The sequence below is a fragment of the Arthrobacter ipis genome (assembly GCF_014694315.1).
In the GTDB taxonomy this organism is placed as follows: Bacteria; Actinomycetota; Actinomycetes; order Actinomycetales; family Micrococcaceae; genus Arthrobacter; species Arthrobacter ipis.
In genome coordinates this window covers 217,857-331,816 of record NZ_JAAOXD010000007.1, presented here as the reverse complement: position 1 = coordinate 331,816, position 113,960 = coordinate 217,857, and the positions used below count along the sequence as shown (strand labels likewise).

The window sequence follows — 113,960 nt, the reverse complement described above, 5'->3', positions numbered from 1 at the left end:
CCCACTTGTAGATGCGGCCGGCCGAGTCGGCTGTGCGGCCGGCGGCGAAGTCCAGGCCGCCGTTGGCGTTCAGCCACTGCACCTGGGCGTCCAGCGTGACGAGCGTGGACAGGGACGGGGTGTTGTACGTCTGGTTCAGCTTGGAGTTGTCGATGGCGGTCTTCAGGTCCAGGAAGTCCGGGATCCAGCGCCCGCTGGCCTTGACGCGCTCAGCCCGCTCCAGCGCTGCCGGAGAGAAGAGCCCCAGCCACAGCCCGCCGTCGGAGGCGAAGTTCTTCTGCGGCGCGAAGTAGTAGACGTCCGTCTGGGCCACGTCGACGTCGAGGCCGCCGGCGGCCGAGGTCGCGTCCACCAGCACCAGCGCGCCCTCGTCGGCGCCGTTCACCCGCTGGACGGGAGCAGCGACACCCGTTGAGGTCTCGTTCTGCGGCCACGCGTACACGTCAACGCCCGCCTCGGCCTTGGGGGCCGGGCAGGTGCCGGGCTCGGACTTGATGATGGAGGACTCTGCGAGGAACGGTGCCTTGTTCGTTGCCGCGGCAAACTTGGACCCGAACTCGCCGAAGGACAGGTGCTGTGCCTTCTCTTCCACGAGGCCGAAGCTGGCGACGTCCCAGAACGCGGTGGAACCACCGACGCCGAGAACAACCTCATAGCCTTCGGGGGCACGAAAGAAGGTGCTCAGGCCTTCGCGGACGGATCCCACGAGGTTCTTCACGGGGGCCTGGCGGTGCGACGTGCCCAGGAGCGTCGTGGCGGCCGCGGAGAGTGCCTCGATCTGCTCGGGCCTGACCTTGGAGGGACCGGCGCCGAACCGTCCGTCCTTGGGCAGGAGGTTTGCGGGAATAGTGATGCTGGTGTCGCTCACAGTGGCTCCAATTTTCGGCATGGAATAGCAGTTCGGCTGGGTCGGGGCGATGGCCGGCAGGCAACCATGACCGCCACGAAGACCCTCCTTATTCTGCCCGACGGCCGGATTCCGCGGGAACACGCATCCGTCATAGTCCAGTCACTGAGATGGCACCCGTCACAGGTCTGCGGATTATCCGGACTAATTCAAAATAGGCTAAGCTGGCACTGAACGTACGGGCAGACAGCCGGTGCTGCGCCGCCGTCGGATATGCGACCGCCGCTGCAGCTTGCCGGACCCCGGTGCGGCGGGCCCGCGGTACGGTGGGACGAACACAAATACTGGGCTCGAGGAGCTGAGCTGAATGACGGATCTGATCGACACCACGGAGATGTACCTTCGCACCATTCTGGAGCTGGAGGAAGAGAACATCGTGGCGCTTCGGGCACGCATCGCCGAACGCCTCCGCCACTCAGGGCCCACCGTTTCGCAGACCATCGGCAGGATGGAGCGTGACGGCCTCGTCGTCGTCTCCGGTGACCGCCACCTTGAACTCACTGAAGTGGGCCGGAAGCGCGCCACCGAGGTGATGCGCAAGCACCGGCTCGCCGAGCGCCTCCTCGCCGACGTCATCGGCCTCGACTGGGCCTACGTACATGACGAGGCCTGCCGGTGGGAGCACGTGATGAGCGAACGGGTGGAGCGCAGGATTTACGAAATGCTCGACCACCCCACCGAGTCGCCGTACGGCAACCCCATCCCCGGCCTGGCCGCGCTCGGCGGCGAGCCCGCCCGCCCGTTCTCGGACGGCGTGGTGAATCTCCTCGATGCCATGACCGGCTACGGTCAGGAGTCCAAGGTCACCGTCAGTCGCCTGGCAGAGCCCATCCAGGTGGAGCCGGAGTTGCTGGTCCAGTTGGATGAAGGCGGGATCCGCCCGGGCGCCGCCGTCTCGCTCGAACGTGTGGGGGAGTACATTTCTGTCCGCGTGCCCGGGTTCGAGGGCGCCCTTGAGCTGCCGCCGGAAGTCGCTGCGCACGTGTTCGTGCGCGTGGACTAGCTCCGAAAAGCGCCAGTCGGCCGGAGCGGCCTCCTGTCTGACATCTGCAGGCAGGATGACCTACCACTTTTGCACAGTGAATATAACGGAATTATTACCGCGCATCTTAATCACCTATAGTTAAACGGCAACGCCGATGCAAAAGCGTTACCTGATCTGGAGCCGAACCCTGCCACCAGATCAGTAGCACGAGTCACCCACTGGCAGGGGCGGGGGAACCACAACCGGCTGTTTCTACAGCCTTGGGGTGAAGTCCGCAGCAGCAAGTCTCTTCCGCAGAAGGAATCCTCCCGGGATACCCCTGCGCCGGAATGGCTTGTTATGGCGGGCCGGGTCCGAACTCTCTGACCCGAATCCGACAGCTAACTTCGCAGGCTATCCAGAGAGGAAGCAGTACTTGTCCATGCAGAATGCCCGGGGCCGCCGCCGCGCGTCCGGTCCCGCTCCTGAGCCGCGCCTCGCGGAGGCCATTGCCGCGGACCGTCCCCGGGACGCCCAGCGTGAAGCACGCCGCCGCCGTCGGGGTCCGTTCCGGCAGGTTACGGATTTCGCCTCGGCCAGTGGTGTTGGACAAAAGGCCGGAGTGGCCCTTGCTGCCACCGGCCTGCTGCTGACAGTTACTGTCCCCGCCACCAGCCCCGTGCTGGCTGCCGGCGAGCAGCAGGGAGGGGCGTCCGCGTCCGCCGCCTCACCGGCCCAGCCGAAGGTCTCGGCGGAACCGGCAGCAAAGATCGACTTCAGCCGCACGTCCGTCTCCACTACCGGTGACCCGGACGGAAAGCTCAAGCAGCTCCTGAGTGCCCAGTCGGCCGGCAGTATCAGCCGCGCGGCCTCTGTGGGCACCCTCGGTGGGCCGCTTACCACGCTGGTCAAGTCCTCGCCGTTCGGTTACCGTGTCAGCCCGATCACAGGCGGCGCCGGCGAGTTCCACCGCGGCCAGGACTTCGCCGCCCAGTGCGGCACGCAAGTGCTTGCAGCGGCCAGCGGCAAGGTCACGTTCTCGGGGTGGCATCCGTACGGTGGAGGCAACCGCGTGGTCATCGACCACGGCAACGGCTTGGAGACCACGTACAACCACCTGTCGTCCTCCAGTGTGGAGGTTGGCCAAAAGGTCACCCGCGGTGAAGCGATCGCCCTGAGCGGGACCACAGGCGCCTCCACCGGCTGCCACCTCCACTTCGAGGTGATGGTCAACGGGGAAGTCGTTGATCCCACCGGCTGGCTCTGAGCCAAGCCGAGTGAGCACTCTCATTCCTGTGACATGCCGTGACCTGAATGTGACATTCGCTCCGAACTGCTGTACCGTCTAAACCGCGTCAACTTTTCCGAAGTTGACGCTCTTGAGTGGATTGCCTAGCTCTGCCACCGCTCAAGGTCCGTTCGCATGACATCGTCTGGCAGGGGCGGGGGAACCAATTTTGGTCTTCGCAAGAAGGCCTTGGGGTTAAGTCGCAAAGCTTCCCAGGAAGCCGAGCGGCCGGGTGCACTCCCATCCGAATCCGACAGCTCACCTCGCAGGCATTGGGAGAGGCTACCTTCGTGTCTTCACGCCACAATGCCGCGCGCCACCGCGCGCAAACGGTTCGTATGAACCCATTGGACTCCGTGTCCAAGGCGGTTAGCGCCAATGCCGGCACAGTAGGTCGCCAGGCAGCTGTTATCGCGGCTGCCTCAGGTCTCATCCTGAGCGTTGGCATGCCTGCCAACGCAGCCGACGCCAACATTGGTGTTTCCGCCTCCTCGGAGACCGGATCCCAGGCCGCGCAGCTTGCTGTGACCGCCGCGCCCACCGCCACAGTCTCCTTCGAGCGTCCTGCCGTCACCACGGTGGCAGCCCCGGTCGCCGAAGTCATTGCTCCGCAGGCGAGCGATGAGGGCCAGGCGGGCGACGCCGGCCAGGCCAGCGACGAGAGCACCGGTGCGGCTCAGGCCGTCACCGCCAAGTCCCCCGATGGTGCGGCCTCCGCCGCAGCGTCCGGACTGGCTGCAATCGCGTACACCGGCATCGGCCACCCGTACGTCTGGGGCGGAACCACCCCCAGCGGCTGGGACTGCTCCGGCTTCACCCAGTGGGTTTACGCTCAGGCAGGCATCAGCATTCCCCGCGTCAACGCGTGGACTGCCATGAAGCCCACCTCCACGCCGGCCCCCGGCGACCTGGTCATGCAGAACGGCGGCGCCCACGTGGGCATCTACGTCGGCAACGGCATGATGATCAGCGCGCTGAACCCCTCGGACGGAACGCTCCTGCATGCGGTGTCCGCCACGGGCACGTCCTCCTTCTTCACCCTTCGCTAAAAATCCGATTCGAGACGGGCCGGCCTACCCCCAAGATGCCGGCGCGTCGATAACCCACGTCCTGCTACCGCGGTCCGTGGAACACGAAAGAGAGAAATCTTAATGACTACACGTGCGACCATTGCACGCCACCGCGCCGAGGTCACCAAGACCAACTCGCTGGCTGTCATTGCCAAGGCCGTCGGCGACAACGCCGGTGGTGTGGGCCGCCAGGCCGCAGTCATCGCTGCTGCTTCCGGTCTTGTCCTGACCAGCGGCATCGCCGCCAACGCAGCTGAGACCAACGTTCAGCGCGAATCCGTTCCGGCGTCCACGCTGGAAGTCCAGTCTGTTGCGCCGGCCACCATCTCCGCTGCATCCAGCATCGCGATCTCCTACGAGAAGCCTGCAGTCTCCACCGCCCCGGCTCCCGTCGTCGAGGCCCCCAAGCCTGTCGTCAAGGTCCAGGAAGCGGCCCCCGCCGTTGAGGCTGATCCGGTTGCTGAAGCCGCCCCCGCAGAAGCCGCCCCCGCAGTCGAGGCCACGGCCGCCGTCCAAACCGCTGCCCCGGCAGCGCCGAAGACCACTGCCGCCAGCGGCAAGGGCGCTGCAATCGCTGCTGCCGCCTACGCCCAGCTGGGCGTCTCCCAGGACTGCACCGCCCTGGCCACCAACGCACTCGCAGCTGTGGGCATCCACTACCACGGCTGGCCGGCAGGCTACCTGTCCCTCGGCCGCACCGTCAGCGCTGCTGAGGCTCAGCCGGGCGACCTCGCCTACTACCAGAACGGCGGCATGGGCCTGGCCCACATCGCTGTGTACGTCGGCAACGGCCAGGCCGTCCACGGCGGCTGGAACGGCGGAACCACCGCACTGTTCAGCGTGAACGTCGGCTCCGGCCCGGTCTTCATCCGCGTCGGCGGCTAAGACAGCCCAAGCGTTACCGAAGGACCCCCGCCAGCATGGCGGGGGTCCTTTTTGCCTTGCCCCGCATGAGTTTTTGACGACACGCCATGGTGATGCTTGTGTTCGATTCGCTCATCTGCCTAGTGAGTGTTTACTCTTATGGTGTCGATCCATAGCCCGGACATGCAGAGGGCAGCCGGCCCTCGCGCCTCTGCCGGGTGCGGCCGTGAAGAGGTATGTGCATGCGCACTCTCGTTCTGAATGCTGGATATGAACCGCTGGCGGTAGTGACCTTCCGCCGGGCGCTGGTCCTTGTGCTCACCGGAAAGGCAAGCGTGGTGGCCGAAGGCGACGATCCTGTCGTCGGGCCGCAGGACATCATGGGCCGTCCGTCCGTGATTCTCCTCAACCGCTACATCCGCCCCCGGTACAACATGATCACCGCGGTGAGCAGGCGCGGTGTGCTTCGCCGTGACGGCCACCGGTGCGCCTACTGCGGCAAGGCAGCCCACACCATAGACCATGTCCAGCCGAAATCGCGGGGCGGTGCGGACTCCTGGGAGAACCTCGTCGCAGCCTGCCTTCGCTGCAACAACGTCAAGGGTGACCACACGCCCAGCGAAATGGGCTGGAAGCTCCGGTTCGATCCGAAGCCACCGGTGGGCACCATGTGGCAGATCAAGGAACTGGAAAAGCCCACACCGGCGTGGGACCCGTTCCTGCTTCCGGAAAGAGCAGCCTGACGCCAGCCTGAGCCTTCGAGGCTTACGCTGGGTGGGTGGACTTTGACGCAATAATCCTGGCCGGCGGCCGCTCCTCGCGACTGGGCGGCTCACCCAAGTCTGACCTGATGTATGACGGCGCCACGCTCCTTGAGCGCTCCCTCGCCGCTGCCGCGGGTGCCCGGCACACTGTTGTGGTGGGACCTGAGGCGCCGGGCATTCCCGGTGAAGTTCTCACCTCGCGCGAGGACCCGCCTTTTGCAGGTCCTGCGGCGGCAATCGCCGCCGGCCTGGGCGCCCTGCAGGGTGCAGAGCCCGCGGGCATGGTCCTGGTTCTGGCGTGCGATATGCCCCGCGTGGGCGATGCTGTCCGCGCACTCCTGGACGCTCTCCCCGGCGCGGGCGCTGACGGCGTCATGGCGGCATCCGCCGACGGGCGGCTGCAGCCGCTGGCGGGTTTTTATGGCACAGCTGTGCTGGAACGCGCCGTGCAGGCTGCCGCGGCACGCAACGCCCTGGTGCACGGGTCAGTCTTCGCCCTCCTTGCTAGTCTTGACGTGCAGGCTGTGGTTGTCCCGGCCGGCTCCACCGACGACGTGGACACCTGGGACGATGCGGCCGCGTTGGGAGTAGCTGTCCGGGAGCGATGACCGCATTCCGGACGGCCGTAAGTTTGGAGGCAGGCATGGAAAGCCAGGACGAAACGCTTGAGGAGTGGTGCCGTCTGCTGCTGCGGGCCTTCGAGCTCGAGGATGTGGACGTGGACATCAACGAGGTGTTGTCCGTTGCGGGAGTTGCCGCGCACTCCGTGGTGCGTCCTGCCGCCCCGCTGACCACCTTCATAGCAGGGCTCGCCACCGGCCTCAAATGTGCTGCGGGCCAGGCCCCGGACGGCCACGCCATGCAGGGCGCCATGGACGTGGCCCGTGCCGTTGCCAAAGCCTACGCCGCCGATGAGGCGCAAGTTGCTGCGGGTACCCCGGCCGCAGGCACCGCCGGAACTTCGGCGCCCACCGGGACCCCGGGGGAATGACAGCCGCGCCCGAGCACCGCTCTACCGACCCATACCCCACCGGGGACGCAACCTACACCGGGGACGCACCCGCTGCCGCGCCCGACGTCGAACCCGGTGCCGACGTCGAACCCGGTGCCGACGTCGAGGGGGAACCAGACGCGACGGGGCAGATGGACGTGCCGGCGAAGCACCTGGCCCACACCTGGGCGGAGGCCCGGCAGGCCGCCTTCGACTGTGCTGCCCCGATACCCGCGGCACCCGTGCCCCTGCGCGACGTCGTGGGCCGGACTCTGGCCGCGGACATCACCGCCCACCAGGACATGCCGCACTATGCGTCGTCGGCCATGGACGGCTGGGCCGTTAACGGAACCGGTCCGTGGATCCTGGCCGAGCCGGGGCAGCGTCTCGCCCCGCACCAGGCGAGCGTCATTGTGACGGGCGGGCTGATTCCGGCGGGCGCCAAGGCGGTGCTGCGCACCGAGAGCGGTGCGATGTCCACGGACGACGACGGCCTGCCTGTCCTGACGCTGGGAGGCGCCGCCCGGCCCGGCGAACCGAAGAACGGCCAGCACATCCGGAAGGCCGCCGAGGAGGCAGCTGCCGGGGACGTGCTGGTCAGGGCCGGCGTCGTGCTGAATCCTGCCCACGTTGCCCTCGCCGCCCTGGCCGGGTACGACGAGGTGGAGGTGCTCGGCAAACCGGTGGTGAAGCTGGTGCTGACAGGCTCCGAAGTAGTGGAGCAGGGACTGCCCGAGCCCGGGCGGGTGCGCGACACATTCGGACCCCAGCTGGGCACGGTCGTGGAGATGCTGGGCGGCCTGTGCCGTGAACAGGTCCGCATCGGGGACAGCTACGCGGAATGGCTGGAGGGCCTCGAGGATTCAGGCCTCCCTGAGGCACTGAACCTGCCGGCCGACGTCGTCATCACCACCGGCGGCACCGGCCGTTCCGGCACAGACCACTTCAGGCGTGCCGTGGCTGAACTGGGCGGACGGCTGATCATTGACGGCGTGGCAATGCGGCCCGGACACCCCGCCGTCCTTGCAGAACTTCCGGACGGGCGCTTCGTGCTGGGGCTGCCGGGCAACCCGCTGGCGGCCATGATGGCATTGTCCACCGTGGGGGCGCCGCTCCTGGCTGCCCTCGGACACGGGCAGCTGCCACCGGTCCGGGAAGTCCCCTCCGGCACCTTGCTCGAGCCCGACCCAGGCCGCACGCGGCTGATGCCCTTCCGCCTCCTCTACGGCATGGCCTCGCCGGCGCAGCACACCGGCCCGGGCATGATGCGCGGACTGGCGTCGGCCGACGGCGTCCTGGTGGTGCCGCCGCACGGAGTGCAGCTCGGCGAGATGGTGCCGGCTTTCGCGCTGCCCTGGGGCCCGGCCATCTCGGAGCCCAAGACCGCCGAACCCAAACCCAAGAGCCCGGCGCGGAAGTCTGCGTCCCGGGCGTCCGCCAAGCAGGGAGCCCAGAGCGGGCCGGTGGACTGGAGTGCCCTGCTCGACTGAAGTGCCTGCTCGACTGAGGTGCAATGATGGAGGCATGAACAGCCACTCAGCGCGGAGTCTCGCATGGGCCGTGTAACGCAACGACGCAAGGTGTACCGCTACGTCCTGGACGGCTCGGCCGCGGCATTGGAGTTCCCGGTCCGGCACCGCGAGGACGTGCTCGCCGTGGAGGAACCGCTCGAGATCCGGCTGGGCAACCTGTCGTACTCCGTCACCATGCGGACGCCCGGGGACGACTTCGACCTGGTGGCAGGGTTCCTCGTCTCCGAGGGCGTCATCTGGGACGCCGATCAGCTGATCTCGCTCAGGTTCTGTGCCGGCGAGGACGAAAACGGGGTCCAGACGTTCAACGTGGTCGAAGCCCAGCTGCGGCCGGATGTGCCGTTGCCGGACACCGGCCGGCACGTCTACACGTCCAGCTCGTGCGGGATCTGCGGCACGGACTCCATCGAATCGGTGACGAAGTCCTCGCACTTCGACCCGGCCGCCGACCGGCTCACCGTTCCGGTCCAAACGCTTGCCTCCCTGCCGGACAAGCTGCGCGAGGCGCAGGCCGTCTTCGAAGTGACCGGGGGAGTGCACGCTGCCGGACTGTTCAGGATCGACGACGACGGCGGCGCGGAGCTGCTGTGCCTGCGCGAGGACGTGGGGCGGCACAACGCGGTGGACAAGGTGGTGGGCTGGGCCCTGCGCGAACGCCGGCTGCCGCTCACCAACACCGTGCTCCAGGTGTCGGGGCGCGCCTCTTTTGAGCTGGTCCAGAAGGCCGCACTGGCCGGCATCCCTGTGCTCGCCGCGGTCAGCGCTCCGTCCAGCCTCGCCGTGGAGCTGGCCGAGTCCACCGGCGTCACGCTGGCAGGGTTCAGCCGGGGAACCAGCCTGAACGTCTACGCAGGTGCCGGCCGCATCTCCACGCCTTCGCCGGTGCCGCAGTAGGGGCGTGGCCCCTTGGCGGCCGGACGCCCACGCAGTACATTTTATCCATCGAATGGAAACGTTGATCCGCTCATAAGGCAGCTGAACTGCCCGGACCCCAAGCTGACCGCGTCGCCCATGCCCCCACGAAAGCCAGCACAGCCCGCTTCAGCTTTCACGTACTAAAGAGGTACACATTGCACGACGACCGCCGGATCACGGAAGTCCGCCTGGACCGCTTTCTCCGCGAACGGATCACACCCGCCGCTTACGGGCGCAGCGTGCCCCTGGAGCTGACCAGCTGGGACGTCCCGGATGAACCCGTCCCCGTTCTGGAGGCCCTGCGCCAGGACTTCGTGCCGCAGGAACAAGGTGCCGCATGGGGGCGCCCGTGGAGCACCAAGTGGCTGCGCCTTCAGGGAGAGGTGCCGGATGCCTGGGGAACCACGCCGGACACCGAGGTGGAGATCGTCGTGGACCTCGGCTTCACCACGGAGATTCCCGGCTTCCAGTGCGAAGGAATCGCGTGGCGGCCGGACGGCAGCATCATCAAGGCCATCTCGCCCCGCAACCAGCACATCCCGCTGAAGCTCCTGGGCAGCGGGCTCGCCGTCGACTTCTATGTAGAGGCAGCAGCCAATCCCGATGTTGCCCAGGGCTGGAGCTTCGCGCCGACTCCGTACGGGGACAAGGCCACCGCTGGAAACGAACCGCAGTACCGCCTGGGCAGCATAGCCATCGCGGAGCTGAACCGGGCAGTGTGGGAGCTCCAGCAGGACGTGCTGACACTCAGCGGACTCATGCACGAGCTGCCCACCGAACTGCCCCGGCGGCACGAGATCCTCCGTGCCCTGGAACGCATGATGGACATCATGGACCCGGACGACGTCGCGGGCACAGCGCCCGCCGGGCGCGCGGCGCTGGCGGAGGTGCTGGCCAGGCCTGCCTACGCCTCGGCCCACCAGTTGCTGGCCACCGGGCATGCGCACATCGATTCGGCCTGGCTGTGGCCGGTGCGGGAGACCATGCGCAAGTGTGCCCGGACCTTTTCCAACGTGGTTGCCCTCATGGACGAGGACCCGGACTTCGTGTTCTCCTGCTCCTCCGCGCAGCAGCTCGCCTGGATCAAGGAATACTACCCGGAGCTCTTCGCCCGCATCCGGGAGAAGGTGAAGTCCGGCCAGTTCATTCCCGTGGGCGGCATGTGGGTGGAGTCCGACACCAACATGCCTGGCGGTGAGGCCATGGCCCGGCAGTTCGTCGAAGGCAAGAGCTTCTTCCTCAAGGAATTCGACGTCGAGTGCAGGGAAGCCTGGCTACCGGACTCCTTCGGGTACTCCGCAGCCCTGCCACAGATCGTCAAGGCCGCCGGCAGCCGCTGGTTCCTGACCCAGAAGATCTCCTGGAACCAGATCAACCGGATGCCGCACCACACCTTCAACTGGGAAGGCATTGACGGCACCCGCGTCTTCACGCACTTCCCGCCGGTGGACACGTACAACTCCGAACTCAGCGGCCGGGATCTGGCGCACGCCGAGCGCAACTACCGGGACCACGGACACGGCACCATCTCGCTCGTCCCCTTCGGCTATGGCGACGGCGGCGGCGGACCCACGCGGGAGATGGTCGCTGCCGCGCACCGCGCAGCCGACCTGGAAGGCTCGCCGAAAGTCCGGATCGGAACGCCGCGCAGCTTCTTTGAGCAGGCCGAGGCAGAGTACAAAGCGCTGCCGGTCTGGGTGGGAGAGATGTACCTGGAGCTGCACCGCGGCACCTACACCAGCCAGGCCAGGACCAAGCAGGGGAACCGCCGGTCCGAGCACCTCCTCCGCGAAGCGGAGCTGTGGTGCGCCACTGCCGCCGTCCGGTCCGGCGCGGAGTACACGTATCCCGCGGCCGAGCTGAAGCGGCTGTGGCAGCTGGTCCTGCTGCAGCAGTTCCACGACATCCTGCCCGGCAGCGCCATCGCCTGGGTGCACCAGGACGCCGAACGCAACTACGCGGCCGTCGCCAAGGGGCTGGAAGCCCTCATCAGCGAGGCGGCCGCGGCGCTCCTGGGCGAAGGCACACAGGAGTTCCTGCTCAACGCCAGCCCTCACGCCCGCCTGGGAGTCCCGGCGCTCGCGGCCGCTGTGTCTGCGGCAACCCAGGATGCAGCGGCAACCCAGGACGCTGCGCCGGCCATGGAGGCAGTCCAGGCCACGCCGCTGGACGGCGGCTTTGTCCTGGACAACGGAATCATCCGAGCCGTACTGGATGACAACGGGCTCCTGACCTCACTGCGCGACCACGGGACAGGCCGCGAAGCCATCGCACCCGGCCACTTCGGAAACCACCTGGAACTGCACCGCGACACCCCCAACGAATGGGACGCCTGGGACATCGACGAGTTCTACCGGCGAAACGTCACCAGCCTTACCGACGCCACAGAGGTGAGGCTGGAGCGGAACGGCGGGAACGCCGTCGTCGTGGTGGAACGGCTCACCGGTTCCTCCCGGATCACCCAGCGCATCAGCCTGGCGGCGGGCAGCCCGTCGCTGGGCATCTCCACCGAGGTTGACTGGCAGGAGCGCGAGAAGCTGCTCAAGCTGGGGTTCCCGCTGGACCTGAGGGCGGACCGGTCGGCGGCGGAAACCCAGTTCGGCCACGTCTTCCGGCCTACCCACGTGAACACCTCGTGGGAGGCTGCCAAGTTCGAGATCTGCGCGCACCGCTGGATCCACGTTTCGGAACCCGGGTACGGCGTGGCCATCGCCAACGCCTCCACGTACGGGCACGACGTCGCCCGGACTGTCCGGGACGACGGCGGGACCACCACCACCGTCCGGCTCTCGCTGCTGCGCGCTGCCAAGTTCCCGGACCCGCAGGCCGACCGCGGCAGGCACGTGCTTGATGTCTGGGTCCGTCCGGCAGCGGGAATCGCCGACGCCGTGGAAGAGGGCTACCGCGCCAACCTCGCGCCGAGGACGGTGCTGGGCGCGCACCCGGCCGAGGCGCTGGTTTCGGTGGACAACCCGGCCCTGGTGGTCGAAGCCGTGAAGCTGGCCGAAGACGGATCGGGAGACGTCATCGTCCGGCTGTACGAATCATTGGGCCAGCGCTCGGCCGGACGCCTGACTGCCAACTTCCCGGCCACGGGCTTCCAGGCGGTGGACCTGCTCGAGCGGCCGGTCGAGCCGACGGGTGTGGTGGGCGGGGCGGACTCCGCGGAGCTCACCCTGCGGCCGTTCCAGCTGGTGACGCTGAGGTTGGCCCGCCGCTGACGGGCTTCCGGGAGTACCCGCGCTTCGGCGTCCTCGATTTGCCAAAAAGGGCCGCTCAGCTTGCTGCTGGGCGGCCTTTTTTGGCAAAACGGGGGACGCCTGGGAACCCGCTACCGGGAGGCCGCCACGGTTAGAAGGCAGTCAGAACTCGTGCAACAGCCGCCGGACGAACTGCCGGGTTCGCTCCTGCCGCGGCGCCCGGAGGACCTCGGCGGCCGGTCCGCGCTCCACCACCAGGCCGCCGTCCATGAAGATGACCTCGTCCGCCACCTGGCGGGCGAAGGCAAGCTCGTGGGTGACGATAACCATGGTCCACCCCTCGTCGGCAAGTTCCTGGATGACGCCCAGGACGTCGCCCACGAGTTCCGGGTCCAGCGCCGAGGTGGGCTCATCGAACAGCAGCAGCTGGGGCTTCAGGGCCAGGGCACGCACAATCCCTACCCGCTGCTGCTGGCCGCCGGAGAGCTCGAACGGATAGGCGTCGCGCTTGTCCGCCAACCCCACCCTGGCGAGCAGCTTTTCGGCCTCGGCCACTGCCTCGGCCCGCTTGCGCTTCTGGACCTGGACCGGCCCCTCGACGACGTTCTGCAGGACGGTCATGTGCGGGAACAGGTTGTAGTGCTGGAACACCATGGCGCTGCGGTCCCGCAGGTCCGAAATCTCCTTCTTGGAGACTTTGGCGGAGAAATCCAGCGCGAGCTCGGGTCCCGCGGAGGTGCCGGGACCCGCAAAGGTGACTGTCCCGGCGTCGGGCGTTTCCAGCCCGTTCAGTGAGCGCAGCACGGTGGTTTTGCCCGAACCCGAGGGGCCGATCAGGGCCACGACGTTGCCACGGCGCACGTCGAGGTCGATGTCCCGCAGCACCACGTTGCTGCCGAAGGCCTTCGCCAGGTTGCGGACCGAGAGCACCGGCCGGGCCTGTGCTGCGGCGCCGTGGGGTGCCGCCTGTGCTGCTCCGTCAGTGGGCGACATATCGGTCCAATCTCTTTTCAAGTACGGACTGCCCGGAGGAGAGCGCCAGGCAAATGATCCAGTAGACCAGGGCCGCCTCGAGATACAGCACCATGAACTCCTGGCTGAACGCCGCGATCTGCTGGGCGTTGCGGAACAGCTCCGTGACCAGGATGAGCGAGGCCAGCGAGGTGTCCTTCACCAGCGAAATGAAGGTGTTGGACAGCGGCGGCACCGACACCCTCGCGGCCTGCGGCAGGATGATGCGGCGCAGCGACTGGCCCCGGGACATGCCGATGGTGTGGCCGGCTTCCCACTGGCCCTTGGGCACCGACAGGATGGCGGCCCTGATGACCTCCGCGGCATACCCGCCGATATTCAGCGAAAAGGCGATGATGGCGCTCGGCCACGGATCGAGCTTCACGCCCAGGCTGGGCAGGCCGTAGAAGATCACAAAAAGCTGCACCAGCAGCGGGGTGCCGCGGATCACCGAAACGTAGAACCGCGCAAGACCGGACACCACGGCGTTCCGGCTTAGCCGCATCAGCGCCACCAGCAGCGCCAGCGCGAGGCCGATGGCGAAGGAAGCGAGCGTCAGCGGGATGGTGCCGGTGACTGCGCCCGTGACAATAGGGCCGAAGGAGCTCCAGATGAGATCCCAGTTCAACGGCATCTACTTGGTGACGTCGGTGCCGAAGTACTTCTGCGAGATCTTGGCCAGCGTCCCGTCAGCGCGGAGGTCGTCCAGCGCCTTGTCCACCGCCTTCGTGAGTTCCGTGGAGCCCTTGCGGAACACGAAGGCGCTCTCGGACTTCTCCGTGGTTTCGGCGGCGATCTTCAGCCCGGCGTCCGGATTGGTTTTCGCGTAGTCGAGGTAGGTGAGCTTGTCATTGACGATCGCGTCCACGCGTCCCTGCCGGACCAGCGTCACGCCCTGGGCCCAGCCCTCCACGGACTGCACATTGGCGCCCGCGTCCACGGCCAGCTTGTAGAAGTTGCTGGTCAGCGACTGGGCTGTGGTCTTGCCCTTGAGGCTCTCAAAGCTGGTAATGCTGCCGTTGTCCGCCTTCGTGACGATCACGCCCGTGGAGACGGTGTACGGCTTGGAGAAGTCGTACTTGGCCTTGCGTTCCGCGTTGATGGAAATCTGGTTGGCGATGGTGTCGAACCGCTTGGCGTCGAGGCCGGCGAAGATCCCGTCGAACTGGGTCTCCTGGAAGTTGGCCTTCACGCCCAGCTTGTCGGCGACCGCGCGCGCGATCTCGACGTCGTAGCCGGTCAGGTCACCGGCTCCCTGCGCGTGGAAGCTGAACGGCTTGTAGGTGCCCTCGGTGGCGATGACGATCTCGCCCTTGGACTTCACATCGCTGAGCGAGGTGTCCGAGCCGCTGGCAGCCGGGGCCTGGGAACCTCCGCCGCCGCTGCCACCGCCGCAGGCCGTCAGAGCCAGTGCCAGTCCGGCGAGGGTGGCTGCAAGGGCGGAACGGCGGGAATGGACACGGTTCATGGCGGATACCTTCTTCTTCAGGCTGCGGCGGTAGGCATCGCGGCGGCCGGATCCGGCTACCGCGGTGCCAGTGCCTGCAACGCATTGGCAAAGACCTTTATTTCGCCATCATACGGGGGCTGTAACCTGCCTTTAAAAAGGCTGAGTGGGGGCGGTCCCCAACGGCCGCCACCACTCATCCCCCCAATGTGCGATCCGGCAGGCGCCACGGCTTGTGAGCCAGGCAGCAACTGCTTTCACACATTCATGATTCTCTCACGGTCTAATGATTTTGTGAATCCCGGGCCGCTACCTTCCGGTAGATGACGTCCCGTGACCCCCGCGGTTGGCGGCTTTGACGCGCGCCATCCAGACCAGAACCAGGCCGGAGGTGTAGAAAACCACCGCGCCGTTGTTCACCGCCGGCGCGACGACCAGGAGCTGGAGAGGAGCGAATTCAAGGCAGAGGCCGGCCACAGTGGCCACCGCTCCGGCCGCCATCAGGGCCGCCCCGGTCCTGACGAGCGGGGGCAGGCTTTCCCTGACGCTGCGGAGCAAGGCAGGCAGCAGTGCGAGGGAGACGTACGCCAGGTAGCCCCGCGCGGCAGCCCAGTAGTACGGCAGCAGGGCCTCATTCCGTGCGCTGACCGCGCCGGCCTCCCTGAAGCGCACTGACGAAGCAGCCGGTTCCATCAGGAGGAAGACCGTCACGAGGGCCGCTGTGAAAATCGCGAGCATGGCCAGCCCCGGACGCCCGGAGATCATGCGGTGGGCGTCAGGGGCGCCAAACCCCTTTGTGACGCGGACCGCGATGAGGTAGATCGTGGCGAAAACAATCAGGCGCAGCAGGACGTGGGCAATGTTGATGCCGCCAAGGGCGCCGTCGATGGCCATATAGAACTGTTCGATGCTCAGGATCCCGGCGGCCGTCGCCAGCAGGAAGATCAAGAACAGGGTGGGGTTCACGCCGCGCACTGCGCTGGGGAGCCGGGCCAGTGCGGCACTGGCGCAAACAACCAGTGTTATCCACGGGAGAATCTCGCTCATACCAGGTTTTCCCATATTCTTTCGGTCTGTTCCTGGTCCTGCTCCTGCCGCCGCAAGGCCTTGCCCAGCGCCTGGAGGCGTTCGCCGGCCAGGGCGGCCAGGTCGCCGTCGCTGAGCCGGTCCAGGGCCGCCTGCCGTGCGCCCGGCGGCCAGCCTGATTCCGCTTCGGTCACCAGCCCCGTAGCCACCAGTCCGCCGGCCAGTCCGACGCCGGCAGCCCGGGAGGTGGCGACGGCCAGTTCCGGGGCGAGCCGGTTGGCGGTCAGTTGGGCGGAGTAGTTCTGCGGGGCGACGCCGGTGGCGGCGGAGACGCGGTGGCGGAGTTCGCCGTCGTCGATCGCGTCCACCCAGTTTTTCACCGAGGTGGCATGCGGCGGCGGGCTGAGTTCCGGCGGGCCGGTACCCGTGGAGCCCGAGCCCGTGGAGCCCGAGCCCGTGGAGCCAGTGCCGGCGGAGCCCGTGGGTGCGGTGCGGACAATGACGGCCCGCAGCAGGTCGACGGTGGCGATTTGGCTTACCAGTTCCCTGTCGGAAGGAGGGAGGGAAGAACTGACGAGGTCGCTGTACGTGTCAAAGGTGGCCAGTGCGGCGACCGGATTGATGTCGTAGGCCCGGCTGATGCTCACGACCGTAGTCTCGGCAACCTTTCCCCGGACCAGCTGCTGGGCGAGGGTGGTGCGCTTGACCCCGGAGACCCTGCAGATGACGGCCGTGCTGGTATCCGGTGCCACGCCATTTAGCCAGCGCTGGAATGCTTTGGCGGGGAGGGGCATGAAACGCTCTCTGCTGACGAATGATTGGAACGATACTAGCGGCGTTTGGCGGCCAGCGGCCGGTGCTTCCGGCCGGCCCGGGCGCTCGCCACCCAGATGAGAGCCAGGCCGACGACGAAGCAGAGGATGGCTGTGTAGTTGACGGTGAAGCGCAGGAACCCCAGCCCGGGCGGGACGAGGGGGAACAGCAGCGAAAGGGGGATCGCGATGCTGCCGACGGCCAGAAGCGCCGCGCTCATCCGCAGCAGCGCGGGCAGCGGGTTCCTGATGGCCCGGAGCATCCCCGGCAGGATCGCGAGACACACGTACGCCGGATAGGCACGCCCGGCGGCGCCGTAGTACTCCACGAGGAGGGCGTTCTGCTGATTCTTGGCCGCAACGTCCACGAGCCCCGCCGACGATCCCGACGTGTCCATCAGAACAAAGCAGACCACCAGCACGGCAGAAATGATTCCCAGGGCAAGCATGCCGGTGCGGCCCCGTATCAGCTGGATTCCGCGGCTGTCCCCGAACCCGACAGCAATCCGAAGGGCAAGGAAAAAGATGGCCCCGAAGATGATGAAGCGCAGCAGCAGGTTGGCCACGTTGGCACCGCCGAGCAGGGCATCGACCGCCAGGTAGGGACCGTCGATGCTGAGCAGGATGGCCAGCGTCAGTAGCGCCAAGGCGTAGAAAATGGACCTGTTCTTCCGGCGGACCAGGTTCGGGATTCTGCTCAGCGTGGCCGCTCCCGACGCGATCAGGGTGGTCCACTGCAGAATTTCAATCATCCGAGGTTCTCCCAGATCGTTTCGGTTTGTCGTTGGTCGTGTTCCTGGCGCCGCAAGGCCTTGCCGAGCGCCTGGAGGCGTTCGCCAGCCAGAGCGGTCAGTTCGCCGTCGGTCATGCCATCCAGGGCAGCCTGCCGGGCATCGGGTGGCCACCCGGCTTCGGCTTCGGTCACCAGTCCGGCGGCCACCAGACCGCTGGCGAGTCCGACGCCGGCAGCCCGGGAGGTGGCGACGGCCAGTTCCGGGGCCAGCCGGTTGGCGGTCAGTTGCGCTGAATAGTTTTGGGGAGCGACGCCGGTGGCGGCGGAGACGCGGTGCCGGAGCTCGCCGTCGTCGATCGCGTCCACCCAGTTTTTCACCGAGGTGGCATGCGGCGGCGGGCCGAGTCCGGGCGGCGCAGTGCCTTTATCCGTGCCTGTGCCGTTACCTGTGCCTGCGTCCGGCTCGGTGCGCGCGATGATGGCGTGCAGCAGGTCTGCGGTGGCGATCTGGCTGACCAGTTCCTGCAGCGTGGGCGGGATCGGCGGTTTTCCCAGGTCCCAGTACGGCTCAAAGGAGCCCAGCGCAGCCACCGGGTTCATGTTGAAGGCCCGGCTGATCGCCACGACGGTTGCCTCGGCCACCTTGCCGCGGACCAGCTGCTGCGCCAGAGTGGTGCGCTTGACCCCTGACGCCCTGGCCACATCAGCAACGCTGGCGTCCGGCGCGACGCCGTGCAGCCAGCGCTGGAAGGCCTTGGCAGGTAGGGGCATGGAACGCTCTCTGGTGACGGACGGGGTGGTGCGAAGTGGCGGCCCGCCGGCCTGGATTTTACGTAGCGCGCCGCTTCAACTATGCTAAGTGGTCGAACCCGCTGGTCCGTACACCCCCCAAGTCCGGACCAGCGGGTTCTTTCATGCCCGCCTGATTTTCGGGTGAAAACGGGCAGCGGTGAGAGGATGGATTGATGACTGCAACCCTTGTTGCGAAGGACCTTTCGGGCGGTCATGACCACCGCACCCTCTTCTCCGGGCTGTCCCTCACAGTGGCTCCCGGGGACGTTGTTGGCGTGGTCGGCGCCAACGGTGCGGGCAAGTCCACACTGCTGCGGCTCCTTGCCGGGGTGGACCAGGCACAGGACGGCACAGTCAGCCTCGCACCGGCCGACGCCTTTGTGGGCTGGCTGCCGCAGGAACACGAGCGGCTCGCCGGTGAAACCGTCGCCGCCTACATTGCCCGCCGCACCGGCTGCGCGAAAGCCACCGCGGAGATGGAATCCACGGCCGAGGCCCTCGGCTCTGGAGCTCCCGGAGCGGACGATGCCTACTCGATGGCCTTTGACCGGTGGATGGCCTCCGGCGCCGCGGACCTGGACGAACGGATCGCACCCGTCCTGGCCGACCTGGGACTGGACGTCGGCCCCGACGCGGAAATGACCGGGCTGTCCGGTGGCCAGGCTGCGCGCGTGGCGCTCGCCGCCCTGCTGCTGAGCCGCTTCGACGTCGTGCTCCTGGACGAGCCCACCAACGATCTTGACCTGGACGGCCTGGCCAAGCTGGAGGCCTTCGTGCAGGGGCTTCGCGGCGGTGCGGTGCTGGTCTCCCACGACCGCGAGTTCCTGGCCCGCTGCGTGACCTCCATCGTGGAGCTGGACCTGGCCCAGAACTCGGTGGCCGTGTACGACGGCGGCTACGAGGCCTTCCTGGAGGAACGCGCCGTGGCCCGCCGGCACGCCCGCGAGCGGTTCGAGGAATTCGCCGCGACCAAGGCGGATCTCGTGTCCCGCGCGCGCACCCAGCGGGAATGGAGCTCCCAGGGCGTCCGGAACGCGATGAAGAAAAACCCGGACAATGACAAGATCCGTCGCGCCGCCAGCACCGAGTCCTCCGAAAAGCAGGCGCAGAAGGTCCGGCAGATGGAATCGCGCATCGCCCGCCTGGACGTGGTGGAGGAACCGCGCAAGGAGTGGCAGCTGCAGTTCAGCATCGGCCAGGCGCCCCGCTCCAGCTCTGTGGTGGCAACGCTGCGCGACGCCGTCGCCCGGCAGGGCAGCTTCACCCTGGGGCCGGTGAACCTGCAGCTCAACGCCGGCGAGCGGATCGGCATCACCGGGCCCAACGGCGCCGGCAAGTCGACGCTGCTCCGGCTGCTTCTGGGAACCCAGGAACCGGACTCGGGTGACGCTTCCCGCGGTGTGTCCGTGGCCGTCGGCGAGATCGACCAGGCCCGCGGGCTGCTGGCCGGACACCTCAAACTGGCTGACGCCGTCGAGGCCGTCCTGACCGACTACACTTCCGCCGAGGTCCGGACCCTGCTGGCGAAGTTCGGCCTCAAGGCGGACCACACCGCGCGCACCGTGGACTCGCTGTCGCCGGGGGAGCGGACCCGCGCCGCCCTGGCCCTGCTGCAGGCCCGCGGCGTGAACCTGCTGGTCCTGGACGAGCCCACCAACCACCTGGACCTCCCCGCGATCGAGCAGCTCGAAGAAGCACTGGAAAGTTACGACGGCGCCCTGCTGCTGGTCACCCACGACCGGCGGCTGCTGGAAAACGTCCGCCTGGACGTGCGCTGGAATGTGGACAACGGCGTCGTCACCGAACTGGCGGCAGGGAAGATGGAGCAAAACAAATGAGCATGGACGGCGTCGCCTGGCGCTCGCTATACAACATCACCCGGGCCAAGAGCGGCTCCCGGCCGTTCTCCAAGGAGACCCTGAAGCGCGTCATGGGCTTCGCCCGGCCGCACCGGGGACGATTGATCGCGTTCGTGGCCGTCTCCATTGCCATGGCCTTCCTGGCCGTGGCTACCCCGGTCCTCGCCGGCCAGGTGGTCAACACGATCGTTGCCCGCGCCGATGCCGGCGAGGTGATCCGGCTGGCGGCACTGATCGCCGGCGTGGCCGTAGCCGAGGCCGCTCTGGGCATGGTGAGCCGCTGGCTGTCCTCCACGATCGGCGAGGGCGTCATCGTGGACCTCCGCACCAAGGTGTTCGACCACGTTCAGAGAATGCCCATTGCGTTCTTCACCCGGACCCGCACCGGCGCGCTGGTCAGTCGCCTGAACAACGACGTCATCGGCGCGCAGTCCGCGTTCGCCGGAACCCTGTCCGGCGTGGTCAGCAACGTGGTGGCCCTCATCCTCACCCTCGTGGTGATGCTGAATACCTCCTGGCTGGTCACCGTGCTGGCCATGATCCTGCTGCCGATCTTCCTCATCCCTGCCCGGCGGATGGGTTCCCGGCTGGCGGACCTGCGGCGCGAGGCGGCCGAGCACAACGCCGCCATGGGCACCCAGATGACCGAGCGCTTCTCCGCCCCCGGCGCCACCCTGGTCAAGCTTTTCGGCCGGCCCGACGAGGAATCCCGCGAGTTCGCGCTCCGCGCCGGCCGGGTCCGCGACATCGGCGTGCGGACGGCCATGCTCCAGTTCACGTTCGTGACCGCGCTGACGCTCGTCTCCGCCCTGGCCCTCGCCCTGGTCTACGGCCTGGGCGGCTGGCTGGCGATCGGCGGACAGCTCGCCCCCGGCGACGTCGTGGTGCTGGCGCTGCTGCTCACCCGCCTCTACGCGCCGCTCACCGCGCTGTCCAACGCCCGCGTGGAGATCATGAGCGCCCTGGTCAGCTTTGAACGGGTCTTCGAAATCCTGGACCTCGAGCCCCTCATCCAGGAAAAGCCGGGTGCGCTGGCCGTCCCGCCCGGTCCCGTGGCCGTGGAGTTCGACGACGTGCGCTTCTCCTACCCCTCGGCGGACAAGGTCTCGCTGGCCTCGCTGGAGGAGGTCTCCACGCTGGACACCCGCGGCGGCGAGGAAGTGCTGCACGGCATCAGCTTCCGGGTGGAACCCGGGCAGACCGTTGCCCTCGTGGGGTCCTCCGGCGCCGGCAAGTCCACAGTGGCCCAGCTGCTGTCCCGGCTGTACGACGTCGACTCCGGCGCCGTGCGCCTTGGCGGCACCGCGCCGGCCTCCGGCCTGGACGTGCGCGACCTGACCTTCGATTCCATCCGTGCCACCCTGGGCATGGTCACCCAGGACGGGCACCTGTTCCACGAAACCATCGCCTCCAACCTCAGGCTGGCCCGCCCGGAGGCCACCGACGAGGACATGTGGGCGGTGCTGCGCCAGGCCCGGCTCGAAGCCATGATCCGTTCCCTTCCCGACGGCCTGGAAACCGTCGTGGGGGAGCGCGGCTACCGGCTCTCCGGCGGGGAACGCCAGCGGCTCACCATCGCCCGGCTGCTGATCGCCCAGCCCCGGGTGGTCATCCTCGACGAAGCCACCGCCGCGCTGGACTCCACGAACGAAGCCGCCGTGCAGGCGGCGCTGGGCGCTGCGCTGGAAGGCCGGACCGCCGTCGTCATTGCCCACCGGCTCTCCACGATCCGCGCGGCTGACGTCATCCTGGTGGTGGAGGACGGCCAGATTGTGGAACGCGGAACCCACACCGAACTGCTGGCCGCGGACGGCCGCTACGCCGAGTTGTACCGGACCCAGTTCGCCGAGGCCACGGCCGTGGCGGAGGAAGCGGTTCCCGAGTACTGAGTTCCTCGGGCCCCATCGAGGCGTGAGATTTCATCGTTTAGCTTGGCTCTAAGCGACGAGATCTCTCGGCGTCAGCGCACGCGTCAGCCGTCCGCGTCAGCGCCCGGTTTCCGCCAGCGCCGGCAGTATGTGGTCCGTGAGCAGCGGCGCGAGGTCGCCGGGCCACTCTGCCGCGAGGTCCAGCCACCGGATCTCGGCGATCTCAGCGGAGGGGTGGGCCACCCAGGTGCCCGGCGCGGTGAAGACGGTGGCTTCGATCTCCGTGGCTGCCTCGTTGGCGGCATCGGCCAGCCACACGCCCATCAGCGTCAGTTCGCGGGGATCGACAATGATGCCGACTTCCTCCTGCAGCTCCCGGGCGGCGGCCTGCACCGCGGTCTCGCCGGGCTCAGGCTTGCCGCCGGGATGCATGAACTTGTCCGTGCCGCGCTTGCGGACGGTCAGGAGCCGGCCAGTGGCGTCGTAGACACACACGGCGGAAACGATGATGCGTGGATTCACGGTTTCGAGCCTAGCCCGTCCGCAGCCGTCGCCGTTCCGGGTAGACGCTGCAGCACGGACTCCAGCAGCAGGTCCTTGCGCGGGCCAGTCACATCCCAGAAATAGCTGAACTCGTCCTCGCCATGACGGACGTAGGTGACGCGGTAGGTGTCCGGATCGCACCAGTGCCGGTCCTGGCTGGCCTCGGGGGAGAAACTCATCCGGTGGAACGGCCGGCCGTCGGGAAACAGCATGTCCAGAGCGTCCGGGGTGTCCGCGGCCCTGAGCACGTAATCGCGGGTGGCCGGCCCGGAGAAGGTGTCGCCGTTGACAGCAGGCCAGACCACGGTCCCCTCCTCGTGGAAGCGGAGTCCGCCGTCGCCGTCGGGGGAAAAGATCACGACGCCGGTAAAGGTGCCGCGGGTGCCCCCGGCCCGGTCCAGCATGGTCCGCTCCACGGCCCAGCGGCCTGCGGGCGCAGGTTCGGGGGATGAAGGGTCCGCCGGCGTTGTGCCCAGCAGATAGGCGCGGAGCCCGGGAGGGTGCTGCAGATTCAAGTGCCCTCGATTGGAATCGAACCAACGACACCGGCTTTAGGAGAGCCGTGCTCTATCCACTGAGCTACGAGGGCGGGCGCCCGCCGCAGCCGGGTTTTGGACCGGCCCGTTCGGGCACGCTTACAAGCATACAAGGTGAGCGCGCGTACTACGCTCTTGGCATGGCCGCCGCAGCTGAAGTCCCCACCGCCCGCGCAACGTTCCTGCCGGACACCGCCTCCACACGGCAGTACATCGGGGCGTGGGCGGTGCTCAGCGTCGTCCAGTATTTCATGGCGGAGGCCGCCGTCATCGGCGCCTGGGCCGGACCCGACCCCTACAGCCGGCGGACCGGCCTCATCAGCGACCTGGGTGCCGTCACCTGCGGGCTCTACGGCGGCCGCAGCATCTGTTCGCCGCTGCACGTGCTGATGAACGCCTCCTTCGTGGTTCAGGGGCTGGGCATGCTGTTGGGCGCGCTGCTGCTGAGCTCGGCGCTGCTGCGGGTGGCCGCCCGGGCCAGAGTGCGGGTCATGGCCAGCCATTCCGGGGAAGTGCCGTGGTACTCGGCCGTGGCGGCGCGGATCCTGACCGGGACCGCAGGCGCCGGGACGATCGTCGTGGGGCTGGTGCCTGAGGACGTGGAGTCCGGCTGGCATTACGCGGGCGCCGTCATGTACTTCGTCGCCGGCTCCCTGGCGCTGCTGCTGCTCGGCGCCTTGTGGCTCCGGCAAACGCCGCTGGGCTGGTTTATCCTGGCCGCCGGCGGAGTGTCCGTGGCCGCCCTCGTCACCGCGGCAGTCACCGGCCTGAACGTCCCCGAGCCCGGAACCCTGGAACGGCTGATGGGCTACCCCATCACGATCGGTCTCGCTGCCGCGGGCCTGGTCATCGCCCAGCGTGTCCGGCAGGAACGGCAGGTGCGCAGGGCCTCCGCCCGGGCCCAGGCCGCCCGGAGCGCCTAGGTGTATTGGCCTAGGCTTCCTGCTGCGGGGGCGCCGGGAGTGCCTAGACGGCCGGAGGCCCGGCCGATTCCTTCGAGGACTGGCGCCCCAGGAACACGGCGGCGCCGCCGGCGAGAAGGCTGGCCACGAACAGTACCCAGCCGGCCACGGTGAGGCCCGACGCCAGGGCGACCTGGCCGGCGTCGAGGTTTACCGCCCCGATCATGGAATCAATGGCGACGTTGCCCCACAGCCGGACCACCACGAACAGGAGCGGCAGCGCCCAGAGCGCCCAGCGCAGCGCCTTTTTTGCCGCGTTGGTGCCGATCAGCAGCAGCCAGGTGAAGGCGAAGATCAGCGGAAACAGCGTGCCCGCCGTCTTGTGGACGTAGTTGAGCTGGCCGCGGGCGTCGGCGTCCAAAGCGCGGCGCAGCTGCTCGGCGTAGCCGGTGTCAAAGCCGCCGACCAGGGAATCGGGCATGGCCAGCCCGCCGGACAGCTGGGTGAGCTGGTTCAGCGTGAGCAGGTGGACGTACCAGAACAGGAACAGGCTGGCCACCACGCCGGCGATGACAATCAGGTTGGCGTTGTTCTGCGCCTTCGCCGGAGAGCGGTCCGTGCCGGGGTTCATCACCGGCGGCAGGTGGTGCTGGGGTACTGCGGCCTTCGCGCCGTGCTTCTTGATCCGCTGTGCAGGTGTTTTGGCCATGCGTCCATTATCGCCCGCCGTCCCCGGGCTTTGCTGTCCTCCGCCGCTGCTGTGGCCCGCCCTTGCTGTTCACGGCATGCCCGGCGCCGATAGGGTGGGAACCGTGACGGAACTGGGCAGACACAAACTTGGCAAACACAGCGCCACCAACCTGAGCCCCGAGCTCGACGACTATGAGCTGGCGGCCGAGCTGGTCCGCGAGGCCGGGCAGCTGGCACTGCTGATGCGGCAGGGCGGCCTCGACGCCCAGCGCAAGACCTCCGTCTCCGACGTCGTCACAGCCGCAGACCACGCGGCCGAAGCCTATGTGATGGAGCAGCTTCAACGCTGCCGCCCGGACGACGGCGTCCTCGGCGAAGAAGGGGCCGCGGTGCACGGCAGCAGCGGGCGGACCTGGGTCATCGATCCGGTGGACGGCACCTACAACTTCCTGCAGGGCTCCACGTACTGGTGCTCAGCCATTGCCCTCAAGGACGAATCGGATGTGCTGCTCGGCGCCATTTTCCAGCCCGAGGAGGACAAGCTCTGGATCGGCGGCAAGCAACGAGCCACCGCCCTCAACGGCGAACCCGTCACCACCTTCAATGAAGACGGAGCCAACCGCAATGCCGTCGATCTCTCCCAACTCGGCGCCGCCACCTACATCCACCCGCGCTGGCTCGCCGACCCGATGTGCGCCATGCCGTGGCACGCTGCCGCGACTTCGGCCGCAACGCTGCGGATGCTCGGGTCCGGCTCGTGCGACTTGGGGCGCGTCGCCGACGGGCAGCTCGGCTGCTGGTTCCAGCACAGCTGCCCCGAATGGGACTGGCTGCCCGGAAAGGCGATCGTGACGGCCGCGGGCGGCGTCGCCGGCAGCGTGCATGTCAACGGCCTGGAATGGTTCATGGCGGGAGGAACGACGGCGGTGCACCAGCTGCGCGCCGCGCTTGAGTCAGGCTCTGTCGACTAGCTTTCCTGCCGGTTCGTCCCCGCCGCGGGGCCCGGCCCCGGGGCTATCTGCCTAGGTTATCCACAGGGCGGAATCCAGTGTCGGTCCCACCGCCTAGACTTGTAGTCACCATGGATATGTTGTTTGACCCCTACGCTGACGGTCCGTTCAAGGCTGGTTCCCACGCCGGTGCCATCACCAAGTCGCGCCCCGAAACAGGGCTGATGACGCCCGCGTTCGGCGGCGGCCCGGGCGAATCCGCCGGCCGCCCGGCAGCTGGCCCGGGAGCCGGTCAGGCAGATGGAGGCCCGGCGGAGGAGCACGCCCGGCATCATCTCCCGGACGCCGGCGCGCTGCTGGCGGGCCTGAATCCGCAGCAGGAGGAAGCGGTCAAGCACTCCGGCAGCGCACTGCTGATCGTGGCCGGAGCCGGCTCCGGAAAAACCCGCGTCCTCAGTAACCGGATCGCCTACCTGATCGCCACCAAGCGTGCCCACCACGGCGAGATTCTGGCCATCACGTTCACCAACAAGGCCGCCGCGGAAATGCGTGAACGCATCGAGGCCCTCGTGGGCAACAGGGCCAAGGCCATGTGGATCTCCACGTTCCACTCGTCCTGTGTCCGGATCCTGCGCCGCGAGGCCGCCAACGTCGGCCTGAACTCCAACTTCTCCATCTACGACTCCGCCGACTCCCTGCGGCTGATTACCCTGGTGGCCAAGAACCTGGACCTGGACCCCAAGAAGTTCGCGCCCAAGGCCATCCAGCACAAGATCTCCGCGCTCAAGAACGAACTGATTGACGACGATTCCTTCGCGTCCGCCGCGAACCACAGTGACCCGTTCGAGAGCGCCGTGGCAGACGTCTTCAGGGGCTACACCCAGCGGCTGCGCCAGGCCAACGCCATGGATTTCGACGACCTCATCGCACAGACGGTCTACATGTTCCGGGCCTTCCCGGCGCTTGCAGATTCCTACCGGCGGCGGTTCCGGCACGTCCTGGTGGACGAATACCAGGACACCAACCACGCGCAGTATGCGCTGGTTCGGGAAATCGTCGGCGAGGGCCCGGGCTCGGCCGAACTGACGGTCGTCGGCGACTCGGACCAGTCGATCTACGCGTTCCGGGGCGCGGACATCCGGAACATCGTGGAGTTCGAGAAGGACTACCCCGACGCCCGCACCATCAAGCTGGAGCAGAACTACCGCTCCACCCAGAACATCCTGAGCGCGGCCAACTCCGTTATCTCCCGGAACCCCAACCGCCCCGAGAAGAGGCTCTGGACCGCGGAGGGCGAGGGCCACAAGATCATCGGTTACGTGGGCGAGAACGAGCACGATGAAGCCCAGTTCATCGCCAAGGAGATCGACCGGCTCCAGGACGAGGACAACCTCCGCCCCGGCGACGTCGCCATCTTCTACCGCACCAACGCCCAGTCCCGTTCCATCGAGGACGTCCTGGTGCGCGTCGGCTTGCCGTACAAGGTGGTGGGTGGCACCAGGTTCTACGAGCGCAAGGAAATCAAGGACGCGCTGGCGTACCTCCGGGTGCTGGTCAATCCGGACGACGACGTCAACCTCCGCCGCGTCCTCAACGAGCCCAAGCGCGGGATCGGGGACCGGGCCGAGGGGGCCGTCGCGGCCCTCGCCGAGCGGGAACGCACGTCCTTCATCGCCGCCGCCCGCCGCGCCGACCAGGCGCCCGGCATGGCCACCCGCTCGGTCAACGCGGTGCTCGGCTTCGTGAAGCTCCTGGACGACCTCGCCGAGGTCGCCGCGGGCTCCGGCGCCGCGGCCGCACTCGAGGCCGTGCTGGAACAAACCGGCTACCTCGCCACGCTGCGCTCCAGCACGGATCCGCAGGACGAGTCCCGGGTGGAAAACCTCGCGGAGCTGGTCGCCGTCGTCCGTGAATACGAGCGCGACAATCCCGAAGGATCCCTGGGCGCCTTCCTGGAGCAGGTGTCGCTGGTGGCCGACGCCGACCAGATCCCGGACGCGCCCGGCGCGGACATTGACGCCGCGGTGGCGGAGGCGAAGCGGCTGGGTGTGGTCACGCTCATGACGCTGCACACGGCCAAGGGCCTGGAATTCCCCGTGGTGTTCCTGACCGGCATGGAGCACGGGCTCTTCCCGCACCAGCGTTCAGCCACTGATCCGAAGGAACTGGCGGAGGAACGCCGGCTCGCCTACGTGGGGCTGACGCGCGCCCGGAAGCGCCTCTACGTGACCCGTTCCGAGGTCCGAAGCATGTGGGGGCAGAGCCAGTACAACCCGGCCAGCCAGTTCCTGGAGGAAATCCCCTCCGAACTCGTCGAATGGAAGCGCGAGGGAACCAGCCGGCAGTCCGGCGGGTGGGGGAGCGGCGCCGACATCGGGTCGAGCCGGTACGGCGGGTCCTTCTGGGGTGCCGGAACGGCCCGCGGCACCCGTGCCGATTCCTCGGCGGGCTTCAACGCCGACGTCCCGGCCGCCGTCGCGAAAAACCGCGTGCAGCCGCAGAAGGAAGTCATCGCGGTCAGCGTGGGGGACAAGGTCAACCACACGAGCTTTGGCAACGGCACCGTGCTCGCCGTCGAAGGTGCCGGGGACAAGACCGTGGCGAAGGTGACGTTCGACATCGGCGAGAAGCGGCTGCTTCTGCGGTACGCGCCGCTGACCAAGATCGACGCCTGAGCGTGCCGGTGCGGCGCACGGATGGCGTGGCTGCAGGGCTGGCGCCAGTGTTCTGGGTGGCACTGTTCGCAATGACACTGGCGGGCTGTTCCGTAACCGTCGCGGATCCGGAGTACACGCCGCCGCCACCGCTGCCGGTCCTCGAACAGCTGAAACAGGCTCCGCTCAGTGATCCCGCGGAGTTTGCGGCAGGGGAGGACGCACTGGCGTTCGTCACTGCGGACAGGAATGTGGTGTGCGCCCTGACAGCAGCCCGCGGGCCACACCTGAACCTGCCGTACGAAACCAACAACTTCAGCGATCCCGACAATCAAAAACTGGCAACCGTGCCTGTGGCACACTGCGAGCTCGCGGCGTACCCCGCGCCGGCAGCACCGGACGTCGGGGACGACTGCGCAGGTACGGGACTCGGCTATCTGGGCGGCGCGGCGCTCCTGACGCCCAGCCGGGCCCGGTACGGCGAATGCCGGGCCGGGGTCACGCAGATGGAGGCCGAGTACGGGCCCAAGGGCACGGCCGACGGACCCGTCTCCAAGCTTCGCGTCCTGCCCGACGGCGGCAACCTTGAACGGAATGGTTTGCGGTGCTCCGCCTACCGGTCGGGGGTGGCCTGCGGAAACGTTTCTGGCGGCGTCGGTTTCTTTATCAGCCGGGATCATTACGAACTCATCTCCGCAGAGGGTAAGAACGTCCAGACGGCGCCCGCCCCGGCCCCAAAAACCGCGTAATCACGGGGTTTTTCTACGGTCCATAGAATAGTGTCCTTACTCACAGAACAGGTAGTCTGGAACGAGCCGGTGCCTCCAAAGGACTAGAGTTCAAAAAAGGATCATTGCGCCGCGTGGCTCGTTTCCGGACCTGCCGCAGGGCGCGCTAATTCCGCAGCCCGGTCCGCACCTTGGGTGCAGTCCGGCTGTACAGAAACTACTTCGACGTAGAAGGACACTAAACCGTGGACCTGTTTGAATATCAGGCGCGCGATATGTTCGAAGCGCACGGTGTACCCGTGCTCGCCGGCATCGTGGCGCACACTCCTGAAGAAGCAAAGGCAGCTGCCGAGAAGATCGGCGGCGTAACTGTCGTCAAGGCACAGGTTAAGGTTGGTGGCCGCGGCAAGGCTGGCGGCGTCAAGGTTGCCAAGTCCGCCGACGAGGCACTTGAGCACTCCACCAACATTCTGGGCATGGACATCAAGGGCCACACCGTCAACAAGGTGATGATCGCCCAGGGTGCGGACATCGCCGAGGAATACTACTTCTCCGTCCTGCTGGACCGGGCCAACCGCAACTACCTGGCCATGTGCTCGGTTGAAGGCGGCATGGAGATCGAGCAGCTCGCCGTTGAGCGGCCCGAGGCCCTGGCCAAGGTAGCCATCGATCCCGCCGTGGGCATCGACCAGGCCAAGGCCGACGAAATCGTCGCTGCCGCCGGCTTCGCTGAAGAACTGCGCGGCAAAGTCGCCGGCGTCATTCTGAAGCTCTGGGACGTTTTCAAGAAGGAAGACGCCACCCTCGTGGAGGTCAACCCACTGGTCAAGACCGGCGCGGGCGAGATTGTTGCCCTCGACGGCAAGGTCACGCTGGACGAGAACGCCGAATTCCGCCACCCCAAGCACGCCCAGCTTGAGGACAAGGAATCCGCCGATCCGCTCGAGGCCAAGGCCAAGGCGCAGGACCTGAACTACGTCAAGCTGGACGGCGAAGTCGGCATCATCGGTAACGGTGCAGGCCTCGTCATGTCCACCCTGGACGTCGTCGCGTACGCCGGGGAGAACCACGGCAACGTCAAGCCCGCCAACTTCCTGGACATCGGCGGCGGAGCCTCCGCCGAGGTCATGGCCGCAGGCCTCGACGTCATCCTGGGCGACGAGCAGGTCAAGTCCGTATTCGTCAACGTCTTCGGTGGCATCACCGCCTGTGACGCTGTCGCCAAGGGCATCGTTGGCGCACTGGCCGAGCTGGGCCACTCCGCCAACAAGCCGCTGGTCGTCCGCCTCGACGGCAACAACGTCGAAGAAGGCCGCCGCATCCTCGAAGAGGCCAACCACCCGCTGGTTACCCTCGCCGCCACCATGGACGAGGGCGCCGACAAGGCTGCCGAGCTCGCCAACGCCCGCTGATCGAGCCTGTCGAGATCTAGGAAAGAAAACATGTCTATTTATCTGAACAAGGACTCCAAGGTCATCGTCCAGGGCATCACGGGCGGCGAAGGCACCAAGCACACCGCCCTCATGCTCAAGGCCGGCACCAACATCGTTGGCGGCGTCAACGCCCGCAAGGCCGGTACCACCGTCCTGCACGGCGAAAACGAGATCAACGTTTTCGGCACCGTGAAGGAAGCCATCGCCGAGACCGGCGCCGACGTCTCCATCGTCTTCGTTCCGCCGGCATTCACCAAGAACGCCGTCGTCGAAGCCATCGAGGCCGGCATCGGCCTGGTCGTCGTCATCACCGAAGGCGTGCCGGTTCAGGACTCCGCCGAGTTCTGGGCACTGGCACAATCCAAGGTGGACGCCGACGGCAACCAGGTCACCCGCATCATCGGACCGAACTGCCCCGGCATCATCACCCCGGGCGAAGCCCTCGTGGGCATCACCCCGGCGAACATCACCGGCAAGGGCCCCATCGGCCTGGTTTCCAAGTCCGGCACGCTGACCTACCAGATGATGTACGAACTGCGCGACCTCGGCTTCTCAACGGCCATCGGCATCGGCGGTGACCCCGTCATCGGCACCACCCACATCGACGCCCTGGCCGCGTTCGAGGCTGACCCGGAGACCAAGGCCATCGTGATGATCGGCGAAATCGGTGGCGACGCCGAAGAGCGTGCGGCCGACTTCATCAAGGCCAACGTCACCAAGCCGGTCGTCGGCTACGTGGCCGGCTTCACCGCGCCCGAAGGCAAGACCATGGGCCACGCGGGCGCCATCGTCTCCGGTTCCGCCGGTACCGCCCAGGCCAAGAAGGAAGCCCTCGAGGCTGCAGGCGTGAAGGTCGGCAAGACGCCGTCCGAGACCGCCAAGCTGCTGCGCGAAGTCTTCGCAACGCTCTAAGGCCCACTTCAAGCAACGCGGGGTCACTCCCAGCCCAATCCACCCCCCGGATTGGGCGCGGAGTGACCCCGCGTTTCTTTGTTTAAGCGCGGGCGGACTGACCCTTGCTTCGGCGCCGCAGTGAGGTCTATGTTGGCGGTCTCGAAGCACTGCAGCAGTGACAAGGACCGATCATGAGCAATGCGCTGAAACTCAACATCCCCGATGGCGTCCCGTTCATCGACTTTGAGCGGGAGTTCGATTTTCCGGTCGCGGACGTGTTCCGCGCGCACAAGGAGCCTGAGCTGATCGCCCAGTGGTTGGGCCCGCGCGGCACCAACATCGATATCGACCACTACGACTTCCGTTCCGGGGGCACCTACCTGTACAGCCACACCGGCCCGGATGGGGTGACGTACGCCTTCAACGGCATCTTCCATACCGTCCGTGAAAACGACTTCGCCATCCAGACCTTCGAGTTCAGCGGTTACCCGGACATCGTCAGCATTGAATTCATGAGCTTCGAGGACCTGGGCGAAGGCAGGTGCCGGCTGCGGGCCCACTCTGTCTATCCCAGCCTGGAAGCCCGGGACGGGATGGCCCAATCAGGCATGGAAAGCGGCGTGTCCGACGGCTACGAGCGGCTCGAGGAGCTGCTCGGAAAATAGGGGCCGCACCACAACTGAATCGTCCGACGGCGGCCGGTGACCTGTACCTCGAAGGTCACCGGCCGCCGTCGTCGGTTTAAAGACCCAACTAGGTGGCAGCAGATGGCGTTCTGAGCGCTGAGAAGGCCCTGTGCTGCTACCTACTTGGGCCAGCCCGCGACAACCTCTTGCAGTAGCTATCGGATTTGATAGAATGTCAGGACAAACTATCAAAGGAGACAATATGCCGCTCGTACGAATCGATGTCCACTCAGGGCGCAGCCGGGATGAACTGGACCGCCTCAGCCGGGGCATCCATGACGCCATCCTGGCTGAATACGGGATCCCGGAACGCGACTACTTCCACATCGTCACGGAGCATGCCCCGGGACAGATCGTTGCGCAGGATGCGGGCCTCGGCTTCGAGCGCACCCGCGACGTCATTATGATCCAGATCTTCACCCAGGGCGGCCGTAGCCAGGAGGCGAAGCAGAACCTGTTTGCCGCAGTGGCAGACAAACTGGGGGCTTTAGGGGTCGCCGGGGAGGACGTATTCATTGGCTATGTCGAGAACACGGCGGGGGACTGGTCCTTCGGATTTGGCCGCGCGCAGTATGTCACCGGAGAGCTCGCCGTACCTAAGAAATAAAGGCGGAATTGATGGCCCCGCCAGTTGACCCCTGCAGCTCCGCGCCACCGCTTTTGGGCCGAATTCTGCTTGTTGTAAGTATGTCAGTACAAACCTTTGACAGGACATAAATTCTAGGGCACAGTAGTTCTTGTGGTCCCGCTCACGGGCCCGCGGAACGCCGGAGCCTTGGCCGTTCGGCTGCTTAGAGGTTGAGATCCAAAAGAAAGGTCCACGATTACCGTGACCCACGAACTGCTCACGATCGGGCGAATCAGCGTTGATATCTACCCGAACGACATCGGGGTGGGGCTGGAGGATGTGACGTCCTTCGGCAAGTACCTCGGCGGCTCCCCGTCCAACGTTGCTGTTGCCGCTGCCCGCCATGGCCGCCGGACCGGGGTCATCACCCGCACCGGCGACGACCCCTTCGGTACCTACCTGCACCGCGAACTGGAAAAGTTTGGCGTTGACGATTCGTTCGTCAGCCCGGTCCAGGGGCTCCAGACACCCGCCACGTTCTGCGCCATACAGCCGCCGCACGATTTCCCGCTGTACTTCTACGGCCGGTTCCCCACCGCACCTGATCTGCAGATCAAGGCCAACGAGCTCGACACGGACGCCATCCGCGATGCGCAGATCTTCTGGTCCACCGTGACGGGCCTCTGCCAGGAGCCGAGCCGCGAAGCGCACATCACGGCCCACGAAGCACGGCCCCGCACGGGCCTCAAGGACGGCCAGTACACCATCCTGGACCTTGACTACCGCCCCATGTTCTGGGCCACTGAAGAGGAAGCCCGGGAGCAGGTGGCCCGGATCCTGCCGCACGTCACCGTCGCGATCGGCAACGACCAGGAATGTTCCGTGGCCGTAGGCCCGGGCACCCCGGATGAGCAGGCCGACCGCCTGCTGGACGCCGGCGTCGAAATCGCCGTCGTGAAGCTGGGCCCGGAAGGCGTGATGGCCAAGACCCGCACCGAGCGCGTGGTCTCCGCCCCGGTTCCGGTGGAGACCGTCAACGGCCTGGGTGCCGGTGACTCGTTCGGCGGCGCCTTCGTGCACGGCCTGCTCTCCGGCTGGCCGCTGGCACAGGTCCTGGATTACGCGAACGCTGCCGGCGCCATTGTCGCTTCCCGCCTGTCCTGCGCGGATGCCATGCCCACCCCGGCCGAGGTCACCTCGCTGCTCGCCGAGCGCGGACGCCTTGTTCCCGATGCTGCTGTTCCTGACGCTGCTGTTCCCGGCCAGGACTCAGTTCCCGGCCAACTCACCCCTGAAGGAGCGGCCCTGTGAGCCTCAACCCTGGCACCGCGACCCTCGCGGTGGATGACAACCCCCGCCGCTACGAGCACCTCAGCACCATCCGCCTGGAAGACCCGGACGCCGTGGCCCGGGCCGCCAAGGCCCGCCGCCGCCACCCCGGCCTGAAGCACGGCCGGCAGAACTTCATTGTGGCCGCGGACCACCCGGCACGCGGCGCCCTCTCAGTCGGCAACGATCCGGTGGCGATGGCGGACCGCCGCCAGCTCTTGGACCGGCTGCAGATCGCGCTGGCCAACCCGGCAGTGGACGGCATCCTGGCTTCCCCGGACATCATGGATGATCTGCTGCTGCTGGGCGCCCTTGAAGGCAAGCTCGTCTTCGGTTCGATGAATCGCGGCGGCCTCGCCGGCCTCGTGAACGAATTCGATGACCGTTTCACCGGCCACACCGCCGCGGCGCTGGAGGCCCTGGGCGCGGACGGCGGCAAGATGCTGACCCGCATCTGCCTCGGTGACCCGGACACGGTGGCGCTGCTCGAGGCCACGGCGAGGGCCATTGATTCGCTCGCCGAGCGCAAGCTCATCGCCATGGTGGAGCCCTTCCTGTCTGTCCGGGAGAACGGCCGGGTCCGGAACGACCTGAGCACGGACGCCGTGATCAAGTCCATCGCCATCGCTGAGGGCCTGGGGTCCACGAGCGCCTACACGTGGATGAAGCTGCCGGTCGTTGCCGGGATGGAACGCGTCATGGCCGCCACCACCATGCCCACCGTGCTGCTGGGCGGGGACCCGGCAGGCACTCAGGATGAGGTGTTCGCCACCTGGGGAGCGGCCCTCGCCCTGCCCGGCGTGCAGGGACTCACCGTCGGCCGGACCCTGCTGTACCCGCAGGACGGCGATGTCGCCGGAGCCGTTGCCGCGGCCGCTTCACTCCTCCACCACACCACAGAAGAAGTAACGGAGTAAACGATGGGAACTGGAACCCGCCGGATGACCGTGGCGCAGGCCGTGGTCGAATACCTTTCCAAGCAGTACACCGTTGATTCCGTCGGTGGAGTCGATTTCCGCGAACGCCTGATTCCGGGCACGTTCGGCATCTTCGGGCACGGCAACGTAGCCGGTGTGGGCCAGGCCTTGAAGCAGTACCAGCAGCTCGATCCGAGGATCATGCCGTACTACCAGGGCCGCAACGAGCAGGCCCAGTCCCACCAGGCTGTGGGCTACGCCCGGCACACCCGCCGCCGCCAGACCTTCGCGATCAGCACCTCCATCGGCCCGGGCTCGTCCAACCTGCTTACCGGTGCGGCGCTGGCCACCACCAACCGGCTGCCGGTCTTGCTGCTGCCGTCCGACACGTTCGCCACGCGTGCCGCGGACCCGGTGCTGCAGCAGCTCGAACAGCCCTACGCCTACGACCTCACGGTCAACGACGCGTTCCGGCCGCTGTCGAAGTTCTTCGACCGGGTCACCCGCCCGGAGCAGCTGTTCTCCGCGTTCCACCACGGCCTGCGCGTCCTCACGGACCCCGCCGAGACCGGCGCGGTAACCATCTCGCTGCCCCAAGACGTCCAGGCCGAGGCGTTCGACGTGCCGGAGGAGTTCCTGGCCGAGCGGGAGTGGCGGATCCGCCGCCCGGAAGCTGACGATGACGACATCGCCCGCGCCGCCGCAGCGATCCGGGCCGCGAAGCGGCCGCTGATCATCGCCGGCGGAGGCGTCCTGTACGCCTACGCCAACGAGGAACTGGCGAAGTTCGCCGAACTGACCGGCATCCCGGTGGGCAACACGCAGGCCGGCGTCGGCGTCCTGCCCTGGGACCACAAGTACTCCCTTGGCGCGATCGGCTCCACGGGCACGACGGCGGCGAACGCCCTGGCCGCCGAAGCGGACCTGATCATCGGCATCGGCACCCGCTATGAGGACTTCACCACCGCGTCCCGGACCGCGTTCCAGAACCCGGACCTGAAGTTCATCAACATCAACGTCGCACCGATCGACGCGTACAAGCACGGCACCTCGCTGCCGATCGTCGCCGACGCCCGCAAGGCACTCGTCAAGCTGAACCAGGCCCTGGGCGGCTACCGGGTCGGTGCCGACCTCGATCAGCAGATCGCGGCCGAGAAGCAGCGCTGGAACACCACGGTGGATACGGCCTTCGACACCCGGTTCAGTCCTTTGCCGGCGCAGAACGAGATCATCGGCGCCACCAACAGGGCCATGGACCCCTCCGACGTGGTCATCTGCGCCGCCGGTTCCCTGCCGGGTGACCTGCACAAGATGTGGCGGGTCCGCGACCCGTTCGGCTACCACGTCGAATACGCGTACTCCTGCATGGGCTACGAGATCCCCGGCGGGCTGGGCGTCAAGCGCGCAGCGCTTGCCGAGGCCGCCAAGGGCGGTACCCAGCGCGACGTCGTCGTGATGGTGGGGGACGGCTCCTACCTGATGATGCACACCGAACTGGTCACCGCCGTCGCCGAACGGATCAAGCTGATCGTGGTCCTGATCCAGAACCACGGCTACGCCTCCATCGGCTCGCTCTCCGAATCACTCGGCTCGCAGCGCTTCGGCACCCAGTACCGCGTCCTGGACGAGGAACAGCACAGCTTCGACGAGGGCGAGACCCTCCCGGTGGACCTGGCCCTGAACGCCGAATCCCTCGGCGTGAAGGTCATCCGGATCGAGCCGGGCGAGAAGGCCATCGCCGAACTCGAACAGGCCATCCGCGACGCCAAGGCCGCCCCCGAGCGCGGCGGCCCGATCGTGATCCACGTCGAATCCGACCCGCTGCTGGACGCGCCGAGCTCCGAATCTTGGTGGGACGTTCCCGTCTCCGCAGTGTCGGAACTCGACTCCACCAAGCAGGCCTTCCAGACCTACATCGACCACAAATCCCGCCAGCGCAAGCTGCTCGGCTAACCTCCCCCCACGCTTCACGACAAGCCACAGACCAAGGAAGTCATCTCTATGTCAACGACGACCGTCACCACCACCATCAACCACTTTATCAACGGTGCCGAGACCGCCGGCGAAGGCGACCGCACCACGGCCGTCTACAACCCGGCCACCGGCCAGGTCACCGCCGAACTGCGCCTGGCCAACCGCGCCGACCTGGACAATACCGTCGCCGCCGCCCGCGCCGCTGCCGACTCCTGGGGCGACATCTCCCTGGCCAAGCGCACCGCCGTGTTGTTCAAGTTCCGCGAACTCGTCGCCGAGCACGTGCACGAACTCGCCGAGCTGATCACCGCCGAGCACGGCAAGGTCATCTCCGACGCCAAGGGCGAGATCGGCCGCGGACTGGAAGTCATCGAGTTCGCCTGCGGCATCCCGTCGCTGCTCAAGGGCGACTACTCGGACCAGGTCTCCACCGGCATCGACGTCTTCTCCTTCCGCGAGCCCCTCGGCGTTGTCGCCGGCATCACCCCGTTCAACTTCCCCGTCATGGTGCCCCTGTGGATGGCCCCGATGGCGATCGCCACCGGCAACGCCTTCATCCTCAAGCCCTCCGAACGCGACCCCTCGGCCTCGCTGCTGCTGGCCAAGCTCTGGAAGGACGCCGGCCTGCCCGACGGCGTGTTCCAGGTCCTGCACGGCGACAAGGAAACCGTCGACGGGCTGCTGACCCACCCGGACGTGGACGGCATCTCCTTCGTCGGCTCCACCCCGATCGCCAAGTATGTCCACGAGACCGCCACCGCCCACGGCAAGCGCGTCCAGGCCCTCGGCGGGGCGAAGAACCACGCCATCATCCTGCCCGACGCCGACCTGGACAACGCCGCCGACCACCTCGCCGCCGCCGCGTTCGGCTCCGCCGGGGAACGCTGCATGGCCATCTCCGTCGCCGTCGCCGTCGGGGACGCCGCAGACCTGCTGGTCAAGAAGGTCGAAGAACGCGCCCTCGACGTGAAGGTCAACAACGGCACCGTGCCCGGCGCCGAAATGGGCCCGGTCATCGCCCCCGCCTCCAAAGAACGCATCGTCAAGATCGTCACCGAAGCCGAAGCCGCCGGTGCCGCGATGGTCGTGGACGGCCGCGACCTCGTGATCCCCGGCCACGAAGACGGCTTCTGGGTCGGCCCCACGGTCCTCGACCACGTCAAGACCGAGATGACCGCCTACACGGAGGAGATCTTCGGACCCGTCCTCGTCGTCGTCCGTGTCGACACCCTGGAGGACGGCATCAAGCTGATCAACTCCAACCCCTACGGCAACGGCACCGCCATCTTCACCTCCTCCGGCGCCGCGGCCCGCAAGTTCCAGCGCTCCGTCACCGTCGGCATGATCGGCATCAACGTGCCCCTGCCCGTCCCGGTCGCCTACCACTCCTTCGGCGGCTGGAAAGCCTCGCTCTTCGGCGACAAGCACATCTACGGCCCCGAAGGCGTCTCCTTCTACACCCGCGGCAAGGTCGTCACCTCACGCTGGCCCGAACCCACCCACGCCTCCGGCGCCTCCTACAACTTCCCCTCCAACTAATCCCCACCGCCCCCAAAACCACATCGATTGCTCCGTAACTGCCGTTTTGAGCGTCCAATTGGGCACCTGCGGAGCAATCGATGAGAAGGAACAGTCATGACAGAGAACAAGCTGATCATCGGCACCGCGCCCGACTCCTGGGGCGTGTGGTTTGCGGATGACCCCAAACAGACCCCGTGGGAGCGCTTCCTGGACGAGGTGGCCGAGTCCGGCTACAAGTGGATCGAGCTGGGCCCGTACGGCTACCTGCCCAACGACCCCACCCGCCTCGCCGAAGAGCTCAAGCAGCGCGACCTGAAGGTCTGCGCCGGAACCGTCTTCACCGCGTTCCACCGCGGCCTGGACCAGTGGGAGTCGGCCTGGGAGCCGGCCCGTAAGGTCGCTGAACTCACCGCAGCCATGGGCGGCGAGCACATCGTGGTCATCCCCGCCATGTGGCGTGACGACGTCACCGGCGAAGCCGTGGAGAGCGGCACGCTCAGCGACAAGGCCTGGAGCGACCTGTTCGCCGGCCACAACCGGATGGGAAAGACGCTGCTCGAGGACTTCGGCCTCAAGCAGCAGTTCCACTCCCACGCCGACTCGCACGTCGGAGCCCAGGAGGACATCGAAACGCTGCTGGGTGCGACTGACCCGCAGTACCTCAACCTGTGCCTGGACACCGGCCACGCGGAATACTGCGGCGCCTCCAGCCTGGAGCTCATCAAGAACTACCCGGACCGGATCGGCTACCTGCACCTGAAGCAGATCAACCCGGACGTCCTCAAGAAGGTCAATGAGGAAAACATGACCTGGGCAGCGGCAAACCTGGCCGGCGTCATGACGGAACCGCCGAACGGCCTGCCTGACCTGCGCGCGGTCATCGAGGCCGTTGAAGCCCTGGACCGGCCGATCTTCGGCATCGTGGAGCAGGACATGTACCCGGTGGCCTTCGACGTTCCCATGCCCATCGCCAAGCGCACCCGCAACTACCTGCTGTCCTGCGGCTCCCGCACCGCGGTCAACTAGCCTCCGCCCCGGCATCCTAAACGTAAGGAAAGAACAATGACTGAAACCCTTCGCGTCGCCGTTATCGGCGCCGGCCGCATGGGCGCGGACCATATCCAGCGCCTCAGCAAGCGCATCCATGGCGCTGAAGTAGCCGCCGTCGTCGACGTTGACCTTGCCCGCGCCCAAGCTGCCATCGAAGGTATCCCCGGGGCCGTTGCCTTGGCCGACGCCGAAGAGGCGCTGAACAACGGCGACGTCAACGCCGTCCTCATCGCCACGCCCGGCTTCCTGCACGAGGAGATCCTGCTCAAGGCCATCGCCAAGGACATTCCCATCCTCTGCGAGAAGCCGCTGACGCCGGATGCCGAGTCGTCCTGGAAGATTGTCCAGGCTGAGGAGAAGCTGGGCCACAAGCGCATCCAAGTGGGTTTCATGCGCCGCTTCGACGCCGAATACGCAGCCCTCGGCTCGGTCATCCGCGACCGCGAACTGGGCGAACTGCTGATGCTGCACCACCAGCACCGCAACCCGACCACGCCCGCGGGCTTCACCAACGAGATGCTCATCAACGATTCCGTGGTCCACGAGTTCGACGCCATCCGCTTCTTCACGGGCGAAGAGATCACGTCCGTCCAGGTCCGGCTCGGCAAGGCCACGAAGAACGCCCCGGCCGGCCAGCACGACCCCCAGCACGTCCTGATCGAAACCGAGTCCGGCGTCCTGGCCGACGTCGAAATCTACGTGAACGCCAAGTTCGGCTACGAAGTGGCCACGCAGGCTTCCTTCGAGGACGGCATCGTCAGCATCGGCGGCGACAGCGGCCCGTACCTCCGCAGCAACGGCCGCTGGGGCGGCAAGGTCACGCCCGGCTTCGAAGAGCGCTTCGGTGCCGCGTACGACGTCGAAATCCAGGCCTGGGTTGACGCCGCGCTCCGCGGCGAAATCGGCGGACCCACCGCCTGGGACGGCTACGCCACCGCCGCCTGCTGCGAAGCCGGCGTTGAGGCCCAGAAGAACGGCGAGAAGGTCGCCGTGAAGCTGAACGCCAGGCCTGCCCTCTACAGCTAACGCCCTTGGAGTTTTTGTCCAGATAATGCGACTTAGAGGCCCCTCGAGGTTGCATTATCTGGACAAAAGCTCCTTTTGTTAACCAACTCTTTCCACAGACTCTTTCCACAATGGAGTGTTCCTCGTGAAAATTGCCCTTGACCCCACCCCCTTCCACCACAGCCACAGCCTGCTGGAGTTCCCCAAGGTGGTGGCCGACCTCGGCTACAAGTACATGCAGATGACGCCGCACCCGGATTTCATCCCCTTCTACAACCACCCGAAGGCCGACGACGAACTCGTGGGCCAGTTGAAGAAGGCGTGCACCGACGCCGGAATCGAAATCGCGTCCATCCTGCCTGTGCTGCGCTGGTCCGGCCCGGACGAGGACGCCCGCGAGGCGGCAGTGCGCTACTGGAAGCGCGCCATCCAGATCGCCGTGGACCTGGGCGTGAGCACCATGAACACCGAGTTCAGCGGCCGGCCGGAGCTGGCCGAGGAATCCGAGCGCGCGTTCTACCGCTCCATGGAGGAACTGCTCCCCATCATCGAGCGCGAAGGCATCGACCTGCTCATCGACCCGCACCCGGACGACTTCGTGGAGGAAGGCCTTGCCGCGATCCGCGTCATCCGTGGCCTGAACTCCAAGAACGTCGGCATGGTCTACGTGGCCTCCCACAGCTTCCACATGAAAAACTCGCCGCTGGACATCATGCGCGCAGCGGGGGACAAGCTGCGTCTGGTCCACGTCGCCGACACCATGGACCACCATGCGTCGCACGGGCTGCGCTACATCACCAACCCGCCGGGCAACGCCGTCCGGGTGCACCAGCACCTGAAGATCGGCGACGGCGACGTGAACTGGGACGAGTTCTTCGGCGGCCTGAAGGAAATCGGATTCCTGGACCGGGACGACACCGTGATGGTGTCCAGCGTCTTCGCCGAAGACGACAATGCCGAGGAGGTTTCCCGCTTCCAGCTGGACACCATGAAGCAGTACGTGCAGAAGGTCAGCGTATGACGGCCGCGCCTTCGGGCAAGGCTGACTTAAAACACCAGCGGGCCCTCCGCACGGTCACCATCATTTCCACCTTCGGCGGCCTGCTCTTCGGCTACGACACAGGCGTCATCAACGGTGCCCTGCCCTACATGCAGGAGGACCTGGGCCTGACCCCGCTGGCCGAGGGAATGGTGACGTCGTCGCTGCTGTTCGGCGCCGCCTTCGGTGCACTGTTCGGCGGCCGGCTGGCGGACCGGAACGGCCGCCGCAAGATGATCATGGTCCTTGCCGTCATCTTCCTGGTCGGCACGCTGTCCTGCACCCTGGCTCCGAGCACTGAGTTCATGGTGGCGGCCCGGTTCATCCTGGGCCTGGCCGTGGGCGGGGCGTCCGTGACCGTGCCGGTGTACCTCGCGGAGGTGTCGCCGTCGGCCCGGCGCGGGCGGATCGTGACGCAGAACGAACTCATGATTGTCACGGGCCAGCTGCTCGCCTTCATCTTCAACGCCTACCTCGGCAACACGTTCGGCGAGGCCGGGGGCATTTGGCGCTGGATGCTGGTCATCGCCACGCTGCCGGCCATCGCCCTGTGGATCGGCATGGCGTTCATGCCCGAAAGCCCCCGCTGGCTGGCCTCCATGGGCAGCTTCGGCGAGGCGCTCGGGGTGCTTCAGCGCATCCGCTCCAAGGCCGAGGCCACGGCGGAGTTCGACGAGGTCAAGGCCATGGCCGTGGAGGACTACAAGTCCAAGATGGGCTCCTGGAAGGACCTGCAGGTTCCCTGGCTGCGGCGGATCTTCTTCGTCGGCGTCGGCCTGGCCGTGATCCAGCAGATCACCGGCGTGAACTCCATCATGTACTACGGCACCCAGATCCTGGCGGATGCCGGCTTCGGCCGCGAAGCCGCACTGAGCGCCAACATTGCCAACGGTGTCATCTCCGTGCTGGCCACTTTCGTGGGCATCTGGCTGCTCGGCAAGGTGGGGCGCCGCCGGATGCTTATCACCGGCCAGATCGGAACCACCTCGGCGCTGCTGCTGATTGGCCTCTTCTCGCTGATCCTGCCCGAGGGCACCGGCCGCGGCTACGTGATCCTGGCGCTGACCGTCACGTTCCTCGCATTCCAGCAGGGGGCCATTTCACCGGTCACCTGGCTCATGCTGTCGGAGATCTTCCCGCTGAAGCTGCGCGGCCTCGGCATGGGCGCATCGGCCTTCGTGCTGTGGATCGTGAACTTCCTGATCGGCTTCGGCTTCCCGCAGCTGCTCGCCGCCGTCGGCATTTCCAACACGTTCTTCGTGTTCGCCGTCCTCGGCGTCGGGGCGATTCTGTTTGCTGCGAGGTACATTCCCGAGACCAAGGACAAGAGCCTCGAGGACGTGGAACACTTCTTCAAGCACCAGGCGGGCGTCGCTGCCGTAGTCGAGACCGACGCCAAGACCGACGTCGGAGCAGGAACCCCGGTCCACTAAGACCGCTCCCGCGCCGGAATTTTGTCCAGGTAATGCCCTCTCGAGGCCTTCGAGAGGGCATTATCTGCTCAAAAACTCAACCGCCGGAAGCAGTTTTGCACCTAAGCGTTCGACGGCGGTCGGCCAGTCTGAAGCGTTCGACGACGGCCGGAGGGCCGGGCGGGCAGCTCTAGACGCCGGCGCGGAGGCGGGGGAGCGCGTCCACCAGAGGTGCCAGCTCCGGCACCTGCTGCGCTTCGGCCAGGGTCCGCTCCAGTGTGGCGTCGTGGACCGGCCGCGCTTCTGCCAGCAGCTTGCTCCCACTGCCCGTGAGTTCGGTGTAGATGCCGCGGCGGTCGTCCGCGCACAGGATGCGGGTCAGCAGGCCGCGGTCCTCCAGCCGGTTCACCAGGCGGGTGGTCGCGCTGGCGCTGAGGGCGCTGGCCCGGGCCAGCTGCTGCATCCGCATGTGCCACCCGTCCTGCCGGCTGAGCGCGTCCAGCACCGTGTATTCGACGACGGAAAGCTGCGCCTGCCCCTGCAGCGACCGTTCCAGCTCCGCCTCGATCAGCCCGTGCAGGGCCGCCAGGGTGCGCCAACCCTGGGCGCGCACCTCCACGGCGTCGTCTTTGATGCCCATGGGCTCTCTCCTCCTTCGGTTCACTGGCTCCCCGGAAAGGGAGCACCGGCACAGATAGTTGCTTGCGCGGTATATTTGCTTGTGCAACAATTACTTGCGTAGCAATAAATAGCGCGCCTGCAACTATTAGCTTACGTCGCGCTCCTCATTCAGTACAGTTCCGAAGGAGCACATCCATGCCTGTTGGCCTGATAGCCCTAGCCCTCGGCGGGTTCGGCATCGGACTCACCGAATTCGTCATCATGGGCCTGCTCCCCGAAGTGGCCGCGGACTTCCAGGTGAGTGAAGCGTCCGCCGGCTGGTTCATCTCCGGCTATGCCCTCGCCGTCGTCGTGGGAGCACTGGGACTCACCGCAGCGGTGGCCCGCTTCCAGCGCAAGCCCGTGCTGGCTGTTCTGCTGGTGCTTTTCGTTGCCGGTAACCTGCTGTCCGCCATTGCGCCCGACTACTGGGCGATGATGGCGGGCCGGGTGGTTGCCGCCCTCGCGCACGGCGCCTTCTTCGGCATCGGGGCGGTGGTGGCGGCCAGCATGGTCGCCCCGACCAAGAAGGCCGCCGCCATCGCCATCATGTTCACTGGGCTCACGGCCGCCAATGTCCTGGGCGTTCCGCTGGGCACGCTGCTGGGCCAGGCCGCCGGGTGGCGTTCCACCTTCTGGGCCATCACCGGCATCGGCGTGGTGGCGCTCGTTGGCATCCTGGCCCTGGTGCCCAAGTCGGGGAACGGTGACACCGCAAACGGCGGACTGCGCAGCGAGCTCCGCGCCTTCCGCTCCGGCCAGGTGTGGCTGTCCATCCTGGTGACCATCCTCGGCTACGGCGGAATGTTCGGCGCCTTCACCTACATTGCCTTCACGCTCACGGAGGTTTCCGGATTCGCCGCCTCCACGGTGCCCTGGCTGCTGATTGTCTTCGGCGTGGGCCTGTTTATTGGCAACACCGTCGGGGGCAGGGCGGCCGACCGCGACGTCGACCGGACCCTGCTCGCCGTGCTCTCGGTCCTCGTCGTGGTGCTGGTGGTTTTCGCCCTGAGTGCGGGCAACCAGGTGCTTACCATCGCCTCGCTGCTGCTCCTGGGCGGCTTCGGGTTCGCCACCGTGCCTGGCCTGCAGATGCGCGTCATGAAGTACGCGGCCAAGGCGCCCACGCTGGCGTCCGGAGCCAACATCGGCGCGTTCAATGTGGGCAACGCCCTCGGCGCCTGGCTTGGCGGCGTGACCATCACTGCCGGCCTGGGCTACACCTCGCCCATCTGGGCCGGGGCCGTGATTACCCTGCTGGGCCTTCTGGTGATGGCCGGCGCTGCAGCCCGGGCAAAGGCGAGTGCGCACCAAGTTTCCGCTCCAGGGACTCCCGTTTCGGCCGAAGCAGCCGGGGCAACAGTTGCGTCCCAAGCAGGCGTGGAGACGGAAGCGGCCGGTTCAGTCCAGGCTGAACCGGCCGACGTCGGGCCCGTTTCCGTCCGTTAGCCCCGCGCTCCGCGTGGCGGCCGGCACGGCAGCCCCGCGGAAGTACGGCCTATGCCCCGAACGGCAGCCGGGGGTCCAGGTTCTGGCTGTCCCAGGTCTGGCGCACCCAGCCGTGGTGCGGGTCGTCGCTGATGAGCCAGTCGCGGACGCGGCCGGGCCCGGCCATGACGTTGAGGTAGTACATGTCGTAGCCGGGCGCGGCCATGGCCGGGCCGTGCCAGCCGTAGGGGACCAGCACCACGTCGCCGGTGCGCACCTCGGCCGAGACGTCGATGGGGCGGTCATCGGAGGCGTAGACCCGCTGGTATCCGATGGCGTCCGCATTCTCGCCCGGGCCGGCAGAACCTGAACCCGTGGAACCCTGGACGTCGGCCACCCGCGTCTCGAAGTAGTAGATCTCCTCGAGTTGGGTCTCGCCCTCCTTCTCCTCGTCATGCTTGTGGGGAGGGTAGGAGGACCAGTTGCCGGCCGGCGTGAGGACTTCGCACACGATGAAGCGGTCGGCTTCCAGCGCGGCGGGGGTGCCGAAGTTGTGGACCTGGCGCGAGCAGTTTCCGGCCCCGCGCAGTTCTACCGGCGTCTCCGCCGCGGTGATCAGGCGCGTCGGGTACTGGACCCCGGCGGGCGCCGTCGCCATGGCCACCCTGCCTCCGTCGGCCGATGTGACCGTGACGGCCTTGTCCGTCCCGGAGTACAGAACGTCGGTGGGGCCGCTGAAGACGCTGCCCCGCCCGGCAAGGGGGTAGTCCACCCCGTCGACGGTCGCCGTGAAGGCGCCGCTCAGCGGGATGACAATCCGTTCCTCCGCCGCGGGGGAAAGTTCGACGACGGCGCCGGGCGCCAGCGTGGCCACCTTCAGTCCCGTGTGTTCCCAGCCTTCCACGGCAAGGGTCGAGTCGGAAGTTCCCAGCGAAACGTCCCAGCAGCCTTCGGCCGCACTGCCCAGGGGGTATACCCATTCAGCCATAAGTTCGTGTCCCTTTCGGATGTGTGGTGGACGGTTCGGCGCACGTCGGCCCGGCGCAAGGGCAGGCATGTCGCCGCCCCGCGCTGAAGGAGCTCGGTTGTTCCTAGCGCTGAACCAGTGTCATTTCGAAGCTGTAGGAGTCACCGCGGTAGACGTGGTGTCCGGTTTCCACGTTCCGCCCCGTGTCATCGACGGCGGTGCGTTCCATGGTGACCAGGGCTGAGCCCGGTTCGGTCTCAAGCAGGGGAGCCTGGTAGTCATTGGCCACCACGGCACCAATGCGCTGCGTGGCCAGCCGGAAGTTAACGCCGCCGCTGCGCAGGATGCTGTACAGGCCCTGCGTCTTCAGCAGGTCCTCGTCGATGTGCGTGATATCGTCGCGCACCCAGTTCTCCATCAGGGCCAGCGGCTTGCCGCCCACTTTGCGGAGCCGGGTGAAGTGGTAGACCTTGGCCCCGGTGGCGAGGTGCAGGGCCTCCCGGGTAGGGGCATCGGCCTCGATATGCGCAAAGGTGAGCACTTCGGTGGTGGGCTTGCTGCCGTTGTTCGTCAGGTCGTCATACAGGCTGGACAGCTCAAGCGGGCGGCGGACCTGGCTGGACACCACCTGCGTGCCGACCCCCCGCTTGCGGACCAGTAGCCCGGAGCGGACCAGTTCGTCCATCGCCTTGCGCATGGTGGGGCGGGAGAGGTTCAACTGGGCGGCGAGGTCAATCTCGTTCTCCAGCCGGCTCCCGGGTTCCAGCAGGCCGGTATGGATGGCAGCTTCAATGCCCTGGACGACCTGATGGTACAGCGGCACCGGCGACGAGCGGTCGATGCTGAGGCGTAGTTGGTTCGCCATTGAGTGCTCCCTTTGTGCTGCAGGTTCCCGCGTCCAGAAGGCCTGTATGTCAGTGCATGTCCGTTTGTTAGGACATACTCTGATTTTGATCATAGCAGGGCGCCGCCGGCAGTCAAGGAGCCTGGTAGTCAAGGAGCCCGACAGTCAAGGGCGGCCGGCCGTCAGGGGGCCGCTGGCAGTCATGGAGTGCGGCAGGCCTCCACGAACACGCGGAATGGGGCAAGCCTCTGCTCTTCGGTCAGTTCCAGGGCCTCCGGATGCCACTGCACCGACGCCACCCACCGCTCGGGATCCTCCAGCGCCTCCACCGTGCCGTCATCCGCCACGGCGGTCACCAGCAGTCCCGGCGCCACCCGGTCCACAGCCTGATGGTGGCCGGAAGCGATCTTGACCTCCATTGCCCGTACGTCGCCCCCGGCTGTGTCGTCGGCGGCTGCGTCACCTGCGGCCGCGTCGGCGCCGGCAGAGGCCGTCCCGCCTGCTTCCGCATCATCGACGGCGGCGTACATCGACGCCACCTTGGATCCCGGGGTGATGGTCACCTCGTGCCAGACCCATGGCCTGTTGGCCGCTGCCGGGATCTGGCGGTGCGGCACGGTACCCGGTGTCATGTCCTGGACCAGCGTCCCGCCATAGAGGACATTGAGCAGCTGGTGCCCGCGGCAGATTCCCAGCACCGGCATGCCGGCATCGAGCGCGCGCCGTGCCACCGCGATGTCCAGCCGGTCCTGCTCGGCATTGACGTCATAGAGCGCGGGCCCCGGTGCCTCGCCGTAGAGGCGCGGGTCAACGTCGCCGCCGCCGGGAAGTACGACGCCGTCAAGCGCCTCGGGCGCGTCCGGCGCCTTATCGCCGTCGGAAGTTCCGCCGTCGGGCGTTCCACTGTTGGGGGCGCCGCTCAGTCCGCCCTCCAGAGACTCAGCGGTGAGCAGCACCGGCTCCCCGCCCACATCGCGGATGAGGCTGACGATGCAGCCGAAGAGGTTGTTGGCCTTTGCCACCCGAGGGTCCGGATCCGTCGAGCTGCTGAGCCGGACCGGGATGCCGATCCGCGGCCGGCGCGCACCGCGCGGCGCCGCGCTCTGTGTCTCGTCTGCATCCGGCGCTGTGTCCGGGTTCTGCGCTGCGTCTGGGGCGTGCACTGTTCCTGAATTCCGCGGTGAATTCTGCATCCTCAAATTCTGCCCCATATCCGGCCGGTTAGGCTGGCCGGATGAATAACCGCTATCTGGTGTCCCGGGACCGTTTCATCGCCGCGCCGCCGGACGTGGTCTTCGAGGTCCTGGCCACTCCCGCGCTGCACAGCGAAATCGACGGATCAGGCACCGTGAAGGGTGCCCAGCCGCGGGGTCCGTTGCGCCTTGGAGCGGGGGCCAAATTCGGCATGGAAATGAAGATCAGGGTTGATTACCGGATCCTCAACACCGTCACTGAGTTCGAGGAGGGCCGGCGGATCGGCTGGCGCCACTTCTATGGGCATGTGTGGCGTTACCTGCTGGAACCGGCCACGGACAGCAGTGGCGTTGCCGGAACGCTCGTTACAGAACAGTGGGATGCGCGCCATGTCCGCGGCAAGTTCCTGCTCCGCCTTGCCGGCTACCTGGGCCGCCACCCGGCGAATATCGACAGGACGCTTGCCAGGCTGGACTCATACGTTACGGGCGCGCAAGCGGCGGGCTGACGCACTTCGTGCCCTTTTTACTGGGACTGCGTGGGCTTCGGTAGTGTTGGGAGCAATAGGCAAGGCGAAAGTAGGGCAGTCGATGGGGCGCAGGACACTTGTTGACGACCTGGTTGACGGTCTGCTGGACGACATTCTTGACGGCAGGCTCAAGCCGCACGATGCGCTGCCGCCGGAAGCCGACATTGCCAAGGCCTACGACGTCAGCCGGCTGACCGCACGCGAAGCGCTGAAGGCACTCCGGGCGCAGAACATCCTTTACGTCAAGGCCGGCCGCGGAACGTTCGTGAACCCTGCGGACAGCTGGACCGGCCTCGACGCGATCATCAAGGCGGCGTCACACGGCAACGCGGACGATCAGGTCTCCCGCGGCCTGATCGAGGTGCGGCGCATGGTGGAGACCGGCGCCGCAGCGCTCGCCGCCAGGCGCCACACTCCGGAGCACGTCGAGGAGATGCGGGGGTCCATCGGGGACATGAAGCGCTTTCACCAGGCCGGCGACCTTGACGGGTTCGTGGCGGCGGACATTGCCTTCCACGACACCGTCCTGAAGGCCTCGGGCAACCCGTTTGTCCGCGCCCTCCTGGCGCAGCTGGGCCAGTCCCTCTACCGCGCCCGCCGCGAGACGTCGGCCATCGAGGAGATCCAGCGCCACGCCATCGCCTTCCATCAGCGCGTGCTGGAGAGCATCCTCACCGGCGACGCCGAGCTGGCGCGCAAGGCCATGGACGAGCACATGGACCAGACCTTCGAGGACTACGAACGCTACGTTCACGGCAACCGTTCCTAGGCTCCGTGTTCCTGGGCTCCGTGTTCCTGAGCCCTGACTTTCCTCCTCCTCTCCTGCTTTCCTCTGGGTCTGACGTCGCTCTGGGCCCACCTTTTTGCCCGGCAACTCTTCTCGTCTTGACGTAACGCTCGTCACCCTCCTATGCTTTTGGTCATGTTCTTCCGTCAGATGTCTGACATCAGATTTAACACAGACACTCCCCTCTGAAGCGGACAGAACCCCATCAGAAAAACCATCGGATTCCCCGGGCGAAGCCGCCAGACCGGAAACCGACAGACAGAAGGTCGATGATGACTTCATTCACCACAAAGTCCTCCGGACTTGGCGAGCTTGGAGACCGCACGCTCCTCAAGGTCCGCCGCCGCGTAATGCCGCTGATTGTGCTCCTCTACTTCATCGCGTACCTGGACCGGAACAACGTCGGCTTCGCGAAGCTGACCATGAGCGAGGACATCGGCCTGAGCGCCGCAGCCTACGGTCTGGGCGCCGGCATCTTCTTCCTCGGCTACGCCGTGCTCGAAATCCCCAGCAACGCCGGCATGTACAAGTTCGGCGCCCGCAAGTGGATCGCCCGCATCCTCATCACCTGGGGCATCTTCGCAGCGGCCATGGCCCTGGTGAACGGCGAATCCACCTACTACATCATCCGCTTCCTGCTGGGCGCGGCCGAGGCCGGATTCTTCCCCGCCATCCTCTTCTACCTCACCCTCTGGTTCCCGGCCGCACAGCGGGTTACCGTACTGGGCATTTTCATCCTGGCCCAGCCCGTCTCCAACGCACTGGGTGCCCCGGTGTCCGGCATGCTCCTCCAGATGGGCGGCATCATGGGCCTGCAGGGCTGGCAGTGGCTCTACATCATTGAAGGCATCCCCGCCATCCTGCTGGGCGTGCTGACCCCCTTCCTGATGACGGACCGCCCGCGGGACGCCAAGTGGCTCAACGCCGACGAGCGCGAATGGCTCGCCACCACCATGGACGCCGAACTTGCAGCCAAGTCCAAGGGCAGCAGCCACAACTTCCTGGCCGGTCTCAAGGACAAGCGCACCATCGTCTACTCGGCGCTGTACTTCGGCCTGGTCTGCGGCATCTACGGCCTCGGCCTCTGGATGCCCACCATCGTCGCAGCCCTGGGCAAGTTCTCCACCGCCGAGGTCGGATTCATCGTCCTGGTCCCGTACGCCATCGCCGCGGTCTTCGTCTACTTCTGGAGCAAGCGCGCTGACAAGACCGGCAAGCGTGCCTGGCACAGCGCCGTCAGCATGGTCCTCGCCGGCTTGGGCCTGCTCGCCGCCGGTTTCCTGCTTCCGGTCAACCCTGTCCTGGCACTTATCGCCCTGACCGCCTCGGCCATGGGCATCTACGGGGCCATTGCCCCGTTCCTGTCGATGCCGTCCGCAGCACTCACCGGCGCAGCCGCCGCCTCCGGCCTGGCCATGGTCAACTCGCTGGGCAACCTGGGCGGATTCGTCGCCCCCTACGCAGTGGGCATCCTGAAGGACGCCACCGGCAACAACCAGAGCGGCCTGCTCTTCCTCTCCTTCTGCCTGTGCGTCACGGCCGTGGCCACCTACCTCTATGCCCGCAAGCGCCCCGAAGGCGACGCGGCGCTGGATCCGGCAGTCAAGGCCGCCGCAGACGTTTCGGCCAGCCGCTAAAGACCCATCCGAGAAACCACCCGAAGGAATACCCGCAATGAGCTCAATGACCCCTTTCCCCGCAGAACGCACCGTTGTGCTGACCGGCGCGGCCTCTGCCCGCGGCATCGGCCGCGCAGCAGCTGACCGCATGGCCAGCGAAGGCTGGTCCATCGCGATCCTGGACATCAACGCCGAGGACGCGAAGGCCGCGGCCGCGGAGATCGGATCCAACCGTGCAGTGAAGGCGATCGGCGTCGGCGCGGACGTCTCCGACGAGGCGTCCGTGGACCGGGCCATCACGGAAATCGAAGAGTCGTTGCCGCCGATCGTGGCCCTGGCCAACCTGGCCGGCATCAGCTCGCCGACCCCCTTCATGGAAACCACGGTTGCCGAGTGGGACAAGGTCTTCGCGATCAACATGCGCGGCACCTTCGTGGTGTCACAGCGGGTCCTTAAGGGAATGATCGAACGCAAGCTCGGCCGCATCGTGAGCATCTCCTCCATCTCCGCCCAGCGGGGCGGGGGGACCTACTCCAAGGTTGCCTACAGCGCCTCCAAGGCCGGCATCATCGGCTTCACCCGTGCCTTGGCCCGCGAGGTCGGCGAGTTCGGCGTGACCGTGAACGCGATCGCCCCGGGCCCTATCGACACCGACATCATGGGCGGCACGCTGAGCGAGGAGCGCAAGGCACAGATGTCCGAGGGCATCATGATGGGCCGCGTGGGCACGCGTGAGGAAGTGGCTGCGCTGATCTCCTTCCTGCTGGGTGCGGACTCGGGCTACATCACGGCCGCGACCTACGACATCAATGGCGGTCTGCAGGTTTCCTGACCCGTTCGTCTTTGAACTGGGTAGTAGTTGCGGGCGTTCCCAGCGCTGGGAACGCCCGCACCTGCTACCTAGTTGGGTTCGTTCGGCTCCGGCGTCCTGCCAGAACACGGCACTAGGCTGGGCACCATGAACCCCTCCGGCAGCCTGAACCCCAGCCCGCGGACCCTTGAGGTGAACAGCGTCGCCAGCTTCGACCGGCTGGTGAATGCCGGGGCCCGGGCGATGCACGGCTGGCACGCCCAGTCGCTTGACCTCCGCGGACGGGGCACAGCCCTGGCAGCCCTGGACGCCGAGGGGGCGATTTTCCTGGGCTGTACCTTCGACCCGGGCGTGGAGGCTTCACTCCGCAGCCGGGGCGCACTGATTTTTCCGCGGCTTACCGGCGTTCCTTTCAATCCGTACCGGGCGGGGCTCTACACGCCGCAGGAGCTGTACGCAGGCATCGTCGATGAGCCGTACGAGAAAACCCCCGATGCTTTGGTCTACCAATGGAGCATGCGGCCGGGCCAGCGGAACCGCCTCGATTCCACCCTCGCCGCAGCCCTGCACGATCACGCCGTCGGTGATGCCCTGGAGGAGTTCGTCCGCAGCCTCAACAGTGGGGGCCGTTCCATCGTCGGGGTCATGGGCGGCCACGCCCTGCAGCGGGGGACCGGCGGCTTCGCCGCTGCTGCCACGCTGGGCCGGCTCCTGGCCCGCCGCGGTCACCTGGTGGCCACCGGCGGCGGGCCCGGGGCCATGGAGGCTGCGAACCTGGGTGCCTACCTCAGTGCGGCCGACGACGACGATTTCCACAGCGTTCTTCGAGAGTTGGCGGCCGTCCCCGGCTTCCGCCCCTCGGTGTCTGCCTGGGCACGTGCTGCGGCAGCCGCCGTCGAACGCTTTCCGGGCGGAACCTCGTCCCTCGGCATTCCTACCTGGTTTTACGGCCACGAGCCGCCCAACTATTTCGCCACCCATATAGCCAAATACTTTGCCAACGCCGTCCGCGAGGCCATTCTCCTGGAGGTCTGCAACGGAGGGATCGTGTTCCTGCCCGGTGCCGCGGGCACCGTGCAGGAGATCTTCCAGGATGCCTGCGAGAACTACTACGGCGCCCAGGAGACCATGACGCCCATGGTGCTGGTGGGCCGGGAACACTGGGAGGATCGTTTTCCGGCCTGGCCCATGCTGCAAAGCCTCGCCGCCGGCCGGGCCATGGAGCAACGCATCTTCCTGGTGGACAGCGTGGACGAGGCGCTCGCGGTCCTCGGCGGGTAAGGCGCCCCGCTGGCATAACGCCCGGCTGGAATAAGAGGGCGGCTTACAGGTCCTTGCGGCAGGGTGCCTTGCCCAGTTGGTGCAGGCCGTTCAGGTCGCCGGCCGCGAAGCCGTCGGGGGCGCCGATCTCCGGATACATGAGCTGCACGGGGTCGTCGACGTGCTCCAGCCCCATCACGTGGCCCAGTTCATGGAGGATGACGGCGGTGGCGTAGGCGGTGCCGTCGGGGCGTTCCAGTTCCGCAGCCATCTGCGGAGCATCCAGCTCGAGGCTGCCGGTGACGTAGCTCTTGGGCCCGTTTCCGTAGCTGTAGTGGGTGCTGCCGCCGGTGCCGATGACTTTGCCGGCCAGCTTGGGAGCCGCGTCCGGTGTGGTCCAGCTGATGAGCATGGGTGCCCAGCGGTCGCCATAGGCCCCCGGCTGGTAGGGGGCGCGCCGGTCCGTGGGCTTCTCGTCGGTGGCTCCGTCGTCGACAAACTGGATGCCGGTGGCGCGGGAGACTTCCTGGACCGCCAGCGAAACCAGGCCCGCTGCACCTTCGGGCGCGAGGCTGGCATTCACCACGTAATGCAGCGGACGGCAGGGTGAGTAGCCCACGGGGGAGCCGTCACTGTTCACGGCCAGAAACTTGTACGAGCTGCTGGGCTCCGGAGGTGGCGCCGGAGTGCCCAGGGGAGTAGCTGCTTCCTCGAGGCCCGACGGCGGTGCGCCCCCGGTACTGCCTGGGCCTCCGGGGGCGCCGGACTCCGCTCCGGCAGACCCGCCGCCGTGCCCGGGCTGCCCCGTTTGCCCGGTCCGATCCCGCCCGGCCCGATCCTGGCCGGCCGGATCCTGCCCGGAATCATCCTGCCGGGACGCGGGCTGGTCCCCGGAACCGATGCGGAAGTTCAGCACGCCCGCAAAGCGGGGGTCCCCGTACGCCATTCCGGCGGCGAGGAATGCTGCACAACCGAGGGCAGCGAGCACGATCAGATGGCGGATAAACCTCGCCGCCGCGGTGGCCGGACCCGAGTGCCGCGGCAGGTGCCGGTGCCGGCGTTGAATGCGACCGGGGTCGTGACCCTCCACTGCACCCCTTTCGCGACATTCCTCGGCGGCGTCGCCTCCACAAGGGAAACAAGCACACGCAAACAGGCCCACTTTACAGTTCCGCTCACACGGCCCGGAAACCAGCTGAGCGCGAACCGCTTGAACGGTCCGGGAAGATCAGGCAATCCCCCTCGATCAGGCGATGACGGCGCCAAACGCCATGCCCAGGAGGTAGGTGACGCCGGCCGCCCCCAGCCCGATGGCGAGCTGCCGCAGCCCGCGGGTGAGCGGCGAGGTGCCGGACAGCAGGCCGACGGTGCCGCCGGTGGCCAGCAGTGCGATGCCCACGAGGACTGCCGCCACGATCAGGGCGCCGATCCCGGTCATGCCAAAAAGGAAGGGAATGATGGGCACGATGGCACCCGAGGCGAAGAAGCAGAAGCTGGAGAGTGCAGCGCCCCAGGCAGTGCCCACGGCTTCGTGTTCGTCCTCGGTCTCGGGCAGTTCGGGATGGAGCGAGAGGCTCGGATCGCAGTCGCACGTGAAGAGGCCCATGCGCTCGGCCACGCGGTGTTCGGCGGCTTCGCGCGACATGCCGCGGGCAAGGTAGACCAGCAGGAGCTCGTTGTGTTCGATGTCCAGCTGGGGTGCCGCCACCAGCGTCACCTGGGTGGGCCGGGTGGCGGCCAGGAGCTCGCGCTGGGAACGGACGGACACAAATTCGCCGGCGCCCATGGAGAATGCTCCGGCCAGGAGTCCTGAGATGCCGCTGAGCAGGACCACGCCGCTGCCAACGCCCGTGGCGGCCATGCCCATGACCAGCGAGAGGTTGCTGACCAGGCCGTCGTTGGCGCCGAAGACGGCGGCGCGGAAGGTGCCGGCCAGCCGGTTGCGGCCGCGCGTGGCCAGGCCGCGGACCACTTCCTCGTGGATCTGTTCGTCGGCTGCCATGGCCGGGGTGGCGGACGGTTCCCTGGTGTAGGGGGAGCGGCCTTCGGCCCGCTGCGCCAGCGCGAGCACAAACACGGATCCGAAGTGCCGGGCGAGGAAGCCCAGGAGGCGGCTGCGGAAGGAGGCGTGGCGCGGCTTGCCCGCGTGCTCGCCCAGCAGCTTCAGCCAGTGCGCCTCGTGGCGGCCTTCGGCTTCGGCGAGGGCCAAAAGGATGGCGCGCTCTTCGCCGGAGCGGTTCTGCGCGAGGTCACGGTAGACGGAAGCCTCGGCCCGCTCGTCGGCGAGGTACTGGCGCCAGCGCTTGATGTCCGCAGCGGTGGGCTCTGGCCGGGGTGCGGCGGGGCGGGACGCCGCGCCGTTGCCTGAGGCGGGCGGGGCGGACGTGTTGCCGGTGGTGTGAGGGTCAGATTTTGCGTGCTGAGACACGGGAACTCCTGGGTAGATGGGACGTAATGCGGCCCCATTGCATCGCCCACTTTACCGCGTAATTCCGCGGTTTTTCGGCCGGTTACCCTCAGTTGAAAGTTTAGGGAACCCTCAATAACTCCGGCCGCAGGAGCTTAAGCCCCCGGCCCGCGCGAACGCCCTTGACCACCCACACCGGCGGTGATCTGATGAAAATGTGCCCCGCCGACGGCGGGTACGGAAGTCCAACCACACGGAGGTCTGCCTGATGAACACCAACGGATCGCGCCCCGAGCCGGACACCCGCCATACCATTGAGTCCGATCCCGCCTACGACTTTGCCGAGGACGCGCCGGTGGACGAAGACTGGGACACGGAAGACGAGTTCCTTGATTCCGAGGAGAGGGTTGTTCCCGCCAGCTCCGAGGCAGTGGACGACGACGAACGGGTAGTTCCGCGCGATGCGGACGACGAATTCCGCGCGGACGAAGGCTACGAAGCCTAAAAGTGTCCGTTGCAGCACTGGCGTCCGTTCCAATACCGACGTGCGTTTCGTCCCTGGACCAGTCCCTCCTGCTTTAGCCCAACTCGTTAAAGCCCGACGGCGGTGCCGCCCTACGCTGGGAGGCACCGCCGTCGTCGTGTGCTGTTGTTAAGGACTTTCGCGTTGCTGACCTGCCGGCAGCAGGTCACCGTGCAAGTTACCGGGCGCTGGCCGTGAGCGGCACTTCCTCGGTGTCCTTGCCGGCCACGCGGCGGTACCAGCGGCTCATGACCGCGGGATCCGTCGGCTTGGTCAGCAGCGACACTGCAATGTAGACCACCGCGGAGGCGAACAGGCCGTAGTAGATCGGCTCGTTGGCGAAGACGCCGTCCAGCGGTGCCTTGGCATTGATCTCCAGGACGATCATGGTCCCGAGCGTCACCACGGACCCGACCGCCATGGAGGCCGCGGCTGCGATCCCTGTGCCGCGCTTCCAGATGAGTCCGCCGAGGATGGCCACGAGAAGGCCGCCCACCAGGATGTCGTAGGCGATGGTTAGGGCCGCGACGACGTCCTTGGTGATGATGGCGATCAGGATGGCCACGATGCCGAGCCCGAGGACCCACATGCGGTTGGCCTTGACGTCGTGCTCGGGGTTGTCGGAGTCGTCAGTGTTGATGGTCTTGCCGAACCAGCCGGCGACGAACGGCAGCACGTCCGCACGGGCCACGGTGGCGGCCGCGATCAGGGCGCCGGACGCGGTGGACATCATGGCCGCGACGGCAGCGGCGAGTACCAGGCCGCCGATGCCGATGGGCAGCAGGTTCTGGGCCACCTCGGCGTAGACAACGTCCTTGCCTTCGGTGGCGACGTCGATGGCCGGCAGCGCCACGCGGGCGGCCAGGCCAATCATTGCGCCCGCTGCGCCGTACAGAATGCAGTAGATGCCGGCCGTGGCGCCTCCCCAACGGGCAACCCGGGGCGTCTTGGCGGTGAACACGCGCTGCCAGATGTCCTGGCCGATCAGCAGGCCCAGGGTGTAGACGACGAAGTAGGTGATGATCGTCTGGACGCCGATGCCGTCGATCTGGAAGAAGCTGGCCTCCACACGGCTGCGGATGCCGTCCAGGCCGCCGGCTGCGTTGAGTGTGAAGGGCAGCATCAGGAAGAAGATGCCCACGGTCTTGATGACGAACTGGACCTGGTCGGCCAGGGTGATGGACCACATGCCCCCGATGGTCGAGTACACCAGCACGATGGCGCCGCCGATGGCGATGGCGAGTGCCCGGTCCCAGCCGAACAGGACAACGAAGATGGTGGCGTAGGCGCTCGTGGAGGTGGCGCAGAGCATCAGGGTGTAGGCGAGCATGATGATGCCGGAGGTCCGGGTGGCCTGGCTGCCGTAGCGGAGGGACAGCATCTGGGAGACGGTGTAGATCTTCAGCTTCTGAATGGTGCCGGCGAAGAGGAGGCTCAGCAGCAGCACACCGGCACCGATCGCCACCACGAGCCACATGCCCGAGATGCCGAATTTGTAGCCCAGACCGACGCCGCCAACGGTGGAGGCGCCGCCCAGGACGACGGCGGCCATGGTTCCGGTGTAAAGGAACGGCCCCAGGCGGCGGCCGGCCACGAGGAAGTCACTGTTGTTCTTGGTGCGGGACTTGCCCCACCAGCCGAAGGCCAGCATGGCGGCCAGGTAAACCACCACGATGGCGATATTGACGAAACTTGCGTCCATGATTTGGGGATCCTTGGAGCTTTGGCAGCTTGCGGGCCTCGCCGGGGGCGGGCTGATCGGATGGCGCTGCACTGAACGGAAATCTGGGGGAACGCTGGGTTCCTTGCTGCGCGTCTCCTCGTGGGAGTTGTTTCACAAGCAACAGTTGTTGCGTTAGAGCGTAGGCTGTGATTCGAGTAACAGTCAAGACGCAAAGTCCCGAGACGCGGTTTGCCCCGCGTCTCGAAGTGGCCGGGCCGCTAATATGACTCCAATGATGGGGCCGTGCGGCCGGCCGTGAAAGGTTCGTAAATGAAGGCACTACCAGTTGAGCCGAGCAATGTTCCGGTCGCAATCGGTTCACGAATCCGCGCCGCGCGCCAGTCCCAGCGGCTCACCATTGAGCAGGTGGCTGACGCCACCGGATTGACCAAAGGTTTCCTGAGCCGCGTGGAGCGGGACCTGACCTCCCCGTCTGTGGCGTCCCTCGTTACTCTGTGCCAGGTGCTGTCGATCTCCATTGGCGACCTGTTCGCCGCGCCGGAAACCCACTTGACCAAGCGCGACGCCGGTCCCCGGATCTCCCTCGGCGGCGAGGGGATCGTCGAGCGGCTGCTGACCGCACGGTCCGAGCGGCGCGTGCAGATCATCCAGGCCGTCATCGATCCGCGCGGACGCGGCGAATCGGAGCTGTACGCCGTTGACTGTGACGTCGATGTCCTGCATGTAATCAAGGGGACCATCAAGCTCATTCTCACAAACGAGGAGTACGAGCTGACCACCGGCGATACGGTGACCTTTCCCGGCCGGGAGCCGCACACCTGGGTCAACCCCACCGATGAGGCCGTGGAAGTTCTTTGGGTGCTGGTACCGGCCGCGAGCCGATAGCACCTTTGTCTTTGGACCCGGGCTGCCTGTTTTGGGCGGCCCGGGTTTTTGCTGCCCTTGTTCCCGATTCAGGTAAACAGTCGGTGCGTAATGGACAACTCCGTGTGTATGATGGCTGTCACAACCCACCCTCCACCATTCATCCTCGAAGGAGAGGCGTTCCTTTGGAAGAGCTGCGCATCGAAGCCAACGGCAACCTTGGCCCCATCGATTCATCCCGTATTCCCCGCTACGCCGGGGCGGCAACCTACGCCCGCCTGCCGCGCCTTGACCAGGTGGCCAAGTCGGACATCACCGTGGTGGGCGTGCCCTTTGATTCCGGCGTCTCCTACCGGCCCGGTGCCCGCTTCGGCGCCAACCACGTCCGCGAGGCCAGCCGGCTGCTCCGCCCGTACAACCCCGCCTGGGACGTCAGCCCGTTCGAGAACTGCCAGGTGGCTGACGCCGGCGACATGGCAGTGAACCCGTTCAACATCAACGAGGCCATTGAGACCATCCAGCAGAACGCCCTCGACCTGACGGCGGCCGGGAGCAAGCTGCTCACCCTCGGCGGTGACCACACCATCGCGCTGCCGCTCCTGCGCGCCGCCGCTGAGCGCGCCGGCGGCCCCATCGCCATGCTGCACTTCGACGCCCACCTGGACACCTGGGACACCTACTTCGGCGCCGAGTACACCCACGGCACGCCGTTCCGCCGTGCCGTGGAGGAAGGCATCCTGGACACGGAGGCCATCAGCCACATCGGCACCCGCGGCCCGCTGTACGGGAAGAAGGATCTCGACGACGACCACCGGTTCGGGTTCGGAATCGTCACTTCCGCGGACGTTTACTACCAGGGCGTTCTCGAGACTGTGGCCAAGGTGCGGGACCGGATCGGAGACCGTCCGCTGTACATTTCCGTGGATATCGACGTTCTGGATCCCGCCCATGCGCCCGGAACCGGCACGCCGGAAGCCGGCGGCATCACCAGCCGCGAGCTGCTGGAGATCATCCGCGGCTTCCGCGGCATGAACCTCGTCGGAGCCGACGTCGTTGAAGTGGCCCCGGCCTACGACCACGCCGAGATCACCGGCGTGGCCGCAAGCCATGTTGCCTATGAACTCGTCACCCTCATGGCGGACAACACCGTCGCCGGAGATCGCTTTGGCGCCGAGACCGGGTACGCCGCCCAGGCCCTGGGCCAGGACGCCCGCCGTCCGGCAGGGTTCGCTGCAGCCTCGCCCGCGCCTGCAGACAATGGCGCCGTCCGTGCCGCTGTGGGGGAGTACTCCCAGTGACCGGTGTCCGCAACGGCGGGGACCTCGTGGTCGAAACCCTCGAGGCGCTGGGCGCAAAGACGGTGTTCGGCATCCCCGGCCAGCACGCGCTGGGCCTCTTCGACGCGATGGGCCGGGGCAACCTGAAGTTCGTGTCCTCCCGCGTGGAGAACAATTCTGCGTTTGCGGCGGACGGCTACTCACGTGCCACGGGGGAGGTGGGCGTGCTGTTCCTGTCCACCGGGCCGGGCGCTCTGACGTCGCTCGCCGGGCTGCAGGAAGCATACGCCACGGGTGTGCCCATGGTGGTGGTCGCCAGCCAGATCCCGCTCGAGGGCCTCGGCGCCCGGCGGAAAGGCATGCTGCACCAGCTGGATGACCAGAAGGCGTCGGCCGCGAACGTCACCAAGAGCCAGCGCCTGATCCAGCACGCGTCGGGCATTCCGTCCGCCATCCAGGATGCCTGGACCGAGGCGATCTCGTCGCCGCAGGGCCCGGTGTGGCTGGAAGTCCCGCAGAACGTGCTGCTGGACCCCATCATGGTGCCGCCCGTGGAGGATGCGCTGGCCGAAGCGGCGGACAACCCTCCGCGCGTCGAGCTTGTCCGGGAAGCCGTGAAATGGCTGTCGGCGGCGGAGCGTCCGGCCATCATTGCCGGCGGCGGAACCCGCCGGGGCCGGGCGGAAAAGTCGCTGCTCTCGATCGCGGAAAAGCTCCGGGCTCCCGTCATCTGCACGCCCGGCGGCAACGGCGCCTTCCCGTGGAACCATGAGCTGTCGCTGCAGTCGTGGATTGAGGACCGGCATATGACGGACGTTCTGGAGGACGCGGACGTCCTGGTGGTCATCGGCTCCTCGCTCGGCGAAGTCACGTCCAACTACTTCACCTTTGAACCGCGCGGCAGGATAATCCAGATCGACGCCGAACCGCGCGTCCTGGAATCCAACCGGCCCGGCCTGGGAATCCGCGCCGACGCCGGCCAGGCGCTCGCAGCCCTCGACGCTTCGCTGGTGGTGCCCGCCGATGCCCGCCCCGACTGGCATGGAACCTCACCCGAGGACCTTGTGCGGGAGTCGCTGCGCAAGGTGAAGGAGCGGCTGGAATCTCAGGACCTTGCCAAGGAACTGAAGTTCATGGCCGACGTCCGCGAGGCAGTTCCGGCGGACATGCAGACTTTCTGGGACATGACCATCTCGGCGTACTGGGGCTGGAGCTGCTGGGACGCGCGCGAAGGGCAGTTCCACTCGGCCCAGGGCGCCGGCGGCCTGGGCTACGGGTTTCCGGCGGCGATCGGCGGGGCCGTGGGCCTGGAAACCGTGGGCAAGTCCGCGGCTTCGGCACGAGTTCTGGCGGTTTCCGGCGACGGCTCGGCCATGTACTCCATCGCCGAACTCGCCACCGCCAAGCAGCACAACGTGCCCGTCACCTGGCTGATCGTGGACGACGGCGGCTACGGCATCCTCCGCGAATACATGGTGGGTGCCTTCGGCAAGGCCACGGCCACCGAACTCGCCAGGCCCGACTTCGTGAAGCTGGCGGAATCCTTCGGCGTGCCTGCCACCCGGGTCGCCCCGGAGGATGTGGGGGACGCGCTCAAGGCGGGCTTTGCCGCGGACGGCCCGAACGTCGTCGTCGTCGAAACACTGCTCAAGATGTTCGCCCCCACCCACCTGGGGGACTAACCCACCCCCAACAACAGCGCGAACTGGCAGCTAACGCCCTCAAAACTCGATTTTGAGGGCATCAGCTGCCAGTTCGCGCTTGGTGTTTAACGCACCTCACACATCGTTAGTTTCCTAAAGCAACCATTTTGTTGCTATAGTTGCCTAAGGCAAGCAATAAGGGGCATTCATCATGGCAGTTGAGCCAAACACGGCGGCCGAACTCGTACGGCAGATCTTCGACCTCCAGCGCGCCGTCCGGTGCGCGGCCGTATCGAACTCCCGCGGCCTCGAGGCGGGAGTCGCTCTGCAGGGCGTTCTCCGCTTCGTGGGGGAGAAGGAGTCCCGCGCAACGCACCTGGCCGCACGGCTGGGCGTCAGCGCTCCGGTCCTCAGCCGGCACATCGCAGAGCTGGAGGAACTCGGGCTGGTCCACCGCCGGCCCGACCCCGACGACGGCCGGGCGCAACTGGTCGCCCTCACCGACGCCGGCCGCGCCAAGCTCGTCGAGATCGAGGAGCACCGCGTGGCCACGCTCCAGGAGTACCTCCAGGACTGGAGCCAGCAGGACGCCGCGGAGACGGCGAAAGTACTCTCCAAACTTGCGGAATCCCTGCGGGAATCCGCCCGGGCAACGACGGCCGGCCCCATCACAACCACTACCAAACGCAAGGAGCAGTTCATTGGCTAGCCACGCTGCCGTCTCCGGGACGGCCACGTCACGCCCTTCGGCCCACCCGCCCCAGGCCCCCATGACGCACCGGCAGATCATGGAGGCCCTGACCGGCCTCCTGGCGGCCTTCTTCACCGCGATCCTCAGCAGCACCATCGTGGCAAACGCGCTGCCCACCATCATGTCCGAGCTCAAGGGCACGCAGACGGACTTCGCGTGGGTCATCACCGCTGCGCTGCTGGCCAACGCGGCCACCACCCCGGTGTGGGGCAAACTCGCCGACCTGTTCGACAAGAAGGTCCTGGTCCAGGTAAGCATTGTGATCTTCGTGGCGGGATCGGTGATGGCCGGCCTGTCCCAGACCATCCCGCTGCTGCTGACCGCCCGCGTTGTCCAGGGCATCGCCATGGGCGGCCTGACCGCCCTGGCCCAGGCAATCATCGGCTCCATGATCCCGCCCCGCGACCGCGGAAAGTACTCCGGCTACATGGGCGCGGTCATGGCCGTCGGCACGGCCGGCGGGCCGCTGCTCGGCGGCTTCATCGTTGACAGCCCGTTGGGCTGGCGCTGGACGTTCTTCGTCTGCGTGCCGCTCGCCGTCGTCGCCCTGATCCTGCTGCAGATCACCCTCAAGATCCAGCACGTCAAGCGGCCTGCCAAGATCGACTGGCTCGGTTCCATCCTCCTGACCAGCGGCGTCAGCCTGCTCCTCATCTGGGTGTCCTTCGCGGGCAACCCCGACTACTACGACTGGTGGTCCTGGCAGTCGGCGCTGATGGTGGGCGGCGGCGTCGTGCTGCTGGCCCTGCTCGTGCTGGTTGAATCCAAGGTTGAGCAGCCCATCATCCCGCTGAAGATCATCTCTGAGCGCACCACCGCCCTGGCGATCTGGGCCTCCGTGGCCGTTGGCGTGGCGATGTTCGGCTCCTCTACATTCCTGGGCCAGTACTTCCAGGTGGCACGCGGCGCAACACCCACCGAGGCCGGCCTCCTGACCCTGCCCATGATCGCCGGCAACCTGATCGGCTCCGTGGTTTCGGGGCAGATGATCAGCCGCACCGGCAAATGGAAGCGCTACCTGATCGCGGGTACGGTCCTGCTGATCGGCGGGCTGGGCCTCGCAGGCACCATGGACCACACCACGGAACTGTGGCAGGCCGGAGTGTTCACGGCGATCTTGGGCCTCGGGCTCGGCATGCTCCTGCAGAATCTCGTCCTGGCCGTACAGAACACGGTCAGCGCCAGCAATATCGGCACAGCCAGCGCTTCTGTGGCGTTCTTCCGCTCCGTGGGCGGTGCAATCGGCGTGTCCGTGCTGGGTGCGATCATGAGCAACAGGGTGAAGGAACTGGCCACCCAGGGCCTGGCCGACGCCGGCATCAAGGCGGGCTCCGGCTCGTCCGGCGCCAGCCTCGACCTGGCCGACATGCCTGCCCCGATCCGGGACATCATGCGGGCGGCCTACGGCGACGCCACGGCCGAGATTTTCCTCATCTCTGGCGTCATTGCGGTTGTTGCCCTCATTGCAGTGCTCCTGATCAAGGAACAGCCGCTGCGCCGGACCGTTGACATCCGCCCGGAGGCTGCTGCTGACGCTGCACCGGATGCCGACCTGGGTTCAGGGCGTACCGCCGCTGAGTATTCCGACGACGACCTCGAGCGTGAGTTCGCCGAAGTTCTGACCCGCCAGCTGGCCGACAACAAGGCGCCAAGCTACCAGCCCGGCCGGCAGCCGGCGGCAGAACCCGTTCTGCCGATCAACGAACCGCCGGTGCGTGCCCGGACCATGCTGGCTGAGATGCATAACAAGCCTGCGGACCTGCTGCCGCTCATCCAAGAGACGCAGGGGCTCCTCGCCGAGCAGCAGCTTCAGCTGGCCGCGGCCCTGAACGCCGTGGCCAGGCAGGCTGAGCAGCAGCGAATCATCGCGCAGGAGCAGGCCCGGGTCGGCGCCGAACTGAAGGCGCTGAGCCGCCGGCTGGCCAAGGAACGGAAGCTCCAGAGCGCCGCCGCGCACTACATCGCCTCGCACGGCAAGCACCGCGGCGAATAGCGCACGCTCCGACGGAGTTTTTGTCCAGATAATGGCCGCTAAACCCTTGCCGGGGGGCCAATATCTGGACAAAAACTCCAGTTAAGCGGGCAGGGCGTACGACGGCGGAGCTTGGCTTGGGGGCTTAAATGTCCGTTCGCGCTGGGGTGCGTGAGCCGGCGTCATCCGTTGGACTGCTGCGGTGCGTGAGCCGGCGTCGTCCGTTGGGATGATCTTCGCCCGCGACGTTTCGCACGGGCAGCAGATTTCGTAGAGTTGGAAGGCTTGGGCTGTCAGACCCGGCTGCTATTACTTCTCTTAACTCATTCGCGCTCTCCCGAAGGATCCGTGAGCATGCTCGTCACCCTCATACGGCGTTACTCCAGACCGTATTTGCCGTACATCCTGGCTGTCATTGCATTCCAGCTGGCATCCACTATTGCAGCGCTCTACCTGCCCAGCCTCAACGCCCAGATCATTGACGAGGGCGTCTCCCGCGGCGACACCGACTTCATCTGGCGCACCGGGGCCGTCATGCTCCTCGTGGCCTTCCTGCAGGTGGGCGCCGCCATTGCCGGCGTCTACTTCGGGTCGAAGACCGCCATGGCGATGGGCCGCGATCTTCGCCGCGGGGTTTTCCGCAAGGTGACCAGCTTCTCGGCCAAGGACGTGAACGCGTTTGGCGCGCCCACCCTGATCACCCGTGGCACCAACGACGTTCAGCAGGTCCAGATGCTGGTGCTGATGGGCCTGAACTTCATGGTGTCCACGCCGATCATGTGCGTCGGCGGCATCATCATGGCCCTGCGCGAGGACATCAACCTGTCCTGGCTGGTCTGGGTCTCGGTCCCCATCCTCATTGTGGTGGTCGGTTACATCGTGGTGCGCCTCATGCCTCTGTTTCGTTCCATGCAGACGAAGATCGACCGCATCAATGAGGTCCTGCGCGAACAGATCATCGGCATCCGCGTGGTCCGTGCCTTCGTCCGGGAACCGTATGAGACGGAGCGCTTCGGCCAGGCCAACAAGGAACTGACGGACGTGTCGCTCAAGATCGGTGCACTGTTCGTCCTGATGTTCCCTGCCATCGGCATGATCCTGCACCTGTCCACCGCTGCCGTGCTCTGGTTCGGCGGCCAGCGGGTGGACGCCGGCGACATGCAGGTCGGCTCCCTGACAGCGTTCCTGCAGTACCTGCTCCAGATCCTCATGGCGGTCATGATGGGCACCTTCATGGCCATGATGATTCCGCGCGCCTCCGTCTGCGCAGACCGCATCGGCGAGGTGCTCGACGTCGAACCTTCAATCCACGACCCCCAGCGGCCGGTCACGCCCCGGGATCTGGAGGGCGTGGTGGAGTACCGCAACGTCACGTTCGCCTATCCCGGAGCCGAGGCCCCGGTCCTGAGCAACATCAGCTTCACCGCCCGGCCCGGGGAGACGGTGGCCATCATCGGCTCCACCGGTGCCGGCAAGACCTCCCTGCTGTCGCTGCTGCCGCGCCTCTACGACGTGGCCGACGGCGAGGTGCTCCTCGACGGCGTCCCCGTCAGCCAGCTGGACCGGGCGGAAATCACCAAGCGTGTGGCCCTGGTTCCGCAGCGGCCCTACCTGTTCTCCGGAACCATCGAACACAACCTCCGCTTCGGCAAGCCGGAGGCTACCGACGACGAACTCTGGGACGCGCTGCATGTGGCCCAGGGCGACGGTTTCGTGAGGGAAAAGAAGAGCGGGCTTGCGTCCCGCATCGCCCAGGGCGGCACCAACGTTTCCGGCGGCCAGCGCCAGCGCCTCTGCATCGCCCGCGCCCTGGTCACCAGGCCCAAGGTGTACCTCTTCGACGACTCGTTCTCCGCGCTGGACGTCGCCACCGACGCCCGGCTGCGTGCCGCGCTCAAGCGCACCACCACCGACGCCACTGTCATCATCGTCGCCCAGCGCATCTCCACCATCACGGAAGCGGACCAGATCCTGGTGCTGGACAACGGCAGGATCGTGGACCGGGGGACGCACGAGGAACTCCTCGAAACGTCGCCCACCTACCAGGAAATTGTTGAGTCCCAGCTGAGCGTGGAGGAAGTGGCATGAGCGCCGACAAGAAGGGCACCAGCCAGGACGCCAGCACAAGCAAGGACGCTGCGAAGCTCCAGAGCCAGACTGCAACGGAAGCTGCGGTCCTCGAAGACGACGACTTCCTCGAGGAGGAGTACAAGCCGGGCGAGGCCGACGGCGGCATGTTTGGCGCGATGCCGGCCAAGAAAGCACAGCATTTCTGGCCGTCCGCCAAGCGCCTCATGGGCCTGCTGAAGCCGGAAGCCGCCGGCATCTACGTCGTGGTGGGCATGGTGATCATTTCGGTGATCCTCAATGTCATTGCGCCCAAGGTGCTGGGCCAGGCCATGGACGTGATCTTTGGCGGTGTGGTGGGCAAACAGCTGCCCGCCGGCGTCAGCAAGGACCAGTTCGTCGAGGGGCTGCGGTCACAGGGCCAGGACAACTTCGCGGACATGGTCTCCCGGATGGAGCTCGTGCCCGGTACCGGCATCGACTTCCAGAAGCTGACTGTCCTGATTTCAGCCGTGCTGCTGATGTACTTCGTGGCCAACATCTTCCTGTGGCTCCAGGGCTACGTCCTCAACAGGATCGTCATGAAGGTGATCCGGCAGCTGCGCGACGACACGGAAAAGAAGCTCAACCGGCTGCCGCTGAACTACTTCGACACCCGCCAGCGCGGTGACGTGCTCTCCCGGGTAACCAACGACGTCGACAACGTCCAGCAGGCGCTGCAGCAGGCGTTCGCCCAGCTGATCAGTTCAGTGCTGACGGTGGTCGGCATCGTCATCATGATGTTCATCGTCTCCTGGCAGCTGGCCCTGATCGCCCTGATTGCGCTGCCGCTGTCCGGTGCGGCGGCCGGCGTGATCGGCGCGCGCAGCCAGAAGCTGTTCGCAGCGCAGTGGAAGAACACCGGTGAGCTGAACGGCCAGATTGAGGAGTCCTTCTCCGGGCATGACCTGGTGCGCGTCTTTGGCCGCGACGCCGACATGCTGGAACGCTTCGAGGAGCGCAACGAGGCACTGTACAAGGCCAGCTTCGGCGCGCAGTTCGTGTCCGGCATCATCTTCCCCGTGATGCAGTGCGTCTCCTACCTCAGCTACGTCGGCATCGCCGTCGTGGGCGGCCTGCGGGTTGCCTCGGGCAGCATGAGTCTGGGCGACGCCACGGCCTTCATCCAGTACTCGCGCGAGTTCACCCAGCCGCTGGGGCAGATGGCCGGCATGGCCAACATGCTGCAGTCCGGTGTTGCATCCGCGGAGCGCGTGTTCGAGTTCCTGGACGCGGATGAGCAGGACGCCGAGACCGCCACGCGGCACCTGCCGGCCAAGACCGACGGCCACGTGGAGTTCCAGGACGTCACGTTCAGCTACACGCCGGACAAGCCGCTGATTGAGAACCTTTCCTTCACGGCGGAACCGGGGCACACCGTGGCCATCGTCGGACCCACCGGCGCGGGCAAGACCACCCTGGTGAATCTGGTCATGCGCTTCTACGAGCTCAACTCCGGTTCCATCACGCTCGACGGCGTGGACGTCACCCAGCTGAGCCGGGCCGAGCTGCGCTCCAAGGTGGGCATGGTGCTGCAGGACGCCTGGCTGTTCGGCGGATCCATCTACGACAACATCCGGTACGGCAAGCTGGACGCCACCGAGGACCAGGTCATGGCGGCGGCCAAGGCCACATTCGTGGACCGCTTCGTCCGGGCGCTGCCCGACGGTTACGACACCGTCATCGACGAGGAAGGCAACAACGTCAGCGCCGGTGAAAAGCAGCTCATCACCATCGCCCGAGCCTTCGTGGCCGACCCGTCGCTGCTCATCCTGGACGAGGCCACCAGCTCGGTGGACACCCGCACCGAACTGCTGGTGCAGAAGGCCATGGCAGCCCTGCGGACGGACCGGACCAGCTTCGTCATCGCGCACCGCCTGTCAACGATCCGCGACGCCGACACCATCCTGGTCATGGAGAACGGCAGGATCGTCGAACAGGGCAACCACCAGACCCTGCTCGCCGCCGAGGGCGCCTATTACCGGCTGTACATGTCGCAGTTCGCCGGCGCGGATGCCGAGGAGACGCCCGTGGACGATTCGACGGCGGTGCACAGCTGACCGCCGCGAACCCCGGAGGCGGCCACCCGGACCACCGGCGCATCGAGGTGCTCGTGCCCATGCGCTGGGGTGACATGGACGCCTACGGGCACATCAACAACGTGCAGATCGTCCGCATGCTTGAGGAGGCGCGCATCGCCGCCTTCGGTCCGCCTGCCGGTGCCGGGCTGCCCGGGATAGATCCTCACGTGTCGCTGTTCAACGAGGTTCCCAAGGGGACCATGGCGCTCGTGGTGGACCACCGGATCCGGTACGTGAAGACCCTTGAGTACCGGAACGTTCCTGCGGCGGTCCAGGTTTGGGTCGGCGCCGTCAAGGGTGCGAGTTTCGACATCCACTACCTTGTGCAGGACCCGGTTACTGGCGACGATTGTGTGAAGGCCTCAAGCCACCTGGCCTTTGTCGATGAAGCCACCGGAAGGGTACTGCGGCTGACTCCGGAGCAGAAGCAGCTGCTGGAGCCCTTCATTGAACGCAAGGAGCATTGACCGTGAAAACGAAGCGCGCCGGAACGTGGAATGTGGGAACCAAAAAAGCGGGAGGGAAGAAAAAGTCCTGGAAGGAACTTCCGCCTGTTGCGCGCATCGGCACCATCGGGATTGGAGCCGCGCAGCTCGCCTTCCTGGCCGCGGCCCAGCGGGACCTATCGCGCCGTCCCGCCGAGCAGATCCGCGGCTCCAAGATGTTCTGGCGGCTGGCCACCCTGGTCAACTTCATCGGCCCCGGCTGCTATTTCGCCTTCGGCCGGAAGCGGCTGCCGCCTGTTACCCAGTAGTAGCTTTTGGGTCGGCCATGGTGCTCGCGTTCAGGTTAACCCTGTAAATTTGAAGGCATGACCCCCGCCCCAAAGCCTGCCATGCACCGCGCCCTCGGTATCTCCAAAGAGATCGAAGAGGCCGCGTGGTTCGTGCTCGGCGCCGGGCTGCAGGGCAGGCCGTCGGCGCTGGACGGCCGTACGCAGACGTGGACGGCGGAGGCCGCAGCGGAACTGCTGGCACGGCTTGAGAGAGGAGTCGCGGACGCCAAGGCGCCCATGATGACCAACCTGCGGCATAACCTGGCGGACGCGTCCCCTTCGGCGAAGCAGCTGGCCGTGGAGCTCCTTTTCCTTCAGTCCCTGCCGCTGGCACACGAGGTCAAGTCGCTCAAGGTCAAGCGTGCCCGCGTCGCCGAGGCGGCGTCCTGGCTCGAGCCGCCGCTGGAGCTCCCGCAGGAGCTGTATAAGGGCATGACCGACCACGGCGTCATCCGCGACCGGACTGCCGAGTTCAACTGGACCATCTGGGACCACCTGAAATGGCTCTGCCGGTTCGTCCAGCACGTCGACCGGCAGTCCACCGCCGGCATCAACAAGGCGCTGAAGGATCCGCTGGCGTTCCACCTGCTGGCGGCCGGCACGCCCGAGGACCAGCCGGCCATTCGGCGCAGCATCGAATACCTCGCCTGGCCCAGCTACTTCGAGCCCGTGGTGGCCGACGTCGAACGCCAGGAGATCAGGGACGCCTTCGCCTCCCTCGTCGGCGGGGCCAAAGGGGACAGCGAGGAGGAGGTCACCGCCGACATCCGCCGCATCCGCCTGCACCTGGATGAGCAGGCCGGCCAGCGCATCGACTGGTACGCCCGGCAGCTGGTGAGCCAGTGGCGGAAGGTCGGGGATCCGGGCCGGCGCGCCTGGCTGCTGCGCACCCACCATGACAACGCCGAGCTCCTGGCTGCCTGGCAGGCAGAGGAGAAGGTGACGCTCGACGTCGAACACCTCCGCCTGCTCGACGCCGGCGTTACCGCCGGGCTGGTCCAGCACGCCGTGGACGAGGACTACAAGCATCTCGGCTACGTGGAGCGGGAGGACACCAAAACCGCCGTTTTCGCCTTCCTGACCGTGATGAAGCCGGGCGACTTCGCGCTGTACCAGAACGCAGGAGCCGTCCGGATCGGCGTCGTGCTCGGGGAGCCGGACCACAACGGGGACAACCGGCGGATGCGCCGCAAGGTGCGCTGGTTCGACGAGGCCCACGCCGTGAGCGACCTGCCGCGGCACATCCAGCGCCAGCTGGCCACGCCGGGCATCGTCGTCGACGTCACCCGGGTGGTGCAGGCACTGCAGGCGTTGCTGCCCGCCGAGGCGGAAACCGAGCCCGACGCCGATGACTCACCGGCCACCGTTGCCCTCCCCGTGCTGGGCGGCTTCCGTCCGGTGACACGGGAGTTCGCGGATACCCTCCACATGGAGGTCGAGCCGCTGCAGGAGATCGCCGACCTGCTGGAGGAGAACCGGCAGCTGGTGCTATACGGCCCGCCGGGAACCGGCAAGACCTACCTCGCCAAGCACCTCGCCGCCGAACTGGCGCAGGACAGCACCGACGAGCGGGTGAAGCTCGTCCAGTTCCACCCGTCCTACGCCTACGAGGACTTCTTCGAGGGGTACCGGCCGGACAAGACCGACGAGGGCCAGGTTTCCTTCAAGCTCGTCGCCGGGCCGCTGCGCCGGCTCGCGGAGGAGGCGGCCAAGCCCGGCAACGAGTCGAAGCCGTACTTCCTGATCATCGACGAGATGAACCGTGCCAACCTGGCAAAGGTGTTCGGCGAGCTGTACTTCCTGCTGGAATACCGGGATGACCGGATCTACCTGCAGTACAGCCCCAACGAGCCGTTCACGCTCCCGGACAACCTGTACATCATCGGCACCATGAACACCGCGGACCGCTCCATCGCGATGATGGACGCCGCGATCCGCCGCCGCTTCGCCTTCATCGAACTGCACCCGCAGACCGAGCCGGTGAAGGGGTCGCTGTTGAGGTTCCTGGAGGCCCGGCAGCTGGACACCACGCCGGCGCTGCTGCTCGAGGCGCTCAACCAGGCAATCGACGAATGGGACCGGGACCTCATGATCGGGCCGTCCTACTTCATGAAGAAGGCCGCGCAGACCCCCGCCGGTCTGCGCCGGATCTGGAAGTACGAGCTCATGCCGTTGCTGGAGGAGCACTACCACGGGCAGCTGAACCGGGCCCAGCTGGAGGAGCGCTTCGGGCTGGACCAGCTGCTGGAACGCCTTGCGGCTCGCTAGCCCGGCCGGTTTCGGCGTGACTGCGGGCTCCGCGACGGCGACTGCGGGCTCCGCGCGGCCCGGAACTCGCGGCAGCCGCGGTTCCGCCCAAACACTGCGGCACATCGTTCTGGACGAGCTCTCCGGCGGCACCGTGGAGAGGCTCGACGCCGAAAGCGCCGCCTTCCTGAACTCCAGCGGCCTGGCCAAGGCAACGCCGATGGGCATGGGGCTGTTCCGGATCGAGCCCGTCGGCATGGTGGGGTCCGTGCGCACTCCGCGGGTGCAGCTCGACGTGCGGCCGAAGGACCGGCTCGGGCTGAGCCGCCTGCTCTTTCTGCTGAGCTACGCCGGGGACCAGGGCTTCCGCGACGACACCGTGGCAGCTGACGAGGATGCCGAGCTGTGGAGCGCCCTGGCGGCCTCCCTGGTGCAGCTTGCCGAACGTGCGCTGCAGCGAGGCGTCCTGCAGGGGTACGTCACCGTCGACGAGTCGCTCCGCACCGTCAAGGGCCGCATCCGTATCTCGGACCAGATATCCCGCAGGCCCGGGATGCTTGTGCCGCTGGAAGTGTCCTACGACGAGTTCACCGAGGACATCCCGGAGAACCGCATCCTGCGTGCCGCGCTCGAGCGCATGTCGCGTGTCCCGGGCGTCCGCCCGGAGGTGCTGGGCCGCCTGCGGCAGCTGAAGGGAAAGCTCGACGGCGTCACCCGCCTCCACGCCGGCGCTCCGCTTCCGCCGTGGCGGGCCAGCCGGATGAACCTCCGCTATCACGCGGCACTGAGGCTCTCCGAGGTGATCCTGCGCAATGCTTCCGCGGAGGCGGGGGAGGGCAAGCAGCAGACGGCGTCCTTCGTCGTCGACATGGGCAAGGTCTTCGAGGATTTCGTCGGCGCGGCGCTGCGCCGGGCCATGGCGGCCTTTCCCGGCGAGATGAGGCTGCAGTACAACGCGCTGCTGAACGAGGCGGTCCGGGACTCGGACCGGCTGACAGTGCGCCCGGATGCCGTGCACCTGTTGGGCGGCCGGCCGGTGGTGGTGTACGACGCCCAGTACCGCGCGGGCACCGACCAGGGCGCCTCCCTGTCGGCGGACCATTTCCAGATGCTGGCCTACTGCACGGCACTGCGCGTGCCCACCGCCTGGCTGGTCTACGCGGGGGCGGGCGAGGTCAAGCTGAGGCGGATCCTCAACACCGACATCGACATCGTCGAGTTTCCGCTGGATCTTTCCCGGCCGCCGTCGGAGATCCTGGCAGCGGTCGCCGACCTTGCCGAGCAGTCGTGGGGAGAAGTCGTGCGTCAGGCGAGCCTCGGCCGCTAGTCCTGTGGCTCCCCGTCATCATGACCACTCGACATTCGACTGAATTTGCACTGATGTGTATGAACAATAATCAAGACAGACAGGTCTGTCTTGCAGGTGGGGATAGAATATTCCTAATGGCAGAGGTACCCAGCTCCGAGCCGTGGAGCGCCGGGAGAGATCATTCCGGAGGGCTTCAAACTGGACCGCAGCCGGCCGCCACGCCGGGTGTCCCGCTCACATCGGGAGGCCGGACGTATGGCGAGGAGATTGCGGCGTCCGGTGCTTCCAGAATGCATGAACGGATCGTCAGTGCGGCCTACGACCTCTTCGCCCGCCGTGGCGTCCGGGACGTCGGCATCAATGAACTCATCAGCAGCTCCGGCGTCGCAAAGGCCACCTTCTACCGCCACTTCGCTTCGAAGGACGAGCTCGTGCTGGCGTTCCTCGAGAAACGCGACCAAGTGTGGACCGTCAACGCCATCGTGGGGGAGGCCCGGCGCAGGGCGGAAACCCCCGAACAACAGCTGCTTGCCATTTTCGATGTCTTCTCCGACTGGTTCCACCGCACTGACTTTGAAGCCTGCTCCTTCATCAACGTGCTGCTGGAGATGGGCGCCTCGCATCCGCTGGGACGGGCCAGCATCGACTACCTCGCCAAGATCCGTGGTCACGTGAAGCAGCTCGCGGACGAGGCCGGGCTGCAGCGGACCGACGACTTCTCCCGGTCCTGGCATATCCTCATGAAGGGCTCGATCATCTCCGCCGCGGAGGGCGACCTCGACGCGGCCAGGCGCGCCCGCCGGCTGGCCGGCTGGCTCATCGAGGACCACAGGGCGTAGGCGGGCAGCTCAGTTCTGCACCGGCACCGCAAAGGTAAACGTGGTGCCTTTCCCCACTTCGCTGCGCAGCGAGACCCTGCCCCCGTGGGCTTCCACGATGGCCTTGCTGATGGACAGCCCCAGCCCGACGCCGGGAATCGCGGAATTGCGGACGGCTGCGGACCGAAAAAACTTGGCGAAGACCTCCTCTTGGTCCTGCTGGCTCATCCCTATGCCTGTGTCGCTCACACTGCACGTAATGTGGCCGTCCTCGGAGCGCAGCGACACCACGACGACGCCGCCGTCGGGAGAGTATTTGATGGCGTTCGATACAAGGTTGTCCAGCACCTGCGAGATGCGGGCGGCATCGATGTGGGCCTCCAGCCTCTCCGGGGCGTCGGCGCGCAGCTGGATGCCGGATTCCGCGGCGCGCGGCAGGGCGGCGGTGACGCTGGTGCGCACCAGCTCGGCCACATTCACGGCCTTCGGGGTGACGAGCAGTTGGCCGTTGCGGCTGGAGAGCAGGTCCGAGACCAGCGTGAGCAGCCGCTCCGAGTTCCGCCGGATGATTTCCAGGGGGCCGCGCTGGGAGTCGGTGAGGTCGCCGTCGTCGTCCAACAGAAGCTCGACGTAGCCAAGAATCGAGGTGAGCGGCGTCCGGAACTCGTGGGAGACGTTAGAGACGAAATCGTCCTTGGCAGCGAGGGCATTCACCAGTTCGGTGACGTCGCTGAACACAATGACGGAGCCGGCGAAGCTGCCGTCCTGGTCCTGCATGGGCCTCGCACTAGTGGATACGGCGCGCTGTTCGGCGCCCGCTCCGAGCCACACGAGGTAGTCGGTAAATTCCTCACCGAGAATCGCGCGCCGAACGGGGCGGCGGTCGACGGGGACCAGGGTGGTCCGGTCGGCGGAGAACACCAACAGTTGGGATTCATTGGGATCGTCGATGGTAGGCGGCGAAGCCAGCTGGTGATGCTTGCGCTGCTTGCGGTTCATTAGGATGTCATTGCCCTGCGCGTCGACGGCGAGGACGCCCAAATGCACCGTGTCCAGAACCGTATTTAGTAGCCGTTCCTGGCGCTTGCTTCCGGTCAGCACGCCGCGGAGCTGAGAGTCCTTTTCTTCCAGGCCGCGCTGCTGTTCCTCCAGGTCCTGCTGCTGCCGGACCATGCTGAGGGTCATGACGGACACGGTTACGCCGATGCCCAGCATCATCACCGGCAGCAGGAAGGAGCGCGCGAGGTCCTGGCCGGAGATGGCACCGTGGAGAAACTGCGGGACCCAAATGATGCCCAACGGACCGAAAAAGGATATTGCCACAGCGGCTTTGGGGAACAGCCCGGAGGCACACATCCAGATGACCGGAAAAACGGCCATGAGGCTGAGTCCAGTCAGGCTATCCTGGCCGCCTTCCCTGCCCAGGGAAATCGACACCAGGTCCAAGAGAGGTATCGCCAAGAAAGACGGATACGGCAGCCGGTGCCAAGGCACGGCGTAGCAGAGAATCAGTATTACTGCCTGTGACAGCAGAAAACTGATGAAAAGGGGATTGAGCAGCGTCTCAGGGAAGAACGCCAGAATAAGAAAAGCTGTGATTCCTGCCGTGACGGAAAGCGGCATCTGGCTCAGCAGCACCCTGCCCCGCAGGGAATACTCGTGGAAGGGCCGGCGGAAGAGCGAGATCCGGCTGGAGGGATCCTTCCAGGCGATACTGCTCATGGGCGCGGGTCCATCCGGACGGGGCGTGAGAAACGCATAGGAGCAGGATATCCGCCGGGAGCTATACTGCAGACGGGATGTAGCGGGCTGAGGGGGCTGCGATGGGTGATACACGCGTAGGACTGGTCATCGAGGATGACCATGACATTCGCGAATTGGTACGCGTTGTTCTGACGCAGGCCGGTTTTGACGTGCGCGCCGCAAGCAGCGGAGCCGAGGGCGTACTTGCCGCAAAGGAACTGGACCCGGCGGTCATCACGCTCGACCTCGGGCTGCCGGACATCGACGGCTTCGAAGTCGCCCGGCAGATCCGCCAGTTCTCCGACGCCTACATCGTCATGCTTACAGCCCGCGCAGAAGAGCTGGACACCCTGATCGGCCTTGAGTCGGGCGCGGACGACTACCTCACCAAGCCGTTCCGTCCGCGCGAGCTGCGTGCCCGCGTCGCGGCCATGATGCGGCGTCCGCGTTCGACGCCGGATCTCACCGAAGAGGCTGGCTCACCTTCCGCCGCAGCGAACGAGGGGCGGAAGTACGCCCACAACGGACTGGACCTGAGCTACGATTCCCGGACCGTTGCCGTCGACGGCCAGGAGTTGAGCCTGACCCGCACCGAGTTCGACCTGCTGCATGCCCTGCTCGAGGCGGGCCGCATGGTCCGGACCAAAGCGGACTTGGTGCGCCGCCTGCGGGACGAACCGTACGACGTCGGAAGCTACATCAGCGAGGCGGACGAGCGGTCCGTTGAGGTGCACATGGGCAACCTGCGGAAGAAGCTCGGCGATTCCGCACAGAATCCGCGCTGGCTGCAGACCGTCCGCGGCGTGGGCTACCGCCTGGCTCCGGCCGAGGATTGAACCTAGCCCGGCTCGAGTTCAGCCCGCAGTGAGGAACAGCTCCAGCTGTTTCTCGACGGCGGACATGTCCCTGAGTTCACACTCCCAGACCGTGAGTACCTGCCAGCCGTCGTTTTCGAGCTGATGGCGCTGGCTGGCGTCGCGCTCCCGCGTGCGCGTGCGTTTCGTCTCCCAGAACTCGGCGTTGGCCTTGGGGGCGTGCTGGCCCACCTTGCAGTCGTGGAAGTGCCAGAAGCAGCCGTTGACGAAGATGACCTTGCGCCGGCCGGCGAAGACGAGATCCGGGTTGCCGGGCAGCTTGATGCCGCGCGAGGCGCCGTGCAGGCGGTACCGGTAGCCCTTGGCGTGCAGGAGGCTGCGCACCAGCAGTTCGGGCTTGGTGTTCTTGCCCCGGATCCGGGACATGTTCCAGCTGCGCTGCTCAGGGGTCAGCCGGTCCGCCATATTTCCAGTCTAGGCCGGCAGCCCTGCTAGAAATCGCGCTCCGGCTGATCGCCAAACTTGAAATGTCGGCCGCTCACGGAACCGGGATCGATCTCGACGTAGAAGTCCTTCAACGTAGGTACCCAGGACGCGAGCCCCAACTCCTCAGCCTCGGCAATCTCGGCTGACTTGCTCAGGACACGGGCCGTACCGCGGAGCACCACGGACCACGCCTGGTCCGACATGATGCCGTCCGTCTCGAACAGGACCCTGTCATTGATGGTCACCTGCGCGAGCTTGTTGCCCGGCGCTGTCCGGAAGTACAGCTTCCTCCGGCTGGTCACGTAGTTGACGGGGAAGATATCCGGCTCACCCGCCACAGTGACCACCAGGCGACCGTGCCTGGTGCCCTCCAGAAGCTGCCAGCACTGCTCTTCGTCGAGGACCAGGATGGGATCGCCCTCGGTGTGGTTGAACATCATGAGCTCCATTCTTCTACGCCTTGTAGAAAAACGATAGGGGTATGGGCGGATTTTCCCAGTAATCGGGGTAGTGCGCCACGGCTGGTCTGGCCCGGTGGTTGTTCTCGAAGCCCCGCTTGTTGAGCTCGTGTCCCGCTGGTTGAGCTTGTCGAAACCCCTGTTCGTCGACCCCAGAACGGGGCCGAAGAACCTGTGGATAACTTTGAGCCGAAAAGTGTGACCTCAGTTACCCTTTAACCATTGTTCGGACACAGATGTCTTGAAACCTTCCGGGGGGATTAGCGCATGACTTCTCGTACCTGCAGTTTTGAACGCCTCCGTCTGCCTCTAATTTGCGCCCTAGCCGTGTCCGTCATTGCGCTTAGCGGCTGCAGCGGCGATGGGGAACCCCAGGCCGGTCCTACCGCTACGGCCGTGGCGTCGCCAGCCCAGTCTGCGTCCGGCGCGGCATCTGCCACGCCTAGTGCCATTCCGACGCCCAAACCCACGCCGGTGTACAAGCCTGCCGACGCCAAGGGGAGAGCGCAGAACGTCCCCGTGCCGGTCAAGCCAGCCTTGGCGGATAAGAACACGAAAGAAGGGCTGGAGGCGTTTACAAAGTACTGGTTTCAGGCCCTCTCCTACGCCTATGAGACTGGCAATACCAACTTGATGGAAGCTGGAAGCGGTTCCAACTGCCGGTTTTGCAATGGACTCCGGGACAACATCAAAAACGCCTGGCAAGGTAAACAGTGGATCGCCGGTGGGAAAATACAGACTCCGTCGGTGAGTGGCCTATACAAAAAAGGGGCAGCATCGCAGCAGGCGACAGTGCAAGTCATTCAACAGGAGATCACCATCTACAAAGCCGACGGGACGCCCTTCCCTGACGTGACCAAGCAAACGAATACCGGTTCGCAGGCCGTGGTTAGATTCGATTCGTCGGGTTGGGCCGTGATAGACCTCGGTCTAATTCGCTGATCATGGGGCGCGTGAGGCGGAACTGTCTGGCTATGTCGCTGTCACTCGTGGCTCTGACCATTCACGCGGGCGTAGCTTACGCTCACGGAACTCCGATTGTCGGTTTTGAAGACACTGGCATCGACGTAAACGCGACCGACTGGATCCGCGACGAGAATACGGGGGAGATAGTTCCCGCCCCGCCAGGCCACGTCAATGAAGACCCGAACCAATACAACGCCTTTCCGCAGTGCCAGGTGGATGACGGCAACCTAGCTATTGATTGCCTGGCAAACCAGCGCGTGTGTCCCCCGCGAGCCGATGGTAAACCTGGCGTTCCCGTGGTTTGGAAGGTGGCGCCTAGGTCGGTAGAGAATCCTACCTGGACGGACTGGCAAGGGAATGGCGGAGGCCCCACGTGCCTCTACGACAGAAGTCCCGAAGACCTTCTGCCTCGAATCGCGGCTCGCATTCAAAGAGAATTCGATAGGCTGCCCGTCATCCCGGGAACATTGACCGCGCAGCCCAACCCGCATACTCTCCGTGGCGCCGACACCAACTTCTACGCCAAAGCCACAGACCAACTATTCGACATCACCATCCTGGCCCAGAAGGTTCACATCACCGCCAAGCCTGTCCAGTACCGCTGGGACTACGGCGACGGGACATCGCTCGGCCCCACCACCACCACGGGCGGCCCGCTCCCGCAGGACCGCTGGGGTGAGAAGACCCGGACCAGCCACGCGTACGCAGCGACCGGCGACTTCAACGTCGTCCTCACTACGTACTTCCAGGGAACCTACTCCGTAAACGGCGGGCCGGCTCTTCCCATCCCCAACCAGGGCCAGTTCAGCTCTCCAGCACAGACGATCAGCGTTTGGCGCTCGATAACGCGAAATTATGCGGACGACTGTCTGACCAATCCTCGGGGTGAGGGCTGCCCGGGTTCGGCTGGATGAAGGGACGGTGACAGATTCAATTTCGCGTCCCCTCCTCAGAGCGGACGTTCTGGCGACCCGTACGACCGGCGGGCGTCACGCCTGCCGCGTCGACTGATTTCGAAAGCGTCAGTGCCAGAATTTGGTGAGCTGTTCGGCAAGGGCTCTGCCCTGATCGTAACCAGCTCGAGCAGCGGGCGGACGCAGCGACAGATTCATCGCATTAGCGCCGAACATGTGCTCGGAGTTGCTATCGGGGAAGATCGTTTCGACTCTGCTCCCGCGTGCCCGTAGCTCGTCGACCTGGGTCGCGAGATGCATTCCCCAGTCCACCGGCGTCCGTGATCTGCCAGCGAATGGCGAGAGCACCAGCACCCGCGAGTAACCGGCTGCCAGATCGGCATTGTCGGCGTTGGATCGGTAGCCGCCGTCGATGTAGCGGCTCTCGCCGATCCTGTAGGCGAAGCCACTGGCACAGCTGGCGGCTATGGCGTCTACCAGGTCGACCCCGCTATCGCGGTCGAACACCACAGGTTCACCGGTTAGGGCATCTACGGCCGTGATGAGCATCCGTCGTTGCGGCCAAAGCTGACTGGGAACCCGAGCGGCGACGGTAGCGCGCCACCGTGTTTGCCCGGAACCGTCCGACGCCGCATCCATTTCCAGTGCCGCCGCGCCCATTCTGCGGCGCATGTCGGCCGCATCCTCAGCGGCGGCTATGATCGCGCCCGTTCTCTCCATATGGTCGGTCACCGGCCTGACCGGAACGCGTCCACCGTCGGATCCGACCGGACGGGCCTGTTGCTGGGGTGCCGCGGCAAGGATCGCGGCAAGCAGCTCGATAGGGGTCGCGCCAGATATCTGGGCTGCGGCCGTCGATCCGGCCGAAGTCCCGATGACCAGATCAGCGTCGGTCACGTCCAGCTCCGCTTCGAATAGGCCGGCAATGACGCCAATTAACCACGCGTTGCCTGTCGATCCGCCGCCACCCAGGACCAAAGCTCGCTCGCCGGCGGCGTGCACCCGCTTTGTGGCGTCGACCTGCGGCTGATCCTGGTCGGACTTCGGCCGGGCGGAGGCCGTCGTCGAGGTTGTGTGCAGAGTAGTTGAAGAAGGTGTTGTGTTCATGGGAGTCGCCTTTCGCGAATTGCCTGATAAGGCGCTCCCGGTGGCGACTAGCTCAGCCGCGCGATCGTGGACTGCAGGGGAGCACCCGTTGCGGATACTGCGTTCATGGGTCTCACCTCCTGCCGATAGATCACGATCACGGGAATGATCGCACACCAGCGTCGTGGTGCGCAATGGGCATAAGCCAGCTGCCGTAACGCTGTCGAACGCGCCACCGCCCGCAGCCTGAACTGGTGAACTCCGCCACACCCGGAATAGTTGCACGCGCTAGGCAGTTACTGCTGGTGAACCTGATGCATTCTGAAAGGAACTCCGCATGCTGTTTTCCCCGCTGACTCTCGGCGAGCTCGAACTTCCCAACCGCCTCGTCATGGCACCGCTGACGCGTGTCCGTACCGGCCTGGAGGGTGTCCCCGGCCCGCTCGTGGTGGAGCACTACCGCCAGCGTGCATCGCTCGGCCTGATCGTCAGCGAGGGAATTTTCCCCAGCCCGGCTGGCCGCTCCTACCCTGGGCAGCCCGGGCTGGCGACCCCCGAGCAGATTGCAGGCTGGAAGAAGGTCACCGATGCGGTCCACGCCGAAGGCGGCCGGATTTTCGCCCAGATCATGCACGGCGGGCGCGTCTCGCACGAGGACATCAACGGTGGCCACCGCGTCGTGGCCCCCAGCGCCATCGCCGTCGAAGGTGAGACGCGGACCTACAACGGCAAGCAGTCGCACCCGGTGCCGCACGAGCTCTCCACCGACGAGCTGCCCATCGTCCGCGAGGAAATCGTCACCGCGTCGCGCAACGCGATTGAGGCAGGGTTCGACGGCGTTGAGCTGCACTCCGCCAACGGTTACCTTCTCCACGAGTTCCTGGCGCCGAACACCAACGTCCGCACCGACAGCTACGGCGGCTCGCCCGAGAACCGCGCCCGTTTCGTCATTGAGACTGTGAACGCTGTCGTGGAGGCGCTGGGTGCCAATCGCGTCGGCATCCGGATCTCGCCCGAACACAACGTCCAGGGCATCGAAGAGACCGATGCCGCCGACGTCCGGGCAACCTACGATGTGCTGGTCAACTCCATCGCCCCACTGGATCTGGCCTACCTGAGCATCCTGCACGCCGACCCGACCGGCGACCTGGTCCAGGACCTGCGGTCACGCTTCAACGGCACGTTCCTGGTCAACACCGGCTTTGGCGTCGTCACCACCCGCGAGGAAGCACTGTCTCTGGTTGCAGACGGGCACGCGGACGCCGTCGTGGTGGGCCGGCCCGCCATCGCCAACCCGGACCTCGCCCGCCGCTGGCGCGAGGGCCTGCCGCTGAACGAGCCGGACCCGTCCACGTTCTACGGCGAGGGCGCCAAGGGCTACACCGACTACCCGGTGTACCAGCCCGCCTAGCCCTGGCAAGCTCCGTCCTGAGCCTCGTTAGTAACCACTGGAACCGCCCGCTCGCCGGGCGGTTCCAGTGGTTTTAATTGCGCCGAAGGGTCATTTGCGGGACTAGCTTGCGGTCTTCCCTGAGGCGTCCCTATAGGATCTGAACATGCAAAAAGCGTCCAACGGCACCCGCGCCAGGAACCGGCCCGAGGATCAGCTCGGGCGCAAGGAGGGCCGGACCGTCAGCCGCCAGGTCCTGGCCGACCACGTGTACGAGGAGCTGCTGGCCTCGCTCATGGACGGCAGGCTGGAACCCGGTACCGCCGTCAGCATTGACGGAACTGCCCGCGAACTGGACGTTTCCCCGACCCCCGTCCGCGAGGCGCTGGCTCGCCTGGAACACACCGGAATGGTCCGCAGGGTGGCACTCAAGGGCTACCGTGTGGCCCCTGTGTTCACCCGCGAGGACTTCGCCGATCTCATGGAGGCCCGCCTCGCGATCGAGCCGGTCAACGCCCGCCTGGCCTGCACGCGCCTGAACCCGCACCGCCTCGCCGAGCTTGAACAGACAGTCGCCGATCTCAAGTCCGCGCCGCGCGGCCCGTCGTTTGCCGAGTACAAGGACTACCTCGAGGCCGACGAGCGCTTTCACCAGCTGATTGCCCAGCAGACGGACAACCAGTTCTTGGTTGGCGCGTACGCTGCACTCGGCGGACAGGTCCAGCGTTTCCGGCTTTTCGGGGGAGTGGGGATCACCGACGCCGAGAATGCGATCGCGGAGCACCAGTCCGTCCTGGATGCACTGTCCGGCGGCGATCCTGAGAAGGCCGGAGCCGCCATGGCCGCCCACATTCAGAAGGTCCGCGAACGCGCCATGGCGGACGCCCCGGAGGAGTAGCAGCGCGCCGCCGTGTGCGGAGTCGCCAACCCGTGCCTCAGCACCCCAACTAAGTAGCAGCAGAGGGCGTTCCCAGCGTTGGGAACGCCCTCTGCTGCTACTTAGTTGGGGGAGGCGTAGCGTGGAAGATGCACCGACCTGATGCCTCGGAGCGTGACGCCCTTCACACGTGGGACGCACCCCTATAGGATCTTCGATGGCCGGGAGTCGCGCCTCGCGCCCAGGAATGTGACCTTGACAACTCCATCCGAATAGTAGATCCTATAGGAAACAGGATTCCACAAGGGAGTGAACACTATGGCTTACACCGCCGACAACTGGCCCATCACCGCGGCCCTGCTGCAGTTTCCGGGCGTCGACGCCCAGGGCATCCACATCAACGACGCCGACGCCTCCGCTTGGGCCGAGGTGTTCACCGAGGTCAAGGAAGCAGGTTTTGCCAACGCCGACCTCACCGACAGCTGGGTCCGTCCCGGGGACTTGAGCAAGGAGCGCCTCGCCGAATTCAAGCAGACGGCTGACAGCGTCGGCATCGGGATTCCGGTCATCTCCGCCATTCGCCGGAGCATCATCGAGGAGGGCAAGTGGGAGGACAACCTGGCCTACAGCCACCGCACCATCGACGCCGCTGCTGAGCTCGGCTGCGAAGTGGTTTCCTTCGGCCTGCATCAGGCAATCACCCCGGAACAGCAGAAGCACCTCTGGTTCTGGACCGTCGAAGGCTACAAGGATCCGGCAGGGGACAAGGAAGCCTGGAACAACGCCGTGGCCCGTTTCCAGGAACTTGGCCGGCACGCCGCAGAAGTGGGCGTCCTGCTCTCCCTCGAGATGTACGAGGACACTTACATCGGCACCGCGGATTCCTCCGTGCAGTTCGTCCAGGACATCGGCCTGTCCAACGTCGGCCTCAACCCCGACCTCGGCAACCTGATCCGCCTGCACCGGCCCATCGAGGACTGGCGGGAAATGGTGGCCAAAACCCTGCCGTACTCCAACTACTGGCACATGAAGAACTACATCCGCGACGAGGACGTGGCCCGCGACATGTACGTCGCCATGCCTGCCCCGATGGAAAGCGGCCTCATTAACTACCGCGAGGCCTTCAAGGTCGCCCTCTCCGTGGGCTTCCAGGGCATCCTGTGCACCGAGCACTACGGCGGCGACGGCCTCTCCGTAACGGCCAGCAACCAGGACTACCTGCGCCGCCACGTGCTGCCCAAGAAGGAAGGCTACGCCCTCGGCCAGAGCCAGGTCGCGCAGGGGCGGCAGCAGCCCGCCGCCGTCGCACACTAGGGACGCCAGCCCCGAGTAACCCAGCAGAACTGTTCACCCAACCAGGATTCAATGAGGAACCATGACTCAGATCTTCGACAATCCCGCTGATTTCGCAGATGAGGCGCTGGACGGCTTCGTCGCCGCCAACCGCGGGTACGTTGCCCGCGTCGACGGCGGCGTGGTCCGCTCCACCGAGATCCCCGCAGGCCAAGTGTCGCTCGTGGTGGGCGGCGGCTCCGGCCACTACCCGGCCTTCGCCGGCCTGGTCGGACCGGGACTGGCCGCAGGGTCCGCATGCGGCAACATGTTCGCCTCGCCCGCCGCCGGGCAGGTCTACCGCGTGGCCAAGGCCGCGAACGCGGGCGGCGGCGTGCTGCTGAGCTACGGCAACTACGCCGGCGACGTGCTGCACTTCGGCCAGGCGCAGCTCCGGCTCAACGCCGAGGGCATCGAGACGCGCACCGTGCTGGTCACGGACGACATTGCCAGCGCCCCGCTGGACCAGATCGAGAAGCGCCGCGGCATCGCCGGCGACCTGACGGTCTTCAAGATCGCCGGCGCAGCGGCCGAAGCGGGCTTGAGCCTGGACGAGGTGGAGCGCCTCGCCATCAAAACAAACCACCGCACGCGCTCACTGGGCGTGGCGTTCGACGGCTGCACCCTGCCCGGCGCGTCCGAGCCGCTGTTCCACGTTCCGGCCGGGCAGATGTCGCTGGGCCTGGGCATCCACGGCGAACCGGGCATCTCCGAGCACCCCATGCCCACCGCGTCGGAACTCGCCGAGCTGCTGGTGTCGCGACTGCTTGAGGACAAGCCCGACGACGCCGGCAGCCGTGTGGTGGCCATCGTCAACGGCCTGGGAACGGTCAAGTACGACGAGCTGTTCCTCCTCTTCGGCAAGGTCGAAAAGCTCCTCAACGCCGCCAACCTGACCGTCGTGGAACCGGAATGCGGCGAACTGGTCACCAGCCTGGACATGTCCGGCCTCTCGCTCACGCTGCTGTGGCTCGACGACGAACTCGAGCAATTCTGGGCCGCGCCCGCGGACACGCCGGCCTACCGCAAGGGCAACACCGCGCCGCGCGCCCGCCGCGAACTCTCCGGCGCCGAAGATACGGCCGCCGAGGACACCGAAAACGCAACCGCTGCGTCCGCCAACCTGGGCCGGCTGGCAGCCGCCGTCCTCGCCCAGGTGCGGGACGTCGTCGTCGAACATGAAGCCGAACTTGGCGACCTGGACGCGATTGCCGGCGACGGCGACCACGGCATCGGCATGCGCCGCGGCGTGGATGCCGCTGCTGCGGCAGGCGAGCAGAACGCGGCAGCCGGCGCCTCGGCTGAACGCGTACTCACCGCCGCAGGCGAGGCCTGGAGCGAGCGCGCCGGCGGAACCTCGGGCGCGCTGTGGGGAACCGCAGTGATGGCCGCCGGACTCGCACTGGGCAACCGCGATTCGTACGCCGGCGGGGACGCAACCGCCGCCCTGTCCGCCTTCACGAACGCCATCACCGAACTCGGCAAGGCAGAGCCGGGGGACAAGACCATGGTGGACGCCCTCCTGCCGTTCCGGGACGCGTTCACAGAAGCGTTCGACGGCGGGGCCTCCCTGGGAGATGCCCTCACCACCGCCGCTTCCGCGGCGAACGAAGCAGCCCGGCAGACCGCGGACCTGCGCCCGCTCAAGGGCCGCGCCCGCCCGCTGGCGGAAAAGAGCCTCGGCCACCCGGATCCCGGCGCAGTCTCGTTCGGACTGATTGCCGAGCGCGTGGCCGCCTACCTCGCATCTGATGCAGTCGATTCCACACCGGCCGCGTCCCACATGGCCTCGACGGCCGGAAAAGGAGCAACGGAATGAGCAACACAGAAGGCTGGCGCATTGTCATCGGCAACGATGAGGCCGGCGTCGAATACAAGGAAGCACTGAAGGCCCTGCTGGAGGCGGACCCCCGCGTTGCCTCCGTCGAGGACATTGGCGTCGCGGCGAACGACTCCACCGCATATCCGCACCTGGCCGTCGCAGCCGCCCGCAAGGTGGCCGAAGGCGAAGCGGACCGCGCACTCCTGATCTGCGGCACCGGCCTCGGCGTGGCCATCGCCGCCAACAAGGTCCCCGGCATCCGCGCCGTCACCGCGCACGACAGCTACTCCGTGGAACGCTCCGTCCTCAGCAACAACGCCCAGGTCCTCACCATGGGCCAGCGCGTCATCGGACTGGAACTCGCCAAGAAGCTCGTGGGCGAATGGCTGGAGCACCGCTTCGACGAGAACTCCTCCTCCGCCGCCAAGGTGGACGCCATCTGCTCGTACGAACCCGACTACACGAAGGCCGACTGAACATGACCGAAACACCCACCAGCTCACGCAAGTTCGCCGTCGTCGGATCCGGCTACATGGGCGGCGGCATCGCCCAGGTCCTCGCCCTCGGCGGTGCCCGCGTTGCCCTCGCCGACGTGTCCGCCGAGGTGGCGCAGAAGAACTACGAGCGCCTGCTCACCGAGTCCGACCAGTTCGTGGCCGACGGTCTGTTCCCAGAAGGATCCACTGAGATCCTGAAGCAGAACCTCTGGGCCGCGAAGGACATCGAGGAAGCCGTGGCCGACGCCGACTTCATCGAGGAGGCCGTGCCCGAGATCATCGCCATCAAGCACGAGACCCTGGCCCGCATCAGCGCCGCGGCCCGGCCAGACGCCATCATCGGCTCCAACACCTCCACGATCTCGATCGCGGAGCTGTCGCAGCCCGTGGCCAACCCGGAGCGTTTCCTCGGCGTGCACTTCTCCAACCCGTCGCCGTTCATCCCCGGCGTCGAGATCATCCCGCACGAAGGCACGTCCACCGAGACGGTGTCCGCCGTCCGCGACCTGGTCCACTCCGCCAACAAGCAGACGGCCGTGGTCAAGGACGTCACCGGCTTTGTGCTGAACCGCCTGCAGTACGCGCTCTTCCACGAGGCAGCACAGCTGGTGGAGCAGGGCATCGCCACGGCGGAGGACGTGGACACGCTGGTCCGCACTACCTTCGGCTTCCGGCTGCCGTTCTTCGGCCCCTTCGCCATCGCCGACATGGCCGGCCTGGACGTCTACAACTTCTGCTACAAGTCGCTGCAGACTGATTTCCCTGAACGCTTCGCCACCCCGAAGATCCTCACGGACCTCGTGGAGGCGGGCAAGCTGGGCACCAAGACCGGTGCGGGCTTCCTGAACGTCCCGGCCGAGCGTACGCCCGAGCTGATCGCCTACCGCAACAAGGCCTACGTCGCCATGCAGAAGCTCATCGAGGAACTCGGCCCGGCGCCGATCAACTAAAGCCGCCGATCAACTAAGGGCGCCGGTCAACTAGCGCCATTCAACTAAGCACCACGGCAGGTGGGCGCTGTCTTCGGGCAGCTGCCCTCCTGTTGTGCTGCCCATTTCACCAACGACTTAGGAAGCACATCCATGAGCACTTTTCCGTCCGAGCGCACGGCCATCGTCACCGGTGCCGTCTCGGAACGCGGCATCGGCCGGGCCACCGCCAACTACCTTGCAGAGCAGGGCTGGAACATCGGCATCATCGATCTCGACGACGCCCGCTGCCAGGCCACGGCCAAGGAAATCGCCAGCCAGTACGGCGTGAAGGCCCACGGCGTGGGCGCGAACGTCGCGGACGAGGCATCGGTCCGGGCAGCCATTGATTCCATCGAGGCGGAGCTCCCGCAGATCGTGGCCCTGGCCAACGTTGCCGGCGTCAGCTCGCCGGTCCCATACCTGGAACTCGACGCCGCCGAATGGGACCGCGTGCTCAACATCAACCTCAACGGCGTCCACTATGCCACCCGCCGCGTCGCCGAATCCATGGCGAAGAACCGGATCGGCCGCATCGTAAACATCTCCTCCGTCTCCGCCCAGCGCGGCGGCGGGACCTTCTCCAAGACCCCGTACTCCGTGGCGAAGGCCGGTGTGATCGGGCTGACCCGCTCCACGGCCCGCGAACTGGGCGAGTACGACATCACGGTCAACGCCATCTCGCCCGGTCCCATCGACACCGACATCATGGGCGGCACCCTCAGCCAGGAACGCAAGGACGAACTCGTTCGGGACCTCGTGGTCAACCGGGTCGGTTCCACGCGGGACATCGCCGCAGCCATCGCCTTCCTCATCAGCGAGGACGCCGGATACATCTCCGGCCAGACGCTGAATGTGGATGGCGGCCTCTACATGCACTAGGAAGGACACCCATGCTTCGCACCTGGACCAGGGAACGCAAGATCTACCTCGCCATCGGCATCCTTGCCAGCCTTGCCGGCGTACTGCTCATCGCATTGTCGCTCTGAGAATTTCGCTCTAACAACCTGATTACCGGACCAGTTCATTCCAGAACCGGCCCGTTCGCTCTGCCCGGATTTGCTCACTTTTACTCAAAGAGGAGTTTGAATGACTGTCATCAAACCATCCACCACGAAGGAGCTGCTGGACTCGCCGGTCCTCAAATCGGCCATCTCCAAGGCATCCTTCCGGCTCATGCCAATGCTCGTCATCCTGTACGTCGTGGCGTTCCTGGACCGCACCAACGTGGGTTTCTCCGAAGCAGCCCTGGGAGTCGACAAGGGCATCAGCGCCGGTGCCTTCGCCCTCGGCGCCGGTATCTTCTTCATCGGCTACGCCCTGTTTGAAATCCCCAGCAACCTGCTCCTGACCAAGTTCGGCGCGAAGGTCTGGCTGGCCCGCATTGCCATCACGTGGGGCATCGTGTCCGCCTGCTTCGCCTTCGTTCAGGGCGAGACCTCGTTCATCATCCTGCGGTTCCTGCTGGGCGTGACCGAGGCGGGGCTCTTCCCGGGCGTCATCATGTTCCTCGCCGCCTGGTTCCCGAACAAGGTCCGCGTCAAGATGTTCGCCATCTTCTACCTGGCACAGCCGTTCTCCCAGATGATGGGCGCCCCGCTGTCCGGCTGGCTGATCAACATCGGCGACCAGGTTCCCGGTGTCCAGGGCTGGCAGGTCATGTTCTTCGTCGAGGGCATGCTCGCCGTGCTGGCCGGCGTCGCCGCCTTCTTCTTCCTGATCAACAGCCCGCAGGACGCCAAGTTCCTCAACAAGGACGAGAAGAAGGCGCTGCTGGACGTCATGGCCCTGGAAGACACCGTCAAGGAAGAGACCGGTCCGCGCGGTGTGCTCGCCGCCATGAAGAACGGCAAGGTCTGGTACTTCACGGTCATCTACTTCTGCCTCCAGATCGCCGTCTATGGCGTGACCTTCTACCTGCCGCAGCAGGTGGCGCAGCTGACCGGGCAGAAGGTAGGCCTCGCCGTCGGACTCATGGCCGCCATCCCGTGGTTCTTCGGCATCTTCGCCTGCTACTTCATCGGCAAGGCCGCCAACACCGTGGTCCGGCGCCGGGTCTGGGGCACCGGGCTGTTCATTTCCACCGGCCTGTGCATCTTCGGTTCCGCCTGGGCCGGTGCCAACCACCTCCCCGCGCTGGGAATCGTGTTCATCACCCTCGCGGTGTGCAGCTTCCTCTCCATCGGCCCCATCGCCTGGTCCTATCCGACGGCGTTCCTCACCGGAACTGCCGCGGCGGCTGGCATCGGTCTCATCAACTCGCTGGGCAACCTGGGCGGCTTCGTGGCCCCGATCCTGCGGACCACCGTCAACCAGGTGACCGCCTCGGACACCGGCACCATGGGCGTCTACGCACTGGGTGTGCTGCCGTTCCTCGCCGCGGTCATGATGATCGGTACCCGGAAGTTCAAGAACAAGGCCGACGACCTGCTCGAAACCAGCGCCAACGCAACGGCTGGCACTGCCAAAGATCAGGCACCGCTGGAAAAGTAGTCAGCAGCACGCACAGGCGCAGCACCCCCTAGTAACCCAGCAAAGGCAGGAAATCCCGTGACCCAGCTCAGCCAGGCCATCGAAGACCCCGCCACGATTTTCGTCGGCGTCAGCACCAAGATGTACCTGGGCTACCGGGACAGCCTGCGCTGGCTGGATGAACTGCGCCAACAGGCGGACGCCCGCCCGGCCCTCGTGGCCGGGCGGGTGGTCCCGTTCGTGATTCCGTCCTTTCCTATGCTGCCGGCGGCAGGGGAGATCATTGCCGGGTCGCCGCTGGTGTTGGGTGCCCAGAACTGCGGCTGGGCCGACGGCCCATGGACGGGTGAGGTCTCGCCGTCGCTGCTCGCCGAGCTGGGCGTCGGACTCGTGGAAATCGGGCACGCCGAGCGGCGCCGGCACTTCTGTGAGGACGACGCCATGATCGCGCTCAAGGTCAGGGCGGCCGACGACGCCAGCCTCACCCCGCTGCTGTGCGTGGGGGAGGAGTCGCGCGGCCCGGAAACCACCCCGAACAGCGGAGCAGCCGACACCGGCAGTACTGCCGGTGCGGAAGGCGCCGCCCGGTTCGTCTACGGACAGATCGAATCCGCGGTCGGCGGCGACTGGGACCTTGCCTCCCGGCTGGTCATCGCCTATGAACCCGTCTGGGCCATCGGCGCCGCCGAGCCTGCCAGCGCGGAGTACGTGTCCGCCGCCGTACGCATTTTGCGGGAGCTGCTCGGTGCCCACGGGCTGCAGCACCTTTCCGTCATCTATGGCGGCTCCGCGAAACCCGGCCTGCTGCCCACACTAAACGGGGTGTCCGGGCTGTTCCTCGGCCGGTTCGCGCACGACGCCGCTAACTTCGGCAAAGTGCTGGACGAAGCACTGTCACTGGCGGAGGCAGGCTAGAGGAACGCCTCGCGGCCCGTCCCTTCGCTGAGCACGAGTTCGCCGTCCTCAATGGACACCAGGAGGCTCCGAGGCCTGCCGTGGAGTTTCATTTCCGCGCTGAGATTGCGGCTGGTGACTTCGACCCCCACCGTTGCGCCTTTTGCGGGGAGTTCAACGGAGACTTCCTCGGCCATGCCCAACAGCTCCCGGGTGGTGACATCGCGGTCGTACCGGGCCTCCTTGCCGTTGACAGTGATGGCCACCTCATCCTCGTTGAAGCCGTCCTGAAGAATGATGAGCAATTCCTGCATGATGCGCCGCCTCAGTCGATGACCCCCAATGCATAAAGTCACTACATCACTTAAGGGCGGTTGTGGGTAGTGCGGTTTGCTCCGTCCGCCGGCCCGTGATCGCCCCGGATCCGGGCGCGTAGGGCAAAATGTTCTGGTGACCCAACAGCCGCAGCACCCCGCCACGCCCACGCCCGCCTCCGCCGCCGGGACAAAGCCGAAGGACACTCCTCCCGCGTCCGGGCCGGCCGGCGGCCCTGCCGCCAACGATGTTGCCGCCCGAATAGCGGAACAGATTGCCGCCGAGCTCGGCGTGAAAGCCTGGCAGGTGAAGGCAGCCGTGGACCTGCTCGACGGCGGGTCAACGGTTCCGTTCATCGCCCGCTACCGCAAGGAAGCTACCGGAACGCTCGACGACGGCCAGCTCCGCGAGCTCGACGAGCGCCTGCGCTACCTCCGCGAACTCGAGGACCGCCGTCGTGCTGTCCTGGAGGCGATCGCCGCACAGGGGAAGCTGACCCCGGAACTGCAGGCCGCCGTCGTGGCCGCCGATACGAAGTCCCGCCTCGAGGACATCTACCTGCCCTTTAAGTCCAAGCGGCGCACCAAGGCGCAGATCGCCCGCGAGGCCGGGTTGGAGCCGCTCGCGGACGCACTGCTCAAGCGCCCGGAACTTGACCCCGAACGCGAGGCCGCCAAGTACCTGAACGCGGAGCACGCCGTCGACGACGCCGCTGCGGCGCTCGCCGGCGCCCGCGCCATCCTCGTGGAGCGCGTCGCCCAGGACGCCGACCTGGCCGAGAACCTGCGGGAGCGGCTGTGGACGCAGGGCCGGATGGTGTCCCGAGTGAAGAAGGGCAAGGAATCCGAGGGGCAGAAGTTCGCGGATTACTTCGAGTTCTCGCAGGCGCCGTCGGGAATGCCGTCGCACCGCGTGCTGGCGCTGCTGCGCGGTGAGAAGGACGGGGTGCTCGAGCTGGATCTCGCCGAGGCGGAACCGTCCGACGACGACGCCCTCGCCGCTGCGCGCACCCGTTACGAATCCGCCGTGGCCCGGTTCCTCGGGGTCGCCGACCGTGGCCGCCCCGCCGATGCCTGGCTGCTCCAGACCGTGCAGGTGGCGTGGCGTTCCCGGGTTCTTGCGCGGCTGACGGCTGACCTGCGGGGACGGATGTTCGCCGCCGCGGAGGACGAGGCGGTGCGCGTTTTCGCCGCCAACCTGCGGGACGTGCTGCTGGCCGCGCCCGCCGGCAACCGCGCCACCCTTGGCCTGGACCCCGGGCTGCGGACGGGCGTGAAGGTGGCCGTGGTCGACGGAACCGGCAAGGTGGTGGCCACGGACACCGTGTACCCGCACGCTCCGGCCCGCAAGTGGAACGAGGCGCTGGCGACGCTGACCCGGCTGGCGCGGCAGCACGCCGTCGAACTCGTGGCCATTGGCAACGGAACGGCGTCCCGCGAAACGGACAAGCTCGCGGCCGAACTGATCAAGCAGCTCTCGGCGGCTGCCGGCTCCGGGACTGCTGCCGGGGCAGGTGCGGCGGCGGCCGCCGCGCCGCAGAAGCTGGTGGTCTCCGAGGCCGGCGCGTCGGTGTATTCGGCGTCCGCCCTGGCCGCCGCAGAACTTCCCGGCATGGATGTGTCGCTGCGCGGCGCGGTGTCCATTGCCCGCAGGCTGCAGGATCCGCTGGCCGAGCTGGTGAAGATCGATCCGAAATCGATCGGCGTAGGGCAGTATCAGCACGACGTCACGGCCGCGAAGCTGGACCGCAGCCTGGATGCCGTGGTGGAGGACTGCGTGAACGCCGTGGGTGTGGACGTGAACACGGCGTCGCCGGCGCTGCTGAGCCGGGTGGCCGGCGTCGGGCCGCTGCTGAGCGAGAACATCGTGGCGTACCGCAACGAGAATGGGCCGTTCGCCAAGCGCAGCGAGCTGAAGAAGGTGCCGCGGCTGGGCGCCAAGGCGTTCGAGCAGTGTGCCGGCTTCCTGCGGATCACCGGGGGAGCGGAGCCACTGGACGCGTCCAGCGTGCACCCCGAGGCGTATTCGGTGGCACGGAAAATCCTGACTGCGGCTGGTGCCGGCCGCGGGTCCGGCGCTTCCGGAGGGGCGGCCGGCCTTGCTCCGCTTGCTGATGCCGGGCGGCTGAATCCTGCTGACTTTGTGGACGGCTCGTTCGGGCTCCCCACGGTGCGCGACATCATCGCCGAACTCGAGAAGCCAGGACGCGACCCGCGCCCTGCGTTCAAGGCGGCAGCGTTCTCGGAGGGCATCGAGAAGATCTCGGACCTGTTGCCCGGCATGGTTCTGGAAGGGACTGTCACCAACGTGGCCGCGTTCGGCGCTTTCGTGGACGTGGGGGTTCACCAGGACGGGCTGGTTCACGTGTCCGCCCTCGCGAACCGCTTCGTCGCCGATCCGCGCGAGGTGGTCAAGTCCGGCCAGGTGGTGCGGGTGAAGGTGCTTGAGGCTGATCCGGAGCGGAAGCGCATTTCCCTCACGCTGAGGCTCGACGACGAACCGGCCGCCTCCGGCGAACGGTCCGCTGGGGGCCGGTCGGCTGGGGGACGTTCGGGTGGGGAACGCGCGACTGGTGAACGCGGCGGCCGGGACCGTGACAGCAGCAGGAACCGGTCGGCCACTCCCGGCCAAGCTGGCGGAAAGCCCGGGGCACGCCAGTGGAGTCCTACGCGCCAGGGTGCGGCAGGCCGCGACAGCGGAAAGGGGCAGCCACAGCAGTCCAACCAACGGCCGGCTGAGGCGGATACCGCCATGGCCGAAGCTCTGCGGCGGGCCGGCCTCGGCAAGTAGGCTCCCGCCGGGGGGAGCGTGTCGTGGGCGCCGTATCCCCGAAGCGCCGGAAACCGGTGACTACAGTAGCCCCTATGAGTTTTACGAGGCCGGAGACTTTTACCACCCGTCCTACGCTGCAGGGCACGTTCGGCATGTCCGCCACGACCCACTGGCTCGCCACCGGCACTGCGCAGGCAGTGCTGGAGCGGGGTGGCAACGCGTTCGACGCTGCCACCGCCGCTGCGTTCGTGCTGCATGTGGTGGAACCGCACCTCAACGGGCCCGGCGGTGACATGACCGGCGTCTTCAGTACCGCGGAGGAGCCCGGGAAACCAGTCGTCCTGATGGGCCAAGGCCCGGCTCCGGCGGGGGCGACGGTTCAGCACTTCCGTGCGGAAGGCCTGGAACTGGTGCCCGGTTCAGGTGCACTGGCCGCGGCGGTTCCCGGCGCCGTCGACGCCTGGCTGTTGCTGCTGAGGGACCACGGAACGTGGGAACTGGCGGAGGTCTTGGACTTCGCCATCCGGTACGCCCGCGACGGCCACCCGGTGCTGGCACGCGTCTGCAGTACGATCTCCGCAGTCGCGGGGCTATTCCGGGAGCACTGGCCCACCTCTGCCGACCTGTGGATGCCGGAGGGGCGCATCCCGGAGGAGGGCGAGCTGGTCCGGAATCCGGCGCTTGCCCGGACCCTTCGGAAATTGGTCCAGGCAGGTGCGGGTCTCGGTGAGGCATTCGCCGCAGCGCCGGCGCACACGCGGGAGGAGCGCATCGACGCCGCCCGCAGGGAATGGAGCGAGGGCTTCGTGGCCCGCGCTGTGGCCGAAAGCGTCCATACTCCACACCGTCACTCGTCCGGGACCGACCACCGCGGCGTCATGACGATGGCCGACATGGCCGGCTTCCGCGCGTCGTACGAGGACGCCGCCACGCTCGAGTTCCGCGGCCATACCATCGCCAAGACCGGCCCGTGGGGACAGGGGCCGGTCCTGCTGCAGACGCTCGCGATCCTGGCCGGCTTTGATGACGACCACCTCGACCCGTCCACCGAGCTCGGGGCGCACACCATCCTGGAGGCGCAGAAGCTCGCCCTGGCAGACCGCGAGTCGTACTACGGTGACGCTGATGTTCCACTCGACTATTTGCTGTCGGAGGAGTATGCGGCGTCGCGCCGGGCGCTCATCACGGAAGATGCGTCGCACGACTTCCGTCCGGGCTCCGTTCCCGGGCGCGAACCGTACATTCCCACGCTCCGGACCGAGTACGTCCCGCCTGCGCTGTCGGATGACGACGCCGGGTCGCCCGTCTTGGGAGGTCGTGCCGCACCAGGCCGCGCAGGTTCCGCGGCTGCCGCGGGCGTGGGCGAGCCGACGATCGGTGAACCGTCGCTTGGTGAACGTGGGATCGGCGAACCGGCCCTCTATGAACCTAGCGTGGCGTCCAACGGAGAAACCCGCGGCGACACGTGCCACATCGATGTTGTGGACCGCTGGGGCAACATGGTCTCGGCCACGCCATCCGGCGGCTGGCTACAGTCGTCACCGGCGATTCCTGAACTCGGATTTTGCCTGGGCACACGCTTGCAGATGACGTGGCTTGAGCCCGGAACGCCGTCGACCCTGACGCCAGGTATGCGGCCGCGGACCACACTGACGCCGACGCTGGTGCTGCGCGATGGAGTTGCTGTTTCCGCGGTCGGTTCGCCCGGCGGAGATCAACAGGACCAGTGGCAGTTGCTATACCTGCTGAGGACCATCGTCGGCGGCTACTCTCCGCAACAGGCAATCGACGCGCCGGCGTTCCACACGACGTCGATGCCCGGATCCTTCTGGCCGCGCACCTGGGAGCCGGGCGGCGCCGTCGTCGAGGATCGATTGGGAGATGATGTCATCGCCGGGCTTGAACGGCGGGGACACCGGATCACCAGGGCAGGCGACTGGACGCTGGGACGGCTGTCCGCCGTCGTACGTGATCCACGGACGGGCGTGCTGCAGGGCGCCGCGAACCCTCGGGGTGCGCAGGGATACGCCGCGGGACGGTAGGAGCGAAGCGTTCTTTCGCTAGCGTTCGCGTTGACGGGGCGGTGAACATTTCGTGTCCGCCGACGGCGGGGCGGGGTTTCTGGCGTGACCGTTATCTGGAAGGCTGGGGTCATGAATTACTTCCTGGAGTACACGATTCCCGCTGCCCCCGACGACGCCGAATTCGAGTTTCCGCACGACGAGATTCGACCGTGCACCACTATTCCCCTGTCGGAGACCAATGCCGAGGTAGTCCACACCCCCGAGCTTCCCGCGCGTACCGGAATCATCGGCGCCACCGTGCCCGAGGCGAAGCTCGAGGCCGAGCAGCTCATCACCCACAGCCGCGCGACGGAGGCGTCCCTGTACGAGGACCCCTCGAATTCGCTGCAGGCCGGCGTGGGAACTCTTGTAGCCACCTTCACGGAAGGTAGCGGCTGGCAGGACGCGTAGCGAACGTAGGTCTCGTTCCACCGGAAGCGCTTGGTCCCGAATTGAGGGGCTAGGCGCTTTCGTTTTTGGGTCCGAGGTTCGTGGACCGACTTCCCGGCTGGGCGCAGCGGCGCCCCCCACGGGTCCTGCCCGCCCGAGCCTGCCATCACCTCATGTTTTGTGGTGGTGGTTTTGACGGGGTTGTTGGCGTGGGTCGATGTGGGGTGGGGGGATGAACCAGGGGATGCCGTTTTTGACGTGAATATTCCACTGTTCTTTGTGGATCAGATGGTGGTGGTGGGTGCAGAGGAGGACGCCGTTGTCGGTGCTGGTTGGTCCGCCTCTGGACCAGTAGGTGATGTGGTGGGCTTCGCACCAGGATGCGGGGATGGTGCAGTTGGGGAAGGCGCAGCCTTGGTCGCGGGCGTTGAGGGCTTTGCGGATGTGGGGCGGGAAGATGCGGCTGGTGCGGCCGATGTCGAGGATGCGTCCTTCGGAGCCGAGGAGGACGGGGATGATGTCGGCGTCGCAGGCGATTTTGCGGATGGTGGAGGCGGTGACGGGGCCGGTGTAGGTGAAGGTTCCGCTGCCGGTGGGCCTGTCTGCGGGTGCCCCGAAGCGGGGTGTGGCGAAGATGTCAGTGCCGGACAAGTTGATGCCGGGGAGCGTGCTGACGGGCCGGTTGCCCGTCAGGGCGTCGGGTTCGCTGGTCTGCCGGGGGTCCGTGCCGGTGTCTTCCTGTCCGGGTTCGCTGGCATGCGGCGTCTGCGGGTCGGTTGGCCGGGGCCTGTCTGTTGGGCAGGGGCGGGGGCGGTTTCTGTTGTAGCGGGGGCCTTGGGCGGTTGCGGTTTCGATGCTGTTGAGGAGGTCCCGGTAGCCGACGGTGACCATGACTTGGGGGCGGAGTCCTCCGGTGGTGGGCAGGGTACCGGCGGCGAGGGCTGCCTTGGACGCACCGACGAGGCCGTCGAGGCGTTGTTGGGCGAGGGTGCGGCGGTCCAGGTCCGGTTCCGGGGCGGCGTTGAACACTTGGTCCAGGTCGACAGCGGCGGCGCTGGCACTGTCAGCGCGACCGTCGCCGCAGCCGCCGCCACAGTCGGGGCCGTTGCCTTCGGCGCCTGTGCCAGCCATGCCGTCACCGTCGCTGCCACTATCGCCATCGCTGCTGTCACTCCCGCAGTTGGTGGTGTTTGGTGTGGTGGTGCGGGGGTTGGTGGCGGTGTTCATGACGGTGGTGAGGACTTCGTATTGGTCGGTGGTGGCGCGGATTTCGAGGTGATGGAGGCCGCCTCGTTTGTGGTGGAGGAAGACGCCTTGGCGGTGGCGGAGGTTTTCTTCGGACGGTTCGGTGCCGTCCTGGTCGAGGGCGTCGATCCAGCGGTGGGCGATGCGGGTGAGGAAGTCGTGGTCGTTCTCGATCGCGGTCAGGGTGAGGTCGTGTTCCATTTCGGCGATCAAGCCGGGGTCGGGGATGTGGCGGACTTTGTCCAGGGCCGTGGTGATGATGGTTCCGGCACGGGAGGAGATGGTCCCGGCGGTGAGGGCTGCGGCCGTTTCTTCGCGTTCCGGTGGCATGGGCCGTCCGGCGAGTCCGGTGCGGGGGAGTGTGGCGTTAGCGAGGGCGAGGCGGCGTCGGGCTTCGGGGGTGCTTATCCGGAGCCGATTGCGGAGGAACTGGGCGGTGTTGTGGGCCCCGTCATCGGCCGGGGACCAGGCCACCGCACGGGCAGGGACCGCCGGTGTGGCGGTATCCTCGCTGGCATCACTGTCGCCGCCGGTAGTTGTGGCAATGGACAGAGCAGCGGTGCCTGCCGTGTCGGCTTCGTCCGTGGAGGAGCCTGCGCCGGTCGCTGCAGCGGGTTCGGGTTCGTTGCCCCAGCCTGTGGTCCAGCCGGCCGCGCGGCTGGCGGTTTGGGCGGCGTTTATTGCCTCGGTCCGCGTCCGGTCTACCGCGGCGGCAGCCTGCAGCTGGAGGTATTCGACGCGGCGGGAGAGTTTCTCGGTGAGCTCTGCGAAATCGGCCGCCTGGAGGAAGTTTGCTTCGGCCAACTCGTCCGGCGCCGCCGTGGTCGCGGTGTCCAGCAGCGCCAGGGCCGCCTTCAACTTAGGAGTCGCCGGCGCTGGGGACCCCAGTTCAGTAGCTGCCAGGTCAGTTGATACCGGGCCGGGCGTTTGCGAGCCAAGGGTTGCCGAGCCAAGCGTGGGGAAACCGGCGGCTGCGGGAGCGGTGACGGCGGACGCCAGCCCGGCCCCGAAGCGGTTGGTCGCGGCAAAGCTGGCGGCAGCAACGCCGTCGGACATGTCCTTAATGGGTGTGCCAGAACGGGAGCCGGCGGCGGGAACGCTGCGAAGCCCGCGGCCGCGGAGCAGAGCAGCGGCCCTCAAGCCGGAGACGTCAGTCCCGACCGCGGTATCCGCTCGATCTTCCCCAATCGCTTCCATAGGAAAACTCTCTCAGCGGGGTCTGACATTTTTAGGAGTGAGGAGCGTCACTTCGGACTAAAAGGGAAAAGTTTCTTGAAAAAGTTTTGGCAGCTGGGCCGCTTCCGCCGCATCTCACCCCGCCGCGCATTGAATCAGGGGTGGCGCACGCCCACCCCGGCCAGAATGTGACGGTAGCCCTCACGGAAGGTTGGGTACTTGAACGAAAATCCTGTTTCGCGAAGCAGCACGTTGCTGCACCGCTTGTTACCGCCGCGGGCATCGCCCATGGAGCCCGTCGATGGGACGTCCAACCCCAACTCGGCCGCCAGGAAACGGAGGACGTCGCCCAACTCGGCCGGATCGTTATCCACGCCCAGATAGGCCGGTGACGGCACAGCACTCATGGTGCACAAATGCACGATGGCGCCGGAGGCGTCGTCGCGATGGATGCGGTTCGTGTAGCGCGGCTGGTCCGGAATGACGGCGGCGCCGGTTCGAACCTGGTCGATGAGCCGAGTGCGGCCCGGACCGTAGATGCCGCCAAGCCTGAGCACGATAGGTGACGTCGCGGTCCCGTCGAGCCGCCTCAGCAGGAGCTCCTCGGCCTCTCGCAAAATGCGGCCAGAGAATCCCCCGGGTTCCGGCGTCGTGTTTTCATCGATCCATCCGCCTCCAGCGTCGCCATGCACGGCTGTGGACGAGACGAAAAGGACGCGTTGGGGAGTCACTCTGTCGCGCTCAAGAGCGTCGAGCACATGCGCCACGCCGTTCAGGTACGCGCTTCGGTATGCCTCTTCCGTAGGCGCATCCGCTGCCACAGCAATGACGACGGCGGCGGTGTCCGCCGGGACAGGCGGCAGTTCGGCAGTGCTTAGGTCGGCAGCGGCGCCCTCGATCTCAGCCGGCAGCTTGTCCGGAGAGCGGCGCCAGCCCACCACCCGGTGCCCAGCTGCGGCGAACCGCAGGCCCGCCTCGGTGCCGAGGTCGCCGCAGCCGGCGAGGAGGATAGTCATCCGCGGGCTCAGAGGGCCGGGACCGGGAAGAAGACTCGCGGGTCCTGCAGCAGCGCCGGGTAGTCGAACTCTGACCGGTCGATAATGTCGGTGAGCTGGAAATTGCGGCCGAAGCGCCCGTCGTCGAGTGTGATGGGACGGCCTACGACCATTCCGACGGCAAACCTACTGCCGCCGTCGAACGGCACGGCCACCGGCGATTTTCCGGGAAGCGTCGAGAAGGCTGCCTCCTGGCGCTGCCGCTTACGGGACGGCTTCTTCACCAGTGGCTTGGCCGGAGCCTTCTTGGCCGCCTTGGCTGGCCGGCGCGACGTTTCCTCCTTGTAGACGAATTGGTAGTCGTCGCCGGATTCCCCGGTAGCGCCCGAATCATCGCCGGAAGCACCGGTACCGTCGGCGGAAGCATCGGGACCGTCGCCGGAGGCCGAAGCGGCGCCAGCGGCGGAAGCCGCCCGCCCCACGGCAGGAAGCCCGACCTTGTCCAGCCGCTCGGGGTCGCCGTGGCCGACGTGCTCGCGAAGGATCCAGAGGACGTCGCCCTCGGGATCTTCCGGCAGGAACTCGTGCCTGGGTTCCGGCCAGACGTACTCCAGGCCGTGCTCGGTGCCGGGGAAGACCTCTTCATAGAACCGCGGGTCCTTGCGGATCAGGTTGGAACGGTGGCTCAGGTGCAACTCGGGGTCGCCGAGCCACGGCGGAAGCAGGATCTTGGCTGCGTAGTCAGGGTGCGCGGCCTGCGGGGCAAATTCGCGGATGTTGTCCCGGGTGTTGTCGGCGAAACCGCGTTTGGTCCATTCGTCAACCATCGCCAGGCCATACATGGTGAGCGCGGGAACGTGCCCCATCCACATCCGGATGGCGGGGTGTGACTGCCATCCGTATTCCGGGATGACCAGCGCGCGGAGTGTCTGCAACGCTTCTACGCGCTGTTTGCCCAGCCGGGGCGTGTCCAGCGCGGCCGCGCTTTGCTGGAAATCGGGATAGGGAAGGAAGGTTTGCATCCCTTCAGTCTGCCGTCCTTGGCGCCATGTGCCAATTGAAGTGCCGGGCAGCACAGTCAGCCGTCAAAATGGACTGCCGGGTGTTCACATTGTGGACCTATGCATACGGAAGGTTGATTAATCCACTAAGATATCCGAAACCTCACCAGCGTCTGGAAGCCAACTCATGACTCTTACGTCCCCCGCGCCCCTGTCCTCCGCCCCCGCGGAAGCGAATTCACACGCGTCACAGGAGCCTCAGCTGTTCGTTCCGAAGTACGGCCAGATGCTCGGTGCCGACGCGAACGGGATCCTCGTTCTGGACGAGTTTACGCTTGATCCGGCCGCTGCGCGCAAGGACCAGCACCGTTTCCGCACTGCGCTTGCCTCCGTTGCGCTGACCCTGCGCCGTCTGGTCGCCCTGCGTGTTTTCATCGCAGTGGTGGCTGTCGCCAACCTGCCGCTCTTCCTGATGTCCACCGGCTGGTGGATCTACGCCGTCTCGCTGGCTCTGGTGATCGGCGTCCACGCCGCCGTGAACTGGCTGAACAAGCACGAGCCGCGCGTCAAGCAGCGCCACGAGCTCGAACTGCACCTGCACCGCGAACGCAGCGACAACTACCGCAAGGTGCGCGACGCCGTGAAATTCGTCGTCGACAGCCCTGCCCGCGTCAACGAGCACCTCTACCTTGAGCTGCTGCACGCCAAGCGCGTTGCCCTGCACCTCGCATCGGGTACTGTCGCCCTCCTCGACACCAGCGACGACGCCGCCTGGAAGGTGCGCATCGTCCGGGAACTCCCCGCCGCGGCCTAAAGCCGAATACTGAGGCTTCCAGCCCTCTCACGCTGTAGGCAATTAATTACGACGCCGGGCGTCCCCACTCAGGGGGCGCCCGGCGTCGTCGTTGGTGGAGCCGTACAAAACGAAACCGGGCGGCCCCTCGAGAGGGACCGCCCGGCGTCGAGCTTTAATGCAGTCGCTCTAAGCGGACCGACCAGCCAGATTATTAGGCAGGCAGCTGCAGGACCTGGCCCACGTACACCAGGTCAGGGTCGCTAATGGTGTCGGTGTTGGCGTCAGCGAGCTGCTGCCAGCCGCCCTGGATGCCGAGCTTCTGAGCGATCTTGCTCAGGGTGTCGCCTTCCTGGACCGTGTAGGTCTGGCCGCTCACGGCGACTGCGGCAGCATGGCGGGCCTGGACCGGTGCCTGGACCGGAACTTCGGCGGCCACCGGGGCCTGTGCCACGGGAGCTGTCTGAGCCGGCGCTGTCTGAGCCGGCGCCGTCTGAACCGGTGCCGTCTGAACCGGAGCCTGGACGGGTGCAACATGGACCGGCGCGCTCTGGGGCAGGATCTGCGGTGCAGGAGCGCCACCGCCGCCGTTCAGGCCCAGCTTGGCGGAGCAGGCGGGCCATGCGCCCCAGCCCTGGCTGGCCTGGACCTTTTCGGCCACGGCGATCTGCTGCGCGCGGGAGGCGCCCTGGGGGGAGCCGGTTCCGCCGAAGGCAGCCCAGGTCTGCGGCGTGAACTGCAGGCCGCCGGAGAAGCCGTTGCCTGTGTTGGTGGACCAGTTGCCGCCACTCTCACACTGGGCGAGGGCGTCCCAGGTGGAGGCGCTGGCGGTAGGCGTGGCCGCGTTGGCGGCCGTGGCAGAGAGCGCCAGGGTTGCTGCGGAAACGGCGGCCAGGGTGACTCCACGGCGCGCGGCAGTACTGAATGTCGACTTTTTCATTATTGGGATGCTCCTGAGGCCACCCGCGCTCGGTCCGTCCCCGGACGTTGTCGCGCTACTGCCCGCCCCTGACGAACTAGAGGTCATTTCGGTATCCGCCGGCCGGGCAGTAACTGGTGGTGGCGGCACCGGGCATTCTTGGGCCCGCGTCGCGCGGGCATGTGTCCCACCCTAGAGGTGTCGGGCGCCGTTATCAAATCGAGATCTTTATTGACAGTCAAGCAGTTTTGGGGCACTCCAACCCGGCAGTTGGAGGGCCATCGGAACCGGGGACGGGGAAGCCGCCAGGCTGTTACCTCGCGGACGGGGAGTTCAGGGCGGAAGCCAGGTAGGGCGCCGTCCGGCTGTCCGGTGAACCGGCGACTGCGGCGGGCGTTCCCGAGGCAACGATCTCTCCACCGGCGTCCCCGCCGGCCGGCCCGAGATCGATCACCCAGTCAGCTTCCGCCACCACGTCCATTTCGTGCTCCACCACGACCACCGTGTTTCCCGCGTCCACGAGGCGCTGCAGCTGGCCCATGAGGAGCCGGACGTCCGCCGGATGCAGCCCGGTGGTGGGCTCATCCAGCAGGTACAGCGTGTGGCCGCGGCGTGCGCGCTGAAGCTCTGTGGCGAGTTTGATGCGCTGGGCCTCTCCGCCAGACAGCTCGGTGGCAGGCTGTCCCAGCCGCAGGTAGCCCAGTCCGACTTCCCGGAGCGTCTGCAGGCTGCGTGCAGCGGCTGGAACGTCGCGCAGGAACTCCGCGGCCGCGTCCACGGTCATGCCCAGGACGTCGGCCACCGTCTTGCCGCGGTAGGCGATTTCAAGGGTTTCGGGGTTGTAGCGTGAGCCGTCGCACTCCGGGCAGGGACCATAGCTGCCGGGCAGGAAGAGCAGTTCGACGGCGACGAATCCCTCGCCCTGGCAGGCCTCGCAGCGCCCGCCCGCCACGTTGAAGGAGAACCGTCCGGCACCGTATCTGCGCGCCCGGGCTTCATCCGTGGCGGCGAACTCCTTGCGCACGGCGTCGAAGAGCCCGGTGTAGGTGGCCAGGTTGGACCGGGGCGTTCGGCCGATCGGTTTCTGGTCCACAGTCACCAGCCGGTCCACGTGGTGCAGTCCGGTCACGGTACCTACGCTCAACGGGGCGCCGGGGTCGCCGTCCACCACCGGCTGGTCTTCGGTGCTTTCCCCCGTGCCGCCTGAGCCCGCATCACCGTGCAGTTCGGATCCGACCACTTCGGCCAAAACATGGCTGACCAGCGTCGACTTGCCCGAGCCGGACACTCCGGTGACCGCCGTCAGGACCTGCAACGGGAAAGCCGCGTCGAGGCCGCGAAGGTTGTGGCGGGAGATGTCCTTCAGTTCCAGCCAAGCACCAGGCTCCCGACGGCGGCCGGTACGGTCGCTGCTGTCAGGTTCAGTGCCGTCAGCACCGCGGCCGCCGGTGCGGTCACCGCCGCCGGTGTCACCGCCGTCGTCGGCACCGCCGGTGTCAGCACCGCCCCTGGAACCATCCGGCATGAGGAACGGGCGTGTAACGGAAGCCTCGACGGCCGCGAGGCCGGCCACCGGCCCGCTGTACAGAACCTCACCGCCGCCCTCTCCTGCCCTCGGGCCCACGTCCACGAGCCAGTCGGCGTGGCGCACAATATCCATGTTGTGCTCCACCACGAACACGGAGTTGCCCGAAGACTTCAGCTGCTCCAGCACGGCCAGGAGGGGCTCGGCGTCGGCCGGGTGCAGCCCGGCAGAGGGCTCGTCCAGCACATACACCACGCCGAACAGGCCCGAACGGAGCTGCGTGGCGATCCGGAGGCGCTGCATTTCGCCCGGGGAGAGGGTGGGCGTCGAGCGGCCCAGGGCAAGGTAGCCGAGCCCCAGATCCAGCAGGACCGTGATCCGCTGGAGGAGGTCACGTGTGATGGCCACGGCCACCTCGTTGCCTTCGCCTGAGGACAGCTTGCGGGAGGCAGTGCTGGCGTCGTTCAGCTCGGTCGTGGGGCGGATGATGTCAGCCAGTTCGGCCATCGGCACTGCGTTGAGTTCGGCGATGGTCCTGCCGGCGAACGTCACGGCCAGGGCCTCGGGCGTGAGTCCGCTGCCGCTGCACCGCCGGCAGGGGCCGGTTTCCATGAAGCGGAGTACCCGTTCGCGCATGGTGTTGCTCTTGGAGTCGGCCAGGGTGTGCAGGACGTGGCTTTTGGCGCTCCAGAACTTGCCCTTGTACGGCTTGGCCACCCGGTCGCGCTGCGGCGTGATTTCCACCACCGGCTGCTCGTCGGTGAAAAGGATCCAGTCGCGGTCCTTTTTAGGCAGCTCCCGCCAGGGGGTGTCGACGTCGTAGCCCAGGTGGGTGAGGATGTCGCGCAGGTTCTTGCCCTGCCATGCCGTCGGCCAGGCGGCGATCGCACCCTCCCGGATGCTCAGCGACGGGTCCGGGACCAGGGTGGCTTCGGTGACGGTGTGCGCGACACCGAGGCCGTGGCACTCGGGGCATGCCCCGGCGGCCGTGTTGGGCGAGAAGGCGTCGGAGTCCAGCGGGCTGGCGCCGGCGGGGTAACTGCCGGCACGCGAGAAAAGCATGCGGAGCGAGTTGGATAGCGTGGTCACCGTTCCCACGGTGGAACGGCTGCTGGGGGTGCCGCGGCGCTGTTGAAGCGCGACGGCGGGAGGCAGCCCCGTGATCGTCTCCACCTTGGGATTGTGGCCCTGCTGGATAAGGCGGCGGGCGTACGGCGCCACGGACTCGAAGTACCGGCGCTGGGCTTCGGCATAGATGGTGCCGAATGCCAGGGAGGACTTGCCCGACCCCGAGACGCCGGTGAAGGCGACGATCGCGTCGCGCGGGACGGCCACGTCAACGTTGCGAAGGTTGTTCTCGCGGGCTCCGCGCACCCGGACAAAGCCGTCAGCAGAATGGTGGGCACCGGTGCCGGCTTCCAGGCTCCAGTCCAGATCGGCCAAGGGGTCAGCATACTCTTCAGTCCGCATCTGTTCGACTCTACGGGCATTGCCGGTCCGGGGACTATTCTGTCGGGGTGAACACTAACGAGGTTGCCGCCGAACCGATCGATCCCACTGCTCTTTCCGGTCAAACTGCACATACAGAGCAAACGGGGCCTTCGGGTGAAACTGCGCTTGCAGATGAAGAGGAACTGGTGGCGGCCCCGGCGCCGATGCCTTTGGCGGAGCTCCACCTGCACATCGAGGGGACGCTGGAGCCGGAACTGATCTTTGCGCTTGCTGAGCGGAACGGGATCGAGCTGCCGTACGCGGACCTGGACGAGCTGCGAAGCCGGTATGAGTTCACGGACCTGCAGTCGTTCCTCGACCTGTACTACGCCAACATGGCCGTGCTGCGGACCGAGCAGGACTTCGCGGACATGACCCGGGCCTACCTGGAGCGCGCTGCGGCGGCCGGGGTGCGGCACGCGGAAATCATGATGGATCCGCAGGCGCACCTCTCGCGTGGCGTGTCCCTGGAGACGTGCGTGAACGGCGTGGCCTCCGTCCTTGCCACGTCTGAAGAGGAGTTTGGCATCTCAACGCTGCTGATCGCCGCCTTCCTGCGGGACCTGTCCGAAGACTCGGCCCTGGAAGTCCTGGAGGGGCTTCTGGCGATGAACGCGCCCATCGCCGGCATCGGCCTGGATTCCGCAGAGGTGGGCAACCCGCCGTCGAAATTCACGCGGCTGTTTGCCCGGGCCGGCGAAGCAGGCCTGCGGAAGATTGCGCACGCGGGGGAGGAGGGGCCGCCGTCGTACATCGTGGAAGCGCTGGACGTCCTGGGCGTGGAGCGGATCGACCACGGGATCCGGTGCATGGAGGACCCGGACCTCGTGGAACGGCTCGTCGATGAGCATGTGCCGCTGACGGTGTGCCCGCTGTCGAACGTCCGGCTTCGCGCCGTGGACATGCTGGCCGCGCACCCGCTGCCGGCGATGCTGGCCGCCGGGCTCAACGTCAGCGTGAATTCGGACGATCCGGCGTACTTCGGCGGCTACGTGGACAGCAACTTCGCCCAGCTCGAGTCAGTCCTGGGGCTGTCCGAGTTCGACCGGGTCAGGCTTGCTGCGAACTCGATCAGGTCGTCCTTCGCCAGTGAGGAGCGGAAACACGAGCTGCTGGCCGAGCTGTCGGGCTAAGGTCGGGGCGGGTTACGGCTCGGGCGGGGCGCTCGCCGTCTGGCCGTCGATTGCTGGGTCTCTGGCAGCCGCTGCCGGGGTGCCCGTCCGGATGATCCACCAGCCCAGCGCCGCCATGACCAGCCCAATGGGGATTCCGTGGGGCGGCAGTCCAGCGTTGTAGCCGAGGAAGCCGGCGACCACGAATGCGGTGCCGATCCACACGGGGAACATGCCTGAGCGCCAACCGGCGATGCCAAAAAACATCCAGCCCAGTGCGAAGAGTATGTAGCTGGACAGCGCGCCGACCGAGAGCATTCCGGACCCTCCGGCGAGGGTCGCGCCCGGGGCGACGTCGGTAATCCAAGGGCCGGCGAAGCCGTCAAACCACATGTTGCCGGCGTGTCCAGGGTTCCTGCAAGTGCGAAGCAGAAGCCGACGCCGCCCAGTCCGCCGGCCCGGTCGGCGAACCTGTTGTAGGCGCACAGCAGGGTGAGGGTGAGCCCGATGAAGACCACCCAGTACAGAGCGTTCGTTCCGGCAGGCTGGAGCCCGTTGCGCCGAACCTGCTCTCCGAGGTGGCCATCGTCTGCCGTATTGCGCAGGAGACTGTGCAGGGGAAGTCCAGCGCGGACTGGGCCGGGTTCGAGAAAAACAACGACCTCATCGGGGAGCACATTTCCCATGTGGTCCCCGGCTGCGATGACTACAACAGCAAGATCAGGCAGGAGGGCGGCTTCGTCCTGCCCAACGGCCCGAGGGATTCGCGCACCTTGACCACGCCCACCGGCAAGGGCATGCTGACGGTCAACCGCCTCGTGAGCATCGAGCAACACGCCGGCGTCCAAGGCTGTGCTCGTGCGGCTGGAGCCCGCGTAGCGCCCGCAGCTTCCCGGATTCTAGGTGTCTATCGAGTTCATGTGCGGATAGCGCGCCCCTGCGGCCGCGCCCGCGGGGGCGAGTTCGCCAAGGCGGGCAAGGTCGGCCGCTGAAAGCTCGACGGCGGCCGCGCCCAGGTTCTCGGCCAGGCGTTCGCGCTTCTTGGTGCCGGGAATGGGCACGATGTGCTCGCCCTGCGCGAGCAGCCAGGCCAGGGCGAGCTGCGCCGGACTGCACTGCTTCTCATCTGCGAGTTCCTTGACCCGGTCTACGAGCTCCAGGTTCCGGGTGAAGTTTTCACCCTGGAAGCGGGGAGAGTGCCGCCGGAAATCATCGGCAGCAAAGTCGTCGGGGCTGCGCAGTTGGCCGGTGAGGAAGCCGCGGCCCAGGGGGCTGTAGGGGACGAAACCGATCCCCAGTTCCGCCAGCACGGGGAAGACCTTCGTCTCCGGCTCCCGCTCCCAGAGTGAATACTCGGTCTGCAGCGCAGTTATCGGATGGACGGCGTGGGCCCTGCGAATGGTCTCAGCGCTCGCTTCGGATAGGCCCAGATGGCGGACTTTGCCGGCCTCGACGAGCTCCGCCATGGCTCCTACGGTGTCCTCGATCGGGACGGTCTTGTCCACCCGGTGCTGGTAGTAGAGGTCGATGTGGTCCACTCCGAGCCGCTGCAGGCTGGCGTCGCAGGCGGAGCGGACGTACTCGGGGCGGCCGTTGATGCCCACCCAGGAACCGTCCTCCCGCCGCTCGTTGCCGAACTTCGTGGCCAGGACCGCGTCGGAGCGCCGCCCCGCGATGGCCCTGCCGACCAGCTGCTCGTTGGTGAACGGGCCGTACATGTCTGCGGTGTCCAGCAGGGTTCCGCCGGCGTCCAGGAAGGCGTGGATGGTGGCGATGGACTCGCTGTCGTCGCCGGTTCCGTAGAACTCGCTCATGCCCATACAGCCCAGGCCGAGACTGGAGACGGAAAGTGAACCAAGTGTGCGGGATTCCATGGGGCTCTCCTCAGATAGGTTGCGGGAGTGGCTCAGGGAGGTGCGGTGTAGTCGCCACTATAAGTCTCCTTGCGGCTTTTTGCTCCACTTTCGTGGCGCCGAAACGCCGCCGGCCCCGGGTCTCCCGTATGTTGACGCGGTTTTCCTGGTGACCGGCGGCGGTGTTGCTTCCGAAAGTGGTGCAGAAATGCCCGGCGGCGGGATGTACGGCGCGCCGGCAACCAATAGCTACGGCGTGGGGCTGCCGCCGTTGACGTTCAGGGTCTCGCCGACCACAAAGCTCGACTCCGCCGAGGCCAGGAACACGTAGGCCGGGGCAAGTTCGGCAGGCTGTCCGGCCCGGCCCAGGGGAGTGTCCTTGCCGAACTCGGGCAGGGCTTCCTTGGGCTGGCCGCTGCTGACCTGCAGGGGTGTCCAGATCGGCCCGGGAGCCACCGCGTTCACCCGGATGCCCTTCGGCGCCAGCTGCTGCGCCAGTCCCTTGGTGAAGTTGTTGATGCTCGCCTTCGTGGTGGCGTAGTCAAGGAGCGTCGGCGACGGGTTGTAGGCCTGGATCGACGTGGTGTTGATGATCGTGGAACCGGCGGGAAGGTGGGGTACCGCGGCCTTGGTGAGCCAGAACATGGCGTACACGTTGGTCTTCTGGGTGTGGTCGAACTGTTCATCGGTGATGTCGCCGATGTCCTCCTGCGCCACCTGCTTGCCGGCGTTGTTCACGAGGAGGTCAAGTCCGCCCAGTTCCTGCAGCGCGGTGTCCACCAGCTTCTGGCAGGTAGCCGGGTCCTTGAGGTCGCCGGGGACTTTCACGGCCTTGCGGCCGGCCTTCTCGATCAGGTTCGCGATTTTCGTTGCGTCTTCCTCCTCCTCGGGGAGGTAAGAGAGCACGACGTCGGCCCCTTCCCGGGCGAAGGCGATCGCCGTGGCTGCGCCGATGCCGGAGTCCGCGCCCGTGACGATTGCTTTCCTGCCGTCAAGGCGGCCAGTGCCGCGGTAGGTGTCCTCGCCCAGGTCGGCCTTGGGTTCAAGCTTGGCGTCCAGGCCGGGTTCGGGCTGGTGCTGCTTGGGCGGCTCGATGTGCTCGTAAGCGGTGACAGGGTTCTGGAAGGTGTACTGGTCGGTCATGGTTCTCCTCCGGAGTGGTGTTGAACGCGGACAAGAACATCTTGGTCCGGGCGATGCTGGCATCGGGGGAATGCTAAGCATGCTTATCGTCCACCCTAACGAGACTGCGGCGGTGCCGCCAGTGGCAGTTGGGTGGACTGCTCAGGGCCGGCTACTCAGTGCCGGCTGCGGTGAACGGTTGAAGGCCCCCCCCTTCCGCGTACTGCATCGCCTGAATAGGCTGGCAGTCCCAGCCCGGCGCGCCGCGGTTGCTGGCAGCGCTTCCGCAAAGGCAATCCAGGGCGCGTAACGAAGGAGTGTAGGCGATGGACAACCAGGACATTCTGCAGCGCATCCAGGCGCTGGTTGACGAGGAGCATCAGCTCCGCGATCCTGCAGCGTCGGGCCCGGCCAGCGGCTCCGGCGGGGGTGGCTCCGGAGAAGATGCTTCCGACAAGGGTACGGCTGAGCGGGATGAGCGACGTGCCCGTCTGCGGCAGGTGGAAGAAGCGTTGGACCAGTGCTGGGATTTGCTGCGCCAGCGCCGGGCAAAGTGGAAGGCGGGCGAGGACCCCAATGAGGCGGATGCCCGTCCCGTTAATGAGGTGGAAGGCTACGTGCAATAAGTCTCCACCCGCGCGGAAGGGCGGCCGCCAATTAGCGGCCGCCCTTCCGCATTGCCCGAACGTTATGGCTGCGCGCTGTTACCGTCTGCAGCTAAGTGCCAGAAGCTACCGCCAGCAGTTACTGTTCCTGACCGCTGTGCAGTCCGTCGTCGCTGCTGTCTGCGGAAGCCGAGTCGCCGGTGTCGTCGGAGAGGTCCATGCTGCCGCGGGCTTCCTCCATGGTCGGGCCGCCGGACGGGACGCTGTAGCGCTCCGGGCGGATGCCGTGCAACTGCTCCTCGATGAGCGCCTGCTCTTCGCTGAAGCGGATGACGTTGGCGTCATCTCCGGCGTCGCCGGGAACGTCCTCGCGGAGTTTTGAAGGGTCCGGAACTATAAAGCCGTCTGCCTTGCTGTTGCGTTCACTCACTGAACTCATCCCTTCCGTTTGGTGCCTCGCTCTACATGGTAAGCCTACTTTCTATCGCCGCCGCGGGGAAATGACCCGGGAAGTGGGTCAGGGAAGGACCCCCACGGGCCGGAAAAAGCGAGATTTTGGACTCATTTCGGGTGTAATCCCCGTCATAGTCGGTCACGACACACAATGTTTACCGAGCAAAGTCGCCAGATCCGCCCTGCTCTTGGCAAACTACTGGGGGAACAATCGCTCTGTAAGGGGAACCATGCGCAAGACTGCCGCCGAAAACACCAACATCCGCCTCAAGGCCGTGCTGGACGTTCTGGCAGAGGGGGTGTTGTCCGGTGACTCGCAGAACGCCGGCGTCGTGCTGGCTGAAGCGCTCGTGCGGGTTCCGCTGAACGCCTACGAAGCTGAGCTTCTCAGCGGCGGCATCCCCCGGGGCCACAAGTCACTGACCACTGCCACGGCCAAGCTGGTCAAGGCTGGCTGGCTCGTCAAGGGACGCTCAGGGTGGACCATCACCGAGGACGGGCAGCGCGCGACCGTCGCCTTCCCGGACGCGGCCAGCTTCTCGGCAGCGCTCGACGCCGGCACTCCGGTCCCTGCTGACACGCCGCTTCCGGTGGCCGCACCTGCCAAGCCGGCAGCCACTGAGGCGGCCCCGGCAGAGGCCGAGAAGGCTCCGTCCAAGGCGGCGAAGGTCGTCGACAAGGCGGCCAAGCTGATCGAGGACGCAGTAGCTCCCGTCGCCAAGGCTGTGCGCAAGAAGGCAGAGGCCGACGCCGAGTCGCAGGCTCCCGCCGTCGAAAACTCCGCGGAAACCATCGATCAGCCCGCGGCCGTGGCCGTGGCGGGCGACTTCAACACCCTGCTGGGAGCCCCGGAGAACTGGGCGCCGCAGTACGACGAAGCGCAGATGAAGCTGGACGAGCTGGACCAGCTGTGGAAGCTCTCGGCTGAAATCCCGGCCGGCTACTACAACTTCAAGATCGCCCTGAACCGCTCCTGGGATGAGAACTACGGCGCGTTCGGCGCATTCGATGGTGCGAACCACGAACTGCACCACTCCGGCGGCCAGGTCACCATCCGCTACAACCACCGGACGCGGGACATCACCGTCAACTGATCCCGTTTGGCCGAAGCCCCGCTGCAGCGCATGCTGCAGCGCGGCTTTGTCGTTCCCGACCCGCCGGTCGAGCCGGTCGAGGCCCCGCTGACTCTTGTCCGCCGGTCGAGGCCCCAGCCGCCGGTCGAGCTTGTCGAGACCAAGGGGAGTCACTTCGTCCGCGGTGCCCTCGGCGCCGGTTCGTTATTGACGGCAACACTTTGGCCGCGGTCCCCGCCAACGTCTTCCCCAGTCGATGAACAGAAGCCCAAAATGGGGAGCACGTTCCCAACTCAAGGAGGAGCATTGCGCTGTTCAGGGACTTTGTCCAGGGCCGCAGTCTTGGCCGCCGTCGGCGCACTCGTCGGCTGCGGGGCGCCTGCCTCGCCCGGGGGAGGCGGGTCTGCGGCACCAACAACGTCGGCCTCTTCCTCTGCTGCGGCCTCCGCGACGGGAAGTGGAACGGCGACGGCAACCGACAGCCCTGCGTCTGCCACTGCCACGCCGTCCGCAACGCTGCCGGAGGACTGGAAGACGTTTACGACCTCGGACGGCAAGTTGGCCTTCGACCTTCCGTCAGTGTGGACCATCAAGGACCCTGCCGGACAGACGCCGCAGGGCGGCGGCGTGTTCGTCGAGGTCCGCAACCCTGCAGGCAAGGCCATGGCCACGCTTCGCACCAACATGGTGGTGGGCGCGGAATGCACAACGAAGCAGCCGTACGGCATGTACGACTCCGAACCACTCCCGGCACTGAAACAGTCCGGCAGTACGCCACGGTTCACGTTCGAGTCGCGGCAGGACGATACCGCCACCGACCCCGCGAAGATGACGATCCTGGCCTACGGCATCACCTCGGCGCCGGAACCGACCGGGCCCACGGCCTGCCCGATTGCCCATTTCTTCACCTGGCCGCCAAGCGGGGCGATGTTCGGCGGGGTCTACAACCCGTTCGACACCACCCCGGGAAACCCGCCGAACGTGGACTCACCTGAGGCGTACAAGGAGACCCCCGAATACAAGAACATCCGCGGCATGATCACCTCGCTCCGCCCGGCGGGGTAGCGCCGCTGATCGAGCCCCTTCTGGTCGAGCCCCTTTCTGGTCGAGCCTGTCGAGACCAAGGCACCGGCGCTACATTGGTTCCATGACTGACTCGAACGCAGCCGACCCGGACAGCGTCCGCCTCACCGCACGGGTCACAGGCATGGTCCAGGGCGTCGGCTTCCGGTACTGGACCGCGCGCAAGGCCGATGAGCTGGGGCTGACCGGTTCGGTCAGGAACGACGACGACGGGTCGGTCGCCGTCGTCGCCGAGGGCCCGCAGCCGGATATCGTCGAATTCAGGCGCTGGCTCGGATCTTCCCACGCACCGGGGAGGGTGGCGCACGTCGACGAGAAGGTCTCCCGGGCTGAGGGCGGATTCCGGAGCTTTCAGGTTGTCAGTTGAATCTCCCCGGGCTGAGACCCAGGAAGGCCCCGAGCTCCTCGAGCGCGAATGGTCGTGATGGCATGTAGTTCGTGAGCTCAGGGGAGCGGACCACCACCGCCCGCCATTGACCACGGGACACAGCCACGTTGATCCGGTTGCGGTTTAGCAGGAATTCGGCTCCGCGCGGTGCCTCGGCAATGGCCGAACACGCCATGGACACGAGCACCACGGGACCCTCCTGGCCCTGGAACTTGTCCACCGTGCCCACCCGCACCTCGGCCAGGCCCTCATGGTTCAGGGCGTGCCGGATCGCCTGCACCTGAGCGTTGTACGCAGCCACCACCAGAATGTCCTTGGCTTCCAGCCGCCGGATCGGCTCGTCCTTGCCCGGCGTCCACTTGAGCCCGATATGCTCGCGCGCCAGGCTTACGATCGCTGCCGCCTCTTCCGCTGAGCTTGTGGTGTTTCCGGCATGCGGCACCAGAACTGTTTCCACGCCGGGAGGTACCCCGTCGAGGTGGCGCAGGGATGCCGCCGGTGCGGATTCCAGTTTGCCGTCGTAGCTGAGCACCGACACCTTGCGGCAGAGTTCGGGATGCATCCGCCAGGAATCGGCGAGGAAGTAGCCCCGTTCGGCAGGCATCGTGGCGTGCCCGGCTGATAGCCACCCCAGCGCCGACTCATCGACCGGCTCAGGATGCGACCCCTGGGTGACCTGGGGAAGCTGCTGCGGATCGCCGAGCAGCAGGAGCCGCTTCGCGGATCGAGCCACGGCCAGGGTGTTGGCCAGCGAATACTGGCCGGCCTCGTCAATGACCAGCAGATCCAGGGACCCTGCCGGCACGCATTTGCCCGTCATGGTCCAGGCGGTTCCCCCAACCAAGCACCCGCCGTCCGCGTCCAACAGGCGCGCGATGTCCTCGTCGGCGACGCAGGTCCACGGAACGTCGTGCGGTTGGGACAGCTTCTTGGCCACCACGGCGGGATCCACCCCGGCCTTCGCAATGGCTGTGCAGAGCATGTTCTCGACGACGGCGTGCGACTGGGCGACCACGCCCACCTTCCAGCCGGCCTGCACAAGCCGGGCGATGACGTGGGAACCGACGAACGTCTTGCCCGTTCCCGGAGGACCCTGCACCGCGAGGTAGGACCGGTCAAGGTGTTCCAACGCCTGGGTTATGGCAGACACGTAGTCGGCGTTCCCGTCCGCCTCGTTGCCGACTGCAGGCAGATTCGGGATACCGGCCAGCCTGGGTGCTGTTCGGCGCAGGATATCCACGCCGGGATGCTTGGAAAGGTTCGGCAGCGAGGAGCCGACAAGCTGCGCGAGTTCCGCGAGCGCGGCCTCGATACTGGCGGTGGCAATGGGACGGTCGTCTGTCAGCGCCATGGGCAGCTGGAAATACGGCGGCACCTTGCCCGTGGATTTCTCCGTGATGGTGATGACGGTCCGGCCCGGCTGACCGGGATGGTCC

At 66.6% G+C, this 113,960-nt stretch carries 102 protein-coding genes, 1 tRNA gene, 1 pseudogene and 2 riboswitches (1 of these 106 only partly in view); of the genes and pseudogenes, 69 read left to right on the top strand and 35 right to left on the bottom strand.

All coding sequences use genetic code 11. The features are described from left to right. Positions 1-868: the 5' portion of a phosphoserine transaminase gene (gene serC / locus G9E11_RS16510; RefSeq protein WP_190607669.1), read on the bottom strand. It extends 263 nt beyond the left edge of the window; the window shows 868 of its 1,131 coding nt (coding positions 1-868); the start codon lies at positions 866-868; its stop codon lies beyond the left edge, outside the window. A gap of 346 nt (positions 869-1,214) precedes the next feature. Here serC and G9E11_RS16505 point away from each other — a divergent pair, with 346 nt between their 5' ends. The 10 genes from G9E11_RS16505 to G9E11_RS16460 all read left to right on the top strand — a co-directional run bounded on the left by G9E11_RS16505 (position 1,215) and on the right by G9E11_RS16460 (position 12,516). Next, a complete protein-coding gene (locus G9E11_RS16505) occupies positions 1,215-1,910 on the top strand; it encodes an iron-dependent transcriptional repressor DtxR (RefSeq protein ID WP_190607666.1) in 696 nt (231 codons plus the stop codon). 150 nt (positions 1,911-2,060) lie between these two features. Next, positions 2,061-2,302: riboswitch (cyclic di-AMP (ydaO/yuaA leader) on the top strand. An 11-nt stretch (positions 2,303-2,313) separates the two neighbouring features. Beyond that, positions 2,314-3,138 (top strand): M23 family metallopeptidase, encoded by an 825-nt coding sequence (locus G9E11_RS16500; protein WP_190608394.1) that lies wholly within the window; start codon positions 2,314-2,316, stop codon positions 3,136-3,138. A 147-nt stretch (positions 3,139-3,285) separates the two neighbouring features. Then, positions 3,286-3,445, top strand: a riboswitch (cyclic di-AMP (ydaO/yuaA leader). 52 nt (positions 3,446-3,497) lie between these two features. After that, positions 3,498-4,208: a C40 family peptidase gene (locus tag G9E11_RS16495; protein WP_194718278.1), complete on the top strand. Its 711-nt coding sequence runs from the start codon at positions 3,498-3,500 to the stop codon at positions 4,206-4,208. A 102-nt stretch (positions 4,209-4,310) separates the two neighbouring features. Continuing rightward, positions 4,311-5,114 carry an NlpC/P60 family protein gene (locus G9E11_RS16490; protein WP_190607664.1) on the top strand — a complete coding sequence of 268 codons (804 nt, stop codon included), beginning with the start codon at positions 4,311-4,313 and terminating at the stop codon, positions 5,112-5,114. Positions 5,115-5,335: 221 nt separating this feature from the next. Continuing rightward, the gene (locus G9E11_RS16485; protein WP_190607662.1) at positions 5,336-5,836 is read left to right on the top strand and encodes an HNH endonuclease; all 501 of its coding nucleotides are present in this window, start codon (positions 5,336-5,338) and stop codon (positions 5,834-5,836) included. A 35-nt stretch (positions 5,837-5,871) separates the two neighbouring features. After that, positions 5,872-6,465, top strand: a complete 594-nt coding sequence (mobA, locus tag G9E11_RS16480) for a molybdenum cofactor guanylyltransferase (RefSeq protein WP_190607660.1) — start codon at positions 5,872-5,874, stop codon at positions 6,463-6,465. A 35-nt stretch (positions 6,466-6,500) separates the two neighbouring features. Continuing rightward, on the top strand, positions 6,501-6,848 hold the full coding sequence (locus tag G9E11_RS16475; RefSeq protein ID WP_190607658.1) for a DUF6457 domain-containing protein: 348 nt from the start codon (positions 6,501-6,503) through the stop codon (positions 6,846-6,848). After that, positions 6,845-8,338: a molybdopterin molybdotransferase MoeA gene (locus tag G9E11_RS16470; RefSeq protein WP_190607656.1), complete on the top strand. Its 1,494-nt coding sequence runs from the start codon at positions 6,845-6,847 to the stop codon at positions 8,336-8,338. Before G9E11_RS16475 ends, G9E11_RS16470 begins: the two co-directional genes overlap by 4 nt. A 63-nt stretch (positions 8,339-8,401) precedes the next feature. Further along, entirely contained in the window at positions 8,402-9,274 is an 873-nt protein-coding gene (gene fdhD, locus G9E11_RS16465) for a formate dehydrogenase accessory sulfurtransferase FdhD (RefSeq protein ID WP_190607654.1), read from the top strand. A 176-nt stretch (positions 9,275-9,450) separates the two neighbouring features. Continuing rightward, positions 9,451-12,516, top strand: a complete 3,066-nt coding sequence (locus G9E11_RS16460; protein ID WP_190607652.1) for an alpha-mannosidase — start codon at positions 9,451-9,453, stop codon at positions 12,514-12,516. A 141-nt stretch (positions 12,517-12,657) separates the two neighbouring features. Here G9E11_RS16460 and G9E11_RS16455 read toward each other — a convergent pair whose 3' ends face one another. The 7 genes from G9E11_RS16455 to G9E11_RS16425 form a co-directional block, all read right to left on the bottom strand. After that, positions 12,658-13,488, bottom strand: coding sequence for an amino acid ABC transporter ATP-binding protein (locus G9E11_RS16455; RefSeq protein WP_246468994.1), 831 nt, complete (start codon positions 13,486-13,488; stop codon positions 12,658-12,660). Then, on the bottom strand, positions 13,475-14,140 hold the full coding sequence (locus tag G9E11_RS16450; protein WP_190607650.1) for an amino acid ABC transporter permease: 666 nt from the start codon (positions 14,138-14,140) through the stop codon (positions 13,475-13,477). Before G9E11_RS16450 ends, G9E11_RS16455 begins: the two co-directional genes overlap by 14 nt. Continuing rightward, complete coding sequence (locus G9E11_RS16445; RefSeq protein WP_190607648.1) at positions 14,141-14,974, bottom strand: amino acid ABC transporter substrate-binding protein; 834 nt, start codon at positions 14,972-14,974, stop codon at positions 14,141-14,143. A gap of 288 nt (positions 14,975-15,262) precedes the next feature. After that, a complete protein-coding gene (locus G9E11_RS16440) occupies positions 15,263-16,000 on the bottom strand; it encodes a hypothetical protein (protein WP_190607646.1) in 738 nt (245 codons plus the stop codon). Next, positions 15,997-16,773 carry a hypothetical protein gene (locus G9E11_RS16435; RefSeq protein WP_190607643.1) on the bottom strand — a complete coding sequence of 259 codons (777 nt, stop codon included), beginning with the start codon at positions 16,771-16,773 and terminating at the stop codon, positions 15,997-15,999. Before G9E11_RS16435 ends, G9E11_RS16440 begins: the two co-directional genes overlap by 4 nt. 35 nt (positions 16,774-16,808) lie before the next feature. Then, a complete protein-coding gene (locus G9E11_RS16430) occupies positions 16,809-17,543 on the bottom strand; it encodes a hypothetical protein (RefSeq protein ID WP_190607641.1) in 735 nt (244 codons plus the stop codon). After that, on the bottom strand, positions 17,540-18,295 hold the full coding sequence (locus tag G9E11_RS16425; protein WP_190607638.1) for a hypothetical protein: 756 nt from the start codon (positions 18,293-18,295) through the stop codon (positions 17,540-17,542). The genes G9E11_RS16430 and G9E11_RS16425 overlap by 4 nt, the downstream gene beginning before the upstream one ends. Positions 18,296-18,489: 194 nt before the next feature. Between G9E11_RS16425 and G9E11_RS16420 the strand changes: the two genes are divergently transcribed. Next, positions 18,490-20,154, top strand: coding sequence for an ABC-F family ATP-binding cassette domain-containing protein (locus G9E11_RS16420; RefSeq protein ID WP_190607636.1), 1,665 nt, complete (start codon positions 18,490-18,492; stop codon positions 20,152-20,154). Continuing rightward, positions 20,151-22,064 (top strand): ABC transporter ATP-binding protein, encoded by a 1,914-nt coding sequence (locus tag G9E11_RS16415; RefSeq protein WP_190607634.1) that lies wholly within the window; start codon positions 20,151-20,153, stop codon positions 22,062-22,064. Before G9E11_RS16420 ends, G9E11_RS16415 begins: the two co-directional genes overlap by 4 nt. 96 nt (positions 22,065-22,160) lie before the next feature. On the opposite strand, the gene G9E11_RS16410 is transcribed toward G9E11_RS16415, so the two are convergent. The 3 genes from G9E11_RS16410 to G9E11_RS16400 form a co-directional block, all read right to left on the bottom strand. Continuing rightward, the gene (locus G9E11_RS16410; RefSeq protein ID WP_190607632.1) at positions 22,161-22,565 is read right to left on the bottom strand and encodes an NUDIX hydrolase; all 405 of its coding nucleotides are present in this window, start codon (positions 22,563-22,565) and stop codon (positions 22,161-22,163) included. Continuing rightward, positions 22,562-23,101 carry a DUF6314 family protein gene (locus tag G9E11_RS16405; protein ID WP_190607630.1) on the bottom strand — a complete coding sequence of 180 codons (540 nt, stop codon included), beginning with the start codon at positions 23,099-23,101 and terminating at the stop codon, positions 22,562-22,564. The genes G9E11_RS16410 and G9E11_RS16405 overlap by 4 nt, the downstream gene beginning before the upstream one ends. Position 23,102: 1 nt before the next feature. Beyond that, a tRNA-Arg gene (locus G9E11_RS16400) sits at positions 23,103-23,175 on the bottom strand. 87 nt (positions 23,176-23,262) lie between these two features. Here G9E11_RS16400 and G9E11_RS16395 point away from each other — a divergent pair. Then, positions 23,263-24,045, top strand: a complete 783-nt coding sequence (locus G9E11_RS16395; RefSeq protein WP_190607628.1) for a DUF998 domain-containing protein — start codon at positions 23,263-23,265, stop codon at positions 24,043-24,045. A 43-nt stretch (positions 24,046-24,088) separates the two neighbouring features. Here the strand turns inward: G9E11_RS16395 and G9E11_RS16390 are convergent, their stop codons facing one another. Next, positions 24,089-24,733, bottom strand: coding sequence for a hypothetical protein (locus tag G9E11_RS16390; protein ID WP_190607626.1), 645 nt, complete (start codon positions 24,731-24,733; stop codon positions 24,089-24,091). A 103-nt stretch (positions 24,734-24,836) separates the two neighbouring features. Here G9E11_RS16390 and G9E11_RS16385 point away from each other — a divergent pair, with 103 nt between their 5' ends. The 15 genes from G9E11_RS16385 (at position 24,837) to G9E11_RS16315 (ending at position 42,895) form a co-directional block, all read left to right on the top strand. Next, complete coding sequence (locus G9E11_RS16385) at positions 24,837-25,685, top strand: inositol monophosphatase family protein (RefSeq protein WP_311764395.1); 849 nt, start codon at positions 24,837-24,839, stop codon at positions 25,683-25,685. Positions 25,686-25,795: 110 nt separating this feature from the next. Continuing rightward, on the top strand, positions 25,796-28,339 hold the full coding sequence (gene pcrA / locus G9E11_RS16380) for a DNA helicase PcrA (RefSeq protein ID WP_190607623.1): 2,544 nt from the start codon (positions 25,796-25,798) through the stop codon (positions 28,337-28,339). A gap of 71 nt (positions 28,340-28,410) precedes the next feature. Beyond that, positions 28,411-29,067 carry a hypothetical protein gene (locus G9E11_RS16375; RefSeq protein WP_190608385.1) on the top strand — a complete coding sequence of 219 codons (657 nt, stop codon included), beginning with the start codon at positions 28,411-28,413 and terminating at the stop codon, positions 29,065-29,067. A 224-nt stretch (positions 29,068-29,291) separates the two neighbouring features. Further along, positions 29,292-30,458, top strand: coding sequence for an ADP-forming succinate--CoA ligase subunit beta (gene sucC, locus G9E11_RS16370; RefSeq protein WP_102973202.1), 1,167 nt, complete (start codon positions 29,292-29,294; stop codon positions 30,456-30,458). A 30-nt stretch (positions 30,459-30,488) separates the two neighbouring features. Beyond that, positions 30,489-31,391 carry a succinate--CoA ligase subunit alpha gene (gene sucD, locus G9E11_RS16365; RefSeq protein WP_190607620.1) on the top strand — a complete coding sequence of 301 codons (903 nt, stop codon included), beginning with the start codon at positions 30,489-30,491 and terminating at the stop codon, positions 31,389-31,391. A gap of 173 nt (positions 31,392-31,564) precedes the next feature. Beyond that, positions 31,565-32,038, top strand: a complete 474-nt coding sequence (locus tag G9E11_RS16360) for an SRPBCC family protein (RefSeq protein ID WP_190607617.1) — start codon at positions 31,565-31,567, stop codon at positions 32,036-32,038. Between the two features lie 223 nt (positions 32,039-32,261). Next, the gene (locus G9E11_RS16355; RefSeq protein WP_190607615.1) at positions 32,262-32,666 is read left to right on the top strand and encodes a tautomerase family protein; all 405 of its coding nucleotides are present in this window, start codon (positions 32,262-32,264) and stop codon (positions 32,664-32,666) included. A gap of 222 nt (positions 32,667-32,888) precedes the next feature. After that, positions 32,889-33,938, top strand: coding sequence for a 5-dehydro-2-deoxygluconokinase (gene iolC, locus G9E11_RS16350; RefSeq protein ID WP_311764394.1), 1,050 nt, complete (start codon positions 32,889-32,891; stop codon positions 33,936-33,938). Next, entirely contained in the window at positions 33,935-34,873 is a 939-nt protein-coding gene (locus tag G9E11_RS16345) for a Cgl0159 family (beta/alpha)8-fold protein (protein ID WP_190607612.1), read from the top strand. The genes iolC and G9E11_RS16345 overlap by 4 nt, the downstream gene beginning before the upstream one ends. A 3-nt stretch (positions 34,874-34,876) precedes the next feature. Continuing rightward, positions 34,877-36,826 carry a 3D-(3,5/4)-trihydroxycyclohexane-1,2-dione acylhydrolase (decyclizing) gene (gene iolD / locus G9E11_RS16340; RefSeq protein ID WP_190607610.1) on the top strand — a complete coding sequence of 650 codons (1,950 nt, stop codon included), beginning with the start codon at positions 34,877-34,879 and terminating at the stop codon, positions 36,824-36,826. 48 nt (positions 36,827-36,874) lie between these two features. After that, positions 36,875-38,386, top strand: a complete 1,512-nt coding sequence (locus tag G9E11_RS16335; protein ID WP_190607608.1) for a CoA-acylating methylmalonate-semialdehyde dehydrogenase — start codon at positions 36,875-36,877, stop codon at positions 38,384-38,386. A 96-nt stretch (positions 38,387-38,482) separates the two neighbouring features. Further along, positions 38,483-39,394 carry a sugar phosphate isomerase/epimerase family protein gene (locus G9E11_RS16330; RefSeq protein WP_190607605.1) on the top strand — a complete coding sequence of 304 codons (912 nt, stop codon included), beginning with the start codon at positions 38,483-38,485 and terminating at the stop codon, positions 39,392-39,394. Between the two features lie 36 nt (positions 39,395-39,430). Further along, on the top strand, positions 39,431-40,444 hold the full coding sequence (locus G9E11_RS16325; protein WP_190607603.1) for a Gfo/Idh/MocA family protein: 1,014 nt from the start codon (positions 39,431-39,433) through the stop codon (positions 40,442-40,444). A 124-nt stretch (positions 40,445-40,568) separates the two neighbouring features. Continuing rightward, positions 40,569-41,444: a sugar phosphate isomerase/epimerase family protein gene (locus tag G9E11_RS16320; RefSeq protein WP_190607601.1), complete on the top strand. Its 876-nt coding sequence runs from the start codon at positions 40,569-40,571 to the stop codon at positions 41,442-41,444. Continuing rightward, positions 41,441-42,895, top strand: a complete 1,455-nt coding sequence (locus G9E11_RS16315; RefSeq protein ID WP_190607598.1) for a sugar porter family MFS transporter — start codon at positions 41,441-41,443, stop codon at positions 42,893-42,895. Before G9E11_RS16320 ends, G9E11_RS16315 begins: the two co-directional genes overlap by 4 nt. A 169-nt stretch (positions 42,896-43,064) precedes the next feature. On the opposite strand, the gene G9E11_RS16310 is transcribed toward G9E11_RS16315, so the two are convergent. Then, positions 43,065-43,514 carry a MarR family winged helix-turn-helix transcriptional regulator gene (locus G9E11_RS16310; protein WP_190607596.1) on the bottom strand — a complete coding sequence of 150 codons (450 nt, stop codon included), beginning with the start codon at positions 43,512-43,514 and terminating at the stop codon, positions 43,065-43,067. Positions 43,515-43,690: 176 nt separating this feature from the next. On the opposite strand from G9E11_RS16310, the gene G9E11_RS16305 reads away from it, so the two are divergent. Then, a complete protein-coding gene (locus G9E11_RS16305) occupies positions 43,691-44,983 on the top strand; it encodes an MFS transporter (protein WP_190607594.1) in 1,293 nt (430 codons plus the stop codon). 49 nt (positions 44,984-45,032) lie between these two features. On the opposite strand, the gene iolB is transcribed toward G9E11_RS16305, so the two are convergent. The 3 genes from iolB to G9E11_RS16290 all read right to left on the bottom strand — a co-directional run bounded on the left by iolB (position 45,033) and on the right by G9E11_RS16290 (position 47,936). Next, positions 45,033-45,950 (bottom strand): 5-deoxy-glucuronate isomerase, encoded by a 918-nt coding sequence (gene iolB, locus G9E11_RS16300; protein WP_190607591.1) that lies wholly within the window; start codon positions 45,948-45,950, stop codon positions 45,033-45,035. A 103-nt stretch (positions 45,951-46,053) separates the two neighbouring features. Next, positions 46,054-46,794, bottom strand: a complete 741-nt coding sequence (locus G9E11_RS16295) for a GntR family transcriptional regulator (RefSeq protein ID WP_190607589.1) — start codon at positions 46,792-46,794, stop codon at positions 46,054-46,056. Between the two features lie 179 nt (positions 46,795-46,973). Next, entirely contained in the window at positions 46,974-47,936 is a 963-nt protein-coding gene (locus G9E11_RS16290) for a gamma-glutamyl-gamma-aminobutyrate hydrolase family protein (RefSeq protein ID WP_311764393.1), read from the bottom strand. Between the two features lie 71 nt (positions 47,937-48,007). Between G9E11_RS16290 and G9E11_RS16285 the strand changes: the two genes are divergently transcribed. The 5 genes from G9E11_RS16285 to G9E11_RS16265 all read left to right on the top strand — a co-directional run bounded on the left by G9E11_RS16285 (position 48,008) and on the right by G9E11_RS16265 (position 52,994). Further along, positions 48,008-48,475: an SRPBCC family protein gene (locus tag G9E11_RS16285; protein WP_190607583.1), complete on the top strand. Its 468-nt coding sequence runs from the start codon at positions 48,008-48,010 to the stop codon at positions 48,473-48,475. Between the two features lie 82 nt (positions 48,476-48,557). After that, complete coding sequence (locus tag G9E11_RS16280; RefSeq protein ID WP_190608383.1) at positions 48,558-49,265, top strand: FadR/GntR family transcriptional regulator; 708 nt, start codon at positions 48,558-48,560, stop codon at positions 49,263-49,265. Positions 49,266-49,552: 287 nt separating this feature from the next. Beyond that, positions 49,553-50,920, top strand: coding sequence for an MFS transporter (locus tag G9E11_RS16275; protein WP_190607580.1), 1,368 nt, complete (start codon positions 49,553-49,555; stop codon positions 50,918-50,920). A 37-nt stretch (positions 50,921-50,957) separates the two neighbouring features. Further along, entirely contained in the window at positions 50,958-51,734 is a 777-nt protein-coding gene (locus tag G9E11_RS16270; protein ID WP_190607578.1) for an SDR family NAD(P)-dependent oxidoreductase, read from the top strand. Positions 51,735-51,860: 126 nt separating this feature from the next. Next, positions 51,861-52,994, top strand: coding sequence for an LOG family protein (locus tag G9E11_RS16265; protein WP_190607576.1), 1,134 nt, complete (start codon positions 51,861-51,863; stop codon positions 52,992-52,994). A 43-nt stretch (positions 52,995-53,037) separates the two neighbouring features. On the opposite strand, the gene G9E11_RS16260 is transcribed toward G9E11_RS16265, so the two are convergent. Next, positions 53,038-54,063: a matrixin family metalloprotease gene (locus G9E11_RS16260; RefSeq protein ID WP_190607573.1), complete on the bottom strand. Its 1,026-nt coding sequence runs from the start codon at positions 54,061-54,063 to the stop codon at positions 53,038-53,040. A gap of 156 nt (positions 54,064-54,219) precedes the next feature. Beyond that, positions 54,220-55,401 (bottom strand): VIT1/CCC1 transporter family protein, encoded by a 1,182-nt coding sequence (locus tag G9E11_RS16255; protein WP_190607571.1) that lies wholly within the window; start codon positions 55,399-55,401, stop codon positions 54,220-54,222. A gap of 247 nt (positions 55,402-55,648) precedes the next feature. On the opposite strand from G9E11_RS16255, the gene G9E11_RS16250 reads away from it, so the two are divergent. Continuing rightward, positions 55,649-55,885: a hypothetical protein gene (locus tag G9E11_RS16250; RefSeq protein ID WP_102973224.1), complete on the top strand. Its 237-nt coding sequence runs from the start codon at positions 55,649-55,651 to the stop codon at positions 55,883-55,885. Between the two features lie 196 nt (positions 55,886-56,081). On the opposite strand, the gene G9E11_RS16245 is transcribed toward G9E11_RS16250, so the two are convergent. Next, complete coding sequence (locus G9E11_RS16245; protein ID WP_190607569.1) at positions 56,082-57,605, bottom strand: sodium:solute symporter family protein; 1,524 nt, start codon at positions 57,603-57,605, stop codon at positions 56,082-56,084. Between the two features lie 291 nt (positions 57,606-57,896). Here G9E11_RS16245 and G9E11_RS16240 point away from each other — a divergent pair, with 291 nt between their 5' ends. The 12 genes from G9E11_RS16240 to G9E11_RS16185 all read left to right on the top strand — a co-directional run bounded on the left by G9E11_RS16240 (position 57,897) and on the right by G9E11_RS16185 (position 73,451). After that, entirely contained in the window at positions 57,897-58,472 is a 576-nt protein-coding gene (locus tag G9E11_RS16240; protein ID WP_190607566.1) for a helix-turn-helix domain-containing protein, read from the top strand. Between the two features lie 164 nt (positions 58,473-58,636). Next, positions 58,637-59,749 (top strand): agmatinase, encoded by a 1,113-nt coding sequence (speB, locus tag G9E11_RS16235; RefSeq protein WP_190607563.1) that lies wholly within the window; start codon positions 58,637-58,639, stop codon positions 59,747-59,749. Next, positions 59,746-61,410, top strand: a complete 1,665-nt coding sequence (locus G9E11_RS16230; protein ID WP_190607561.1) for a thiamine pyrophosphate-binding protein — start codon at positions 59,746-59,748, stop codon at positions 61,408-61,410. The genes speB and G9E11_RS16230 overlap by 4 nt, the downstream gene beginning before the upstream one ends. 172 nt (positions 61,411-61,582) lie before the next feature. Continuing rightward, positions 61,583-62,080 (top strand): MarR family winged helix-turn-helix transcriptional regulator, encoded by a 498-nt coding sequence (locus G9E11_RS16225; RefSeq protein WP_102973229.1) that lies wholly within the window; start codon positions 61,583-61,585, stop codon positions 62,078-62,080. 61 nt (positions 62,081-62,141) lie between these two features. Next, positions 62,142-64,115, top strand: coding sequence for an MFS transporter (locus G9E11_RS16220; RefSeq protein ID WP_246469024.1), 1,974 nt, complete (start codon positions 62,142-62,144; stop codon positions 64,113-64,115). A 333-nt stretch (positions 64,116-64,448) separates the two neighbouring features. Continuing rightward, complete coding sequence (locus G9E11_RS16215; RefSeq protein ID WP_190608381.1) at positions 64,449-66,182, top strand: ABC transporter ATP-binding protein; 1,734 nt, start codon at positions 64,449-64,451, stop codon at positions 66,180-66,182. After that, positions 66,179-68,260, top strand: a complete 2,082-nt coding sequence (locus G9E11_RS16210) for an ABC transporter ATP-binding protein (protein ID WP_284691192.1) — start codon at positions 66,179-66,181, stop codon at positions 68,258-68,260. Before G9E11_RS16215 ends, G9E11_RS16210 begins: the two co-directional genes overlap by 4 nt. Before the next feature lie 59 nt (positions 68,261-68,319). Beyond that, positions 68,320-68,748, top strand: a complete 429-nt coding sequence (locus G9E11_RS16205; protein ID WP_102973233.1) for an acyl-CoA thioesterase — start codon at positions 68,320-68,322, stop codon at positions 68,746-68,748. Positions 68,749-68,750: 2 nt separating this feature from the next. Next, on the top strand, positions 68,751-69,035 hold the full coding sequence (locus tag G9E11_RS16200) for a hypothetical protein (protein ID WP_311764392.1): 285 nt from the start codon (positions 68,751-68,753) through the stop codon (positions 69,033-69,035). Positions 69,036-69,092: 57 nt separating this feature from the next. Beyond that, positions 69,093-71,324: an McrB family protein gene (locus G9E11_RS16195; RefSeq protein ID WP_190607557.1), complete on the top strand. Its 2,232-nt coding sequence runs from the start codon at positions 69,093-69,095 to the stop codon at positions 71,322-71,324. Positions 71,325-71,433: 109 nt separating this feature from the next. After that, positions 71,434-72,630, top strand: a complete 1,197-nt coding sequence (locus tag G9E11_RS16190; RefSeq protein ID WP_190608375.1) for a 5-methylcytosine restriction system specificity protein McrC — start codon at positions 71,434-71,436, stop codon at positions 72,628-72,630. 272 nt (positions 72,631-72,902) lie between these two features. Further along, positions 72,903-73,451 carry a TetR/AcrR family transcriptional regulator gene (locus G9E11_RS16185; protein ID WP_190608373.1) on the top strand — a complete coding sequence of 183 codons (549 nt, stop codon included), beginning with the start codon at positions 72,903-72,905 and terminating at the stop codon, positions 73,449-73,451. 9 nt (positions 73,452-73,460) lie between these two features. On the opposite strand, the gene G9E11_RS16180 is transcribed toward G9E11_RS16185, so the two are convergent. Continuing rightward, positions 73,461-75,152 (bottom strand): sensor histidine kinase, encoded by a 1,692-nt coding sequence (locus G9E11_RS16180; protein WP_190607555.1) that lies wholly within the window; start codon positions 75,150-75,152, stop codon positions 73,461-73,463. A gap of 101 nt (positions 75,153-75,253) precedes the next feature. On the opposite strand from G9E11_RS16180, the gene G9E11_RS16175 reads away from it, so the two are divergent. After that, the gene (locus G9E11_RS16175) at positions 75,254-76,009 is read left to right on the top strand and encodes a response regulator transcription factor (RefSeq protein WP_190607553.1); all 756 of its coding nucleotides are present in this window, start codon (positions 75,254-75,256) and stop codon (positions 76,007-76,009) included. A gap of 18 nt (positions 76,010-76,027) precedes the next feature. Here G9E11_RS16175 and G9E11_RS16170 read toward each other — a convergent pair whose 3' ends face one another. Together G9E11_RS16170 and G9E11_RS16165 are read right to left on the bottom strand one after the other, a co-directional pair. Next, positions 76,028-76,453, bottom strand: a complete 426-nt coding sequence (locus G9E11_RS16170) for a very short patch repair endonuclease (protein ID WP_190607551.1) — start codon at positions 76,451-76,453, stop codon at positions 76,028-76,030. A gap of 26 nt (positions 76,454-76,479) precedes the next feature. After that, positions 76,480-76,914 (bottom strand): pyridoxamine 5'-phosphate oxidase family protein, encoded by a 435-nt coding sequence (locus tag G9E11_RS16165; RefSeq protein WP_190608371.1) that lies wholly within the window; start codon positions 76,912-76,914, stop codon positions 76,480-76,482. A gap of 492 nt (positions 76,915-77,406) precedes the next feature. Here G9E11_RS16165 and G9E11_RS16160 point away from each other — a divergent pair, with 492 nt between their 5' ends. Together G9E11_RS16160 and G9E11_RS20800 are read left to right on the top strand one after the other, a co-directional pair. Further along, positions 77,407-77,874: a DUF6318 family protein gene (locus G9E11_RS16160; protein ID WP_311764391.1), complete on the top strand. Its 468-nt coding sequence runs from the start codon at positions 77,407-77,409 to the stop codon at positions 77,872-77,874. Between the two features lie 491 nt (positions 77,875-78,365). Continuing rightward, entirely contained in the window at positions 78,366-78,812 is a 447-nt protein-coding gene (locus G9E11_RS20800; RefSeq protein ID WP_246468993.1) for a PKD domain-containing protein, read from the top strand. Between the two features lie 108 nt (positions 78,813-78,920). Here the strand turns inward: G9E11_RS20800 and G9E11_RS16150 are convergent, their stop codons facing one another. Next, the gene (locus tag G9E11_RS16150) at positions 78,921-79,919 is read right to left on the bottom strand and encodes a patatin-like phospholipase family protein (protein ID WP_190607546.1); all 999 of its coding nucleotides are present in this window, start codon (positions 79,917-79,919) and stop codon (positions 78,921-78,923) included. A 316-nt stretch (positions 79,920-80,235) separates the two neighbouring features. Between G9E11_RS16150 and G9E11_RS16145 the strand changes: the two genes are divergently transcribed. The 9 genes from G9E11_RS16145 (at position 80,236) to G9E11_RS16105 (ending at position 90,171) form a co-directional block, all read left to right on the top strand. Beyond that, the gene (locus tag G9E11_RS16145; RefSeq protein ID WP_190607544.1) at positions 80,236-81,309 is read left to right on the top strand and encodes an alkene reductase; all 1,074 of its coding nucleotides are present in this window, start codon (positions 80,236-80,238) and stop codon (positions 81,307-81,309) included. 145 nt (positions 81,310-81,454) lie between these two features. Beyond that, positions 81,455-82,186, top strand: a complete 732-nt coding sequence (locus G9E11_RS16140) for a GntR family transcriptional regulator (protein WP_190607542.1) — start codon at positions 81,455-81,457, stop codon at positions 82,184-82,186. A 297-nt stretch (positions 82,187-82,483) separates the two neighbouring features. Next, complete coding sequence (locus G9E11_RS16135; protein ID WP_190607539.1) at positions 82,484-83,479, top strand: sugar phosphate isomerase/epimerase family protein; 996 nt, start codon at positions 82,484-82,486, stop codon at positions 83,477-83,479. 61 nt (positions 83,480-83,540) lie between these two features. Beyond that, a complete protein-coding gene (gene dhaL, locus G9E11_RS16130; RefSeq protein ID WP_190607537.1) occupies positions 83,541-85,316 on the top strand; it encodes a dihydroxyacetone kinase subunit DhaL in 1,776 nt (591 codons plus the stop codon). After that, positions 85,313-85,795 (top strand): ribose-5-phosphate isomerase, encoded by a 483-nt coding sequence (locus tag G9E11_RS16125; protein ID WP_003804524.1) that lies wholly within the window; start codon positions 85,313-85,315, stop codon positions 85,793-85,795. Before dhaL ends, G9E11_RS16125 begins: the two co-directional genes overlap by 4 nt. Positions 85,796-85,797: 2 nt before the next feature. Continuing rightward, the gene (locus G9E11_RS16120) at positions 85,798-86,766 is read left to right on the top strand and encodes a 3-hydroxyacyl-CoA dehydrogenase family protein (protein ID WP_190607534.1); all 969 of its coding nucleotides are present in this window, start codon (positions 85,798-85,800) and stop codon (positions 86,764-86,766) included. A 132-nt stretch (positions 86,767-86,898) separates the two neighbouring features. Further along, positions 86,899-87,666 carry an SDR family NAD(P)-dependent oxidoreductase gene (locus G9E11_RS16115; protein WP_190607531.1) on the top strand — a complete coding sequence of 256 codons (768 nt, stop codon included), beginning with the start codon at positions 86,899-86,901 and terminating at the stop codon, positions 87,664-87,666. Between the two features lie 207 nt (positions 87,667-87,873). Then, positions 87,874-89,277 (top strand): MFS transporter, encoded by a 1,404-nt coding sequence (locus G9E11_RS16110; RefSeq protein WP_190607529.1) that lies wholly within the window; start codon positions 87,874-87,876, stop codon positions 89,275-89,277. A gap of 57 nt (positions 89,278-89,334) precedes the next feature. After that, positions 89,335-90,171 (top strand): triose-phosphate isomerase family protein, encoded by an 837-nt coding sequence (locus tag G9E11_RS16105; protein ID WP_311764390.1) that lies wholly within the window; start codon positions 89,335-89,337, stop codon positions 90,169-90,171. On the opposite strand, the gene G9E11_RS16100 is transcribed toward G9E11_RS16105, so the two are convergent. Next, positions 90,168-90,464, bottom strand: coding sequence for a hypothetical protein (locus tag G9E11_RS16100; protein WP_102973246.1), 297 nt, complete (start codon positions 90,462-90,464; stop codon positions 90,168-90,170). The genes G9E11_RS16105 and G9E11_RS16100 overlap by 4 nt on opposite strands. Positions 90,465-90,726: 262 nt before the next feature. Between G9E11_RS16100 and G9E11_RS16095 the strand changes: the two genes are divergently transcribed. The 3 genes from G9E11_RS16095 (at position 90,727) to G9E11_RS16085 (ending at position 95,711) form a co-directional block, all read left to right on the top strand. Beyond that, positions 90,727-93,255: a Tex family protein gene (locus tag G9E11_RS16095; RefSeq protein WP_311764409.1), complete on the top strand. Its 2,529-nt coding sequence runs from the start codon at positions 90,727-90,729 to the stop codon at positions 93,253-93,255. Between the two features lie 74 nt (positions 93,256-93,329). Continuing rightward, complete coding sequence (locus G9E11_RS16090) at positions 93,330-95,279, top strand: gamma-glutamyltransferase family protein (protein ID WP_190607524.1); 1,950 nt, start codon at positions 93,330-93,332, stop codon at positions 95,277-95,279. Between the two features lie 111 nt (positions 95,280-95,390). Beyond that, on the top strand, positions 95,391-95,711 hold the full coding sequence (locus G9E11_RS16085; protein ID WP_190607521.1) for a hypothetical protein: 321 nt from the start codon (positions 95,391-95,393) through the stop codon (positions 95,709-95,711). A 150-nt stretch (positions 95,712-95,861) separates the two neighbouring features. Here G9E11_RS16085 and G9E11_RS16080 read toward each other — a convergent pair whose 3' ends face one another. The 3 genes from G9E11_RS16080 to G9E11_RS16070 all read right to left on the bottom strand — a co-directional run bounded on the left by G9E11_RS16080 (position 95,862) and on the right by G9E11_RS16070 (position 100,128). Continuing rightward, positions 95,862-98,132 (bottom strand): DUF222 domain-containing protein, encoded by a 2,271-nt coding sequence (locus tag G9E11_RS16080; protein ID WP_190607519.1) that lies wholly within the window; start codon positions 98,130-98,132, stop codon positions 95,862-95,864. 134 nt (positions 98,133-98,266) lie between these two features. Next, positions 98,267-99,127, bottom strand: coding sequence for an NAD-dependent epimerase/dehydratase family protein (locus G9E11_RS16075; protein WP_190607516.1), 861 nt, complete (start codon positions 99,125-99,127; stop codon positions 98,267-98,269). Between the two features lie 8 nt (positions 99,128-99,135). Then, the gene (locus G9E11_RS16070) at positions 99,136-100,128 is read right to left on the bottom strand and encodes an MSMEG_6728 family protein (RefSeq protein WP_190607514.1); all 993 of its coding nucleotides are present in this window, start codon (positions 100,126-100,128) and stop codon (positions 99,136-99,138) included. Between the two features lie 166 nt (positions 100,129-100,294). On the opposite strand from G9E11_RS16070, the gene G9E11_RS16065 reads away from it, so the two are divergent. After that, positions 100,295-100,921 (top strand): hypothetical protein, encoded by a 627-nt coding sequence (locus G9E11_RS16065; protein ID WP_190607512.1) that lies wholly within the window; start codon positions 100,295-100,297, stop codon positions 100,919-100,921. A gap of 193 nt (positions 100,922-101,114) precedes the next feature. Here the strand turns inward: G9E11_RS16065 and G9E11_RS16060 are convergent, their stop codons facing one another. Both G9E11_RS16060 and G9E11_RS16055 read right to left on the bottom strand, forming a co-directional pair. Continuing rightward, positions 101,115-101,840 carry a transglycosylase family protein gene (locus G9E11_RS16060; protein WP_190607509.1) on the bottom strand — a complete coding sequence of 242 codons (726 nt, stop codon included), beginning with the start codon at positions 101,838-101,840 and terminating at the stop codon, positions 101,115-101,117. Between the two features lie 292 nt (positions 101,841-102,132). Beyond that, on the bottom strand, positions 102,133-104,814 hold the full coding sequence (locus G9E11_RS16055) for an excinuclease ABC subunit UvrA (RefSeq protein ID WP_246468992.1): 2,682 nt from the start codon (positions 104,812-104,814) through the stop codon (positions 102,133-102,135). A gap of 185 nt (positions 104,815-104,999) precedes the next feature. Here G9E11_RS16055 and G9E11_RS16050 point away from each other — a divergent pair, with 185 nt between their 5' ends. Beyond that, entirely contained in the window at positions 105,000-105,968 is a 969-nt protein-coding gene (locus G9E11_RS16050) for an adenosine deaminase (RefSeq protein WP_190608362.1), read from the top strand. 12 nt (positions 105,969-105,980) lie between these two features. On the opposite strand, the gene G9E11_RS16045 is transcribed toward G9E11_RS16050, so the two are convergent. Further along, on the bottom strand, positions 105,981-106,340 hold the full coding sequence (locus tag G9E11_RS16045; RefSeq protein ID WP_190607507.1) for a hypothetical protein: 360 nt from the start codon (positions 106,338-106,340) through the stop codon (positions 105,981-105,983). 146 nt (positions 106,341-106,486) lie between these two features. Between G9E11_RS16045 and G9E11_RS21225 the strand changes: the two are divergent. Then, positions 106,487-106,789 (top strand): annotated as a pseudogene (locus G9E11_RS21225) (hypothetical protein); the annotation flags it as partial. A 57-nt stretch (positions 106,790-106,846) separates the two neighbouring features. Here G9E11_RS21225 and G9E11_RS16040 read toward each other — a convergent pair. Both G9E11_RS16040 and G9E11_RS16035 read right to left on the bottom strand, forming a co-directional pair. Next, the gene (locus G9E11_RS16040) at positions 106,847-107,821 is read right to left on the bottom strand and encodes an aldo/keto reductase (RefSeq protein ID WP_190607505.1); all 975 of its coding nucleotides are present in this window, start codon (positions 107,819-107,821) and stop codon (positions 106,847-106,849) included. Positions 107,822-108,049: 228 nt separating this feature from the next. Continuing rightward, complete coding sequence (locus G9E11_RS16035; RefSeq protein ID WP_190607504.1) at positions 108,050-108,943, bottom strand: glucose 1-dehydrogenase; 894 nt, start codon at positions 108,941-108,943, stop codon at positions 108,050-108,052. 305 nt (positions 108,944-109,248) lie between these two features. Here G9E11_RS16035 and G9E11_RS16030 point away from each other — a divergent pair, with 305 nt between their 5' ends. Beyond that, a complete protein-coding gene (locus G9E11_RS16030) occupies positions 109,249-109,548 on the top strand; it encodes a DUF2630 family protein (RefSeq protein WP_190607502.1) in 300 nt (99 codons plus the stop codon). Positions 109,549-109,666: 118 nt separating this feature from the next. Here G9E11_RS16030 and G9E11_RS16025 read toward each other — a convergent pair whose 3' ends face one another. Beyond that, positions 109,667-109,966: a hypothetical protein gene (locus G9E11_RS16025; protein ID WP_190607500.1), complete on the bottom strand. Its 300-nt coding sequence runs from the start codon at positions 109,964-109,966 to the stop codon at positions 109,667-109,669. A gap of 244 nt (positions 109,967-110,210) precedes the next feature. Between G9E11_RS16025 and G9E11_RS16020 the strand changes: the two genes are divergently transcribed. Next, the gene (locus G9E11_RS16020; RefSeq protein ID WP_190607498.1) at positions 110,211-111,074 is read left to right on the top strand and encodes a pullulanase X25 domain-containing protein; all 864 of its coding nucleotides are present in this window, start codon (positions 110,211-110,213) and stop codon (positions 111,072-111,074) included. Between the two features lie 272 nt (positions 111,075-111,346). Here G9E11_RS16020 and G9E11_RS21220 read toward each other — a convergent pair whose 3' ends face one another. Then, entirely contained in the window at positions 111,347-111,643 is a 297-nt protein-coding gene (locus G9E11_RS21220; RefSeq protein WP_246468991.1) for a hypothetical protein, read from the bottom strand. On the opposite strand from G9E11_RS21220, the gene G9E11_RS16015 reads away from it, so the two are divergent. Beyond that, positions 111,633-112,118: a hypothetical protein gene (locus G9E11_RS16015; RefSeq protein ID WP_246468990.1), complete on the top strand. Its 486-nt coding sequence runs from the start codon at positions 111,633-111,635 to the stop codon at positions 112,116-112,118. The two genes, G9E11_RS21220 and G9E11_RS16015, sit on opposite strands and share 11 nt — an antisense overlap. 82 nt (positions 112,119-112,200) lie before the next feature. Further along, entirely contained in the window at positions 112,201-112,503 is a 303-nt protein-coding gene (locus tag G9E11_RS16010; RefSeq protein ID WP_190607496.1) for an acylphosphatase, read from the top strand. On the opposite strand, the gene G9E11_RS16005 is transcribed toward G9E11_RS16010, so the two are convergent. After that, a partial coding sequence (locus G9E11_RS16005; protein ID WP_190608357.1) for a DEAD/DEAH box helicase occupies positions 112,496-113,960 on the bottom strand: 1,465 nt, incomplete at its 5' end. The two genes, G9E11_RS16010 and G9E11_RS16005, sit on opposite strands and share 8 nt — an antisense overlap.

What these genes read in the sequence shown, in the direction of transcription:
- G9E11_RS16175 (WP_190607553.1), top strand. Translation starts at nt 75,254, where the DNA reads ATGGGTGATACACGCGTAGGACTGGTCATCGAGGATGACCATGACATT.
- G9E11_RS16420 (WP_190607636.1), top strand. Translation starts at nt 18,490, where the DNA reads ATGACTGCAACCCTTGTTGCGAAGGACCTTTCGGGCGGTCATGACCAC.
- G9E11_RS16330 (WP_190607605.1), top strand. Translation starts at nt 38,483, where the DNA reads ATGACAGAGAACAAGCTGATCATCGGCACCGCGCCCGACTCCTGGGGC.
- G9E11_RS21220 (WP_246468991.1), bottom strand. Translation starts at nt 111,643, where the DNA reads ATGGTCCACACTGACGGAAGGTCGAAGGCCAACTTGCCGTCCGAGGTC.
- G9E11_RS16040 (WP_190607505.1), bottom strand. Translation starts at nt 107,821, where the DNA reads ATGGAATCCCGCACACTTGGTTCACTTTCCGTCTCCAGTCTCGGCCTG.
- G9E11_RS16450 (WP_190607650.1), bottom strand. Translation starts at nt 14,140, where the DNA reads ATGCCGTTGAACTGGGATCTCATCTGGAGCTCCTTCGGCCCTATTGTC.
- G9E11_RS16455 (WP_246468994.1), bottom strand. Translation starts at nt 13,488, where the DNA reads ATGTCGCCCACTGACGGAGCAGCACAGGCGGCACCCCACGGCGCCGCA.
- G9E11_RS16215 (WP_190608381.1), top strand. Translation starts at nt 64,449, where the DNA reads ATGCTCGTCACCCTCATACGGCGTTACTCCAGACCGTATTTGCCGTAC.
- G9E11_RS16415 (WP_190607634.1), top strand. Translation starts at nt 20,151, where the DNA reads ATGAGCATGGACGGCGTCGCCTGGCGCTCGCTATACAACATCACCCGG.
- G9E11_RS16100 (WP_102973246.1), bottom strand. Translation starts at nt 90,464, where the DNA reads ATGCAGGAATTGCTCATCATTCTTCAGGACGGCTTCAACGAGGATGAG.
- G9E11_RS16505 (WP_190607666.1), top strand. Translation starts at nt 1,215, where the DNA reads ATGACGGATCTGATCGACACCACGGAGATGTACCTTCGCACCATTCTG.
- G9E11_RS16025 (WP_190607500.1), bottom strand. Translation starts at nt 109,966, where the DNA reads ATGAGTTCAGTGAGTGAACGCAACAGCAAGGCAGACGGCTTTATAGTT.
- iolB (WP_190607591.1), bottom strand. Translation starts at nt 45,950, where the DNA reads ATGGCTGAATGGGTATACCCCCTGGGCAGTGCGGCCGAAGGCTGCTGG.
- G9E11_RS16325 (WP_190607603.1), top strand. Translation starts at nt 39,431, where the DNA reads ATGACTGAAACCCTTCGCGTCGCCGTTATCGGCGCCGGCCGCATGGGC.
- G9E11_RS16335 (WP_190607608.1), top strand. Translation starts at nt 36,875, where the DNA reads ATGTCAACGACGACCGTCACCACCACCATCAACCACTTTATCAACGGT.
- G9E11_RS16115 (WP_190607531.1), top strand. Translation starts at nt 86,899, where the DNA reads ATGAGCACTTTTCCGTCCGAGCGCACGGCCATCGTCACCGGTGCCGTC.
- iolD (WP_190607610.1), top strand. Translation starts at nt 34,877, where the DNA reads ATGGGAACTGGAACCCGCCGGATGACCGTGGCGCAGGCCGTGGTCGAA.
- G9E11_RS16080 (WP_190607519.1), bottom strand. Translation starts at nt 98,132, where the DNA reads ATGGAAGCGATTGGGGAAGATCGAGCGGATACCGCGGTCGGGACTGAC.
- G9E11_RS16490 (WP_190607664.1), top strand. Translation starts at nt 4,311, where the DNA reads ATGACTACACGTGCGACCATTGCACGCCACCGCGCCGAGGTCACCAAG.
- G9E11_RS16075 (WP_190607516.1), bottom strand. Translation starts at nt 99,127, where the DNA reads ATGACTATCCTCCTCGCCGGCTGCGGCGACCTCGGCACCGAGGCGGGC.
- G9E11_RS16275 (WP_190607580.1), top strand. Translation starts at nt 49,553, where the DNA reads ATGATGACTTCATTCACCACAAAGTCCTCCGGACTTGGCGAGCTTGGA.
- G9E11_RS16315 (WP_190607598.1), top strand. Translation starts at nt 41,441, where the DNA reads ATGACGGCCGCGCCTTCGGGCAAGGCTGACTTAAAACACCAGCGGGCC.
- G9E11_RS16195 (WP_190607557.1), top strand. Translation starts at nt 69,093, where the DNA reads ATGACCCCCGCCCCAAAGCCTGCCATGCACCGCGCCCTCGGTATCTCC.
- G9E11_RS16500 (WP_190608394.1), top strand. Translation starts at nt 2,314, where the DNA reads ATGCAGAATGCCCGGGGCCGCCGCCGCGCGTCCGGTCCCGCTCCTGAG.
- G9E11_RS16035 (WP_190607504.1), bottom strand. Translation starts at nt 108,943, where the DNA reads ATGACCGACCAGTACACCTTCCAGAACCCTGTCACCGCTTACGAGCAC.
- G9E11_RS16485 (WP_190607662.1), top strand. Translation starts at nt 5,336, where the DNA reads ATGCGCACTCTCGTTCTGAATGCTGGATATGAACCGCTGGCGGTAGTG.
- G9E11_RS16150 (WP_190607546.1), bottom strand. Translation starts at nt 79,919, where the DNA reads ATGAACACAACACCTTCTTCAACTACTCTGCACACAACCTCGACGACG.
- G9E11_RS16020 (WP_190607498.1), top strand. Translation starts at nt 110,211, where the DNA reads ATGCGCAAGACTGCCGCCGAAAACACCAACATCCGCCTCAAGGCCGTG.
- fdhD (WP_190607654.1), top strand. Translation starts at nt 8,402, where the DNA reads ATGGGCCGTGTAACGCAACGACGCAAGGTGTACCGCTACGTCCTGGAC.
- G9E11_RS16475 (WP_190607658.1), top strand. Translation starts at nt 6,501, where the DNA reads ATGGAAAGCCAGGACGAAACGCTTGAGGAGTGGTGCCGTCTGCTGCTG.
- G9E11_RS16310 (WP_190607596.1), bottom strand. Translation starts at nt 43,514, where the DNA reads ATGGGCATCAAAGACGACGCCGTGGAGGTGCGCGCCCAGGGTTGGCGC.
- G9E11_RS16445 (WP_190607648.1), bottom strand. Translation starts at nt 14,974, where the DNA reads ATGAACCGTGTCCATTCCCGCCGTTCCGCCCTTGCAGCCACCCTCGCC.
- G9E11_RS16120 (WP_190607534.1), top strand. Translation starts at nt 85,798, where the DNA reads ATGACCGAAACACCCACCAGCTCACGCAAGTTCGCCGTCGTCGGATCC.
- G9E11_RS16055 (WP_246468992.1), bottom strand. Translation starts at nt 104,814, where the DNA reads ATGCGGACTGAAGAGTATGCTGACCCCTTGGCCGATCTGGACTGGAGC.
- pcrA (WP_190607623.1), top strand. Translation starts at nt 25,796, where the DNA reads ATGGATATGTTGTTTGACCCCTACGCTGACGGTCCGTTCAAGGCTGGT.
- G9E11_RS16205 (WP_102973233.1), top strand. Translation starts at nt 68,320, where the DNA reads ATGCGCTGGGGTGACATGGACGCCTACGGGCACATCAACAACGTGCAG.
- G9E11_RS16135 (WP_190607539.1), top strand. Translation starts at nt 82,484, where the DNA reads ATGGCTTACACCGCCGACAACTGGCCCATCACCGCGGCCCTGCTGCAG.
- G9E11_RS16125 (WP_003804524.1), top strand. Translation starts at nt 85,313, where the DNA reads ATGAGCAACACAGAAGGCTGGCGCATTGTCATCGGCAACGATGAGGCC.
- G9E11_RS16070 (WP_190607514.1), bottom strand. Translation starts at nt 100,128, where the DNA reads ATGCAAACCTTCCTTCCCTATCCCGATTTCCAGCAAAGCGCGGCCGCG.
- G9E11_RS16360 (WP_190607617.1), top strand. Translation starts at nt 31,565, where the DNA reads ATGAGCAATGCGCTGAAACTCAACATCCCCGATGGCGTCCCGTTCATC.
- G9E11_RS16060 (WP_190607509.1), bottom strand. Translation starts at nt 101,840, where the DNA reads ATGAAAAAGTCGACATTCAGTACTGCCGCGCGCCGTGGAGTCACCCTG.
- G9E11_RS16090 (WP_190607524.1), top strand. Translation starts at nt 93,330, where the DNA reads ATGAGTTTTACGAGGCCGGAGACTTTTACCACCCGTCCTACGCTGCAG.
- G9E11_RS16440 (WP_190607646.1), bottom strand. Translation starts at nt 16,000, where the DNA reads ATGAGCGAGATTCTCCCGTGGATAACACTGGTTGTTTGCGCCAGTGCC.
- G9E11_RS16375 (WP_190608385.1), top strand. Translation starts at nt 28,411, where the DNA reads ATGACACTGGCGGGCTGTTCCGTAACCGTCGCGGATCCGGAGTACACG.
- G9E11_RS16185 (WP_190608373.1), top strand. Translation starts at nt 72,903, where the DNA reads ATGCATGAACGGATCGTCAGTGCGGCCTACGACCTCTTCGCCCGCCGT.
- G9E11_RS16140 (WP_190607542.1), top strand. Translation starts at nt 81,455, where the DNA reads ATGCAAAAAGCGTCCAACGGCACCCGCGCCAGGAACCGGCCCGAGGAT.
- G9E11_RS16280 (WP_190608383.1), top strand. Translation starts at nt 48,558, where the DNA reads ATGGGGCGCAGGACACTTGTTGACGACCTGGTTGACGGTCTGCTGGAC.
- G9E11_RS16425 (WP_190607638.1), bottom strand. Translation starts at nt 18,295, where the DNA reads ATGCCCCTACCTGCCAAGGCCTTCCAGCGCTGGCTGCACGGCGTCGCG.
- G9E11_RS16305 (WP_190607594.1), top strand. Translation starts at nt 43,691, where the DNA reads ATGCCTGTTGGCCTGATAGCCCTAGCCCTCGGCGGGTTCGGCATCGGA.
- G9E11_RS16210 (WP_284691192.1), top strand. Translation starts at nt 66,179, where the DNA reads ATGAGCGCCGACAAGAAGGGCACCAGCCAGGACGCCAGCACAAGCAAG.
- G9E11_RS16355 (WP_190607615.1), top strand. Translation starts at nt 32,262, where the DNA reads ATGCCGCTCGTACGAATCGATGTCCACTCAGGGCGCAGCCGGGATGAA.
- G9E11_RS16145 (WP_190607544.1), top strand. Translation starts at nt 80,236, where the DNA reads ATGCTGTTTTCCCCGCTGACTCTCGGCGAGCTCGAACTTCCCAACCGC.
- G9E11_RS16430 (WP_190607641.1), bottom strand. Translation starts at nt 17,543, where the DNA reads ATGATTGAAATTCTGCAGTGGACCACCCTGATCGCGTCGGGAGCGGCC.
- G9E11_RS16295 (WP_190607589.1), bottom strand. Translation starts at nt 46,794, where the DNA reads ATGGCGAACCAACTACGCCTCAGCATCGACCGCTCGTCGCCGGTGCCG.
- G9E11_RS16225 (WP_102973229.1), top strand. Translation starts at nt 61,583, where the DNA reads ATGGCAGTTGAGCCAAACACGGCGGCCGAACTCGTACGGCAGATCTTC.
- G9E11_RS16390 (WP_190607626.1), bottom strand. Translation starts at nt 24,733, where the DNA reads ATGGCCAAAACACCTGCACAGCGGATCAAGAAGCACGGCGCGAAGGCC.
- G9E11_RS16045 (WP_190607507.1), bottom strand. Translation starts at nt 106,340, where the DNA reads ATGTGGTTTGACGGCTTCGCCGGCCCTTGGATTACCGACGTCGCCCCG.
- sucD (WP_190607620.1), top strand. Translation starts at nt 30,489, where the DNA reads ATGTCTATTTATCTGAACAAGGACTCCAAGGTCATCGTCCAGGGCATC.
- G9E11_RS16435 (WP_190607643.1), bottom strand. Translation starts at nt 16,773, where the DNA reads ATGCCCCTCCCCGCCAAAGCATTCCAGCGCTGGCTAAATGGCGTGGCA.
- G9E11_RS16395 (WP_190607628.1), top strand. Translation starts at nt 23,263, where the DNA reads ATGGCCGCCGCAGCTGAAGTCCCCACCGCCCGCGCAACGTTCCTGCCG.
- dhaL (WP_190607537.1), top strand. Translation starts at nt 83,541, where the DNA reads ATGACTCAGATCTTCGACAATCCCGCTGATTTCGCAGATGAGGCGCTG.
- G9E11_RS16110 (WP_190607529.1), top strand. Translation starts at nt 87,874, where the DNA reads ATGACTGTCATCAAACCATCCACCACGAAGGAGCTGCTGGACTCGCCG.
- G9E11_RS16495 (WP_194718278.1), top strand. Translation starts at nt 3,498, where the DNA reads ATGAACCCATTGGACTCCGTGTCCAAGGCGGTTAGCGCCAATGCCGGC.
- G9E11_RS16050 (WP_190608362.1), top strand. Translation starts at nt 105,000, where the DNA reads ATGCCTTTGGCGGAGCTCCACCTGCACATCGAGGGGACGCTGGAGCCG.
- G9E11_RS16065 (WP_190607512.1), top strand. Translation starts at nt 100,295, where the DNA reads ATGACTCTTACGTCCCCCGCGCCCCTGTCCTCCGCCCCCGCGGAAGCG.
- G9E11_RS16250 (WP_102973224.1), top strand. Translation starts at nt 55,649, where the DNA reads ATGAACACCAACGGATCGCGCCCCGAGCCGGACACCCGCCATACCATT.
- G9E11_RS16245 (WP_190607569.1), bottom strand. Translation starts at nt 57,605, where the DNA reads ATGGACGCAAGTTTCGTCAATATCGCCATCGTGGTGGTTTACCTGGCC.
- G9E11_RS16170 (WP_190607551.1), bottom strand. Translation starts at nt 76,453, where the DNA reads ATGGCGGACCGGCTGACCCCTGAGCAGCGCAGCTGGAACATGTCCCGG.
- G9E11_RS16470 (WP_190607656.1), top strand. Translation starts at nt 6,845, where the DNA reads ATGACAGCCGCGCCCGAGCACCGCTCTACCGACCCATACCCCACCGGG.
- G9E11_RS16030 (WP_190607502.1), top strand. Translation starts at nt 109,249, where the DNA reads ATGGACAACCAGGACATTCTGCAGCGCATCCAGGCGCTGGTTGACGAG.
- G9E11_RS16240 (WP_190607566.1), top strand. Translation starts at nt 57,897, where the DNA reads ATGAAGGCACTACCAGTTGAGCCGAGCAATGTTCCGGTCGCAATCGGT.
- G9E11_RS16265 (WP_190607576.1), top strand. Translation starts at nt 51,861, where the DNA reads ATGAACCCCTCCGGCAGCCTGAACCCCAGCCCGCGGACCCTTGAGGTG.
- G9E11_RS16085 (WP_190607521.1), top strand. Translation starts at nt 95,391, where the DNA reads ATGAATTACTTCCTGGAGTACACGATTCCCGCTGCCCCCGACGACGCC.
- G9E11_RS16285 (WP_190607583.1), top strand. Translation starts at nt 48,008, where the DNA reads ATGAATAACCGCTATCTGGTGTCCCGGGACCGTTTCATCGCCGCGCCG.
- G9E11_RS16270 (WP_190607578.1), top strand. Translation starts at nt 50,958, where the DNA reads ATGAGCTCAATGACCCCTTTCCCCGCAGAACGCACCGTTGTGCTGACC.
- G9E11_RS16180 (WP_190607555.1), bottom strand. Translation starts at nt 75,152, where the DNA reads ATGAGCAGTATCGCCTGGAAGGATCCCTCCAGCCGGATCTCGCTCTTC.
- G9E11_RS16010 (WP_190607496.1), top strand. Translation starts at nt 112,201, where the DNA reads ATGACTGACTCGAACGCAGCCGACCCGGACAGCGTCCGCCTCACCGCA.
- G9E11_RS16220 (WP_246469024.1), top strand. Translation starts at nt 62,142, where the DNA reads ATGACGCACCGGCAGATCATGGAGGCCCTGACCGGCCTCCTGGCGGCC.
- G9E11_RS16165 (WP_190608371.1), bottom strand. Translation starts at nt 76,914, where the DNA reads ATGATGTTCAACCACACCGAGGGCGATCCCATCCTGGTCCTCGACGAA.